The 114,235-nt window shown below is 46.6% G+C and carries 119 protein-coding genes, 3 tRNA genes and 1 other annotated feature (2 of these 123 only partly in view); of the genes, 75 read left to right on the top strand and 47 right to left on the bottom strand.

The window, feature by feature from the left end; genetic code table 11:
- A protein-coding gene (locus KNO87_RS12705) for a Na+/H+ antiporter NhaC family protein (protein ID WP_214796286.1) crosses the window boundary here: on the top strand, positions 1-81 show its end. Its footprint begins 1,512 nt before the window's first position; 81 of the gene's 1,593 nt are visible here — the last part of the coding sequence; the start codon falls outside the window, past its left edge; the stop codon is at positions 79-81.
- A 367-nt stretch (positions 82-448) separates the two neighbouring features.
- On the opposite strand, the gene KNO87_RS12710 is transcribed toward KNO87_RS12705, so the two are convergent.
- Complete coding sequence (locus tag KNO87_RS12710) at positions 449-2,074, bottom strand: peptide ABC transporter substrate-binding protein (RefSeq protein ID WP_214796288.1); 1,626 nt, start codon at positions 2,072-2,074, stop codon at positions 449-451.
- 223 nt (positions 2,075-2,297) lie between these two features.
- On the opposite strand from KNO87_RS12710, the gene KNO87_RS12715 reads away from it, so the two are divergent.
- Positions 2,298-3,701, top strand: a complete 1,404-nt coding sequence (locus KNO87_RS12715) for a basic amino acid/polyamine antiporter (protein WP_214796290.1) — start codon at positions 2,298-2,300, stop codon at positions 3,699-3,701.
- A gap of 18 nt (positions 3,702-3,719) precedes the next feature.
- Here the strand turns inward: KNO87_RS12715 and KNO87_RS12720 are convergent, their stop codons facing one another.
- Complete coding sequence (locus KNO87_RS12720) at positions 3,720-5,774, bottom strand: sensor domain-containing protein (RefSeq protein WP_214796292.1); 2,055 nt, start codon at positions 5,772-5,774, stop codon at positions 3,720-3,722.
- A 155-nt stretch (positions 5,775-5,929) separates the two neighbouring features.
- Here KNO87_RS12720 and KNO87_RS12725 point away from each other — a divergent pair, with 155 nt between their 5' ends.
- From KNO87_RS12725 to KNO87_RS12735, 3 genes are all read left to right on the top strand, one after another.
- Positions 5,930-7,132, top strand: coding sequence for an ornithine--oxo-acid transaminase (locus KNO87_RS12725; protein WP_214796294.1), 1,203 nt, complete (start codon positions 5,930-5,932; stop codon positions 7,130-7,132).
- An 82-nt stretch (positions 7,133-7,214) separates the two neighbouring features.
- Complete coding sequence (gene crcB / locus KNO87_RS12730) at positions 7,215-7,604, top strand: fluoride efflux transporter CrcB (RefSeq protein ID WP_214790713.1); 390 nt, start codon at positions 7,215-7,217, stop codon at positions 7,602-7,604.
- On the top strand, positions 7,601-7,942 hold the full coding sequence (locus tag KNO87_RS12735; RefSeq protein WP_214796296.1) for a fluoride efflux transporter FluC: 342 nt from the start codon (positions 7,601-7,603) through the stop codon (positions 7,940-7,942). The genes crcB and KNO87_RS12735 overlap by 4 nt, the downstream gene beginning before the upstream one ends.
- A gap of 33 nt (positions 7,943-7,975) precedes the next feature.
- Here KNO87_RS12735 and yhfH read toward each other — a convergent pair whose 3' ends face one another.
- A complete protein-coding gene (gene yhfH / locus KNO87_RS12740; protein ID WP_015880761.1) occupies positions 7,976-8,134 on the bottom strand; it encodes a protein YhfH in 159 nt (52 codons plus the stop codon).
- 151 nt (positions 8,135-8,285) lie between these two features.
- On the opposite strand from yhfH, the gene KNO87_RS12745 reads away from it, so the two are divergent.
- Both KNO87_RS12745 and KNO87_RS12750 read left to right on the top strand, forming a co-directional pair.
- Positions 8,286-8,648, top strand: coding sequence for an ArsR/SmtB family transcription factor (locus KNO87_RS12745; protein WP_214790709.1), 363 nt, complete (start codon positions 8,286-8,288; stop codon positions 8,646-8,648).
- A gap of 108 nt (positions 8,649-8,756) precedes the next feature.
- A complete protein-coding gene (locus KNO87_RS12750; protein WP_214796298.1) occupies positions 8,757-10,799 on the top strand; it encodes a heavy metal translocating P-type ATPase in 2,043 nt (680 codons plus the stop codon).
- A 43-nt stretch (positions 10,800-10,842) separates the two neighbouring features.
- Here the strand turns inward: KNO87_RS12750 and KNO87_RS12755 are convergent, their stop codons facing one another.
- Positions 10,843-11,466: a hypothetical protein gene (locus KNO87_RS12755; RefSeq protein ID WP_214796300.1), complete on the bottom strand. Its 624-nt coding sequence runs from the start codon at positions 11,464-11,466 to the stop codon at positions 10,843-10,845.
- A 151-nt stretch (positions 11,467-11,617) separates the two neighbouring features.
- Between KNO87_RS12755 and KNO87_RS12760 the strand changes: the two genes are divergently transcribed.
- Positions 11,618-13,687 (top strand): alpha-amylase family protein, encoded by a 2,070-nt coding sequence (locus tag KNO87_RS12760; protein ID WP_214796303.1) that lies wholly within the window; start codon positions 11,618-11,620, stop codon positions 13,685-13,687.
- A 22-nt stretch (positions 13,688-13,709) separates the two neighbouring features.
- Here KNO87_RS12760 and KNO87_RS12765 read toward each other — a convergent pair whose 3' ends face one another.
- The 3 genes from KNO87_RS12765 to KNO87_RS12775 form a co-directional block, all read right to left on the bottom strand.
- Positions 13,710-16,325, bottom strand: a complete 2,616-nt coding sequence (locus KNO87_RS12765; RefSeq protein ID WP_214796305.1) for a putative bifunctional diguanylate cyclase/phosphodiesterase — start codon at positions 16,323-16,325, stop codon at positions 13,710-13,712.
- 114 nt (positions 16,326-16,439) lie between these two features.
- Positions 16,440-17,306, bottom strand: a complete 867-nt coding sequence (locus KNO87_RS12770) for a YitT family protein (protein ID WP_214796307.1) — start codon at positions 17,304-17,306, stop codon at positions 16,440-16,442.
- A gap of 75 nt (positions 17,307-17,381) precedes the next feature.
- On the bottom strand, positions 17,382-17,789 hold the full coding sequence (locus KNO87_RS12775) for a YkvA family protein (RefSeq protein ID WP_074033005.1): 408 nt from the start codon (positions 17,787-17,789) through the stop codon (positions 17,382-17,384).
- Positions 17,790-17,902: 113 nt separating this feature from the next.
- On the opposite strand from KNO87_RS12775, the gene KNO87_RS12780 reads away from it, so the two are divergent.
- Complete coding sequence (locus KNO87_RS12780) at positions 17,903-19,141, top strand: aminopeptidase (protein WP_214796309.1); 1,239 nt, start codon at positions 17,903-17,905, stop codon at positions 19,139-19,141.
- Positions 19,142-19,187: 46 nt separating this feature from the next.
- Here KNO87_RS12780 and KNO87_RS12785 read toward each other — a convergent pair whose 3' ends face one another.
- Positions 19,188-19,970: an alpha/beta hydrolase gene (locus KNO87_RS12785; RefSeq protein WP_214796316.1), complete on the bottom strand. Its 783-nt coding sequence runs from the start codon at positions 19,968-19,970 to the stop codon at positions 19,188-19,190.
- A 113-nt stretch (positions 19,971-20,083) separates the two neighbouring features.
- Here KNO87_RS12785 and KNO87_RS12790 point away from each other — a divergent pair, with 113 nt between their 5' ends.
- The 6 genes from KNO87_RS12790 (at position 20,084) to KNO87_RS12815 (ending at position 22,950) form a co-directional block, all read left to right on the top strand.
- Positions 20,084-20,665 carry a TetR/AcrR family transcriptional regulator gene (locus KNO87_RS12790; protein WP_214796318.1) on the top strand — a complete coding sequence of 194 codons (582 nt, stop codon included), beginning with the start codon at positions 20,084-20,086 and terminating at the stop codon, positions 20,663-20,665.
- Positions 20,658-21,002 carry a DMT family transporter gene (locus tag KNO87_RS12795; RefSeq protein ID WP_214796320.1) on the top strand — a complete coding sequence of 115 codons (345 nt, stop codon included), beginning with the start codon at positions 20,658-20,660 and terminating at the stop codon, positions 21,000-21,002. The genes KNO87_RS12790 and KNO87_RS12795 overlap by 8 nt, the downstream gene beginning before the upstream one ends.
- A complete protein-coding gene (locus tag KNO87_RS12800; RefSeq protein WP_214796322.1) occupies positions 20,999-21,313 on the top strand; it encodes a DMT family transporter in 315 nt (104 codons plus the stop codon). Before KNO87_RS12795 ends, KNO87_RS12800 begins: the two co-directional genes overlap by 4 nt.
- Positions 21,314-21,384: 71 nt before the next feature.
- A complete protein-coding gene (locus KNO87_RS12805) occupies positions 21,385-21,942 on the top strand; it encodes a GNAT family N-acetyltransferase (RefSeq protein ID WP_214790688.1) in 558 nt (185 codons plus the stop codon).
- A gap of 87 nt (positions 21,943-22,029) precedes the next feature.
- Positions 22,030-22,102: transfer RNA gene (locus tag KNO87_RS12810), tRNA-Val, on the top strand.
- Between the two features lie 149 nt (positions 22,103-22,251).
- Positions 22,252-22,950: a DUF554 domain-containing protein gene (locus tag KNO87_RS12815; RefSeq protein WP_214696845.1), complete on the top strand. Its 699-nt coding sequence runs from the start codon at positions 22,252-22,254 to the stop codon at positions 22,948-22,950.
- A 33-nt stretch (positions 22,951-22,983) separates the two neighbouring features.
- Here the strand turns inward: KNO87_RS12815 and KNO87_RS12820 are convergent, their stop codons facing one another.
- Positions 22,984-23,772 carry a pyrroline-5-carboxylate reductase family protein gene (locus KNO87_RS12820; protein WP_251126827.1) on the bottom strand — a complete coding sequence of 263 codons (789 nt, stop codon included), beginning with the start codon at positions 23,770-23,772 and terminating at the stop codon, positions 22,984-22,986.
- Positions 23,773-23,964: 192 nt separating this feature from the next.
- Between KNO87_RS12820 and yidD the strand changes: the two genes are divergently transcribed.
- Positions 23,965-24,234, top strand: coding sequence for a membrane protein insertion efficiency factor YidD (gene yidD, locus KNO87_RS12825; protein WP_015880777.1), 270 nt, complete (start codon positions 23,965-23,967; stop codon positions 24,232-24,234).
- A 127-nt stretch (positions 24,235-24,361) separates the two neighbouring features.
- Complete coding sequence (locus KNO87_RS12830) at positions 24,362-25,714, top strand: alanine/glycine:cation symporter family protein (RefSeq protein ID WP_214796325.1); 1,353 nt, start codon at positions 24,362-24,364, stop codon at positions 25,712-25,714.
- Positions 25,715-25,731: 17 nt separating this feature from the next.
- On the opposite strand, the gene KNO87_RS12835 is transcribed toward KNO87_RS12830, so the two are convergent.
- Positions 25,732-26,097, bottom strand: coding sequence for a potassium channel family protein (locus tag KNO87_RS12835; RefSeq protein WP_214790676.1), 366 nt, complete (start codon positions 26,095-26,097; stop codon positions 25,732-25,734).
- Positions 26,098-26,184: 87 nt separating this feature from the next.
- On the opposite strand from KNO87_RS12835, the gene KNO87_RS12840 reads away from it, so the two are divergent.
- Positions 26,185-27,414 (top strand): cytochrome P450, encoded by a 1,230-nt coding sequence (locus tag KNO87_RS12840; RefSeq protein ID WP_214796327.1) that lies wholly within the window; start codon positions 26,185-26,187, stop codon positions 27,412-27,414.
- Positions 27,415-27,470: 56 nt separating this feature from the next.
- On the opposite strand, the gene KNO87_RS12845 is transcribed toward KNO87_RS12840, so the two are convergent.
- Positions 27,471-28,220 (bottom strand): sugar nucleotide-binding protein, encoded by a 750-nt coding sequence (locus KNO87_RS12845; RefSeq protein WP_214796329.1) that lies wholly within the window; start codon positions 28,218-28,220, stop codon positions 27,471-27,473.
- Between the two features lie 100 nt (positions 28,221-28,320).
- Between KNO87_RS12845 and KNO87_RS12850 the strand changes: the two genes are divergently transcribed.
- On the top strand, positions 28,321-28,896 hold the full coding sequence (locus tag KNO87_RS12850; RefSeq protein ID WP_214796331.1) for a GNAT family N-acetyltransferase: 576 nt from the start codon (positions 28,321-28,323) through the stop codon (positions 28,894-28,896).
- Between the two features lie 73 nt (positions 28,897-28,969).
- Positions 28,970-29,779 carry a DUF368 domain-containing protein gene (locus KNO87_RS12855; protein ID WP_214796333.1) on the top strand — a complete coding sequence of 270 codons (810 nt, stop codon included), beginning with the start codon at positions 28,970-28,972 and terminating at the stop codon, positions 29,777-29,779.
- 35 nt (positions 29,780-29,814) lie between these two features.
- Here KNO87_RS12855 and KNO87_RS12860 read toward each other — a convergent pair whose 3' ends face one another.
- Entirely contained in the window at positions 29,815-30,369 is a 555-nt protein-coding gene (locus tag KNO87_RS12860) for a methyltransferase family protein (RefSeq protein WP_214796335.1), read from the bottom strand.
- Positions 30,370-30,548: 179 nt separating this feature from the next.
- Here KNO87_RS12860 and KNO87_RS12865 point away from each other — a divergent pair, with 179 nt between their 5' ends.
- Positions 30,549-31,595 carry an NAD(P)/FAD-dependent oxidoreductase gene (locus KNO87_RS12865; protein ID WP_214796337.1) on the top strand — a complete coding sequence of 349 codons (1,047 nt, stop codon included), beginning with the start codon at positions 30,549-30,551 and terminating at the stop codon, positions 31,593-31,595.
- Between the two features lie 11 nt (positions 31,596-31,606).
- Here KNO87_RS12865 and KNO87_RS12870 read toward each other — a convergent pair whose 3' ends face one another.
- The gene (locus KNO87_RS12870; protein WP_214796339.1) at positions 31,607-32,020 is read right to left on the bottom strand and encodes a VOC family protein; all 414 of its coding nucleotides are present in this window, start codon (positions 32,018-32,020) and stop codon (positions 31,607-31,609) included.
- A gap of 102 nt (positions 32,021-32,122) precedes the next feature.
- Between KNO87_RS12870 and KNO87_RS12875 the strand changes: the two genes are divergently transcribed.
- Complete coding sequence (locus KNO87_RS12875) at positions 32,123-32,494, top strand: hypothetical protein (protein ID WP_214790660.1); 372 nt, start codon at positions 32,123-32,125, stop codon at positions 32,492-32,494.
- A gap of 63 nt (positions 32,495-32,557) precedes the next feature.
- On the opposite strand, the gene KNO87_RS12880 is transcribed toward KNO87_RS12875, so the two are convergent.
- A complete protein-coding gene (locus KNO87_RS12880; RefSeq protein WP_214796341.1) occupies positions 32,558-33,430 on the bottom strand; it encodes a hypothetical protein in 873 nt (290 codons plus the stop codon).
- A 274-nt stretch (positions 33,431-33,704) separates the two neighbouring features.
- Between KNO87_RS12880 and KNO87_RS12885 the strand changes: the two genes are divergently transcribed.
- Entirely contained in the window at positions 33,705-33,932 is a 228-nt protein-coding gene (locus KNO87_RS12885) for a hypothetical protein (RefSeq protein ID WP_214785729.1), read from the top strand.
- Between the two features lie 182 nt (positions 33,933-34,114).
- Here KNO87_RS12885 and KNO87_RS12890 read toward each other — a convergent pair whose 3' ends face one another.
- The gene (locus KNO87_RS12890) at positions 34,115-35,029 is read right to left on the bottom strand and encodes a hypothetical protein (protein ID WP_214796343.1); all 915 of its coding nucleotides are present in this window, start codon (positions 35,027-35,029) and stop codon (positions 34,115-34,117) included.
- 195 nt (positions 35,030-35,224) lie between these two features.
- Between KNO87_RS12890 and KNO87_RS12895 the strand changes: the two genes are divergently transcribed.
- The 3 genes from KNO87_RS12895 (at position 35,225) to KNO87_RS12905 (ending at position 37,453) form a co-directional block, all read left to right on the top strand.
- Positions 35,225-36,427, top strand: coding sequence for an LCP family protein (locus KNO87_RS12895; protein ID WP_214796345.1), 1,203 nt, complete (start codon positions 35,225-35,227; stop codon positions 36,425-36,427).
- A 79-nt stretch (positions 36,428-36,506) separates the two neighbouring features.
- Complete coding sequence (locus tag KNO87_RS12900; RefSeq protein WP_214696467.1) at positions 36,507-37,214, top strand: SDR family oxidoreductase; 708 nt, start codon at positions 36,507-36,509, stop codon at positions 37,212-37,214.
- A 20-nt stretch (positions 37,215-37,234) separates the two neighbouring features.
- A complete protein-coding gene (locus KNO87_RS12905; protein WP_214790648.1) occupies positions 37,235-37,453 on the top strand; it encodes a PspC domain-containing protein in 219 nt (72 codons plus the stop codon).
- 40 nt (positions 37,454-37,493) lie between these two features.
- Here the strand turns inward: KNO87_RS12905 and KNO87_RS12910 are convergent, their stop codons facing one another.
- The gene (locus KNO87_RS12910) at positions 37,494-38,348 is read right to left on the bottom strand and encodes an aldose 1-epimerase family protein (RefSeq protein WP_214796347.1); all 855 of its coding nucleotides are present in this window, start codon (positions 38,346-38,348) and stop codon (positions 37,494-37,496) included.
- A gap of 74 nt (positions 38,349-38,422) precedes the next feature.
- Between KNO87_RS12910 and KNO87_RS12915 the strand changes: the two genes are divergently transcribed.
- On the top strand, positions 38,423-38,989 hold the full coding sequence (locus KNO87_RS12915) for a TlpA family protein disulfide reductase (RefSeq protein ID WP_251126194.1): 567 nt from the start codon (positions 38,423-38,425) through the stop codon (positions 38,987-38,989).
- Positions 38,990-39,037: 48 nt separating this feature from the next.
- On the opposite strand, the gene KNO87_RS12920 is transcribed toward KNO87_RS12915, so the two are convergent.
- The 4 genes from KNO87_RS12920 to KNO87_RS12935 all read right to left on the bottom strand — a co-directional run bounded on the left by KNO87_RS12920 (position 39,038) and on the right by KNO87_RS12935 (position 40,773).
- Positions 39,038-39,244 (bottom strand): DUF3006 domain-containing protein, encoded by a 207-nt coding sequence (locus KNO87_RS12920; RefSeq protein ID WP_015880796.1) that lies wholly within the window; start codon positions 39,242-39,244, stop codon positions 39,038-39,040.
- Positions 39,245-39,653: 409 nt separating this feature from the next.
- On the bottom strand, positions 39,654-40,454 hold the full coding sequence (locus KNO87_RS12925) for an MBL fold metallo-hydrolase (RefSeq protein ID WP_214796351.1): 801 nt from the start codon (positions 40,452-40,454) through the stop codon (positions 39,654-39,656).
- A 156-nt stretch (positions 40,455-40,610) separates the two neighbouring features.
- Positions 40,611-40,684 (bottom strand) — tRNA-Gly (locus KNO87_RS12930).
- A gap of 15 nt (positions 40,685-40,699) precedes the next feature.
- Positions 40,700-40,773 (bottom strand) — tRNA-Gly (locus KNO87_RS12935).
- 130 nt (positions 40,774-40,903) lie between these two features.
- Here KNO87_RS12935 and KNO87_RS12940 point away from each other — a divergent pair.
- The 3 genes from KNO87_RS12940 to KNO87_RS12950 are packed head-to-tail and all read left to right on the top strand — an operon-like array spanning position 40,904 to position 42,230.
- Positions 40,904-41,263 (top strand): hypothetical protein, encoded by a 360-nt coding sequence (locus tag KNO87_RS12940; protein ID WP_214796353.1) that lies wholly within the window; start codon positions 40,904-40,906, stop codon positions 41,261-41,263.
- Positions 41,264-41,265: 2 nt separating this feature from the next.
- Complete coding sequence (locus KNO87_RS12945; RefSeq protein WP_353047465.1) at positions 41,266-41,820, top strand: hypothetical protein; 555 nt, start codon at positions 41,266-41,268, stop codon at positions 41,818-41,820.
- Positions 41,817-42,230, top strand: coding sequence for a DUF3805 domain-containing protein (locus KNO87_RS12950; RefSeq protein WP_214796354.1), 414 nt, complete (start codon positions 41,817-41,819; stop codon positions 42,228-42,230). The genes KNO87_RS12945 and KNO87_RS12950 overlap by 4 nt, the downstream gene beginning before the upstream one ends.
- 42 nt (positions 42,231-42,272) lie before the next feature.
- Here KNO87_RS12950 and KNO87_RS12955 read toward each other — a convergent pair whose 3' ends face one another.
- From KNO87_RS12955 to KNO87_RS12965, 3 genes are all read right to left on the bottom strand, one after another.
- Positions 42,273-45,032 (bottom strand): SH3 domain-containing protein, encoded by a 2,760-nt coding sequence (locus KNO87_RS12955; RefSeq protein ID WP_214796356.1) that lies wholly within the window; start codon positions 45,030-45,032, stop codon positions 42,273-42,275.
- Between the two features lie 189 nt (positions 45,033-45,221).
- Positions 45,222-46,130, bottom strand: coding sequence for an alpha/beta fold hydrolase (locus KNO87_RS12960; protein WP_214796358.1), 909 nt, complete (start codon positions 46,128-46,130; stop codon positions 45,222-45,224).
- 14 nt (positions 46,131-46,144) lie between these two features.
- Positions 46,145-47,830: a formate--tetrahydrofolate ligase gene (locus KNO87_RS12965; protein WP_214790634.1), complete on the bottom strand. Its 1,686-nt coding sequence runs from the start codon at positions 47,828-47,830 to the stop codon at positions 46,145-46,147.
- Between the two features lie 241 nt (positions 47,831-48,071).
- Here KNO87_RS12965 and KNO87_RS12970 point away from each other — a divergent pair, with 241 nt between their 5' ends.
- From KNO87_RS12970 to KNO87_RS13090, 25 genes are all read left to right on the top strand, one after another.
- A complete protein-coding gene (locus tag KNO87_RS12970) occupies positions 48,072-48,977 on the top strand; it encodes a carbohydrate ABC transporter permease (RefSeq protein ID WP_371816667.1) in 906 nt (301 codons plus the stop codon).
- Between the two features lie 80 nt (positions 48,978-49,057).
- On the top strand, positions 49,058-49,876 hold the full coding sequence (locus KNO87_RS12975) for a carbohydrate ABC transporter permease (RefSeq protein ID WP_214796468.1): 819 nt from the start codon (positions 49,058-49,060) through the stop codon (positions 49,874-49,876).
- Positions 49,877-49,981: 105 nt separating this feature from the next.
- Positions 49,982-50,222, top strand: a binding site (T-box leader).
- Between the two features lie 69 nt (positions 50,223-50,291).
- The gene (gene asnA, locus KNO87_RS12980) at positions 50,292-51,272 is read left to right on the top strand and encodes an aspartate--ammonia ligase (RefSeq protein ID WP_214796359.1); all 981 of its coding nucleotides are present in this window, start codon (positions 50,292-50,294) and stop codon (positions 51,270-51,272) included.
- A gap of 162 nt (positions 51,273-51,434) precedes the next feature.
- Positions 51,435-52,727 carry an ABC transporter substrate-binding protein gene (locus KNO87_RS12985; protein ID WP_214796361.1) on the top strand — a complete coding sequence of 431 codons (1,293 nt, stop codon included), beginning with the start codon at positions 51,435-51,437 and terminating at the stop codon, positions 52,725-52,727.
- 146 nt (positions 52,728-52,873) lie between these two features.
- Positions 52,874-54,058 (top strand): NosD domain-containing protein, encoded by a 1,185-nt coding sequence (locus tag KNO87_RS12990; RefSeq protein ID WP_214796365.1) that lies wholly within the window; start codon positions 52,874-52,876, stop codon positions 54,056-54,058.
- The gene (locus tag KNO87_RS12995) at positions 54,045-54,605 is read left to right on the top strand and encodes a nitrous oxide reductase accessory protein NosL (protein WP_214796367.1); all 561 of its coding nucleotides are present in this window, start codon (positions 54,045-54,047) and stop codon (positions 54,603-54,605) included. Before KNO87_RS12990 ends, KNO87_RS12995 begins: the two co-directional genes overlap by 14 nt.
- A gap of 3 nt (positions 54,606-54,608) precedes the next feature.
- The gene (locus KNO87_RS13000) at positions 54,609-55,400 is read left to right on the top strand and encodes a hypothetical protein (RefSeq protein WP_214796369.1); all 792 of its coding nucleotides are present in this window, start codon (positions 54,609-54,611) and stop codon (positions 55,398-55,400) included.
- Complete coding sequence (locus tag KNO87_RS13005) at positions 55,397-56,116, top strand: ABC transporter ATP-binding protein (protein ID WP_214796371.1); 720 nt, start codon at positions 55,397-55,399, stop codon at positions 56,114-56,116. Before KNO87_RS13000 ends, KNO87_RS13005 begins: the two co-directional genes overlap by 4 nt.
- Positions 56,117-56,179: 63 nt before the next feature.
- Entirely contained in the window at positions 56,180-57,640 is a 1,461-nt protein-coding gene (locus KNO87_RS13010; protein WP_214796373.1) for an MDR family MFS transporter, read from the top strand.
- 37 nt (positions 57,641-57,677) lie between these two features.
- Positions 57,678-58,778, top strand: a complete 1,101-nt coding sequence (locus tag KNO87_RS13015; protein WP_214796375.1) for a PQQ-dependent sugar dehydrogenase — start codon at positions 57,678-57,680, stop codon at positions 58,776-58,778.
- Between the two features lie 98 nt (positions 58,779-58,876).
- Entirely contained in the window at positions 58,877-60,094 is a 1,218-nt protein-coding gene (locus tag KNO87_RS13020) for a M48 family metallopeptidase (RefSeq protein ID WP_214796377.1), read from the top strand.
- Between the two features lie 101 nt (positions 60,095-60,195).
- The gene (locus tag KNO87_RS13025) at positions 60,196-61,947 is read left to right on the top strand and encodes a sensor histidine kinase (protein WP_214796379.1); all 1,752 of its coding nucleotides are present in this window, start codon (positions 60,196-60,198) and stop codon (positions 61,945-61,947) included.
- Positions 61,944-62,654, top strand: coding sequence for a response regulator (locus KNO87_RS13030; RefSeq protein ID WP_214790612.1), 711 nt, complete (start codon positions 61,944-61,946; stop codon positions 62,652-62,654). The genes KNO87_RS13025 and KNO87_RS13030 overlap by 4 nt, the downstream gene beginning before the upstream one ends.
- 15 nt (positions 62,655-62,669) lie before the next feature.
- A complete protein-coding gene (deoD, locus tag KNO87_RS13035; protein ID WP_074033044.1) occupies positions 62,670-63,383 on the top strand; it encodes a purine-nucleoside phosphorylase in 714 nt (237 codons plus the stop codon).
- A 122-nt stretch (positions 63,384-63,505) separates the two neighbouring features.
- Positions 63,506-64,651 (top strand): MFS transporter, encoded by a 1,146-nt coding sequence (locus tag KNO87_RS13040; protein ID WP_214790609.1) that lies wholly within the window; start codon positions 63,506-63,508, stop codon positions 64,649-64,651.
- A gap of 149 nt (positions 64,652-64,800) precedes the next feature.
- Positions 64,801-66,186: an aldehyde dehydrogenase gene (locus KNO87_RS13045; RefSeq protein WP_214796382.1), complete on the top strand. Its 1,386-nt coding sequence runs from the start codon at positions 64,801-64,803 to the stop codon at positions 66,184-66,186.
- A gap of 154 nt (positions 66,187-66,340) precedes the next feature.
- On the top strand, positions 66,341-67,051 hold the full coding sequence (locus tag KNO87_RS13050; protein WP_214790605.1) for a Crp/Fnr family transcriptional regulator: 711 nt from the start codon (positions 66,341-66,343) through the stop codon (positions 67,049-67,051).
- Positions 67,052-67,229: 178 nt separating this feature from the next.
- On the top strand, positions 67,230-67,349 hold the full coding sequence (locus KNO87_RS13055; protein ID WP_224863290.1) for a cytochrome c oxidase subunit 2A: 120 nt from the start codon (positions 67,230-67,232) through the stop codon (positions 67,347-67,349).
- A 24-nt stretch (positions 67,350-67,373) separates the two neighbouring features.
- Complete coding sequence (locus tag KNO87_RS13060) at positions 67,374-67,844, top strand: cytochrome c oxidase subunit II (protein WP_214790603.1); 471 nt, start codon at positions 67,374-67,376, stop codon at positions 67,842-67,844.
- Positions 67,845-69,530, top strand: a complete 1,686-nt coding sequence (locus KNO87_RS13065) for a b(o/a)3-type cytochrome-c oxidase subunit 1 (RefSeq protein ID WP_214696425.1) — start codon at positions 67,845-67,847, stop codon at positions 69,528-69,530. It abuts the gene before it with no gap.
- A gap of 50 nt (positions 69,531-69,580) precedes the next feature.
- On the top strand, positions 69,581-70,171 hold the full coding sequence (locus KNO87_RS13070) for a kinase (RefSeq protein WP_214796384.1): 591 nt from the start codon (positions 69,581-69,583) through the stop codon (positions 70,169-70,171).
- A 139-nt stretch (positions 70,172-70,310) separates the two neighbouring features.
- A complete protein-coding gene (locus KNO87_RS13075; RefSeq protein WP_214790820.1) occupies positions 70,311-70,703 on the top strand; it encodes a GntR family transcriptional regulator in 393 nt (130 codons plus the stop codon).
- A complete protein-coding gene (locus tag KNO87_RS13080; protein ID WP_214796386.1) occupies positions 70,681-71,361 on the top strand; it encodes an ABC transporter ATP-binding protein in 681 nt (226 codons plus the stop codon). The genes KNO87_RS13075 and KNO87_RS13080 overlap by 23 nt, the downstream gene beginning before the upstream one ends.
- Positions 71,358-72,164 (top strand): hypothetical protein, encoded by an 807-nt coding sequence (locus KNO87_RS13085; RefSeq protein WP_214796390.1) that lies wholly within the window; start codon positions 71,358-71,360, stop codon positions 72,162-72,164. The genes KNO87_RS13080 and KNO87_RS13085 overlap by 4 nt, the downstream gene beginning before the upstream one ends.
- Positions 72,165-72,173: 9 nt before the next feature.
- The gene (locus KNO87_RS13090; protein WP_214796392.1) at positions 72,174-73,280 is read left to right on the top strand and encodes a hypothetical protein; all 1,107 of its coding nucleotides are present in this window, start codon (positions 72,174-72,176) and stop codon (positions 73,278-73,280) included.
- A 22-nt stretch (positions 73,281-73,302) separates the two neighbouring features.
- Here the strand turns inward: KNO87_RS13090 and KNO87_RS13095 are convergent, their stop codons facing one another.
- Genes KNO87_RS13095 through KNO87_RS13105 form a run of 3 tightly spaced genes read right to left on the bottom strand, consistent with a single transcriptional unit; the run spans position 73,303 to position 75,586 of the window.
- Positions 73,303-73,947, bottom strand: a complete 645-nt coding sequence (locus KNO87_RS13095) for a hypothetical protein (protein ID WP_214790593.1) — start codon at positions 73,945-73,947, stop codon at positions 73,303-73,305.
- The gene (locus KNO87_RS13100) at positions 73,944-75,110 is read right to left on the bottom strand and encodes a DEAD/DEAH box helicase (protein WP_214790591.1); all 1,167 of its coding nucleotides are present in this window, start codon (positions 75,108-75,110) and stop codon (positions 73,944-73,946) included. Before KNO87_RS13100 ends, KNO87_RS13095 begins: the two co-directional genes overlap by 4 nt.
- A 53-nt stretch (positions 75,111-75,163) precedes the next feature.
- Entirely contained in the window at positions 75,164-75,586 is a 423-nt protein-coding gene (locus KNO87_RS13105; RefSeq protein ID WP_214790589.1) for a hypothetical protein, read from the bottom strand.
- Between the two features lie 361 nt (positions 75,587-75,947).
- Between KNO87_RS13105 and pflB the strand changes: the two genes are divergently transcribed.
- The gene (gene pflB, locus KNO87_RS13110) at positions 75,948-78,194 is read left to right on the top strand and encodes a formate C-acetyltransferase (protein WP_214796393.1); all 2,247 of its coding nucleotides are present in this window, start codon (positions 75,948-75,950) and stop codon (positions 78,192-78,194) included.
- 56 nt (positions 78,195-78,250) lie between these two features.
- Positions 78,251-78,967, top strand: a complete 717-nt coding sequence (gene pflA, locus KNO87_RS13115; RefSeq protein ID WP_026826768.1) for a pyruvate formate-lyase-activating protein — start codon at positions 78,251-78,253, stop codon at positions 78,965-78,967.
- A 50-nt stretch (positions 78,968-79,017) separates the two neighbouring features.
- Here the strand turns inward: pflA and KNO87_RS13120 are convergent, their stop codons facing one another.
- Together KNO87_RS13120 and rsgA are read right to left on the bottom strand one after the other, a co-directional pair.
- The gene (locus KNO87_RS13120) at positions 79,018-80,268 is read right to left on the bottom strand and encodes an Nramp family divalent metal transporter (RefSeq protein ID WP_214796396.1); all 1,251 of its coding nucleotides are present in this window, start codon (positions 80,266-80,268) and stop codon (positions 79,018-79,020) included.
- A 143-nt stretch (positions 80,269-80,411) separates the two neighbouring features.
- A complete protein-coding gene (gene rsgA / locus KNO87_RS13125) occupies positions 80,412-81,377 on the bottom strand; it encodes a ribosome small subunit-dependent GTPase A (protein WP_214796398.1) in 966 nt (321 codons plus the stop codon).
- 245 nt (positions 81,378-81,622) lie between these two features.
- Between rsgA and KNO87_RS13130 the strand changes: the two genes are divergently transcribed.
- The 7 genes from KNO87_RS13130 to KNO87_RS13160 all read left to right on the top strand — a co-directional run bounded on the left by KNO87_RS13130 (position 81,623) and on the right by KNO87_RS13160 (position 86,680).
- Positions 81,623-82,012 (top strand): lmo0954 family membrane protein, encoded by a 390-nt coding sequence (locus tag KNO87_RS13130; RefSeq protein WP_214696396.1) that lies wholly within the window; start codon positions 81,623-81,625, stop codon positions 82,010-82,012.
- Positions 82,013-82,034: 22 nt separating this feature from the next.
- Positions 82,035-82,679: a PspA/IM30 family protein gene (locus KNO87_RS13135; protein ID WP_214796400.1), complete on the top strand. Its 645-nt coding sequence runs from the start codon at positions 82,035-82,037 to the stop codon at positions 82,677-82,679.
- A 78-nt stretch (positions 82,680-82,757) separates the two neighbouring features.
- Positions 82,758-83,447 carry a cell wall-active antibiotics response protein LiaF gene (liaF, locus tag KNO87_RS13140; protein WP_214796402.1) on the top strand — a complete coding sequence of 230 codons (690 nt, stop codon included), beginning with the start codon at positions 82,758-82,760 and terminating at the stop codon, positions 83,445-83,447.
- Positions 83,444-84,466, top strand: a complete 1,023-nt coding sequence (locus KNO87_RS13145) for a sensor histidine kinase (protein WP_214796404.1) — start codon at positions 83,444-83,446, stop codon at positions 84,464-84,466. Before liaF ends, KNO87_RS13145 begins: the two co-directional genes overlap by 4 nt.
- Positions 84,467-84,468: 2 nt before the next feature.
- Complete coding sequence (locus KNO87_RS13150) at positions 84,469-85,104, top strand: response regulator (RefSeq protein WP_015880838.1); 636 nt, start codon at positions 84,469-84,471, stop codon at positions 85,102-85,104.
- Entirely contained in the window at positions 85,101-85,652 is a 552-nt protein-coding gene (locus tag KNO87_RS13155; RefSeq protein WP_214796406.1) for a GNAT family N-acetyltransferase, read from the top strand. The genes KNO87_RS13150 and KNO87_RS13155 overlap by 4 nt, the downstream gene beginning before the upstream one ends.
- A gap of 98 nt (positions 85,653-85,750) precedes the next feature.
- On the top strand, positions 85,751-86,680 hold the full coding sequence (locus KNO87_RS13160) for an NADP-dependent oxidoreductase (RefSeq protein WP_214796408.1): 930 nt from the start codon (positions 85,751-85,753) through the stop codon (positions 86,678-86,680).
- A 72-nt stretch (positions 86,681-86,752) separates the two neighbouring features.
- Here the strand turns inward: KNO87_RS13160 and KNO87_RS13165 are convergent, their stop codons facing one another.
- The 5 genes from KNO87_RS13165 to KNO87_RS13185 all read right to left on the bottom strand — a co-directional run bounded on the left by KNO87_RS13165 (position 86,753) and on the right by KNO87_RS13185 (position 90,302).
- Complete coding sequence (locus KNO87_RS13165; protein WP_214796410.1) at positions 86,753-88,651, bottom strand: ABC-F family ATP-binding cassette domain-containing protein; 1,899 nt, start codon at positions 88,649-88,651, stop codon at positions 86,753-86,755.
- Entirely contained in the window at positions 88,648-89,349 is a 702-nt protein-coding gene (locus KNO87_RS13170; RefSeq protein WP_214796412.1) for a lysophospholipid acyltransferase family protein, read from the bottom strand. Before KNO87_RS13170 ends, KNO87_RS13165 begins: the two co-directional genes overlap by 4 nt.
- Positions 89,350-89,427: 78 nt before the next feature.
- A complete protein-coding gene (locus KNO87_RS13175) occupies positions 89,428-89,688 on the bottom strand; it encodes a hypothetical protein (RefSeq protein WP_026826759.1) in 261 nt (86 codons plus the stop codon).
- An 87-nt stretch (positions 89,689-89,775) separates the two neighbouring features.
- Entirely contained in the window at positions 89,776-90,018 is a 243-nt protein-coding gene (locus KNO87_RS13180) for a hypothetical protein (protein WP_074033069.1), read from the bottom strand.
- Positions 90,019-90,149: 131 nt separating this feature from the next.
- Entirely contained in the window at positions 90,150-90,302 is a 153-nt protein-coding gene (locus KNO87_RS13185) for a hypothetical protein (RefSeq protein WP_015880844.1), read from the bottom strand.
- A gap of 288 nt (positions 90,303-90,590) precedes the next feature.
- On the opposite strand from KNO87_RS13185, the gene KNO87_RS13190 reads away from it, so the two are divergent.
- The 5 genes from KNO87_RS13190 (at position 90,591) to map (ending at position 95,483) form a co-directional block, all read left to right on the top strand.
- Positions 90,591-91,442: a CvfB family protein gene (locus tag KNO87_RS13190; RefSeq protein WP_214696385.1), complete on the top strand. Its 852-nt coding sequence runs from the start codon at positions 90,591-90,593 to the stop codon at positions 91,440-91,442.
- A 170-nt stretch (positions 91,443-91,612) separates the two neighbouring features.
- On the top strand, positions 91,613-93,142 hold the full coding sequence (gene cshA / locus KNO87_RS13195) for a degradosome RNA helicase CshA (RefSeq protein WP_251126649.1): 1,530 nt from the start codon (positions 91,613-91,615) through the stop codon (positions 93,140-93,142).
- 100 nt (positions 93,143-93,242) lie between these two features.
- Positions 93,243-93,494 carry a hypothetical protein gene (locus KNO87_RS13200; protein ID WP_214747211.1) on the top strand — a complete coding sequence of 84 codons (252 nt, stop codon included), beginning with the start codon at positions 93,243-93,245 and terminating at the stop codon, positions 93,492-93,494.
- Between the two features lie 40 nt (positions 93,495-93,534).
- On the top strand, positions 93,535-94,719 hold the full coding sequence (locus KNO87_RS13205; RefSeq protein WP_214790567.1) for an EAL-associated domain-containing protein: 1,185 nt from the start codon (positions 93,535-93,537) through the stop codon (positions 94,717-94,719).
- A gap of 14 nt (positions 94,720-94,733) precedes the next feature.
- On the top strand, positions 94,734-95,483 hold the full coding sequence (gene map, locus KNO87_RS13210) for a type I methionyl aminopeptidase (RefSeq protein WP_214796414.1): 750 nt from the start codon (positions 94,734-94,736) through the stop codon (positions 95,481-95,483).
- A gap of 40 nt (positions 95,484-95,523) precedes the next feature.
- Here the strand turns inward: map and KNO87_RS13215 are convergent, their stop codons facing one another.
- The 7 genes from KNO87_RS13215 to KNO87_RS13245 are packed head-to-tail and all read right to left on the bottom strand — an operon-like array spanning position 95,524 to position 103,350.
- Complete coding sequence (locus KNO87_RS13215; protein WP_214796416.1) at positions 95,524-96,222, bottom strand: aspartate/glutamate racemase family protein; 699 nt, start codon at positions 96,220-96,222, stop codon at positions 95,524-95,526.
- A gap of 21 nt (positions 96,223-96,243) precedes the next feature.
- The gene (gene menC, locus KNO87_RS13220) at positions 96,244-97,311 is read right to left on the bottom strand and encodes an o-succinylbenzoate synthase (protein ID WP_214796418.1); all 1,068 of its coding nucleotides are present in this window, start codon (positions 97,309-97,311) and stop codon (positions 96,244-96,246) included.
- Positions 97,308-98,666 carry an o-succinylbenzoate--CoA ligase gene (menE, locus tag KNO87_RS13225; RefSeq protein WP_214796419.1) on the bottom strand — a complete coding sequence of 453 codons (1,359 nt, stop codon included), beginning with the start codon at positions 98,664-98,666 and terminating at the stop codon, positions 97,308-97,310. Before menE ends, menC begins: the two co-directional genes overlap by 4 nt.
- Before the next feature lie 51 nt (positions 98,667-98,717).
- Complete coding sequence (menB, locus tag KNO87_RS13230) at positions 98,718-99,542, bottom strand: 1,4-dihydroxy-2-naphthoyl-CoA synthase (protein ID WP_026826750.1); 825 nt, start codon at positions 99,540-99,542, stop codon at positions 98,718-98,720.
- Position 99,543: 1 nt separating this feature from the next.
- Positions 99,544-100,323, bottom strand: a complete 780-nt coding sequence (locus tag KNO87_RS13235; RefSeq protein ID WP_214796420.1) for an alpha/beta fold hydrolase — start codon at positions 100,321-100,323, stop codon at positions 99,544-99,546.
- The gene (gene menD / locus KNO87_RS13240) at positions 100,320-101,969 is read right to left on the bottom strand and encodes a 2-succinyl-5-enolpyruvyl-6-hydroxy-3-cyclohexene-1-carboxylic-acid synthase (RefSeq protein WP_214796421.1); all 1,650 of its coding nucleotides are present in this window, start codon (positions 101,967-101,969) and stop codon (positions 100,320-100,322) included. Before menD ends, KNO87_RS13235 begins: the two co-directional genes overlap by 4 nt.
- Before the next feature lie 13 nt (positions 101,970-101,982).
- A complete protein-coding gene (locus tag KNO87_RS13245) occupies positions 101,983-103,350 on the bottom strand; it encodes an isochorismate synthase (protein WP_214796422.1) in 1,368 nt (455 codons plus the stop codon).
- Between the two features lie 168 nt (positions 103,351-103,518).
- On the opposite strand from KNO87_RS13245, the gene KNO87_RS13250 reads away from it, so the two are divergent.
- Together KNO87_RS13250 and KNO87_RS13255 are read left to right on the top strand one after the other, a co-directional pair.
- Positions 103,519-104,418: a 1,4-dihydroxy-2-naphthoate polyprenyltransferase gene (locus tag KNO87_RS13250; protein ID WP_214796423.1), complete on the top strand. Its 900-nt coding sequence runs from the start codon at positions 103,519-103,521 to the stop codon at positions 104,416-104,418.
- Between the two features lie 37 nt (positions 104,419-104,455).
- Positions 104,456-104,989, top strand: a complete 534-nt coding sequence (locus KNO87_RS13255; protein WP_074033130.1) for a beta-class carbonic anhydrase — start codon at positions 104,456-104,458, stop codon at positions 104,987-104,989.
- Between the two features lie 39 nt (positions 104,990-105,028).
- Here the strand turns inward: KNO87_RS13255 and KNO87_RS13260 are convergent, their stop codons facing one another.
- From KNO87_RS13260 to KNO87_RS13275, 4 genes are all read right to left on the bottom strand, one after another.
- Positions 105,029-105,982, bottom strand: a complete 954-nt coding sequence (locus KNO87_RS13260) for a YihY/virulence factor BrkB family protein (RefSeq protein ID WP_214796424.1) — start codon at positions 105,980-105,982, stop codon at positions 105,029-105,031.
- 65 nt (positions 105,983-106,047) lie between these two features.
- Positions 106,048-106,485, bottom strand: coding sequence for an NUDIX domain-containing protein (locus KNO87_RS13265; RefSeq protein WP_214796425.1), 438 nt, complete (start codon positions 106,483-106,485; stop codon positions 106,048-106,050).
- 67 nt (positions 106,486-106,552) lie between these two features.
- Positions 106,553-107,479: a carbohydrate kinase family protein gene (locus KNO87_RS13270; protein ID WP_214796426.1), complete on the bottom strand. Its 927-nt coding sequence runs from the start codon at positions 107,477-107,479 to the stop codon at positions 106,553-106,555.
- 116 nt (positions 107,480-107,595) lie between these two features.
- On the bottom strand, positions 107,596-109,503 hold the full coding sequence (locus KNO87_RS13275) for a heavy metal translocating P-type ATPase (protein ID WP_214796427.1): 1,908 nt from the start codon (positions 109,501-109,503) through the stop codon (positions 107,596-107,598).
- 199 nt (positions 109,504-109,702) lie between these two features.
- Between KNO87_RS13275 and KNO87_RS13280 the strand changes: the two genes are divergently transcribed.
- Both KNO87_RS13280 and KNO87_RS13285 read left to right on the top strand, forming a co-directional pair.
- Positions 109,703-110,647, top strand: coding sequence for a DMT family transporter (locus KNO87_RS13280; protein WP_214790542.1), 945 nt, complete (start codon positions 109,703-109,705; stop codon positions 110,645-110,647).
- Between the two features lie 134 nt (positions 110,648-110,781).
- Positions 110,782-111,084 (top strand): hypothetical protein, encoded by a 303-nt coding sequence (locus KNO87_RS13285; protein ID WP_214790540.1) that lies wholly within the window; start codon positions 110,782-110,784, stop codon positions 111,082-111,084.
- Between the two features lie 35 nt (positions 111,085-111,119).
- On the opposite strand, the gene KNO87_RS13290 is transcribed toward KNO87_RS13285, so the two are convergent.
- Genes KNO87_RS13290 through yfkAB form a run of 3 tightly spaced genes read right to left on the bottom strand, consistent with a single transcriptional unit; the run spans position 111,120 to position 113,659 of the window.
- Positions 111,120-112,262, bottom strand: coding sequence for an MFS transporter (locus tag KNO87_RS13290; RefSeq protein ID WP_214796428.1), 1,143 nt, complete (start codon positions 112,260-112,262; stop codon positions 111,120-111,122).
- 42 nt (positions 112,263-112,304) lie between these two features.
- Complete coding sequence (locus KNO87_RS13295; RefSeq protein ID WP_214785678.1) at positions 112,305-112,499, bottom strand: hypothetical protein; 195 nt, start codon at positions 112,497-112,499, stop codon at positions 112,305-112,307.
- A 53-nt stretch (positions 112,500-112,552) separates the two neighbouring features.
- Positions 112,553-113,659 carry a radical SAM/CxCxxxxC motif protein YfkAB gene (yfkAB, locus tag KNO87_RS13300; RefSeq protein WP_214796429.1) on the bottom strand — a complete coding sequence of 369 codons (1,107 nt, stop codon included), beginning with the start codon at positions 113,657-113,659 and terminating at the stop codon, positions 112,553-112,555.
- Between the two features lie 85 nt (positions 113,660-113,744).
- Here yfkAB and KNO87_RS13305 point away from each other — a divergent pair, with 85 nt between their 5' ends.
- Together KNO87_RS13305 and rlmD are read left to right on the top strand one after the other, a co-directional pair.
- The gene (locus tag KNO87_RS13305) at positions 113,745-113,954 is read left to right on the top strand and encodes a hypothetical protein (RefSeq protein ID WP_015880867.1); all 210 of its coding nucleotides are present in this window, start codon (positions 113,745-113,747) and stop codon (positions 113,952-113,954) included.
- Positions 113,951-114,235 carry the 5' end (the start) of a 23S rRNA (uracil(1939)-C(5))-methyltransferase RlmD gene (gene rlmD, locus KNO87_RS13310; RefSeq protein WP_214790532.1) on the top strand. The gene runs 1,092 nt beyond the window's last position, so 285 of the gene's 1,377 nt are visible here — the first part of the coding sequence; the start codon lies at positions 113,951-113,953; its stop codon lies beyond the right edge, outside the window. Before KNO87_RS13305 ends, rlmD begins: the two co-directional genes overlap by 4 nt.

Genomic DNA, 114,235 nt, shown 5'->3' on the forward strand with positions numbered 1-114,235 from the left:
GTCGTATTGGTTGCAATCGCACAAGTGATTTCAAAACGTGGCAAAGTACCTGCTGAACTTCGCGCAGAGCGTGAGGCTTAATAGATGAAAATGACTTCCATCGGTTGATGGAAGTCATTTTTTATGTGCGGTCGTCACTGTATAAGTGAGACGGTCGAGCAGTCTACCGAGAATAAACCAGAAGGAAACTGTCATGATATACAGTGAGAACTGTGGCAAAGAAGTTGGGTGGATGATGTGTGAGGAAAACCAGGGTGTCTCGAGCAGCCAGAACGGAGGCGAGCTCAAGAATAATAGGATGTTCTTGTCATCAAATCCAACAATATTAAGGGTGCAGATTACAATAGCAAATAGGGTGAGCCAAAGTGTCCAACTCTTCATAAGTTGAAGCCCCTTTCATGACAGAAAAACATCCTTGAACCGTATCGGTATCAAGGATGTTTTATTATTATTTGACGTCAAGCCATTTGAAGCTTGCATCGGCACCGAACGGGTGACGGTACATGTTCTCGATGTTTGAACGCTCTAAGTATGCTTCACCTTTTTGGTAAATTGGAGCGATTGCGAAGTCTTCTTCAAGAAGGATACGTTCAGCTTCTTGCATTGTTTCCCAACGCTTCATCTGATCGGCTTCTTTCTTCGCAGATTGAATCAACTGATCATACTCGTCGTTTGAATACTCCATACGGTTGAATGGTCCGTCTGTAACCCACATATCAAGGTATGTCATTGGATCTTGATAGTCAGGGCCCCAACCAGCGGCAGAAACGTCATATTCACCTTTTCCTTCGAGATCAAGGAAGTTTTTGAACGGTTGCTGTTTGATGTTGAGCGTCAAACCAGGCAAGTTCTTCTCGAGTTCACCTTTGATGAACTCATTGACTTTCTTGAAGGCTTCTTCGTCACGCGAGAGGAACTCGAGCTCGATTGTTTCGACGCCTAGCTCTTCAAGTCCTTTTTCCCAAGCAGCTTTCGCTTCATCGACATTGTAGCTGAGAAGGTCTGGGTGTTTCTCACGGAAATCAGCGCCGTCTTCCGTGAACGTGAAGTCTTTCGCCACGATATAGTTTGCTGGTTGTGAACCGTCTGTCAAGATGACATCAGTCACACTTTGCTTATCAAAACCTTTTGCGAGTGCTTCACGGATGTTGACGTTTTGAAGCGCTTCGTTTTTTTGGTTGAAGCGGAGGAAGTTGATTCGTGCATCGGCACGTGTCTTGAACTCATCGCTATCTTCAAATTGTGGAACGAACTCAGAAGAGAGGAGTGTATAGTCTGCTTCACCAGACTCGAACAAGTTGACACCTGTCGACACGTCTTTTACGACTTTTACGTTGATCGTATCCATCTTCACGTTTTCGGCATCCCAATACTCTGGGTTTTTCTTATAAACCCAACCTGCATTGTCTTGCCATTCGCTTAACACATAAGGACCGTTATAGAGCGTCTTGTCGACCGAAGTTGCGAATTCTTCGCCCTGTTCTTCAACGTACTCTTGCTTTTGTGGCATGTATGTTGGGAAACCAGTCAATCCTAAGAAATATGGTGCTGGTGCTTCCAACTGAACTTCAAGTGTCTTCTCGTCGATTGCTTTCGCACCGAGATCGTCAAGAGACGCTTCGCCTGCAAGGATTTTGTTTGCATTTTTTAAGTCTTGAAGGATATACGCATACTCTGCACCTGTTTCTGGATTGAGTGCGCGTTTCCAAGAGTAGACAAAGTCTTCAGCTGTGATAGGTGAGCCGTCTGACCAGTTCGCGTCACGTAGCTTGAACGTGTATGTAAGTCCATCCTCGGATACTTCGACATCTTCAGCGATTCCTGGTGTCGGTTGGTTGTTCTCGTCTAGACGATATAACCCTTCGAACACGTTGTTCGTCACGATGATCGATGTCGAGTCTGTCGTAAGAGTCGGATCGAGCTGTGGCAAATCTGTCGCCGATACCATTGTAATTTCTTTTTTAGCATCGCCAGAAGATGAATCCTCCGAACTCGATGAGTCGTCCCCTGTACTACAAGCTGCCGTCGCCAATAATGCGACCCCCGATAAAGCTAGCCATTTCTTGTTACGCATGTTTCAACCTCCCGAAAATTCTGATAATTTAGAATATGTTGTAATTAAACTACATCTCGGATGAATATGCAATGGAATTTTTCAAATTATTCGAAAATATAAACTTATTTAGAATACCTATCCATCAATCCTTTTAGGAAGTAGAATAGAAAAATCAACGAATGATTATACAGTATCTTTGTATAGTTATTCGGCAAGGTTATAGAGTAGTGGAGGCGTTAATTTGAAACAACATTCAGCCGGAATCGGCTTTTTCGGTCTCGCGGCCATGGTCGTCGGGACAATGATTGGCGGAGGTGCCTTTAATCTTCCAGGTGCCATGGCGCAAGGCGCAGGAGTAGGACCTGTTTTAATTGGGTGGGGGATTACGGGCATCGGCATGATCATGCTTGCCTTCGTCTTTCAGTTTTTAGCAGACACACGTCCGGAGTTAGAAGGCGGTATTTACGCCTACGCGCGCGAAGGGTTCGGCAAATTTGTCGGGTTCAACAGTGGATGGGGTTACTGGATGTCGGCTTGGATTGGTACAGTGGCAAACATCACGTTGATTTTTAGCACGTTGGCATATTTTTTTCCAATATTCTCGGCAGAACACCGATTGTTCCGATTGTTCGTAAGTGCCATCTTGGTATGGGGATTATTTTGGCTTATTTCCCGCGGAATGAGAGAAGCGGCCTTGTTGAATATCGTCACGACGATTGCGAAGCTCGTTCCGATTTTTTTGTTCATCGTCCTCATCCTTTTTGCGTTTCAGATTGACACGTTCCGAGTCGACTTTTGGGGCGAGTCGGGATTTGTCTGGGCAGATGTTTTTCCACAAGTGAAATCCACGATGCTCGTAACACTTTGGGCATTCGTGGGAATCGAAGGCGCAGTCGTCTTATCCTCGCGCGCACGAGAGAAAAAAGATGTGGGTCGAGCGACAGTGATTGGTTTAATCGGTACGTTGTTGATTTATATGATGATTTCGATTTTCTCGTTCGGTGTCCTAACGCAAGAACAGCTTGCGGCGTTACCAGAACCGTCGATGGCATACGTGTTAGAAGCAGTCGTCGGACCGTTTGGAGCCACGTTGATCAATATCGGTTTACTCGTCTCATTGACAGGTGCATTGCTCGGATGGACAATCTTGGCGACAGAAATCTCCTATGTCGCTAGCCGTGATGGTGTCTTTCCAAAAATGTTCAATCGGCTGAATGCCAACGACACCCCAGTGAACGCGCTATTCATCACACAAGTGTTTACGCAAGTCGTCACAGCTGTTGCCTTGTTCTCGGAGCAGACGTATCTCGTCTTGTCGAGTATCGCAGGGATCGCGGCACTCGTTCCTTATCTATTCTCGGCGCTATATGGATGGATGGAGGCAAAACGGACGGCATCGTTGAGAATGATGGTTGTCTCCGCGATTGCTTCGCTATATGCGACATGGCTGTTGTATGCATCGGGAATCGAATATGTTCTGATTGCGATGATTCTTTACGCACCAGGTGTGTTCGTCTTCCTTTTAGCCGAAAGAGAACAGGGACGTCCATTCTTGACGCGCACACAGTCGATGATTGCTGTCATTATTTTGTTATGTGCCACGTATGGCATATATGGTCTTTGGACATCATCGATTGCATTATGAGAAAAACTCACCGACGCGTTATACGTTCGGTGAGTTTTTTGATGACCGTAGTAATTGTTCAATCGTCTCTGGAGAAGCCGGTCTTGCGTATAGGTAACCTTGGAATGAATCACATTCGGTGGACTTTAAATGATGAAGCATTTCTTCGTCCTCGACGCCTTCGGCCACGACGTGAAGGTTCAAACTCTTCCCAAGATGAACGATAACGTCGAGTAAGTGAGATTTGGATGCCATCCAATCATCGAGAAATACTTTATCAATCTTGAGTTCATCGACTGGGAACGATTTTAAATACTGTAAGGACGAGAATCCTGTTCCAAAATCGTCAATCGACAGTCGATAGTTCAGGCGTTTAATTTGCTCCATCCGTTCAATGATTTCATCGGTCTGTTGCATGACCAAGCTTTCCGTAATTTCTAGAATGACATCTGATGTGTCGAGTTGGAGTTGTTGCTTAATATTTCGGAGTGTATTCAAAAAGCTGTCGCTCCGGAACTGATTTGGTGAAATATTGATTGCCATCGATAGGGGCTGGTCAAATTCAGCTTTCCACGCCTTCAATTGTTTCGTCGCCTCTAAAATGACCCAGTTGTTGATCGGGACGATGAGCGCCATCTCTTCTGCGAGCGGAATGAATTCAGAAGGTGGGATTTGTCCCAATTCTTCGTGATGCCAGCGAAGGAGTGCTTCGAAGCCGATGAGGCGATCTGTCGCAAGTTCGTACTTTGGCTGATACTCGAGATAAAAATGCTTTTCTTCGAGTGCGCGGTATAAAGCTTTCTCAATATGAATTTGTCTTGAGAAGGCAGCATCCATATCTTTTGTCACGAATTGTATTGTGCCGACCCCAATCTGTTTCCCTTTGAAGAGTGCACTTTCAGCACGTGTATACAGTTCCTCGAGTGAACTTGCCGAAGACGGGTAAAACACACAGCCGACTGAAATCGAGACCATGATCGAGTGATGGTAGATTCGGAATGGTCGTTGCAACTCATGTTGAAGATGGCGAAGTGATTGAAACACTTCTTCTTTTGACTCTTCAAAGAACATGACGCCGAACAGTCCGCCCGTCGGATGGAACAATAAAGCGGATTCCGGGATGAGGTGAAGTGCGCGCTCTTTGATTTGAATGAGGAGCTCATTCCCGACGCGAGACCCGAATGATTCGTTAATGATTTTGAAGCGGTCGATATCGAATAAGGCGATGTGAAGGAGTCCTTCCCGCTCATCAATTTGTTGAAGAATCGAACCGTATTGACGTAAAAACCCTTTCTTATTGAAGAGGCCTGTCAACTCATTTTGATAAGCAAGGAATCGGACTTCTCTTTCAAGACGCTTCTTCTCTGAGACATCAAACCCGAATGCCGTATACTGAATCACATCGCAATTGTCACTGATAATCGGAACAACGGTCAAATTGAGCCAGCACGGTTCCTGGTCATGCTCTTTACAAGAGATTGCCATTTCCCCGTTCCAGATCCGATTCGTCGCCAAGGACTTTAAGACATCACGTGAAATGCAGCCCTGGTCGTTTGAGTCATGAATGAGCTCGAACCAGTTTCGTCCGATTAGTTGCTGCTCCGTTGCATCGAGTAAACGACACAATGATGGATTAATATCGACAATCTTGCCTTTTGCGTTCGTCGCCAAGTAATGGGTCGATTGCTTGATCATTTCTTGAAAATGATGAAGCAAGTTGAACTGCTCTGTGCTGATGAGCGGTCCAAACCCTTTTGGAAGGAAGGCGAGGAAATAACCATTAATCCCTTCGAGTGAAAAAGATTGCAAGTATGCGGTCGCATAAATGACGGATCCATCTTTATGTTGAAACGGTGTCATCGCCGTCGTTGAAAATGGATATTGAAGGAGTAGCGGTGTCCATGTCTCTAGAGCATGTTCCAACTGCCGAACGACAGGAAGCGGTTGATGGAGGACTTCTTCGCGTTCCCAGCCAAATAATACTTCGGCATGTGTATTCCATAACAGCACCGTACCATCTTGGGAAATATAACAACACGGTACAGACAATGCATCGATGAATTGGTCTACCTTTAAATCACGCAATGAAGCCACATCATTTCCTCCAATCTGTCATGCTAAATGAATATTCTAATGTCAGTGTACCTGATTTTGCCAATTCAAGGAATGCTTAAGTTCGCCATTGTCAAAAGAAAGAGGGACATCATATACTGAAAGGGTAAGATAGTTTTGAATAAGGGGGAAGCAATATGTCAAAAACACATGATGTGATTGAGCTGACAGAAAAATTCGGGGCGCACAACTATCATCCACTACCGATTGTTATTTCGGAGGCGAAGGGGATTTGGGTAACCGATCCTGAGGGGAATCGCTATATGGATATGTTAAGTGCATACTCTGCAGTCAACCAGGGACACTGCCATCCGAAAATCATTCAAGCTCTCAAGGATCAGGCGGATAAGATTACGTTGACGTCACGTGCCTTTTACAACGATCAACTCGGACATTTTTACGACAAAGTGGTAACGCTTACAAAAAAACAAATGGTGTTACCGATGAATACGGGAGCAGAAGCCGTCGAGACAGCTGTTAAAACGGCTCGTCGTTGGGCATATGAAGTGAAAGGGATCCCAGGTCAGGCCGAAATCATCGTCTGCACAGGAAACTTCCATGGACGGACAATGGCTGCTGTGTCGATGTCGACCGAAGCAGAATATCAGCGAGGATTCGGACCGCTCTTGCCAGGATTCAAAGTCGTCCCATATGGCGATATCGATGCATTCGAAGCGGCAATCACAGAGAATACTGCAGCGTTTATCGTAGAACCGATTCAAGGGGAGGCAGGAATCATCATTCCGCCAGAAGGTTACTTGAAACATGCATCGGAACTTTGTAAACAACATAACGTCCTGTTCGTAGCGGATGAGATTCAGTCAGGGCTTGGACGCTCCGGAAAATGGTTTGCGATCGAGTGGGAAGATGTCACACCGGATATGTACATTCTCGGAAAAGCGCTTGGAGGCGGTGTCTTCCCGATTTCATGCGTTGCAGCGGATCAAGAGATTCTTTCCGTATTCAACCCAGGATCGCACGGCTCAACGTTTGGTGGAAACCCGCTCGCTTCCGCGGTCTCGGTCGCGGCGCTCGAAGTGTTAGAAGAAGAGAAACTTGTTGAGCGTTCGTTAGAGTTAGGGACGTATTTCATGGAACGTTTGAAATCAATCGACAATCCGATGATTCGTGATGTCCGTGGTCGTGGATTATTCATCGGCATCGAATTGACAGAAGCGGCTCGTCCTTATTGTGAGGCATTGAAAGAGCGTGGACTTCTATGCAAAGAAACGCATGAGACGGTGATTCGATTGGCACCACCACTCGTGATCACGAAAGAAGAACTCGACCAAGCGTTTGAAGCAATCGAAGCGGTTCTTGCTCCGGCAGCTATTTCGTAAACAGCGTCAGCTTGGTATAATAGCCTCAGTTGAATCGACACCTGCATGTTGCAGGTGTCTTTTTCGTGGAGGAGGAATTTGGATGCTGTACGTATACGTTGGATTAGCAGGTGCAGTTGGAGCATTGGCACGTTACGGACTTGGATTACTCGTCGATTCATTCGGGACGAGCCCGTTTCCCGTCGCGACACTGCTCATCAATTTAATTGGAAGCTTTCTATTAGGATGGATGACGCATCGATTTCTTCAAACGGGAAAATTTTCTCCCCAACTCGTTACGATTGTCGGAACCGGAATGATCGGGTCATTTACCACGTTTTCCACGTTTAGTGTAGAGACGATCCAATTAGTTGAAAATGGTTATGTACTGCTCGCTATTTCATACGTGTTCCTCAGCATCACATTTGGTTTATCAAGTTCATGGCTTGGCTATCGGATCGGAACAAAAGCAACAAGAGGTGAAGTGGAATGACGTTCGTTTGGATTGCGACCGGCGCCTTCATTGGTGCAATTCTCCGCTTCACAATTGGTCAGGTCATGAAAACGTGGTCTGATTCCACTTTTCCATGGGCAACGTTGTTTGTGAATGTGATAGGATCTTTTGGTTTAGGCTATTTATATGCGCACACCGATCAGCAATCACTCATCCTTTTCTTAGGAGTCGGATTTTTCGGATCGTTTACGACCTTCTCAACCTTAAAACTTGAATTGATGCGGTTTGCAACAAAAGATTGGATCCGATTCGGTCTCTATTTACTAACGACTTATCTGTTCGGCCTAATTGCAGCCTACATCGGTTTGACGATGTAAACAAAACACCCCTTCAGCCGAAGGGGTGTTGTCTTATTCTGCGAGTTGAAGCTTTTCTGTACATGAAGCACAAGTCGTTTCGTATGACTCGCACTGTTCGTCCATATGTTTCCCGCACTCCTGACATGTCTTATCCGGTAATTTTTGATAAAACTCGACAGATGATTCGAGTCGACTTGCCCATTCATTCATATGAAAATGCCTCCTTCGGTAAATTGTCTGACAGTTTTGGTTGTTGTATTGATTGTATTATAACAGAGGTGATTTAGTCAACTATAATATATAACAGATATCTTTATGAATTTTTGCTACACTATACACATAAAAAGACGAGGTGAAGAATATGAAAGTACCCCAATGTGAGACGATTGGGATTCAATCAGAAGATGTACCGACACTGCAAACCGCATTGGCGCAATTAGACGCTCCACGTGTCAGTCGTCTGTTTAAAGCGTTCGCTGACCCGACTCGTTTGAAAGTACTGTATGTCTTGACGCTTGAACATGAACTTTGTGTTTGTGATGTTGCCGCCGTCATCGGTCATTCGAATGCGACCGCATCCCACCATCTTCGGACGTTACTCGAACAAGGGCTAGTGAAGTATCGTAAAGATGGGAAGGTCGTCTATTATTCTTTAGATGATGAACACGTCAGACAGCTTGTTGAAATTGCGTTGGCACATAGTGAAGAACAGAAAGACGTTTAAATCTCATGACCGATCCTATAAGGGGTCGGTCATTTTTACCTATTGTCATGTATTTCATTTCGCGTTACGATATATTCAAATGAATGTTTGAATGTTAGGGGTGACAAGATGAAAAACCGAGATGTATTACCTGTATCTGGAATCACCTGCACGAACTGTGCAGCTAAAATCGAAAGGGATGTCACGAAGCGTGAAGAAGTGGCCTCTTGTCAAATTGATTTTGCGACGAGTCGAATGGTGATTGAATGGATCGATGTTTCTGAGCGTGAAACGATGCTCGAGTCAATCGAACAGACGATGAAACGAATCGAGCCGGGTGCGAAGTTTATCAAAGCAGAAGATGACCCAGCTGAAAAACGGGACTTTATCCTTTGGCGATTCCTTGCGGCGGCCTTTATCTTTTCGATTGCTCTTTGGGTGGATTCCATCCCGGGTTATATTGTGGCGTACGGGTTGGCCGGATACGATGTCGTTTATGGGGCCATACGAAATGTATGGAACCGAGAGTGGTTTGATGAAAAATTCTTAATGACGATTGCGACCATCGGGGCATTTGCGATTGCCGAATATCCGGAAGCCGTAGCGGTCATGTTGTTTTATCAACTTGGAGAATACGTGCAAGGACGGGCGGTACGTGCCTCTCGAAAATCGATTCAATCTTTGTTGAATATGAGACCGACGCTCGCTCGGGTACTAGATGGTGAGGAAGAAGTAGAGCGATTGCCGGAAGAAGTGTCGGTCGGGTCACATTTAATCGTCCGTGCCGGAGAATTGGTTCCGATGGATGGTGTCGTGTTAAGTGGTGCGAGTTCGCTCGATACCGCTTCGTTGACGGGAGAGGCAGTTCCTCGTCAAGTGAGAGCGGGTGAAGAAGTATTGGCGGGGATGGTCAACTTAGAGGGACGACTCGTCATCCAAACGACGAAGCTCGCCGCCGAGTCGAGCCTACAAAAGATGATTACCCTCGTAGAAGAAGCGAATGGGAAAAAGGCAAAGACAGAACAGATGATCACTCGATTGGCGAAAGTCTATACGCCTTTCGTTGTCGTCATGGCGGCACTCGTAGCATTTGTTCCTCCGTTGTTTGTCGGTGACTTGTCAGAATGGGTATATCGTGCCCTCATTTTCCTCGTCATTAGTTGCCCGTGTGCGCTCGTGATCTCGATTCCATTGGGCTATTTCGGTGGGATTGGAGCGGGTTCCAAACAAGGGATTCTTGTAAAAGGTGGAGAATACTTAGACACGTTAACTGAAGTGGACACTGTTGTCTTCGATAAGACAGGAACATTGACGACAGGACGCTTTGAAGTGACGAACGTCGTGACGACAGAAGGGGTACATGCCGAAGAACTGTTGCACCTTGCGGCCCGTGTGGAACGGGCATCCAATCATCCGCTCGCACAAGCTATTGTCAATCGAGTCGGAGACGTTCAGGCGTTCGAATCGATTCAAGAAGAGCCGGGGTATGGTCTCCATGCTTGTGACGGGAATGATCATATTTATGTCGGAAGCGCCCGTTATATGAAGCAGTTAGGTCAAACGATTGATGATTCGTCGATTGGTACGAGTGTTCATGTGATGAAGAACAATCGTTGGTTAGGGCGAATCGAATTGATGGATACGGTGAAGTCAGATGCGTATGATGCGATTCAAGCATTGAAAGAAGCTGGATATCGGACGGTAATGTTATCGGGAGACAGACGAGCGGTCGCTACAACAATCGGTGAACGACTTGGACTAGATGAAGTGCGAGGCGAATTGCTTCCGCACGAAAAAGTAGAAGCGATTGAACAGATGACCGTTTCCCGTAAAGTTGCATTTGTCGGAGATGGGATGAACGATGCGGCAGCGTTAGCGAGGGCTGATGTCGGTCTTGTCATGGGCGGAGTCGGAAGCGATACGGCGGTCACGGCAGCGGATGTGGTGTTGATGCATGATGACCCGAACGATGTTGTCCGAGCAATCAAGCTCGGACAACAGACGAAACGTGTCGTCTGGCAAAATATCTTTTTTGCGTTTGGGACGAAGGCGCTTGTCTTGGTTTTAGGGTTATTCGGGATCGCCACGATGTGGGAAGCTGTCTTCGCTGACGTCGGTGTGGCATTACTTGCCATTGCGAATGCGACAAGGTTACTACGAATGAATTCATGATGAAAAAGGAGTGTTTCAGCATAATCTGAGACACTCCTTTTTCCTATTCGATCGTTTCCTGTTGGGGTTTGATACGTGCCAACAAAAAAGTCAGGATGACGATGATCGCAATCAATAAAAACGTGATGGTAAACAGTACTTGAGTTAAGAAAGAAACTTGATTTTCTGCTGCAATCAGCTCTTTCTGGATATCTTTATATTGCATCTGCTTGAGCGATCGTAAATCTTCTAAAATGGTTTGACGTTGCTGTGTCATCGTCTCAGCCACCGCAGTTGCTTGGATGAGATCTCCTTCTTCATAGATGACGAGTACGCGATCGGCTTCTTTTTCCCATATGGCATCTCTCTCGAGTAAATCGATAACGGAACTCGGTGTGTCGGGGTCATCGATGACCGATTGTTTGAGCGCCTTGGCCTGCCGAGACATGCTATAGTACATCTCTAAAAAGTGTCGATCTTCATAGGCTAGTAAACCACGGATAGCGTTTGCTCGTTCGACATTATAATACATGATATCCTCAATTGCCTCGTAAGAGCCGAATTGTTCATCTTGTATGGTTGCTAGACGTTCATTCGTCTCTTTCAATTGAAAAATAAAAATACCAATAATCGAGATGGACAGAATGGATAGACTGATCCATAGTAGAATCCACTTTCGTTGTGACATCGTGACCCTCCTTTCTATTCCATCGTACATGATTTCAGAAAAATCGACAGAAAATATTTTTTTGAAAAAGGAAAAAACGGGTAAATGTATAATCAATTAGTGTAAGAACTTTATCCACCAGAAGACCATTAGATGCATAAGGAGAGTCAATATGTCAGAGAATTCATCGTTACACAAGTTATACCAGGTGTTACAAGATCAACGCACACACCTTACCTACGAGATTCCAAGTTTATGGAATCGCATGCGTTTTTCTTCCGAACCGATTCGTGACGGGGTCGAGCGTGTGAATCCGTACGATTTTTTAATCGAAACGATTGAAAAAGCCATTCTTCCATATGCAGTGGAAAATCGAGAATATCGTACTTCCATCGCCAGTGCCGATGGTCATTTACAGACAGGTGGCGATTGGATTAAGCGTGCCTCTGTCTATTCGATGCAGGTTCGTACATCTACTTCCTGGGATCATGACGGATCAGGTTATGTGGAGATGGAGAACTCATTTGGAATGAAAGACACGGGCACATTTGTGAAAGCGCTTGCACTCATTCCACATCTTCTTTATATGGGAATTGATACATTATTCCTATTACCAATTTCGCAACATAGTCATAAAAATAAGAAAGGTGAATTCGGATCTCCTTATGCCGTTCAAGATTTCTTCGCCATTGATGAAGAATTAAAGGAAACGTTAACCAGTGATGCGATGACTGTCGAAGAAGAATTTTCAGCATTTGTGGAAGCTTGTCACATGGTAGGGATTCGTGTCGTCATCGATGTCATCCCTCGGACGTGTGCGCGAGACAATCGACTCATCCTTGAAAATCCAGAGTGGTTCTATTGGATTCCGTTAGCCGAAGTCGATTATTACCATCCACCATCTGTGCCGGGTATTGGAGAGAATGTGAAGCCTGAATTTGCTTTCTTGCCAATGGTGTACAACTCGGAAGATGTATGGCAACACTTACGGAGATTCTCGATGGCTCCGAACTTGCTGGATGCTGAAAAATGGGAGCGAGTACGTGCTTACTTGATTGAACATCCAGAAAAGAACGTATTGGCAACGATTGAACGAGAGTTTGGATTGACGACAGCTCCTGCCTTTTCGGACTGTATCAACGATCCACAACCGCCTTGGTCGGACGTGACTTATTTCCGTCTCTTTTTAGACCATCCACTTGCGGCGGCACCTTACGTGAACGATGCGAACATCGCGCCTTATATTTTGTTTGATTCAATCAAGTCCAATCAATTCCGAGGAAATATCATCAATGAGCCGCTCTGGGAAATGCTCGCCGATATCATTCCACATTATCAACGTGAATATGGCATCGATGGGGCCCGTATCGATATGGGGCATGCTCTTCCTGTCGATTTGGCACAGCGAATTTTAGCGAAACCACGCTCCCTTGATTCGAACTTCAGCTTCATCGCGGAAGAATTGATTGAAGCAGGAGCTTGGGCGGCGAAAGATGCCGGTTATAACATGATCATCGGATACGGGTTTTATAAAGAACCTCGATTCCAAACACATGAGACGCATCAATTTTTATACGACTCTCGCTTTTTACCACTTCCGGTATTTGCGGCAGGCGAAACAGCAGATACGCGTCGCCTAGCTACGCGAGAAGGCGGGCGACAAGCAAGTCGGTTATTGACAGTCTTAAACGGCTTTATGCCAAATGGTGTCCCGATGACAAACTCTGGACTCGAACTATACGAGACGCAGCCGATGAATACCGGGCTCGATTGCCGTCCGGAAGAAGCGTACCAACTCTTCCCGACAGACCCATATTTCGGCAAACTCGCATTTTTTGATGCGTATCAGTTCCATTGGGACCACCCGGAGCGAGATGAAATGATTGAAGTGATGCATCAAGTGGCGGAAATTCGTCATCGTTGGCTCGATGTACTCGTCGACCCGAACCATTTTGAACCACTCATCTTAAATGAACCGTTCGCACCGTTTATCGGATTCGCCTGGTTACGTCCGGAGACGAACGATACGTTGCTCGTTGTAGCGAATACGAATGTGTGGGAACCGTTGCGAGGAGTCATCTCTCTCGATGGGGTACGTCGTCGAAATTGGAACGCGAGTCGTTTCGCAGAGATGGTGTATTCACCGAATTCGTGGCCGTATGCGGAGCATTCGTTCGATGAACAATGGAATCTTCACATCGACCTGAAACCAGGAGAAGTCAAAGTATATGAGATGAAATAAAAAAACGCCTTAGACCGAAACATCATTCGGTCCAGGGCGTTGTGTGTTTCATGTAATAAATGATGAACTCATCAAGTGGCATCGGTTTTGCATAACGATATCCTTGCATGGAGTCACATCCAATTTTACGGAGGAACGTCTCTTGGTATTCGGTTTCCACACCTTCAGCGACGAGCGCCATACCAAGTTGTCTTGCCATCGCAACGATGGTCGTCGTGACCATTTGATATTCACGGTTCTCTTCGAGTTGCATCGTGAATTCACGAGGGATTTTCAGTTCATCGATTGGATAGCGGACGAGATAAGCGAGTGAACTATATCCTGTCCCAAAATCGTCAATCGAGAGTTTGATGCCGAGTGATTTTAATTCTAAGATTCGATTCAAAACACGGTCTGAATGATGGGCAGCGACCGTTTCGGTCAATTCAAAATTGAGTCGTGACGGATCGATCGGGAATCGTTCGAACAACGTATTCAAGTAATCGATTAAATGTTCATCGAATAACTGACGAACGGACAAGTTGACCGAGAGCTTCGGTAAATGAATGTCTCCTTGCTCAAACACATGAAGCAACTGGAATGTCTCATGAATCATCCAACGACCTAAATCATGAATATGACCAGTTTCTTCAGCAATCGGAATGAATTGACTTGGCGGGATGAACGTCCCGTTATGTTGCCAACGCATGAGGGCCTCTGCTCCGATGACTGCCTTCGTAGACGCATCGACTTGAGGTTGAAGGAAAAGTGAGATTTCTCCTTTTTCAAGTGCGGTATCGAGCCCTTCCATCAACACTTTTCGTTCTTCCTTGTCTTCCCGTAACTCCGGTTCGAACATGACGGTCTCGTCCCGACCATTATCTTTCGCGCGATACATCGCCAAGTCGGCATTCGAGAGCAAGTGTTTTAATTTTTTTCCATGCTCCGGGAAACGGACGATTCCAATCGAGGCATGCACTTCAACGAGCGTTCCGGCCATGTAATAAGGCGGGCGATAGACGAGACGTCGCAAGCGTTCTGTCAGCATTTCATCGTCACCATGTTCAGCGACGACGATGAATTCATCACCACCTAGACGTCCGGCATACTCGTTTGGAAGGAGTGCGGTCCGTAGGCGCTTTCCGATATGTTGCAAAAGCTCGTCTCCCATGTGGTGACCGAACTGGTCGTTGATTTCTTTAAACCCGTCCAAGTCAGAGAACATGAGCGTGAACGTGCGACCTTCCTCAATCAATCGTTCGATTTGTTCTTGTAGCGCATATCGGTTGTGAAGTCCTGTCAAACTATCGAATTTTGCCTGATACAAGATTTGTTCTTGTTGTTCAATCATCTGCGTGATGTCTTTCGCGATGGCGTAGATCCCTTCGACTTCTCCATCGATAATCATTGGGACGTTGACGAGTTGCCAGACACGTGTCTCGCCTTCTTCGGTCATGATGCGCACATCGATTGTTCTCGGTCGACCGTTCGTTAATTCTTGAAGAATGATTGTATACGGTGCACGGTCTTTTGATTCGATGATATCGAGGATATTTGATCCGAGTAACTTGTCGGTTGTCAATCCGAGAATCGAACTGCCGGCCTCGTTGACCGATAATACTTCGCCATGTAAGTCGAATAAAAAGATTGGTTCTGAGTGGTAGGCGAAGAGTGAACGATATTGCTGCTCACGAATTTCAAGTTCGTGTGCTTTCGTCGATACGGCGACTTCTAAATCTGTGTTGACCGTATGGAGGCGATGACTGATGAGCGCGTTCTGTTTTGAAACGACAAACTGGCGAATGAGCAATAGAAGTACGGCATTCGCAATCATCGAGTCGAATACAGACGTACCAAGAAGACGATCTGAAGCGAGCAAGAATAGCATCACGACCACGCTATACAAAACGTAATCCAAAATGGAATCATAGGCGAGGGCGTCTTCGGAAACATCGTCGACCCAATAACTGATTGAAATCATGAGAATACTACTCACTTGAATGAGATGGATCAGTTCATGTGTGATGCCCGAAAACACGAAGAGCGTGTTCGCGATCGAGGCAATCGTGAAGGCTAAAATTCCGACGAGTACAAGAATTCGGAATTGTTGACCGGCCGAGACGACCCGATTCAAGTATAAGAATGAAAGCATCATGTAGAGACTAATCAGTAGCATTTGTTCTTCAAAACCACTCAACTGAGACACGAGTGATACATCTTGTGTGGCGTAGAACCAAATATGTAGTGCACCGATTGCAAGGAAACTAAATAAAGCAAACAGGTCGAACGTGCGTAGTTTCAACGTTCGAATCTCAATCGATTGGGTGATGACAATTAAAGCCATGATTAAGTAAAAGAAATTTTGCAGGAACAACAGCGATTGTGTATTGGCACCTGTCGAATCGTAATGCATCAGTAAATACAGGGCGAAGCATACATTTCCCGCACTGATCAAAACGTGGATAAACCGTCGCATCCCTTTATGTTTAAAAATCGCCACTCCGCTCAGTAGAATTGCAGCTCCTGAAATGACGAGGTGATAGATGAGTAACGTGATGTTTCGCAGATCATGAGGGGTCAAAAATAAAAATAAAAGTCCGGTAGAAAAAGTTCCGATGAGAATCGCCGGAACGTATTGGCGCAACGAGTAAACAGACAACTCATGCACCTCCTTCTTTATATATATGGGTCTCTTATTTATTATCGGAACAGGTGACCGAAGATTACACAAAAAATCGACAACAATACGAGATTGTTGTCGAATATGTTGAAATTATAGTGTATACGAGTGCTCTTTGAAGTTCCCGACGATGGAATCAATTTCTGACACGGTGACAAATGCCTCAGAATCAATTTCAGAAACGATTTGACGAAGGCGTGGAATTTCATTATTTTGGACGACGACGTATAGCATTTTTTTCGAGTCGTTCGAGTACCCGCCTGTCGCATCCATAATCGTGACCCCACGTTTTAAATTCTGTTTAATGACCAAGTTAATTTCATCCGCTTTTTGACAAATGATAAAACATTGTTTTTGAGCGGAGAAGAACTTGTGAATCGTGAGTAACGTTCGTGAACGGACAAAACTTAATACAAGTGCATACATAACAGCTTTAATGTCGAAGACGATGAAGACTAATACATAAACAATGATATCTTGTGTTAAAAAGATTTTCGGTAGTGATAAATTTCGATTATTCATATAGATGACTTTTCCTAAAATATCGAGTCCCCCGGTAGAAGCGCCTGCGAACAGGAGAAGTGCGAGTCCGAGCCCCGAGACGATTCCGCTGAATACCGAAGCGACGAGCGGATCATCAAGTGGAGTCGGTGGAATGAGAACCGGTAAACTATCAATCAAAATGGAAGAGAGCACGACGACGATTCCTGTCATCAAAATAAAACGTCTCCCTAAATATTTCAACCCCAATATAAAGAGTGGGATATTGAGCACGAGTTGCGTCATCCCAATTGGCGTTCCGAATAGCTCGTTCGTAATCAACGTGATTCCGACGATTCCCCCGGAACCAATCTCATTCGGTTTGAGCAGTAAACTGACAAAGACAGACTGAAGGATTGTCCCGGCAATGATGAACAGTACCGTTTCAAGGGCAACCCGTTTTCGAGATTTAGCATACATAGATAATGGCTAGGCCTTACGCCTCCTTTTGGTAAGTCTTCTGCTAGCGTACTGCTACTCGTGTATCATTTCAAGTCACAATTCGTTATGGAATCGGTCGATGTCACTCGCTAATTGTTCATGCACGTAGTCGATGACTTGAGCGTCATCAAAAAGTCCGAGCGGCACGTCATCTGGAATCGCATCGAACGGTGAAACGAAGTACAGAATGGCTGCAACGAGCTCTTCTTGTTTGTCAGGTTGCATTTCAAATTGATCGTTATACAGGGCACGCAACATATTCAACATTTGTTTCATCTGGAAGTAGAGTGTCAGTTCTTCTTCGCGTTCGATGTTGCTGATTTCATTTGATGCCACGTCCACGGTTACTTTTGCGAGCGCGCGCTCACCTTGGACGAGTAAGTCACCGAGTTGTTCTCGATCATGAATGTCTTCTTTCGCTTGTTTTAAAAAGTGTGTGTACGTTGATTTCCAATCTGCCATAGTAAATTCCTCCTTCATTCTTCATCTACTAATATGCCCGTTTTTGCGCATCGGTTGCAACTTTTCCTGAAATTTAAGAAAATAAAGATAACTGAAAAGGAGGAACGATACATATGTCTATGATTTCTATGCCGACAGAGGCAGATTTCGCACGCTATGCAGAGCTAGCTGTGAAAAAGGGTGTCAATATTCAACCGGGGCAACAGCTAGAAGTACGTGCCGATATTAGCCAGGCACCACTTGTCCGTCATGTGGTGAAAGCTGCGTATGCGGCTGGTGCGAAGCAGGTGTTTGTCAATTGGAGCGATGAGGAGACATCGAAAATTCGATATTTTGATGCACCAGCAGACTCATTCAAAGAATTTCCGGATTGGTTGAAAGCTCGTTTTGAGCAATTGGCTGAAGAAAAAACAGCTTTCTTGTCAATCGTCAGTGATGATCCGGATGCCTTGAACGGTGTTGAATCGTCGCGCATCTCGGATGCGAACCGTGCAGCCGGACAAGCGCTAGCGAAGTGGCGTCAATATGTGATGAGTGACAACGTGAGTTGGTCAATCGTCGCAGGTGCGTCAGAGGCGTGGGCTGAAAAAGTATTCCCGGGGCGTGAAGATGCGGTCGCCGCGTTGTGGCAAGCGATTTTCGCAGCTACACGTATGGACCAAGAAGATGTGGTCGCGGCGTGGGATACACATGATCAATCACTTCGTAGCCGTGCGAAGCTGTTGACTGAGAAAAAGTATGCGAAGTTGCACTACAGCGCACCAGGCACTGAACTGACAATCGGACTTCCGAAGAAGCACGTCTTCCTTGGCGGTGGCGGTCCAAACGTCGATGGCATCGACTTTATCGCCAACATGCCGACAGAAGAAGTATTCACGCTCGCAGATAAAGATTCTGTGGAAGGTCACGTGTCGAGCACGAAGCCGCTCAGCTACAGCGGAAACTTGATTGACGAGTTCACGCTTTGGTTTGAAGGTGGGAAAGTCGTCAAAGCGGAAGCGAAAAAAGGACAAGCGGCTCTGGATGAATTGTTGAACATGGATGAGGGGGCTCGCCGTATCGGTGAAGTCGCACTTGTTCCAGATGATTCTCCAATCTCGAACTCAGGTCTTCTCTTCTATAACACGTTATTTGATGAGAATGCATCGTGTCACTTGGCATTAGGTCGTGCATACTCGACATGTCTCGAAGGTGGCCCTTCGATGTCACAAGAGGAACTCGCGGCGAACGGTGCGAATGACTCGATGACACACGTTGACTTCATGATCGGGTCAGCAGAAATGAATATCGATGGCGAACGAGAAGACGGCACGCGTGAAGCAATCATGCGTGACGGGAACTGGGTCATCTAAGTAAAAGAACAAAAGAGCGAATTCCGAAACCGGAATTCGCTCTTTTTCATGTGACGTCGTATAAATAACGAAGGACGTGGGGCAAACGGCGGCGCCAAGCTAACTCGTTATGAACTGCATCCGGCTCGACTTCGTAACGGAAGGCAATGCCTTTTTGCGCAATCACTTCGACGAGTTTGGCATTCGTAAACAAATAATCTTTCGATGTGATTGGTCCGCTCTCTTCATTCGTCCCGATATCCATATACAGTTTCCCTGTGAAGTCCACTTGTTGTAACGCCTGGATTAAAGGATCGAGGTTCGCCCAAGCGGCGGTGGAGAGAGAGCCGACTCTTTTGATGGAAGGGTAGGTCGCCATCATATATAAAGAGATGACCCCTCCCATCGAACTCCCCATGACACCGACATCGTCTGGGTCTGTCGCATACTCCTTGTCGATTCGTGGTTTTAACTCCTTCATGAGCCAATCTGTATACATACGACCTTGGCCACCAAGTGTCGGTCGTGTTTTCGCAAGTTCGGGTCCGATACGGCGATATAACATCTCATCTTCCTCGTACGAATACTCGTCATAGCGGTCCAACCAGTTCGGAGCGCTCGCAATGGCAACGACCATAAGGGGGAGTCGGAGTGTATCGATGCAACGGTCAATCTCCCAGCCTTCTCCATATGTAGCAGTGCTTCCGGAGAATACGTTTTGCCCGTCATGCATATAAAGGACGGGCAGTGGGGTGTCGGTATCGACCCAGTCTGGCCGAAACACGCGGACAATCCGTTTTTGACCACGCATCTTCTCTGTTGGGATGGACACGTTCAATTGTTCAATCATCTTTTTTCACCTCTTTCATCTTGTATTGTGGAGAATCAAGAAAGAAATGACAATCACCAACATTGACTACCTACCGTTCGTTAGGTAAAGTGGTCGGGAGGAGAGTGAGACTGGTGAATACAAAAGATAAGATTATGCAATCTGCGCGAACGCGGTTTGCCCGTGAAGGATATGAAGGATTGTCACTCGCGGCAGTAGCTGAAGATGTAGGGATTCGTAAAGCTTCTTTATACGCCCATATCGATGGGAAAGAGCAACTGTTTAAGCAAGTCGTGACCGATATGGCGAATCGTTACGAAAAGGCTTGGCGACAAACGTGCGAGGATACCGTAAATCGATCCCCTTTAGAACGGATTGATTCGATTGTGCGTACACTCACGTCATTCTTTAGCGATCATGAGACGTGGATGTTGACGAAACGAATGCTACTCGTACCACCTCCAGAATTTCGGGATTATATCGAAGAAGTCATTGGAAAAGTGGAGACGGAGCTAAAAGGATTTGAAAAAGAACAGTTCCGTCTTGCGATGGAGCGTGGAGATTTACCGTCGCAGCCACTCGATGAACTTTATGCTGCATACTATTGTTTTTTAGACGGCGCTTTGCTGTCTTTGTTTACGTTTGAAGATGACAGGGAGATGCGACAACGAGCCGCCTTCCGAATCTTTAAGAAAGGGGTGGGATGGAATGAATAAGGAAAGAGTCGCTTGGATTTCTCTCTTGTTCGCAGGATTGCTAGAAATCATATGGGCTACGACGATGAAGCTATCGGAAGGATTTACGGTGCTTGTTCCGACGCTATGGACGATTGTTCTGTTGATTGTCAGTTTCGGTTTGTTAGCCAAAGCATTCCGGGTTCTCCCAGCAGGTACCGGCTATGCCGTCTTTACGGGAATCGGAGCGGTCGGTACGGTGATTGTCGGTGCTCTTCTTTTTGATGAGGCGCTCAGTGGTTGGAAGCTCTTGCTTGTGACGACGTTGATCATCGGCATCATCGGATTGAAGCAAGTGACAGGAGGGGAAGAAGCATGAGTTGGGTATTTTTGATTGGTGCAGGCATTGCTGAGATGACGGCCGTCTTCTTTATGGGAAAATCAAAAGGGTATCAAATTCTAAAATGGTCGGTATTGTCGATTTTGTCGTTCGCGCTTAGTTTCTATTGGTTATCGAAATCACTTGAAGATATTCCGTTAAGTCTGGCTTATTCCATTTGGGTCGGGATTGGTGCGGCAGGTGGCGTCATTCTAGGTATGCTCTATTTAAATGAATCAAGAAGTCGTTGGCGCATTTTTTATTTGATGATGATTATTGGCAGTGTGATCGGATTAAAAGTTGTATCGTAAAGGATTGAAACAAGCTGAAAACGGGAATTGAATAATTCAGATTATGAGATGGAAGAAAGGGGCGGAAAACGATGCATCTTGTTGAGTTGCAATCCGAACGTTTGCGGTTTGAACCGTACACAATCTCTGATTTCTATTTTGTTAAGTCGCTTCTCCAAGATCCTCGGGTGATGCGCTTCATCAGTCCGGACGGGAGACCGTATACAGACGAACAAACAATCGAATGGTTCGAACGTCAATTGGCCCGGTATGAAACAGGACGCCAGACGGGGCTATTGAAGTTGATGACGTTCGAAAGTGATGAACCGATTGGTCATGCCGGTACACTGCTCCATGATTTAGATGGCAAACTTGAGTTAGAAGTCGGCTATTGGTTGTCACCAAAGCATTGGCACATGGGTTACGGGCGTGAAGCAGCTGCGCGGTTGATGCAGTATGCCTTTACCGAAGGGGAAAAGGAAATCATTTCGCTCATTCATCCAGATAACGTTCCGTCTCAGCGCGTGGCGAAAGCGAACGGTCTTCATTGGGACCGCGACACGTTATACCAGAACATGCTCGTATCTGTTTATGCAGGTGATTTGGAACGCCTCTGCCGGCATATCGACCGCCAACAAATGACGCGTTAAAAAAAGTACAAAAAACTTTTAAAAAGTTGTTGCCAACTTAATAGTTTCTTGATATATTAATAGTGTCCTTAAGAGAGGACACGACCTGATTCTGTAGCTCAGCTGGGAGAGCGCTACCTTGACAGGGTAGAGGTCGCTGGTTCGAGCCCAGTCAGAATCACTTGGGTGCCAAACCCTCGAGAAACCCACCGGAACATGGGTTTCCGCGAAGCCACTTCTTGCGAGAAGTGGCTCTTTTTTTGTATATTGACATGGCGCGAAAGCAATTGGTATATTCCTCTCAATACATAATGAAACGGGGAATGCAAAATGGTGTTAACAGGAACCCTCGTCAATGCCGGACTAATCGTCATCGGGTCATTGTTAGGTCTCTTATTCCACCGCATTCCAGAGCGTATGAAAGAGACGGTGACGGCAGCGATCGGACTTGCGGTCATCTTGCTTGGCATTCAAATGGGGATGAAGAGTGAAAACTTCTTGATTGTCATCGGAAGTCTTGTCGTCGGGTCTGCGCTCGGGGAATGGTGGAAGCTAGATGAAGTATTGAATGAAATCGGCTACCGACTTGAGCGGCGTCTCGGGAGTCAATCGAGTGTAGCGGAAGGATTCGTCACAGCAACGCTCATCTTCGTGATTGGTGCAATGGCCATCATTGGTGCGCTCGATAGTGGGTTACGTGGCGATCATGACGTGTTGTATACGAAAGGGTTGATTGATGGATTTACAGCCCTCGTGTTAAGTTCGACGCTCGGAATCGGGGTCATGTTCTCGGCCGTTCCGGTGTTATTGTATCAAGGTGGAATCGCATTACTCGCCATTCAAATCATGAAATTCATTCCAGAGTCGCTCATGGATAGCTTTATTTTAGAGATGACCGCTACCGGTGGTGTCATGATTGTGGCGATTGGCTTGAATTTGGTCGGAATCACAAAAATTCGTGTGGCGAACTTATTGCCAGGGATTTTAGTAGTGGCACTCATTGTGTCGGTTATACATATGATGACATAAAAAATGGACGGAAGCGTGGCTTCCGTCCATTTTTTATGGTTTCTCCATGATTTCATGGTCTTCTTTGGCACTTTCACGTAAGGCTGAAGCCATCACGTCGGCAAGGTTGCGGTCTCGTAACACGCCGACACCACGGTCGGTCGGTCCACCTGGAGCGGCGACGTCAGCAATGAGTTCATTCGTCTCACGTGTTTCATGTGACAGTAACTCTGCAGAGCCTTTCATCGCCTGAGCCACAATTTGACGAGCCGTCGCTTCGTCGTATCCGACATCGGTCAAGACCGGAGTCATCGCCCCAACGATCTCATAAAAGAAGGCCGGGCTACAACCCGCGGCTGCCATGAAGGCAGACATCGTCTTCGCATCCGTGATGGCCGTTCGACCGACACGCTCAAAGAGGGCAGTTGCTTTCGCGCGATCGGCTTCATCTGTTTCAGGACCGAACCATAAGCCTGTCATCCCGCTCCGATATGCGACCGGCGTGTTTGGCATCGCGCATACGGCAGGAAGTCCTGAAGCTTCTTCTAATTGGCTCGGTTCGATATGTGCCGCAACCGATACAAGTAGTGGGGTCTTCCACTCTTTTGATTCCACGTATGGAATGACGCCGTCCGGTTGCATCGCTAGTACGACGATGTCATAGTCGTTCACGTTTTCTTCTTCGACGGTGTGTACGCCGAGTTCATCTTGTAGGAAGTTCAAGCGTTCCCGATCACTTCGATTTGTCATGGTAATTTGTGTCGGTTCGATTCCCGAGTCAATCCACCCTCGAACGAGCGCTTCACTCATTGATCCTGCACCGACCATTAGTAAATGTTTCATCATTCGTCACCTCTTCTATTCGATTCGGTCAATAGTTATGTTGACTATCATAACAAACCTGCTGTCGAATATCGCCCATCTTGCTCATTTGTTAAGAGATGGAAAACGATTTGACATATGGAGCGGTGAACATGACAAACGTTTCAAATCGCGCTATGATGGCACTAATTCAACAGAGTGAGGCGAAATCGCGTGAAACGTGTACTAGTAAAAGGGATTCAAGGTTATCAACGTTTTATTTCACCATTAAAGCCGCCGACATGCCGGTTTTATCCGAGTTGTTCCCACTACGGAATCGAAGCGATTGAGAAACATGGAGCCGTCAAAGGAAGTTATTTAACCGCTCGCCGGCTCATCCGTTGTCAACCGTTTCATCCGGGCGGGCTCGATTACGTCCCGGATACATTTGATTGGAAAGCGCCCTTACAACGAGAGAAGCCTGAATCACAGCGAGACGATTAAGTTCATCTCGCTGTTTGTATACAGATGAAAAGATCCGGAGTTGTTTTAGCACAATACTTTTGCATTGTTCTAAGTATTCTGAAAAAATAGAGGTGTACACTATTTTCGGGGAAAGGGGATACTTTGTATGGGGCAATCATTTAGTGAATGGGTGAGTACGGCATCCAATTTCGTATGGGGACCACCGCTTTTAATTTTGCTTGTGGGGACAGGCATTTACTTGACGGTGCGTCTAGGTGGTATTCAAATTACCAAATTACCGTATGCATTGAAATTGGCATTTTCGAAAAATCAGGATCAATCCTCAAAAGGGGATATCAGTCACTTCCAGGCGCTCATGACAGCTCTGGCGGCGACCGTCGGTACGGGGAATATCGTCGGGGTGTCGACAGCGGTTGTATTAGGAGGACCGGGGGCCATCGTCTGGATGTGGGTATCGGGATTCTTTGGGATGGCAACGAAATATGCGGAAGCTGTTCTGGCTGTTAAATATCGGGTGACCGATGAGCGCGGTCAAATGGCTGGTGGACCGATGTACTATCTAGAACGAGGATTGAATCAACGTTGGTTAGCGGTGGCGTTTGCTGCATTCGCCTCGATTGCGGCGTTTGGGATTGGGAACGGGGTTCAGACGAACTCTGTCGCGCTCGCGCTCAAAACGACATTCGATGTACCACTCTACATATCAGGAATTCTCATCATGATTTTTACAGGCGCGGTCATCCTTGGGGGCGTACGTTCTATCGGGAAAGTGGTCAGCTACTTCGTCCCGGTCATGATTGCCTTCTACTTAGGTAGCGGTCTCTTGATCATGATCATGAATTACACGCTTATTCCAGATGCGTTCGCACTCATCTTTAGCAGTACGTTCAGTGCGGAAGCCATCGGTGGGGGAGCCATCGGAGCGGCCATTCGATATGGTGTCGCGCGTGGTGTCTTCTCGAACGAGGCAGGTCTCGGTTCTGCTCCGATTGCAGCGGCTGCTGCGAAGACGGATATGCCGGGTCGTCAAGCACTCGTCTCGATGACGCAAGTCTTCTTAGACACGCTTGTCGTCTGTTCGGTGACCGGTTTGACACTCGTCATGGGTGGTCAAATCGGGACCGGGTTAGAAGGGGTTGAATTGACTTCGGCCACATTTGAATTATTCCTCGGTCCGGCGGGTGGTTACATTGTGACAATCGGACTTGTTTTATTCGCCTATTCGACCGTTCTCGGTTGGTCGTATTATGGAGAACGTTCCATCCATTACTTGTTTGGGCAAAAGTCGATTCTGCCATATCGAATTGCCTTCGTGCTTGTCGCTGGACTAGGTGCCATGACGACCAACTTGAACTTAGTATGGGCGTTATCCGACGTCTTCAACGGTTTAATGGCCATCCCGAACTTGATTGGTCTCTTGTTCTTGTCGGGCGTTGTCATTGCAGAGACGAAGCGATTCAATCAACAACTTGAGATTGAAAATCGAAAAGTGTCCTAAACGGATTGACGCCATCCTCATGAATCAGAGGGTGGCGTCTTTTGTTTTGCTTCTAGTTCATCTAGCCGTGCCTTTTGAAGGTGGTCGAACACTTTAGTAACGAATCCGACCACAATGCCGACACCCGTGATCACATAGCCAATCGTAAAAATTTTCCCGATATCGGTCTGGGGGGCAAAATCGCCATAGCCGATAGTCGTTAATGTGATGACACTGAAGTAGAGCGCGTCGAGCCATCGCATCGCCTCAAATTGAGCATAAAAAAGTGTTCCGGATAGGATGGTGAGAAAGGCAAGGCTGAATAAGACTTGGAACTCAGGGTCCCGTAGACCGCGCCAGATCCCACGAACAATCCGGCGTAATGTCAGTAAGAACGGTAACATGTCACTCGCTCCTTTCGATATTAGGTTTGTTCGCCAATAACACGGGAACATCCTTTGTAGTTCGAAAAAAGAGAAAGGGTGAGTTGGATGGGGAAAGTCATTCCGAAGCAAGAAGGGCTCGACCACAGTGTCGATTTTTTACGGGAAGGTTATTTATTCGTCGCCAATCGACGTAAAAGTTTTCAGTCAGATCTTTTTGAGACTCGTTTGCTCGGGGAACGCGTGATTTGTCTTGGAGGAGAGGACGCCGCTTCGTTGTTTTATGAGGCGGACAAATTTACACGTCAGGATGCTGCACCGAAGCGTCTTCTCAAAACACTATTCGGAGAAGATGGAGTGCAAACATTAGATGGGACGGCGCATACGCACCGGAAACGTATGTTCATGTCATTGATGACGAAAGAAAACATCGATCGTCTGCTCCGGCTGACGGGTCGCGAGTGGAGACGAATCAAACAGACGGAAGAACTTGTTTTATATGATGTGGCCCAACAGGTGTTGATGAAGGCCGTATGTGAATGGGCGGGAGTCCCGCTTGCACGAGAAGAAGTAGAGAAACGGACCGATGAAATGAGATTGCTATTTGAGTCGGGTACGTCTCTTGGTCCGACGTATTTGCAAGGTCGGAAAGCAAGAAGTTCGGCTGAAGCTTGGATTCGACAGATGGTGAAAGAAGTACGGTCGAATCGATTATTGCCGAATGAACAGACGGCGCTTTATGAATTCTCATGGCATCGAGATGAATCAGGTGAGTTGTTACCTGAAGAAGTGGTGGCTGTCGAAGTGTTAAATATTCTACGCCCGACTGTCGCAATCTCGGTTTATGTTCTGTTCACGGTCCTAGCATTGCACCAATTCCCCGAAGAAGCAGAGCAAGTGAAGCAAGGACAGGTCACGAAAACAGCATTCGTTCAAGAAGTGAGACGTTTCTATCCATTCTTCCCCGTGGCGGCAGCTCGAGTCAAAACCGATTTTGAATGGGACGGGTATACGTTTACGGAAGGGACACTGACGCTCCTTGACCTCTATGGAACGAATCACGACTCCTCAATTTGGGCAGAACCTGATCAGTTTGATCCTTCCCGATTTATGGACTGGAAGGAGAGTCCGTTCAATTTCATCCCACAAGGAGGTGGGGATGTGGACTTTGGACATCGTTGCGCAGGGGAACATGTGACGATTGCGATTCTCGAGCAAGTGATTGAGTTGTTTACCAAAGAGTTCTCGTATACCGTCCCTCCTCAAGACTTGAGCTATAGCTTTGTCGATATGCCGAGTCTGCCAAAAAGTAAACTGCGATTGACTGATGTGAAATGAGTCTCATAAGAAAACGCCTACTCTTGATTGAGTAGGCGTTTTGTATGGAATGCGGTTCATTTCGCTTGTAGATTAAGACGTTTTGAAATCGGACGGATTGGGACGGACGGATCAATCATCCGATTATCCCGTTTTGGTTCATCCGTGCATTCAATCTGCCAATCGGCGTCATGAAGCTCTTTTAGTCCGACCGCAATGTCGTATAAGGAATAGTTCGCATTTCCGTTTAGCTGATAAATACCAGGTCCGCGTTTTGTCAAAATCTCGAATAAAGCTTCCGCCGTATCTGGTAAAAACGAGCAAGATGGATACCAATGCTCACTCGCTTGAATGACACCTCGTTGTTTCATCTCGTTCGTAAAATAGTCCATCATATTGTTCGATCCGGCTTCATCCCCAATCTGCCATCCAAGACGAACAATCTGAGCTCCCGGGTTGACGCGAACGATGGCTCTTTCGCAGTCACGTTTATACTTTCCGTAGTCATCTTCAGCATCCGGTGCCGTGTCCGGTGAGATGGGTCCAGTCACGTCATCTGAAAAAATCGACACTGTACTCGTAAACAAGAACGGAATTTTCATTTCCCCACATAAACGAGCGAGTGTCTCGGCCCATTCAACCGGCCCCATGCCGATATGTAAAAAATAGTCCGGTCGGATGCTTTCGATAAATTGTCGCATCTCCTGTTCATCCGTCGTGGACACTTGCTCACGATTCCACGCAATCCCCTCAATGCCATGACGTTGTAACGTTTCGGCAACAACCGGTGCTACCGTACCATTCATTCCAGTAATGATTGCTTTCATTTCGTTTCGCCCCTTTCTCTCTATATGATGCCACAAAACGGGCGTAAACAAACAATCGATGTGCTGTCCTATGCTAGAGTAGATGATGGAGGGATCAATGATGAATATTCGACAAGCAACGAAGCAGGATTGTACAAAAATCGCGCCACTCATGTATCAGGCCATACATGAAATCGCATATACGTTGACGGGGTCAACAAATACGGATGAAGTGTTGGAACGATTGGCGATGTGGGTGGAAATGCCGAAAAATCGATTAAGCCACGAAAACATATGGGTGGCCGAGATTGAAGGGGAAGTAGCAGGAATGATCATTTCGTATCGAGGAGACGAGGCGGAAGAATTGGATCGACCGATTCGGGAATGGTTGACGGCACATGGGAGTAAAGAAGAATTAGATGTTGAGACAGAAGGATTCGTCCAATACATCGACTCGCTCGCTGTATTAGAGGCATATGGTGGCCGTGGCATTGGGACGAAGTTAATCGAACATATCTGTACCGTCGCGACAGAGCGTGGTATCCCAGCGGTCACCTTGAACGTAGACCAAGCGAATCCAGCAGCCCATCGCTTGTATACGCGACTCGGATTTCAAAAAGAAAAAGAAATCAATATTTCAGGAGCTCGGTTTGACTATATGAAAAAAGAGACATCTTCGACTCCTTTCTCGGTCTAAAAGCGGATGCACAAACGTCCTTTCTCGACTATACTAAGTGCTTGAGGAAAGATATATGCAAAGGAGATACGTTATGGAGTGGAAGAATATTTGGCGAGGGATGGCCATGGGGACGAGTGACTTGATTCCTGGTGTAAGTGGCGGTACCATCGCAGTTATTTTAGGCATCTATGATCAATTGATTGAAGCGATTAGCGGTGTATTCAGCCGATATTGGAAAAAGTATATTGGTTTCTTAATTCCACTAGCAATCGGGATGGGCACAGCCATCATAGCCTTAAGTCGAATAATCGAGTACTTGTTACTTGAGTATTATGCGCCGACACAGTTTTTCTTTATCGGATTGATTTTAGGAATCATTCCTTTACTCTTTGTAGAGTTTAAATCGCGCGCATCGATTCGACCAATCCATGTCATCGCGATGATTGTAGCAACGATTCTCGTGGCGAGTATGGCGTTTCTTAATCCGGTCGATTCATCCATCATCACGGATGTGACCTTTGGGACTGCGCTTCTCTTGTTCTTTTCTGGATGGTTAGGAAGTATGGCGATGCTACTCCCGGGAATCAGCGGATCATTCGTGTTATTGCTGATTGGGGTTTATCCGACGGTTATCAGCGCCATCTCAAATTTCAATTTGCTCATTATTGGAATCGTCGGGGCAGGAGTGGCGGTCGGCTTTATTGTCAGCAGTAAGGTAATTCGCTATTTGCTATCAAATTTCCCAGGAATGACGTTTTCGATCATTATCGGATTGGTAGTTGGTTCACTCGCCGTCGTATTTCCGGGAGTGCCGGCCACTGGTCTCATGTGGGCACTTAGTATCATCGCATTTATCGCGGGGATTGTTGTCGTCCGATTACTTAGTCGTTACTCTGTATAAAACAGCAAGGAGTCCGGGATCCCCGGACTCCTTTTTTAATAGATAAACGGAAATAATCGTTTGCGAGACTTTGCCCATGATACATACGATTGACCGAAGTGGCGGGTCAGCATCCCTTCCTCGATCCGAATCCGATATAGTAACGCAAGAGACGTAAGAACGGTGCCAATCAAAGCGACTGCCCAATGAAGAAAATACAAGGAGAAGCCTAACGTAATCAATAATAATCCTGTGTATAAAGGATGGCGTAAGAAACGATAAGGCCCGGAGCTGACGAGCTCATCTTGCGGACGAACGACGACGTGTCGAGTAAATTGATGACGGAGATGAAAAATCCCCCAGTACCGTAACGACACACCCGCTATGTAAAACGAAAGGGCAAGCAATCGTTGAGTGATTGATGGGCGCGTCTCGACAAAGATTGAATAAATGATCGACAAAGTGAAAATGACGATCATCGTCGTCGCTACGAAATAAAAGCTTTTCCGCTCGACAGAACCATCCGTTGCCTCTTTACGATTACGAAATTTCCAAGTCTCCACAAGCCAAAAACCGGACACGATGATCAGTAAAAGATCCATCCACTCCATAGCACACATCCTTCCTTTTGATTCATCTTTCCTTACCCGACCTTCGATGAAGAAAAACCAAGGGAGGATGGTGTTGGGAAAAAGTTTGTCAAAGGCGAAGAAACAGGTTATCATCTAATGAGAATGATTATCATTTTTAAAATGTAGACATCACGTACATAGAAGGGAAGGATACGACGATGGGTGAGGAACAATTCGACGTGACGATTATCGGTGGAGGTCCGGCAGGGTTATATGCTGCTTTTTATAGCGGGTTGCGAGGCATGAAAACGAAAATAATCGAATTTCAGCCTCACCTGGGTGGAAAACTTCACGTTTATCCAGAAAAAATGGTGTGGGATGTGGGCGGACTCCTTCCGACGACAGGAGCAAACCTGATTGATCAACTCGTACAACAAGGTCTCACTTTTTCGCCGACGGTCATCCTAGGGGAGAAAGTGGAGTCGATTTTAAAACGTCAGGATGGATTATTTGGTATCGACACGTCGAATGGTCATCACGTATCCAAAACCGTCATCGTCGCGACCGGGAGCGGTATTTTGAAACCTCACAAAATCGAAGTGAGTGGGGCCGAACGCTTTGAATTGTCAAACCTTCACTATACGGTCAAATCACTTGAACGGTTCAAAGGGAAGCGGATCTTGATTTCGGGTGGCGGAAATAGCGCTGTCGATTGGGCCAATGCACTCGAACCGATTGCAGAGAACGTTCTATTGGTTTACCGAAAAGAAGAGCTCGGAGGCCATGAGGCACAAGTCGAAAAAATTAAACAAAGCCGAGTCGATTGTTGTCCGCAGTCGAAAGTCACGGACTTGATTTCTCACGATGGACAATCGATTCAGCAAGTGCTGTTAACGCAGATCGACACGGGAGAAACAAGTGTGGTCGATATCGATGAGGTCGTGATCAATCATGGGTACGAACAAGATGCAGAACTTCTTCGAAACAGTGAATTAAACGTAGAGATGGTTAATGGATTTTACGTGAAAGGAAATGCAGGTAGCGAGTCATCCGTTCCTGGCTTATATGCTGCTGGTGATATTCTGACGCATGAAGGGAAGGTCCATTTGATTGCGGGGGCATTCCAAGATGCGGCGAACGCGGTGAATCGGGCCAAAACGTATATTGACCCGAACGCGACCGCTACAGCGATGGTGTCTTCTCATAACGAGCGATTAAAAGAGAAGAACCGTCAAATCATAGAAGAAACTTTGTTGAAGCAGTAAGGGGACCTCTCTCACTGCTTTTGCATAGGATAATCACAGAGCTCAGTGATGACACCACCTGAATGACGTGGATCCATATAAATCAATCGTCGACCTTTTGCGGTAGTACGCAAGGTATCTTCTAAAAATGTAATGCCATTCTGTTTGTGAGCGGCAATGGCTTGGTCTAAATCGTCGACACGGTATGCAATGTGATGGACGCCTTTCCCTCGAGCTTTCATGAAACGAGCGATTGGACTCGTGTTACTCGTCGGTCGTAATAATTCAATGACATCCTCCCCGATATGAATGACGGCCAGCTCGGTTTCAACCCCGATGGCCGTATTTGTGTAACGGTCAATCAGGTTTCCGCCAAGCACCGTTGTATAAAATGTGATCGCTTCGTCTAAATCGCGGACGGCGATTCCAGTATGATCGATTTGCATGAACATTCCTCCTCAACCTTCAGTTTGCCTAAAGTTGAACAAAATGTCACTTCACAACGTTTCAACCACATCCGATATAATAAGAGAGGGAGGGACAGCGAAATGAACGGAAAAATCACGATGGGATTGGTGGGCACGTTCGCCCTAGTATCATTTGTGTTTGGACTCTCGCTTGCGACGTTTGTCGATTATCGCATCAATGAAGAGCAAGTTGTGCTCGAACGGTTAACCACCCATAAACAGATTGGTCCGACGGAGTTGCTGTCTACTGAGGTCGATTTTCATTTGAATGGATCGAATTATGCGATTCGTTTCAAGGATGAGCCGAACATCACGTATTGGTTCAATGTCGTCGATCGTCAAATCAAATTTGATCGGATTGAATCGCTCGATTTGAGAGACACGGGACTGCGGACAGAACTGTTTAAGGAAATGCCGCCTTTGGCGATGGAATCGACAACTGCTGCAGAATAAAAGACGTCGAATGAACAACTTTTTCCTGCGAGAATGAGTTGATGCAATCGACGTCTTTTTCATTTATGAGTAGAGTGGGGTTGGTAGTACTTGTTGCGTAAGTGTACACGTACCACCGGACGATACTTGAGCCCCTTGCTTTCGAAGTGCAAAATTCAAGTCAGATTGCAGATTAGTCGTAGAAATATGAGCCTCGTCGATATATCTGAACGTATCGAAAAACTTTTGTTGCAGGAAGGAAAGAGCTTCTCGTATCAGCGACTCGTCACAATCCAACTGAATTTCTTGGACGCAAACGTGATACATATGTAATCGAACTTTCATGATTCCAATTGGTCGGTGACACCAGCTTATCGTGTAAAACAATGTTTGATGACGGATTTCTTGCGCAAATTGTTCATCTGTCATCGGAATGGCTCCAGGTAAGACATGGCAGTGTGCATTACGAAATGTAAGCCAATCCGTTCTTCTTGAATAATCCATCAATTCGAGTGTCCAATACGTATGCGATGCTTTCTCGCACGGAATGAATGGCAGGTGATACGTATTTGTTTGATGGAACACTTGAAACCCAGATGCCTCATATATTCGAAGCTTATCTTGATTATGGAAGTCCTCTTCGTGAAGATAGTACGTAATCGGATATGTGGTTTCTCGACTTCGTTCGTACATGATCCGATCGAGTAATCCTCTAAACACATGACGATCGTGATATGTCGCCTTTGAGAGTTGAATGATTTGAAACGCTTCTAAATGCTCGTCATTCGCCACGAAAGCAGCTAACGGATTATTTTTGTTTAAAGCGATGTACACGTGCTGATGAGGAGGTAAGGAAAGGAGCGGGGGTGTCTTTGATAAGGGGTATAACGACTGAATGGAGATGCGTTCCTGCTTAGCTAATTGCCTACATTCTACAAAGCGTAGCGCTCGTTTCAAGGAGAATCCTTCTTTCTGAATGAGATAATAAGTACATTTAAATTGTAAGCGCTATCTTACTTAAAGTTGTATGGCATTCTCATGAAACCTGATTGATGAAAATAATCAACAACTTTTATAAAAACATGAAATAAAATAGATTGTAAGCATGCGATTCAGAAAAACTGATTAGTTACGCTGATGGATCTGTGAGTTTCGTCAAATGTCAGACGTGACGTGCGTCGAAGACATGATATACTTAATCACAATGAAACCAATCAATTAGGAGTTTATGATGAAATATATTTATCAACTGATTCTCGTATCTATGTTGTTCATGATCGGTGCGCCCACGACGGTTATGGCCGAAACAGAACCAGTAGTTATTCATGAGAACATCATTGTCGAAGAAGAGGTAGAAATTCACGAAGGATTTCAATCACCCAATGAGATGGTGTATGTCTTTGTATTAATCGTATTATTATCAGTCGTCGGTTTAGGAATTATGAATACGATCGAATAACGTGAAAACGTTCACAAAAATGCAATAAGTCGTTTGGTAACGGTTACAATCGTTACTTTATACTTATATGTGTAGGAAGAAAGTTCTGCACCAACTTTCTGTCCTCCTTTTCAAATGAACACCCCTCGTTCATATCATGTATTGGAGTCAACCGATGTCATCGATTGACTCCCTTTTTTTGTCTAAAATCGAATTCGTTTTTCTTTTGCTAATCGTTTTAATCGCTTTGTCTCATCCGTATGTCCATGACTTTCCAAGAAATCAACATAGACACGAAATGGTTCGGAACGATGTGAAAAGAACGGGATATACTCCGAAAACAGTTTCTGTTCAGCTTCTTGTAAATTCCCTTCTGCGACAAGGAGGCGAAGTTCTAACATTTTAAGGGCTTGATAGTTTTCGAGTGCGGTATCTTCTGTCTGGGATTTCTCTAACATGCGCTCGCAAAGTTTGAAGATGCGTGCGTGAAGAATTTTTCTCGTGTTGGTTTGACTGTGTTCAATCGGCAAGGTAGACAGCAAGTCGATTCGCGTAGAATCAACATCTTTTGGCACGTGAAGGGCAGTGTATAGGGCGCGGTCAATCCAGACGGTATCAATCGGTGCGTCTAGTTGATAGTAGTGGATGAGTTTTTGAAGCATGGTGACTTGTGAGATTTTTAAAAGACGAAACGGGTCGCTCGTTGAAAAAAGTGGTTCTTCTCCAGCAGACGTCGACAGAAGATAAAACATTTCTTCATACATCGTACGCGCTTCTGTGTATTCTTCGGCATAGTGGGCTAAATCACGAATGATTTTTTTGGCGTGGATATACCAATTTTTCTGATCACGATCTGACATAACTTGATTAGGCCGGATATATAGATGTTCATATGCCGAATCGACAAAGCGTTCAGCTAACGTAATCGTTTGCGAGAGCGAATGACGCTCTTCTGAATGCTTTTTTTCTTTATAACGCGTGAACTGGCTGATCATAAAATCAAAGTCTTGATCGTCAATCACATCTTTAGGAGTATGACGGTACATTTCGACCAATAAATCACGTAGCGTCGCCTCACCATACTGCTCCAACAACATACGTAATTTTCCGATGCGCATCAGCTCTCCTCCTTTCATTCATACTTATTGCATGCTTCCTTGATTTGGGCAGACACCAATTATTATTCCTTTCCCGGATTTCATCTGAAACAATCATACGGTCTCATGCTTAAGACGGATTTTCAGTAGAAACGTTGTCAGATCAATGTGGGTTCGGGATAATAGAGAAAAATTGAAAAGTTGAGGATTGAAAATATGAAAGATGATCAACGTTTATCGCGTGTAGAACGTAGAAAGCGCGAACTCGAACAACAAGAGCTTGAAGCGTCTCGCTTGAATGATGAACAATCATCCAACGAGCGAACAGATATAAATGAAGCATCACGACTGGAAGAGCCGGATGAAGGGGCAGAGCATCCTTTCTTAAACGAGAGATCGCCAGAGACCTCGAAACCAAATCAAGGAACGTCAAAAAAACGGAGAAAACGGATGCTTCGAATGCCGTCATTCTCAAAACCGAAACGCAAGACTTCTCGACCGAAGTCAAGTCATGCGACGCAACAACCGAAACCGTCAAAGCCGGCAAGACGAGAAGTCGACCAATCGCCAAAACCAACAAGTAAACGAAAGCGTAAGTGGAAAGGGAAAGTTGCCCTTCTTCTCATTTTTATGTTGCTTGTCGCGGGGTATGTGGCGACCTCGCCGTTCACGTTCCTCATCATGGGAAGTGACGCAAGGGTTGGAGAATCATTATCAGGTTCTCGGACAGACTCTCTACAATTGATGGAGTTTGTCCCTCGCTCGCGCACGGTGCAAAACGTGTCGATTCCGCGCGATACGTACACGGCGATTCCGTGTGAGCCAGACCGCGAGGGTGATAAAATCACCCATGCCTTCGCTTATGGAGGGGCAGACTGTACAGTCGGTGCCGTGGAAGGGTTGACCGATGCGTCGGTCGATGGACAAGTCGTGATTACGTTCGAGTCGTTTATGGAGTTGATTGATTTGATTGGTGGTGTCAATGTGACGGCAACGCATTCGTTTAGTGAGAAAGGGTTCAACCAAACGTATGAGTATACGGAAGGTGTTTCTTACGCGATGGATGGAGACATGGCGCTTGCCTATGCGCGACACCGTAAGACGGATACGGACGGTGCCCGTTCGAATCGTCAAACCGAAGTCATGACGGCTGTTGCGGAGAAGTTGGCTAGTCCAACGGGATGGACGAAAATTCCGGCAACGTATCGTTTCATGAAAGAAGAAATGGGTCTTGAGATGAACATCTTACAAATGGCCTCTGTCGGGCTCACGATGATTTCTAACCCGGACGTGAATAAGATGCAAGTCGAGGGACAAGATGCCTATATTAACAATGTGTACTACTACGAACCGTTAGAAGAAAGTGTGCAATCCATTCGGGAGGCTCTCGATTTGTCGATGTGGGGCACGGTGAGATAATTTTAAGAAAAGGGTTTGATTCTGACTTGAAAGAGGAATTTTAAACAAATGAACTACTCTTTTGAGGAGGGAAATTTGAATGAAAGTATTAGTCATTGGAGCAACAGGAAAGATTGGGAAACGTGTATTGAAAAGTTTAGCGAAGACCCATCAAGTGACCGCTTTAATTCGTTATCCTGAACTACAAGCAGAGTACGAAAAAATGGGTGCGCATGTATTGACGGTTGATGTCGAGAAAGAACTCGAGAAAAAAGTTCATGAGGCGACAAGTGGACAAGATGCAGTCATCATTGCGGCGACTGCCGGTGCAGACGGATCAAGTACTGAAATCGAACTGCTCGACCGAAACGTCGCGATGAACGCGATCGACGCTGCTAAAAAAGAACGTGTCCGTCATGTCGTCTTGCTCAGTGCATATGGAGCGGATCAACCGAATGCCGCACCGAAGGAACTCTTTAATTTTCTGTCAGCCAACAATGCCGCCGACGAATATATCGAACATAGCGGTTTGAACTATACGATCATTTGCCCAGTGACCATTGTCGATGAACCGAGTAAAGGCTCCATCGAAGCATCTGAAGATTTGAACGATGCGGATGGTGCGACGATTTCCGAGACGGATGTCGCGACTGTCATCTCTGCATCTCTTGATAACCGTGGGTTATACGGTCGCCGAATCGAAATTAAGTCAGGTAGTACACCGATTAATGAAGCGCTTGATTTTGAAGGACGTGGAGAAGTGGCAAACGGAGGTAGAACCACGTTACGCCGACCACAACGATCATAACGAGTTGAGGAGAAGATGATATGGAACGCAAGTTGTATAAAGATGAAAATAATAAAATGATTGCCGGAGTCTGTTCAGGGCTCGGGAACTATCTAGGGGTGGACGTCACGATCATGCGTGTTCTATTTGTGGCGATGGCACTCTTAGGTGGTCCAGGACTTCTTATTTATATCGTCTTGGCAATCATTATGAAAAAACCGCCATCAGAATATGAGGCAGAACAAGAAGATCGTTTCTAACGAACAAAAACAATCCGACGATGATCGTCGGATTGTTTTTTTAGTGTTCGATATATAGAGTATAGCTCGCTTCGAACGTCTCGTTTGGGGAAAGGAGTTGAATTCCTTCTTTGTGCATAAAATCTTTCCGATGCCCTTTATAATCTGCGTGTCCGAACCACGGCTCAAGGCAAACGAATGGAGCGTCTTTATGGGGTGGAGACCAAATTCCAAAATGAGTAAACGAGGGGCTCTCCATCACAATCGCCGTGCCTGAAGGCTGATGACGTAGTGCAGCGTACTCGACATTTTCGAAAATCAATGCATCGTCGTCAAATAGCGATCGGGTGAGCGGAATATATTGGCGTTCACCTAATGGTTGATAGGCTCCTGTCAGGTAAGGACCCTCTAATAAATAGCGGTCCAGTGTACGCACCTCTCCGAAGTCGAGTGTATAGTCCTCGAACGCGCCACCCATGAAAGGGATGTTAAAAGCGGGGTGCCCACCGATACTGAATGGTAAAACGGTTTCACCTGGATTATGGACACGATATGTGACAATCACTTCTTCGCCTACGAGTTGATACGATACGTTCAGCACGAACGGGAAGGGATAATGTTGACGTGATTCTGGCGTATCTTTTAAGGTGAAACGGACGGAAGAAGTGGTCGATGATTCAATGTCGAAAATTGCGTCACGAGCAAAGCCGTGTTGACTCATCGTATACGTATTGCCTTCATATATATACTGGTCATCTAATAAGCGTCCGACAATTGGGAAAAGGATTGGGGCTTGTCGTCCCCAATATGTCGGGTCACCTTGCCATAAATATTCCTTGTCGGATACTTTCCAACTGGTCATTTCCGCACCCTGTGCTTTTAATGTAATCTGAATTTTTTCGTTTTGAAGTTGCACGATACATACGCTCCTTTACGGTTTGTGATAAGTTAAGTGTAGAAATCTTAAGTAAAACAAACAAGGGGTAAATGATGCGCTTACAAAGAATCGTAATCGGAACGCTCATCCTTCTATTGATTGCTGGGCTCGCCTATAAAGGATACGAAGAATATATGATGTCGCAAAAGCAAGAAGAAGCGGTTCCTATCGTCCAAAATGAATCAGCCTTAGGAGGACTCGAAGTGGGGCAGCAAGCTCCGGACTTCGCCTTGAATACGTTGGGTGGTGAGGGTCTCACCCTTTCACAGTTCCAAGGAACGCCGGTAGTCATTAATTTTTGGGCTTCATGGTGCCCGCCTTGTCGAGACGAGTTTCCTGAACTTGTGTCATTTGAAAAAGCGACAGGGATCCCTGTCCTTGGGGTGAACGTCACGAAAAATGAACGACGTGGAAAAGCTGATGTCGAGGCTTTTTTAAAGGAGTACCCGGTTGATTTTCCAATTTTGTTAGATGAAGAGGCAGTCGTGGAGCAACAATATCGCGTCGTCGCGTTACCGACGACGTATGTGTTAGATGAACAGGGGATCATTGTGGCGAAGCAGACCGGTCCCGTCGATGAAACGTGGATTCAGCAACAAATCGAAAAGGCATTAGATTAATGTGTCAAAAAAGCTGAACGATTTGCCCTGTTTGGTAGGGCAAATCGTTCAGCTTTTATAGTGTTGTTTGATCAACGCATCAAAGTTCGGGGTCATATCTTCTTCAAGATAATAATGATGATTGTCTCGAATGATTGTATCACCAACACGTGCTTCGGAAGGTAGGAATCGTCTAGGGATGAAACTTGAGCCGTTATTCCATCTCAATACGGCATATTTTCCCTCGATTCGCACCAATGTACCGTACTTAATCATACCTCTTCCTCCTCGACGAGCAGCTTCTGTCTCTTTTTTATCCTTACATCATGTATTCCCACATTCCACAAAAGCTACACATCTTTACACATGTCTGTCCAAATGGAAGAGACAAGTTGTTTCAAAAAACACAAGATGCTGAATTTAACATATGTGAAGAAAGTTTGAAGAAAACGCTTTCTTTTTTTGGAATGCTCTTCTATAATGAAAGCACGGGGTGATTATGACGAAACTGTGAACAATGGGGGGATGGTCATGTTTTCTTCTGCAATGATTGGGTTACTCGCTCTGACGGGAGTAACGATCTATGGGGTTGACCGTATGTTCACGGTCCGCTCAGAACGCGTCACAAAGAAATAGGTCTACATAGGGGGAAATCGCAACGTCTTGGGGAGACGTTGCGATTTTTTTAGTAATCTTGTTGACGGGACCGGCGATCGGTCTCTTTTTGTTCCACCATTTTTCGATTGCGTTCATGAACACGGTCGAAAAAGGAATGCTCTGGCCACATAGGAGACCAATGACGGTTTTCGGGAAGTGCCAAAATGTATTCTTCACCTGCGCTCAATCGTTCAATCATCTTACTACGATTGTCGCACAGGTCACCATGTCCCGGCACGAACCATTGAATTTCATGTTCATAAATGAGAGATTGTAACGTTTGGAGTGTCTCGAGATAAGCGCTCGGGTCATGCTCGATAAAGGGTGGCTCGATATTCGAACCGTAATCTCCACAAACAAGTAGATTCATCGATTCAATCAGAATGGACAAGTGTGTCGCATCATGACCGGGTGTCGAAATAAATGTAACAGGAACAGCACCGAGTAGAAGTGTCTGGTTCGGTTGAACCACGATATCAATTTCGGGTTTTTGAATCGGGCGATCGATATAGTGCTGCTCATAGAACTCTCGAATCTCATCTAACTGATCAGATGAATCGGCATCAACAAACGCCTGTGAGGCAATCGTCGTCGCATCTTTAAAGCCGTAAGCCCCGATAATGTGATCAAAATGATGGTGAGTGAAGATGACGTAAAGTGGACGATCATTACGGTTTAGCTCGATATCCCGACGAATCGTGGCGATCTCTTCAGGAAGCCACGTCGGATCAATCAAGAGAATGGCGTCTGGTGTATCAATCAAGGTCGATGTGGTTCGCATTAATGCACTTTCGTAAATCGTGAATGATTGCAGTTTCGCTTGAATCAAAAGAGTTCCTCCTCATCTGATTAGGTTCATTCACTCTTTTCCCCAAAATAATCGAAGGAACAACAAAAAAGCAGAAAGTCAGATGACTTTCTGCTTTTGCAAGGTCTCAACCGTGCATTGTATGTGTGCGAGAGGCTCTCGCGTATATGTCGATATTGGAGCGGGTGAAGAGAATCGAACTCTCGTCATCAGCTTGGAAGGCTGAGGTTTTACCATTAAACTACACCCGCATGAAGAAAAGAATATGGAGCGGGTGAAGGGAATCGAACCCTCGTCATCAGCTTGGAAGGCTGAGGTTTTACCATTAAACTACACCCGCGAAACGTCTTAACGTTACTTTGATATAATAGCATATCAGATTCTATTTGCAAACCCTTTTTTAAAAAACTTTTTAGGTTGCAGAATCCTATCCACAACGAAGATAATAGAAAAAAGGGGAGAAATCAAATATGAGTGAACGAAAATCATATTTACGACTGATGGGCGAAGGATTTCGAATGTTGAAGCAGTCCAAACAAACAGACACGACAGTGTCTCTCCGAAACTGGACGTTTTCCATTCACCGCGATGAAGAATGGTATGTCGTATTACGCTCGAATCGGGTTAAGTGGATCGGATTGCCGAGTCGTACATTTTCCATTTCACCAGATACGATTCAAATTGGAGATCTTCGAATGATACGTCACCCTGAATCGAACGAAGTACGTTTGACAATCGATGAAGAATGGGGATTGGAAAATAAGGTTGTTTGTGACAACCTAGAATGGGAGACATTCGTCGATGCGCTCAAACAAGTGAAGGGGGAGTAAGCGTGAGTGGAGAGAGGTTGTATCGAATGGAAGCGGAAGCACGAGGGAGTGCTTGGCGTGCACGAGTTCTGACAGGGATTCAGCGATTTCGATTTTACAAAGGGGAATTGCTTGCACCATCGAACCGACCGTACGTCGTATTGAGTATCTCGCAAGATGAGGGAGCCTTACCCGATCTAATTGAAACAGATATGGGCATCCTCTTGATCCATGAGCGGGTAAGTCCAATCTTTATGAATGTCTGTCCGTATGACGTTCAGCTCGTCCGTGTCGAGCTTCATACAAGTACAGGGAAGACCGATCGGTATTGCGCGCTTAATGTACTTCGACGCTTTGAAATCGAATACCTCGAACACTCGAACGAGTATCGCCCGTTAAGTACGGATCGATTCTATTTCCTATCCAATCAAACGGTTCGAATGAATTTATTCGGACATATGATTGCCCAAGATGTAAATAGCCAACGTCTTTACGTGACCGAACGACTAAAATACGCACTACAAGCAAAAATGGTCACGGGACTGGCATTTAAGCAAGTAAAGGAGAAAACAGCATGAAAGAGTATGAAATTGATGGGTGGTTCCGCCTGACGTATCCGGAACATTATGAATACAATGAAGAAGAAGACTACGTGAGCTTCTATTCAACAGAAGAGGATGCGCAAGGAACGCTTCAAATTTCCATCTACGAATCTGAAGATTCACAAGAACCTAAAGAAGCCGTCTTACGCGAACTCAATACGTTCTTAGGAGAGTTTCCGATCGATGTAAAAGTGGCGCCGAGCGTGACGGATGAGACGGGTAACATGACGACAGCTTACGCAAGCGGGATCGAAGACGGGATGCATCTAGATGTATGGTCGTTGACGGACGGAAAACGTCTTTTGTTCATGACGTATGTCGCCGATCAAGTGACGAATGAAAAGATGGAGATCGAATCTATCATCGACTCAGTCGAATGGACATAAAATGAGACACGACGCCAAGTCATAGGCGCGTGTCTCATTTTTTTATTGATATTTTGGAACATCGAAATTGAGTGTATAGGCATCAAGCGATTGATAGACGTCATAGATCTGTCTCGTTTGAATATCTGCCCAAGCAATATTCGTTGCGTATTGATGCGTACCTGGAGAATCAGGGTTATAACGCATCTTATAAAGTGTGTTTTGTTTGTAAGTTGGGTGATTAATGTAGCTAGAACCAATCCAGTAGGCTCCGCCAATCACGGCTGCTTCAGGCGTGAACCATTTCTGTTCAAACGCATATTTGGCTCCACTTCCGAGTGGATTGCTGTCGAAGGCCTGAATGCCATACATATTGTATACAGTAGCAGCTACAGGCCGCTCCGGATAAATGCGGTCACCATTTGAGTTAATCAAGGCGTTTCCATCTTTATCAACGGGTACACCAGACGCTAGTTTTGAGGTACCGTTACCCGTTTCGTGAAGTGCATGCGAAAGCAAATAAACTTCGTTGATATTATACTGACTACCGGCAGTTACGAACGCTTGACCTAAGCCACTAAGTGTACCTTTCGACAGGAGTAGCTTATTGAGTGTTGTCGCTGTCGTTCCGGCACTCTTCGATAAATCTAAGAATTGGTAGAACGAGCGTGAATTCGGATCGATGCCAGTCGGGTCAACATATGTCAACACTTCGTCGACTGATGCACGACGCCAAATGTTGTCAAACACTCGAAGGTTGTGCCCCGATGGCCGTTTGTAAGAAACAGTGTAGTAAGTGCCTGTCTGTCCAGTGATGGTTACTTTTTCGCCTGGGTTGATTTGACCGTATGGATGAGATGTAAGGCTTGGTTGGCTTAAAATGTTGGCCTTACCGACGACGGAACTCAATGTGATATAACCCGTGGCTGTACCGTATTTGACTTTATACCAAGAAGAAGAAGCGCGTTCTACATATTGAACTGTTGCACCTTTCGGAACTGTTGCCACTGTCATAGAAGTTGATGAAGCAGACGATTTTAAAGCAGCACCTACGTTTGAGATGACGGTCATATCCTGATTGACGATTGTACCCACGTTATCAGTGACACTGACCCAAGCTCTTGGCAAATAAGCTTTTTCGTAGCGATGGAAATCTGTCAAGGCGATTTGATTATATTGACGCTCTGCCATGTCGCGAACAGACATCGGATAGTTCGTATAGAAAACGTTCTTGATGACACCGCTTCCTGGTGGCGTTGTCGTGACAGGGATTGCGTAATCCATGTGAATATAGTTTCCGCTATACGTACCGTTCGTCAATAATCCCCAATCTGAACCGATGATCGGTTTCACACTGACAATCGTCCCGGTGTTCAACGTTCCAGCAAGGTTGTCTGACTGGACGGCAGGGGTAGAGCGTACGTTTAACGTACTGCCACCTTCTACATAGATCCGGTACTCGGCTTCTGGACCGTATTGTTCTGTTGGCGTCGTTGTTGGCGGCGTTAATGCAAAGTCACGCGCTGCAACATAACCAGTCGTGTTGTTGTAACGGACTTGATACCATGAACCGGTCGCTCCAAATTTCGCAAATTGATCAACTTTAGCTCCTTTTGGAATAGCCTGTAACACCGTTTTTGAACTAGACATCGAAGAATATAACTTCGTATCTTGTTGAGCGTAATAAGGTGTCACCACTTGTGTGAATTTCTCAGAGAGATCACGCGTCGGGACATATCCTGTCGTAGACTGATAGGTCACTTTAGACCATGATCCAGTCGCGCCATGAGTAGAAAGTTGAGACACCGCTGTACCAGGTGTTAACGTACGAATGGCTTTCTTACTTGACGACATAGAGTTGTAAAGTGTCGTTTGATTGCTAATGTACATCGGTTTAGGTGCAGTCAGCGATTGTAAGTCGCGCATGGCTACATAGCCAGTGATTCCGTTATAAGAAATCTTACCCCACGAATTTGTCGCGCCATATGTGGATTGAAGACTGACTTTCGCTCCTTTAGGGAGAGTCGTCAATACACGAGAAGTCGTTGTGATCGATGCATATACTTTTGTTGAATCAGTTGTCATATGTGTCGGGTTCACTTGAGGCGTCACACTACCACCCTCGTATGCAGAAAAGTATTTTTGAGCGACGTAACCAATTTTCCCGTTATAAGAAACTTTGTACCAAGATCCTGTCGCGCCATGTGTCGAAATATAGTCCACGACTGCATCTTTAGGAACTACCGTTAAAATAGCAGAAGAAGTCGTCATTTCTGCTCTCAAGTTGACGTTCATTTCTGCGACATATTGTTTTGCAGATGCCTGCTCAACAAAATACTTTTGAGCAACATAACCTGTTTTTCCGTTATAAGAAACTTTGTACCACGAACCCGTCGCCCCATGCGTCGATATGTAAGTGATGGTCGCACCTTTCGGAATGGCGCTCACGACCGAGGAAGAAGTCGTCATCGAGGAATACATATTTGTCGCTTCCTTAGCAGTGTAAAGGGCAGTAGTAGTGGAAGTTGAAGATTTAGAAATGGACGTATTGACGGTCAAATATTCAGAAGAGACATATCGTTTTTGACCTTCAAATTCGATTTGTGCCCAATCATTATTCGATGAATAAACGTTTACTGTTGTTCCTTCAGTTAGCTTTCCAACAATCGAAGAAGTCGTAGACGAGTCAGAACGGACATTTAAAATCTCTGTGTTGACGGTTCCTTCATATGTTGCTGCGTATGATGGAGCGGGAGCCAATCCACTAAATAATGAAGTGGAAATAAGAACAGCTGCGCTCAATCGTGTAAAGTTTGATTTCAAAGTCTATTTACTCCTTTCACCAATCGATTGGTCATCGATTGATGTAGATAATTTTCACTATGCGGTCTAAGTATAACGTACTTAAATTTTGATAAGAAGGTTATCTTTTAAAAAAGAGGTGAATCATTGAAGTTATTTGTATGGAATTTGGAAAAAATAAAAACTCCTTCAAAAAGGAGTTTGAACCATTTACTGGATTTTGTTTTGCTTCATCCACATCAGTATGTCCGACCATACTTGTTCCCGGTCCGCTTCACGCAAAATTTCATGTCTGGCATCGTCATATGTCGCAACGGAAAGTTCGACGTCCGCCTTACGATATTTTTCGATGATCCCGTTCAATCCTTCCCCATCATGTATGACAGGGTCGTCCATCCCAGCGACAAACAACACCGGGAGAGACTTCGGATGTTCATGAATGCGCGCAGAGGTTGTGACATCAAGGGAGGCCCGGGTTACTTCGTGTAAAAAGCCGAGTGAGGGGAGGCCTCCGCAATTCGAATCATCTAAATACGAGTCGACTTCTTCGGGAACACTTGAAAGCCAGTCACTATCCGTTCGAGCAGGTAAAAACTTAAGGTTGTAGCGCCCGAACAAAAGACGTTCAAAGAAACGGGATTGATGTGTAGCGCCTTTTCGTTTCATAGCAGTAGCGATCAAACGATGTCCGACTTCACCCGCAACCCCGGGATGTGGGGGAGGGGCGACGACAATCACACCAGCCAAGGCGTGTCCCATAGTTTGACCGAGTCGACGAACAAGAAGAGAACCGAAACTATGACCTAACACATACGTAGGGCGATCATCCTCATAACGGTTGATCAAGTACTGAGCATCATCGACGAGTTGCTGAAACCCATCGCCAGGAGCGAGGTGCCCGTATGTCTGTTGGTCGTGGGCGCTTGATCCCGCTCCTCGTAAGTCACATATGAATACATCATATCCATTTTCTGTTAGAAAGTGAGCGAATTCAATATATCTTTCATGGTGTTCAAGCATCCCGTGAAAGATGAATATTTTTCCAATGGACTGCTCTGATCGAATTTCCATCACTTCTGTTTGATATCCGTCTGGATACGTCAACTCCGAAAGAACCATGTGTCATCCTCCTATTAGAAAAGTCCGATTGCTTTTCCAGATTCATCAATGCCCATATTGAGAGCGGCTGGATGTTTCGGTAAGCCTGGCATCGTTAAAACGTTTCCTGTGAGAGCAACGAGGAAACCTGCTCCTACTGATGGTTTTAATTCGCGGACCGTGATGGTGAATCCTTGTTGATAACCGAACTTGGAAGGATCGTCTGATAGAGAAAACGGTGTCTTCGCCATACAGATTGGTAAGTCTGCCCAGCCTTTCTGTTGAATCTCAAGCATTTGTTTTTTGGCTTTTGCGGTGAACGTGACATCAGCCGCTCCATATACTTCCCGGGCAATCGTTTTAATTTTTTGTTCGATCGAATCGGTTAACTCGTAAAGTGGCGATAACTTACTTTCGTTTGATTCAACCGCATCAATGACGGCTTCAGCGAGCTGTTGGCCGCCCATTCCACCATTTGCCCACACTTCACTTAACGAAGCGCGAATATCGTGCGCTTTGCACCAGTCAAGTACTGTCGCAATCTCTTCTTCAGTATCTGAATTGAATCGATTTAAGGCCACGACGGTTGGGAGACCTAGCTTTTTCATCGTATCGATATGTTTCGCGAGCAATTTCATTCCCTTACCAACTGCACCGACATTCTCGATGTGAAGTTGATCTTTTGATACGCCGCCATGCATCTTCAGAGCACGAACGGTCGCAACAAGCACAACCGCATCTGGATTTAACTCTCCCACTCGAGACTTGATGTGACAGAACTTTTCAGCTCCGAGGTCGGCGCCGAAGCCTGCTTCCGTCACGACATATTCACCAAGTTTCAAAGCTGTTTTTGTCGCAATGAGCGAGTTACAGCCGTGGGCGATATTCGCAAACGGTCCACCATGGACGAGGGCAGGAGTTTGTTCGATTGTCTGGACTAAGTTCGGCTTGAACGCTTCTTTCAAAAGCAATGTTGCCGCTCCGGCCGCACCGATTTGCTCAGCAGTAATTGGTTCCTGTTGGTGGTCGTAGGCAACGACAATTCTTTTAATCCGATCTTCAAGATCCTTTAAGGAGTCAGCGAGGCAAAGAATTGCCATAATTTCAGATGCAACGGTAATGTCGAAACCTTCTTCGCGCGGTACGCCGTGAGCAGCACCTCCGAGACCGACGGTGACGTGGCGGAGAGCACGGTCGTTCAAATCAAGGACGCGCTTCCAGACGATACGGCGGACATCGATGCCAAGGTCATTTCCTTGGTGAAGATGATTGTCGATCATAGCACTGATTGTATTATGGGCTGACGTAATAGCATGCATGTCTCCCGTGAAATGGAGGTTGATGTCTTCCATCGGGAGGACTTGGCTGAAACCACCGCCAGCAGCTCCACCTTTCAAGCCCATCGTCGGTCCGAGTGACGGTTCGCGAAGACAGACGATTGCCTGCTTATTCAACTGGTTCAAGGCTTGGCCGAGTCCGACCGTAACCGTTGATTTGCCTTCTCCAGCTGGCGTCGGATTGATGGCTGTGACGAGTACAAGTTTTCCATCTTGTTTTGTCTTCACACGATCAAGGACATCGTAAGAAAGTTTGGCTTTGTATTTTCCGTAAAGGTCAAGATCGTCTTCTTGTAGTCCGATTTTTGCTGCGATCTCTTTTATGGGCAATGTTTTAGCTTGTTGCGCGATCGTTAGATCAGATAATGGTTTCGTTGTTGTCATGAGAAAGTACCTCCATTTTCGAACGATGTGTTTTATATATCAATTAATATTCGGATTTGACGTTTTAAAGGACGGAACGAATCGATTGACATACAATCCGTTCGTATTGTCATTGATTTTATCATAACTCATCAGAGCGTGAAATTCATTCATTCCGTTCAATATTTTCCACCCTTTCCGTCAAATGTATCCGTTTTCATAAAAGGTTCTTCACGATACATTGATAGTGGAGGCGATACACATGACAGAAACTTCGAAACGGATGAAACGAAGACGAAATTGGAAGAAGCCAGCGAGTTTCATAGCATTTGTCGGACCAGCTTTTCTAGCGTTCGTCGCTATCGTTCTCATCCCGTTTTTTAACGGAATCTACTATAGCTTCACAGATTGGAACGGTGTGACAGGAGAATTGAATTTTGTCGGATTTGACAACTATCAACGTTTATTTCTTGAAGATGAGCAGTTCCGAGCTTCATTTTGGATTACGACCAAATACACGATTGTATCGGTCTTACTGACAAACATCGTCGGATTCTCATTGGCCTTGTTATTAACGATGAATATTAAGACACGAAATTTCTTACGGACGATATTCTTCATGCCAAACTTGATTGGTGGATTAATCCTCGGGTTTATTTGGCAGTTCATTTATGTGAAAGGTTTCGCCTCAATCGGGGCGTTGACGGGTTGGAGTCTGTTTGAATTACCATGGCTCGGAGATGCGCAAACAGCATTCTGGGGAATCGTCATTGTCGCGATCTGGCAAGGTGGCGGGTATGTCATGGTCATCTATATCGCAGCGTTACAAAATGTGCCGACCGACTTGATGGAGGCGGCGCGGATTGATGGGGCAAATCGCTTCAAAATGCTACGACACATCACGTTGCCAATGATCATGCCATCGATCACAATCTGCTTGTTCTTGACGATTTCCTGGTCATTCAAAGTGTTCGATACGAACTTGTCACTCACGAACGGCGGACCGTTCAAATCAACGGAAATGTTGGCGTTAAATATTTACACGGAATCCTTCGTCAATAACAACTATGGTCTCGGGTCAGCGAAAGCGGTCATCTTCTTCTTGGTCGTAGCTGCGATTACGGTGACGCAAGTGTATGTGACGAAGAAACGGGAGGTGGAAGCATGACCACTGAGAAATTGGAACATGTCGAGAGAGGCATAGAGAAGACACCGAAGCGCGCCCCGCAGCGTCCACTGCGCTCAGGAATGTATTCTTGGAATCTTGGAGTCATTGAACTTGTCGCCATCTTACTCGGACTTCTCTATTTGGTCCCGTTCTATTACGTCGTCGCCAACTCGTTCAAATCGATGGCTGAAATCTTTACGAATACATCGGCGTTACCGAATGAATGGTTGACGTCGAACTATACAGAAGCGTGGGAAGCGATGAATTATGGGCGTGTGTTTCTGAACTCACTTCTCATTACGGTCGGTGCGAATGCCATCATCGTCATCTTCACATCGATGGCAGCATGGAAACTTGTTCGAACGAAGCACTGGATTTCCACCTTGATCTTCTTCTTATTCGTGGCAGCGATGGTCATTCCATTTCAATCCATCATGATTCCACTCGTGAAAGTCTCGAGCATTCTCGGGTTACTCAATAGTCACTGGGGACTGATGGTCATGTATCTCGGATTTGGTTCTGGAATCTCTGTGTTCCTGTATCACGGGTTCATGAAATCGATCCCTGAAGAGATTGAAGAGGCGGCAATCATTGATGGCTGTTCGACATGGGGTGTATTTTGGCGCATCGTCTTCCCATTACTTAAGCCAATCACGGTGACGATTGTCATCTTGAATAGTCTATGGATTTGGAACGACTTCTTATTGCCATCGCTTGTTCTCCGTGACGTCGAATTACGGACGATTCCGCTCGCGACGTTCTATTTCTTTGGACAGTACACGAAGCAATGGGATCTTGCGTTAGCTGGTTTAGTGCTAGGAATCGTTCCGCTTCTGGTCTTTTTCTTTGGTATGCAAAAACATATCATCAAGGGGATCACAAGTGGCTCGATTAAATAACCCTCCCAAGGGAATCCTCCGTTCGCTACACGGAGGATTAATTTTTTTTGAAAAAAGTCGTTGACATTAATCTGAATATTTATAATAATGAACTCAATTCAATTGTGAACGACGTCGAAAGGACGAGTACACGAAGGTAGTGAGTCAAGCGATCCGGGGGTGGTGTGAGCCCGGTCTTAACCCTTCGTCGAAAAACTTCCTGGAGTCGCTACCCGAACGCTTTGCCAGTAGACGTAGCCGGACCGCTCCCCGTTATCGGAGTTACGAGATGATTGTCTCGAAAAAGTGAGTAGATTCGTCTACTAATTTGGGTGGCACCGCGGAACCGAAGTCTTCCGTCCCATGTTCGATGGGAATGGAGGGCTTTTTTTCATGGCTTCATTTTCAAATATTCCACAATTGGAGGAAACGGAAAATGACAACAGCAACAAGCACGATGAAGGAAAGACAGCAGACAATTGCAGCAGTAAAGGCACTCTTCGAGGAGAAAGTCTCACGTGAACTCGGACTCACTCAAGTACAGGCACCGCTATTCGTTGAATCGGCAAGTGGGGTCAACGACCATCTAAACGGAGTGGAGCGAATCATTCAGTTCGATACGATGTATCCGGGACATGAGCTCGAGATTGTACAATCGCTTGCGAAATGGAAACGTGAGGCACTCGGACGTTATGGATTCGGTGTCGGGGAAGGTTTGTATACTCAAATGCGGGCCATTCGCCGTGATGAAGAACTTGATGCGACACATTCGCTCTTCGTCGACCAGTGGGACTGGGAACGAGTCATCGCTCGGGAAGAGCGAACGATGGAGTATTTAAAAGCAACGGTCGAGTCGATTTATGCGGCACTCCGTGAAACAGAGTTGGCAGTGGAAAAAACGTATGGCATTGAAGCAATTCTTCCCGAAGCAATCCATTTCATCACGAGTCAAGAGTTGGAGGACACGTATCCGGCGATGACACCGAAAGAGCGTGAGAGTGCAATCTGTAAAGAATATGGCGCTGTCTTTATCTCGCAAATCGGAGATCTTCTCGCTTCTGGCATGAAACACGATGGCCGTGCAGCAGACTATGATGACTGGTCGCTCAACGGTGATATCCTCGTCTGGCATCCGGAACTCGAATCGGCATTTGAATTATCGTCGATGGGAATCCGGGTAGATGAAACGGCTCTTGATGCGCAGTTGAAAAAAGCAGACGCTGATGAGAAGCGGGCATACCCGTTCCACCAAGGTGTTCTCGAAGGGACACTCCCGTTAACAATCGGTGGGGGCATCGGTCAATCCCGCGTGGCGATGTATCTCTTGCGTGCGCGTCATATCGGAGAGGTGCAAACGTCGGTCTGGCCGCAAGAAGTGATTCAGTCGTGCGAAGAAGCTGGCATCAGCTTGTTGTAATATAATAAGAAGAAACACGGAACAGGACTCAACAAGATGAGTCCTGTTTTTTCTGTGCAACATTTTCCACCCTATCCGTCAAATTTGACACCTACATAGTGGAAGCGGTTTCATTTAAAGTTGATTTTGTAAAGAATGGATGAGTTTAAGGGAGGAAATGAGATGAAACGGAAGTGGAAATTGTCAACAGCGGTCATGACGGCTGGAATGGTCCTAACACTTACGGCTTGTGGCGGAGGATCACTCACGGATGAAGGTTCTTCTGAAGGAAATGCGGACAGTGGCGACAAGAAAGACGTCACGTTGAACGTCTTCCAATTCAAAGCGGAGATTGCGAAAGATCTTGAAGCGATGGCAAAAGAGTATGAAGAAGAAACAGGTGTGAAAGTCACCGTTCAAACAGTCGGTGGCGGTGCGGACTATGGTGCGGCCCTCAAATCGCAATTCGCTTCAGGCAACGAACCAGACATTTTCAACAACGGTGGCTTCACAGAAGCGCAGACGTGGAAAGACAAACTCGAAGACTTATCGAGCGAGAAGTGGGTCGGTGATTTGACGGAAGTTGCTAAAGAACCGATGACGATGGATGGTAAATTATACGGAATGCCGATGAACCTCGAAGGGTACGGATTCATCTATAATAAAGAACTATTTGAAAAAGCGGGTATCAAAGAGTTGCCGAAAACGCTCTCTGAACTGACAGATGCTGCTGAAAAACTTGAGAAGGCAGGCATCACACCATTCTCTGTCGGTTATGCAGAGTTCTGGATTTTAGGAATCCACTTGTTGAACATTCCGATGGCGCAACAAGACGATCCGGACGCGTTCATTCAAGCACTTAATGAAAGCAAAGCGAAATTTGAAGACAACGAACAGTTCCAAGAATTTTTGAAGCTATTTGATTTAACAATTAAATACGGGAATAAGAACCCGTTGACGACAGACTACAATACACAAGTCACACAGTTCGCCCAAGGAGAGACAGCGATGCTCCAACAAGGAAACTGGGCGCAACAGATGATTCTCGATGTGAATCCGGATATGGAGATGGGCTTCGTTCCAATCCCGATCAACGACGATGTGGAGAAGATGGACCGCCTTCCGGTCGGTGTTCCGAACAACTGGGTCGTCAACAAAAACTCGAAGTATAAGGAAGAAGCAAAAGATTTCTTAGAGTGGATGGCGACGTCTGATACTGGAAAAGACTATATGGTCAACAAGTTTAAATTTATCCCTGCATTCAAGTCGATTGAAGCGAACGACCTCGGACCGCTCGCAGATGATATCTTGGCGTATTCGAATGAAGGGAAGACCATCTCATGGAACTGGTTCAAGTATCCAGATGGTGCGGTGAATGAATACGGTGCGCTTATGCAGGCATACGTGGGTGGACAAAAAACAGGTGAAGAGATGCTTCAAGACTTCACGAAAGTATGGCAAGACAAAGTGAAATAAGCGAGACACAGACGGTGAAACGACCCCTTCGCCGTCTGTGTTTTTTTTATGAAGAAACTGTCACAAGAATCCCATATAAACCACACACATACCTATGGGGGTTTCAGTAAAATGGGGGATGTAAGCGGTTGAGAGAAGGAGGGGGCATGAAACGATTATTAGTCAGTATTCTGTTTATGTGTTGGATGCCTTATGTGAATGCGGAAGAAACACGGACTCCATTGACTGAACCAATCGTCATCGAATCAAACGAATTGTTCGATGGGGACGGAGAAATGTATACGAGTTGTGGACATCCTGCGTTCATTCTTCGGGGGACGGGTGCTGTTCTTGAACATGTATCGGTTCAACAGTGTGAGGGCGACGATGTCCCAGCCGTTCAAGTATCAGGTCTCGGACATCAACTAATCGATGTATCCATTGAGTCCTCGGGAACTGGACTATTGATTGAGAATAGTTACGGCGTGCGGGTCATTCGAACATCGATTCAAGGGGACGGACAGGCGGATGGAATCGTACTTCTTAACAGCGAAGCATCAGAACTCAAAGGAGTCGTCGCGAAAGAAGTGCGAGATGGGATATACATAGAAAACGGGTCTAGGCACAAGATTGTTCGACCAATCGTTTCGCATTCCCGTTACGGCATTCACTTGATGTTTCCGACCGATGTTGTGATTTCGGTACCTGAACTACATCATAACCTGACAGGTGCGATGATTATGGGGACCGATCGAGTCACTTTTCAAAATGGGAATGTGCATGACCAATCCGGCGGAACGGCGACGGGGCTGATGTTATATGAAGCTGTCGACACAATCATCGAGATGACGCATATTTACGGAAATCATATCGGTTTATATGCAGAACAGTCAGAAGGGACAATCCTTGAACGGAATGCAATCAACGGCAACGATATTGGCTTTCAATTGAAGCAAGCAAGCGGGATGATGATTCTTCGAAACAATCTATTGGGGAATCGAGAACCCGTGACGATGTTCAAGTCATCGGAAAACGTGGTGCAAGGAAATGTTTGGGGTGGTACGACACTTGATCTGAATCGTGACGGCTATAGTGAGATTCCATTCCGGACCGATCCATATTTGTTCTTATTGACGGATTCATATGAAGCATTCGAGTTGTTGTACGGGTCACCGGGGCTTCTTCTATTAGAAAACATATTACGAAGCCCGGAAGACGTATCGTTGACGGACGGATCACCACAAACTGATTCGGCGATCTGGCATTGGAACGGGTCAATCTGGAGCGTAGGGAGTATCTTTTTACTCATCATCATTTGGATATTTGGGAGGAAACGACATGAAATCGTATAAACAAGTAGCAGGACTATTATCAGTAGCAGGATTATCTTTAGCGCTTGGTGCATGCTCAAGTGCATCGGCAGAACCGTTTGACATCAAATGGGGAGAAACAGAGTGCGAAGTGTGTAAGATGAAAATCATGGATGAACAGTTTGCGGCGGAAGCGATTATGGAGAATGAAAAAGGATATGCGTTCGATGATATCGGATGTTTGATGCGTGATTGGTATCCTGAACAAAAAGAAGAAGATATTGCTGCCATGTATGTAAAAGACTTCAATACGAAAGATTGGGTCGAATTAGACGAGGCGATGTTCGTTTATGACAAAGAGTCGAAAACACCGATGGCTTACAATATTCTCTCATTCGCAAAAGAAGCAGACGCAGAAGCGTATATGGAAGAAAACGGCGGCGAGATGATGGACTTTGATCAATTGAAAGATCACACATGGGAACGCGGCGAGATGAACATGATGATGGACGGCGAAGGTTCGATGGACGGAATGAATCAAGATAGTGAGATGGACATGGAGATGGATACGGAAGAAGAAGGGCAGTAACCGATGTCTTTATGGAGAATGGAATGGGCACGTAGCCTTCGAAAGCGAGAGAACTATGCCTTTCTCCTGACATGGGTCATCACGCTCGTTCTACTCGGGGGAATCGGACAAGCTCTGCCTGTTGCTGCGGACTATACAAATATCAGTGCGACGCTCATCACAGTGCTCGGTCTATTACTTCCGCTCTTTATCTTATTGACGACTGCGCTTCATTGGGGACAAGAGCGGGAGTCGAAGCGATTGAATTTGCTTTCGACATTCACGTATCCGAAGTGGAAGTTCATTTTCATTCGCTTCAGTTCGTTTTTGGTCACACAAGTGCTCGTTCTATTACTAGCATTCCTCATCGCGTCACTCGTAGTCGGTCAATCGTTTACAACATGGATCATTCTGTTCGTATACGCGACCGGATTAACAATTTATGCGACGGCACTCGGTACGTTGCTTGGATTGCTTGGGCGTAAGAGAATCCGAGCGATGTTGCTCGCCTTTTTGACGTGGGTCGTCCTCGTGTTATTGTGGCCGACGATTCTCGTGACAATCATTTCCTGGCTTCCTTACGGCATACAAGTGAATGGGATGATTGCCGCGCTGTTCGTGAATGGATTTGATTTGATGCGAATTTGGGCAAGTACATCAGTGTCGTCTCCCGATATTTTCGGAAGTGTCTACCTTCAGTTATTAACTTGGATGAATCAACCGGTTGGATCTGTCGTAGTCTGGGCTACCTTATTAGCGACGAGTGGTCTCTTGTTATGGCTTGCTTCGAAAATGGCTTGGAGGAAAACATCATGATTCATTGTATAGACGTAGGTAAAAAATATGGCGATACGTGGTCGCTCTATCCGATTCGTGAAGAGATTGCATCGGGGCGAATCGTTGCTTTATGCGGGAGCAACGGAGCTGGGAAGTCGACGCTTTTGAATCTGATGAACGGTACAATCGAACCAAGCACCGGGGTCATTCAGTTGAACGGCTACACGACAACAGAACGAAGGAAATACAATCAAAGCTTTGGGTATATGCCTGACGACTTTTCGTTTGATGACACATGGACGGTTGAAGAGACGTTCGCCTATTATGCGATCCTACAAGAGGCACGACCGACTCCCGAGACTCTAAAGCGGGTCGGGTTGTACGAGCATAAGCAGAAGCGCGTCACCGAACTATCTAAAGGAATGCGACAACGCCTCCTTTTGGCACAAGCACTCGTCAATGCGGCAGATATCCTACTATTAGATGAACCGACGAACGGATTGGACCCCATCTGGATGCGAATGCTTCAAGACTTACTACGCGAAGAGGCGAAACGAGGGGCGACGATTGTGTTTTCAACTCACCAATTAGATGTGGCGGCTATGTTGTCAGATGAAGTCTGGATGATGAGAGCGGGTACCATTTGTGGGAAGGTAAACGTTCATGAAGAACAAGCCGCTTACGAACGGCTAAGAGAATTCTTTTTCGAATCGCAAGATGACACTTGTCAAATGCACGTGGCTCGCACAAAATAATAGACAGTTGAAGTGGTGTTCGGAACCTTCCGACGCCACTATTTTTTTGGGGAGATGGAATGTATGAGAAAAAATGTGACGGTTGCCCTCTTGTTGGCGACCTTCTTAGCCGCGATTGAAGGGACCGTCGTATCGGTTGCGACTCCTGTAATCGCCAGTGAGTTGAACGGGGCAACGCTCGTCAGCTGGGTATTTGCGGCCTTCTTACTATTTACGGCCGTATCGACTCCGATTTATGGGAAAGTTGCGGATTTATTCGGACGAAAACGTGTCCTCTTGTTTGGAATCGGGTTGTTCACGTTATCCTCACTCTTATGTGGGTTAGCCACGTCGATGGAACAGTTGATTGTCTTTCGGGCGTTGCAAGGTCTAGGGGCTGGTGCGGTGCTTCCGATTTCGATGACGATTATCGGTGATCTATACAAATATGAGGAACGCGGGAAGATTCAAGGGATTTTAAGTGCCGTATGGGGCGTATCGGGTGTACTCGGTCCGGTCATCGGCGGCTTTTTGGTCGAAACGTTGTCATGGCGCTACGTCTTCTTGTTGAACGTGCCATTCGCGTTACTCTCGTTCATCATGATTGTCATCTTCTATAAAGAGAAAGTCGCTGAGACGACTGAACGGATTGACTTGAAAGGCGCTCTTTTGTTCGCGGGTGGGACGACCGCATTTCTATATGCGCTCATTACATTCAGTGAGACGAATGAATGGACGACGACCATTGTTGCCAGTGGGCTATTCAGTATCGTTTTATTAGTTGGTTTCTTCGTATCCGAACGAAAAGCGACATCTCCGTTGTTACCGTTTGAATTATTGAAGCAACCGACGATTGCTGCCATCAACGGGTCAGTCTTTTTTGCAGCATGGGTGCTCGTCTCGATGTCCGCATACATCCCGATTTGGGCACAGGCTGTGTTAGGGAAATCAGCGACAGAGGCTGGATTTATGTTGATGCCATTATCGGTCGCGTGGACGTTCACATCGATTATCGGTGGACGTACACTTGGTGTGGCTTCTCCGAGACGGCGCGCCTTGATTGGAATGGGTTTACTGATCATCGGGACACTCACGTTGACACTGTTATCGCAATCGAGTGCGGATGTGTGGGTATACGGTGCAGTGGCGCTGATTGGCATCGGATTCGGATTGTCTCAACCGATGTTTATCGTTGTCCTGCAAACTGTCGTCTCGTATCAACAGCGTGGAACAGCGACGGCGACCAACTCATTTTTGAGTACGGTTGGTCAAACGCTTGGCGTTGCCGTGTTTGGGGCCGTCTTTAACTTTGTCGTACTCAATGACTTTAAGAACAGCGAGGCGCTATCTCAAGTTTCATTAGAAGATTTCTTCAATCAGAGCGTCACGGAGACGTTGAACGCATCTGTTCGACTGCAAGGAGAACAAATCATCGCGACCGGATTGAACAGCATCTTTATCGGGGCGATGGTCGCGGCCATCATCGCGTTCGTCATCTCGTCTCGCTTGCCAGCCCGCCCACCGGAACCTTCACAACGCTCGTGAAACAAGGGTATGATGAGGAAAAGGGAGGCGAACCGACATGAAACGTCAAATCGGGATTGTGACATTGTTGTTTCTGATGGGATGTACGCCAGAACAAACGAACGAAGGAACAGAACCACCAGTTTCAGAAGAGTCGACACGTAATGAGTCAGAGACTGATCGTGAGACGGGCACGACGAAAGAATCGGGACTCGAAATTGGTGAGGTGACGACAGTTGCCGAGAACTTGGCCATCCCGTGGTCACTCGTTCGGACAGAGGACGGATGGCTCGTATCAGAACGTGGTGGTACCATCACCGTCATTGACGGTTCGGATGGCGTAACCCGACAAGACGTGAACTTCGAGGAAAGCGTGTTCGAGATTGGTGAAGGAGGACTCCTTGGTCTTGCGTTAAGCGAAGATTTTGAATCGAGCGGTAAACTTTACGCGTATCACACGTACGGATCGTCAGGAAGAAACGTTCAAAATCGTGTCGTCGAGTTGACGTGGGATGGAGAACGCTTTGAAGAGACGAATGTCTTACTTGATGAGATTCCTGGTGCGCGTTTCCACAACGGGGGTCGCCTATTGCTGGACGGTGAGAACCTTTGGGTGACGACGGGAGATGCGCTCGTGCCTGAACTCGCACAAGACGAATCATCGTTAGCCGGAAAGATTATACGAATCCCATTATCGGGTGAAGGTGAACCGACCGACTGGATTTATTCCCTAGGTCATCGGAATCCCCAAGGTCTGAGTCGGATTGACGACATGCTTTATGCGAGTGAGCATGGGGCGAGCGGGCATGACGAGGTCAATATGATTGAAGAAGGAAATAATTACGGATGGCCAATCATTGAGGCAAATCAAGAACAAGAGGGCCTTGTCACACCATGGTTTGAAGTAGGTGACACGTCGTGGGCACCTTCTGGTATTGCGACAGATGAGCAATACGTCTATATGGCAACGCTTCGGAACGAGCGTCTCGTCGCCATCGACCGAGAAACGAAACAAGTGACGACGATTGTCGAAGATGTGGGGCGGATTCGTGATGTGTGGTTAGAAGACGACACATTGTACTTTATTTCGAATAATACGGACGGACGAGGCACCCCGCAGCCGCAAGATGATCAACTCTATCAAGTAACGATTCGCTAGAAACTGACGACTTTGTCAGTTTCTATTTTTTTTCGTTGTTTCTTCTGGAAGTAACGGTATAATTAAACATGTATTTTGGAAAAAGAAGGAGAATTTAGATGAATCATTCAAACTTGGTACATAAACGAGAAAAATTATACTTCTCACTTTTAGTTGCAGCAAGCGTACTCGTGTTGATCCTCGGGGTCGTGTTGACGGTAGCCTCATTTGGTCTATTTTTATGGATCATCGGTACAATCGTATCGCTCTCGCTCTTTACGCACTGGATTCAAATCGGGTACATTCGGACGAACGGTGTCAAAGTGACGGCTCGTCAGTTCACAGAACTCCATGACATGGTCCAACGTGTCGGGGCAGATATGGGCATCCGCTTGTTACCGGATGTGTATATTTTACAAGCGGGCGGTGTGCTAAACGCTTTTGCCACTCGTTTCTTCCAAAAGAATATGGTCATTTTGTATTCGGATGTTGTGGAATTGACACGGACGGGTCAGACGAAAGAAGTGGAGTTCGTCATCGCGCACGAGCTGGCGCACATTCGCCGAAACCATGTCCAAAAACAGTGGGTCGTCTTGCTAGGAAGTATCATTCCTTTCTTAGGTTCTGCCTATTCACGCGCTTGTGAATATACGTGTGACCGGATGGCTGCCCATTACATTCAAGATTTCGGGGCGGCGAAACGTGCATTAACGGTTCTCGCGATCGGGGGGCCGCTCGCGAAAGAAGTGAATGAGTTTGACTATTTATATGAAGCAAGTCGGGAAAACGGATTTATTGCGAAGTATAGTGAATTGTTGTCGACACATCCAACGTTGCCGAAGCGAATCGCATCGATTGCAACATCTGCCGGTGAAGAAAACGTTCCGGTATTCAAGACGGCTGGATATGTGAAAGCTTCAATCATTTCGATGGTGTTGTTGACGGTGATCGGGAACGGAGCCATCATCGCCTTACTCGTGATGAGTGATGATTTGACCGAAATCGTATCAGCAGGCATGACCGAAGACTTTGGAGATGACTGGGCACTTGAATGGGAAGAACCGATTCAAGAATTGACGTATAACAATGCGAGCTATGAAGAGATTGAAGCGGAACTATTAAACGGTGCTGACGTGAACGTCCAAGACGAGTACGGCGAAACACCCCTTCACAACTTGTTCTACAATGATGAGGTTGATGAAGAAACGGTTCAACTCTTGCTAGATAACGGAGCTGACGTCACACTCGAAAACGACAGCGGGATGACACCGATTGACACGGCACGTGATTGGGGTCATGGTCCTGAACTCATTGAGTTGATGGAATCCTATGAATAACGGAAATCTCCTTGTCTCAAAAGAGACGAGGAGGTTTTTTAGGATTTTTTTGCAAACGTTTGCATAACGCGTGATATACTGTTGGAGTAGGAGGGAGATCGGTGAATAGCATTCGGACAAAGTTAACGGGAATGATTGCGTTGACGATTATCGTGCCAGTCATTTTAGCGACGATTGTTTCATTTTGGTATGTAAAAGATCGGGAGCGTGAACGTGGTCTCGAGATGACCGAATGGTCGCTCGAACGAGGCACACGTCAGATGGAGCGCTACATCTCTGATTTGAGTCGGCTTCCCACGAGTCTATATGCCGACCGCGATGTATTGGATATTTTAGAGTACGGACCGGGTCTTTCATTAAGAGAAACGGAGATTGAAGTGCGACGTGCTCTACTTGCGATGTATTTGTCCCGTGAAGACGTGGCGCAAATTCAGCTGTTGATGCTCGAAGATATGGATTCGTTCGCAGCGTACAAGATGAAAGTATCCCCGCGCTCGAAAAAAGAACCAAGTGTCGTCCAGCAACAGCTTTTAGAGAATCCAAAAAGTCGTGTTCTATTGGAAGCTTCCCATCCACTCATTCCTTATCATGATTTTGGACCGATTATGACGCAAGAGGACGTCGTGACGCTTCATTTTAGACTCGATAAAATTGAAACGGATGAACCGCTTGCTATTCTATCGCTTGATATCCCTGAAAATTTATTTATCGGACAGTTGGCCTCTCTGCAGAATAATCCGGAAGAAAGTTTATGGTTTGTCGGTGAGGATAACCGCGTGTTCGCCCACCTCGGTGAAGGGGAGATCCCGACTTCGTTTCAACCGCGGTCGATTTCGACAGACGGAAAACACCATCAGATCACGAAAACCTTCGAGTTCGACCATCAACAGTTTTATGTCGGTAAATCGATCCCGGATGAACTCTTGACCGAACCGGCCTCACGAACGTCGTTCATCATCTTGCTTGTCGGGATTGTCTCGCTCATCTTGGCATTGATCGGAGCGACGTATGCCTCGATGAAGTTGACGACTCCAATCAAGACATTGACCTCGAACATTTGGCGAATCGAGCAAGGAGACATGACCGTCTCATTTGATTCCCTCGGAAATGATGAGTTTGGCGTACTTGGGAGACAGTTCAAGCGAATGATTGAACGGATCGATGATTTGATTCAACGAGAGTATAAGCTCGCCTTAGAGAATCGAACGAACGAGCTGCGCACACTTCAGGCGCAAACCAACCCGCATTTCTTATTCAATGCGTTGCAGTCGATTGGAACGTTGGCGTTAAAAGGAGAGGGCAAAACGGTTTATCGATTGATTACGCAACTCTCTTCGATGATGCGCTATACGATGCATCCAGAAGAGTCGATGGTTACGCTAAAGCGAGAAATCGAGCATTTGAACTCATACATTCGTCTTCAAGACGTACGGTTTCCAAATCAGTTTCAAGTGATTGTCTCAATCCCTGAGGAACTACATGAACTGATTGTCCCAAAGATGATTTTACAGCCGTTGGCAGAGAACTTCTTTAAACACGGTTTCGAACGGGACGGGTCTGCATTAGCAAATCGATTTGAGGTGACGGCCTGTATGGATCATACGTCACTTGTGATTCGCTGTGAGAACAGTGGTCGTTCGCTGACGGCCGAGGAATGGGAACGGGTCATGTCACGAATCGAGCAAAGCGATTCGACATTTTATGACACAGAAGGCACAGGATTACGAAACATTCGTGATCGACTCATGTTAAACTATAATCGGGAGGCAGAATTTATGTTGGCTACACCTGAAACAGGCGGTTTTCGAATTGTGATGCGTTTCCCCGCTTCTTCTGAGGGGGTGGCGTCATGACGAAAGTGTTGATTGTAGATGATGAATCTCCGGTAAGGGAAGCGGTGAAATTACTCGGTGAATGGGAACGATTCGGTGTGACGATCGTACTTGAAGCAAGGGATGGGCGTGAAGCACAGACGCTCATCGAGCAGGAACGTCCAGCGCTCATTTTATCCGATATTCAAATGCCCCATTGTGATGGCATCGAACTGATGGAGTGGGTACACGACCATGCTTCATTTGCTAAGCTTGTCGTACTGACAGGATACGATGAATATTCGTATATGCGACGGGCCATCCAATATGGAAGCTTTGATTATTTGTTGAAACCGATTGACCCCGATGTATTGAATGATACGTTGGCACGCGCATTAGGGGACGTGGTCAATGAATCGAGTGGTGACCCGATTTCTCAGATTGGAATGTTCATTGAACAACATTTTTCGGAAGAGCTGAGTTTGCAAGGTATGAGTGAACGATTTTACTTAAGTCGAGAGTACATCTCGCGACGTTTTAAACAACAATATGGCGTGAACTTGTCTGAATACGTGTTGACGATTCGGATGAACGAAGCGAAGCGCCTGTTAGAGACGAGTAGACAGCGTATCTATGAAGTCGCCCAAGCAGTGGGCTTTTCGGACGATAAGTATTTCCGGAAGGTCTTTAAAAAACAAGTCGGTGTTACTCCGAACGAATTTCGGGAAAAGGTTCAACGACAAGCTTAAAGGAGGAATTCAAACATGAGTGTACACATTGGAGCTCAAGAAGGACAAATTGCAGAAACGGTATTACTTCCAGGGGACCCGCTTCGCGCCAAATACATTGCGGAGACGTTTTTAGAAGACGTCGAATTATATAATGAAGTTCGTGGGATGTACGGCTTCACGGGTACGTATAAAGGTAAGCGCATCTCAGTTCAAGGAACAGGGATGGGTGTGCCTTCGATGTCGATCTATGTGAATGAACTCATTATGTCGTACGGCGCAAAAAACTTGATTCGTGTCGGAACAGCTGGCGGGATTCAAGAAGATGTCAAAGTGCGTGATGTTGTCATCGCCATGAGCGCGTCAAGTGAGATGGGTCAAAACCGTGTCCGCTTCAACGGAATGGACTATGCGCCAACAGCGACGTTCGACCTCCTACATCGTGCATATATGAATGCAGAGAAAGCGGGCATCCCGGTGAAAGTCGGACAAATCTTCACAGCGGACCAATTCTATCAAGATGATTTCCACCATTTCAAAAAATGGGCTGACTTCGGTTGCCTCGCTATTGAGATGGAAGCAGCGGGTCTATACACGCTTGCAGCGAAGCACAAAGTGAATGCGTTGACGATCCTCACAATCTCTGACCACTTGTTGACAGGTGAAGAGACGACATCAGAAGAGCGCCAAACGACATTTGATGAAATGATTCGTGTCGCACTCGATACAGCCGTTGAAGTAACGAACTAAACGATTTTCCCTACAGTCCATGGCTGTAGGGATTTTTTGTGTCCAAACCGATTCATCCCTATGAAACGTATGGAGCTCCAGCTAGACTAAGGATAAGATCACGAGAAAGAGGATTTGTCCAAATGAAAACTCCATCACGTTTTATATTATATGGCATCGTATTTTTTGCTTTTTTTGATTTGTTCGCTCAACTCCCGATCATGAGTACGTTTGCGGTATCTGTTGGCGCATCTTCGTTCATCGCTGGTTTTTCCATCGCTGTCTATTCGTTGACGAACACGTTTGGAAATGTGCTTTCTGGTATATGGACCGATCGAAATGGTCCCTATCGCGTTTTGGTGCTCGGCTTATTCTTGACGAGCTTAAGTTTACTCGCTTATCAATTTGTTGACTCGCCCTCCATGTTGCTGTTTGTCCGATGTGTCCACGGATTTGTGGCTGGGCTTATCGTACCGGCTGCATTTACGTTATCAGCGAATGTCACCGCAACGAACCGTCAAGGGAAGAAAGTCGCGATTACCGGAAGTTTCGTCGGATTGGCGGCCATCATTGGTCCTGCCTTTAGTGGAATCATCGCCAGTGTCACGTCCCCATCGACGGTCTTTTTATTCGTTTCTTTGTTCGGATGGGTGATGTTGTCCGTGACAGTCGTGACGATGCGACGAACTCAAAAGATCGAGGAAAAGAAAGAGTCCGATCTGGAACTGACAAAACCGGATCCGAAAGTGATTCGGGCCTATTGGGGGGCATTCTTCCTCATGTTTTCCCAAGGAGCACTCGCCTTTTTATTACCGCTTCACGTGCAGGAACTTGGATTTGATTCACGATTGAGCGGTACGTTACTCAGCATGTTCGGCGTGGTCGCCGTCTTGTTCTTTGTATTACCGACGAACCGAGTGTTCGATCGGTTTTCACCGACTAAATTGACCGCACTTGGAGTCGCAATCATTGGGACGTGTCAGATATTGATTGGACAAGCAAGTGTACAAACCAGTCTTTATGGGGTACTTGCCTTATATGGAGTGGGATTTGCGATTTTATTCCCGGCCATCAATACGCAATTGATTCAATCGACATCTCCGCAAAACCGAGGGAAAGCATACGGGGCGTTCTATGCATTTTTCTCTCTCGGAACGGTAGCGGGGTCATCGTTTTTAAGCGCTCTTCCGCTTTCCATCGTTCAGCAGTTCATGCTGACCGGCCTGATTTTATGGGGGGCAAGCCTCCTCTTTCTTATCAGTGGAATGAAGAGCGGGCGTATGTTTTGACACGATGAAAATAATCGATTAATCTATGATTAAATGTTTAAACATTTAAACGTATGATATAACCCACATCGATGAAAGCGTTTTTTTGATTCGCTTTTCTCACGATGATAAAATGAAATCAATGTGATGAATCACAAGGAGGAAAGTTCATGCTGGCACCGATTGAACAGTTGACGATTGACGAGCTTGTCCAGAAACAACGTCGCTTCTTTAAAACGCAGGCGACAAAATCGATGGCATTCCGTTTGAGTATGCTGACATTTTTGAAGGAATCGATTAAGCATCATGAAGCGGACTTGCTAGAAGCCCTTCGCGAAGACTTGAATAAGTCGGAGATGGATGCGTATACGACAGAAATCGGATTCATTTACGATGAGATTTCACGTACGACACGTGAACTGAAGCGATGGATGCGTCCGAAACGTGTTCGTGGAACCGCCATCCATTTAGGAATGAAGAGTGAGGTTCAATATGAGCCGTACGGTACGGTATTGATCATCGCTCCGTGGAATTATCCGTTCCAACTTGCGGTCGCGCCACTCATCGGTGCCATCGCAGCGGGGAATACAGCGGTCGTCAAACCTTCAGAACTGACCCCGAATGTCGCACGTGTCCTGACGCAGGTGTTAGAGCGTGCCTTTACCGATCGATATGTGGCCAGTGTCGAAGGAGATAAAGACACGGCGCAAGAACTATTGAATCAAAAATGGGATTATATTTTCTTCACAGGCTCGACGCAAGTCGGACGGATCGTCAATAAGGCGGCAGCAGAACATTTGACACCGGTCACACTCGAACTCGGTGGTAAATCACCTGTGATCGTTCACGAAGATGCGAACGTCTCGATTGCGGCAAAACGTATCGCCTGGGGGAAATGGATGAACGCCGGTCAAACATGCGTCGCGCCAGACTATGTGCTCGTACATGAATCTCAACAAGAAGCACTTTTAGAAGCGATCAAACAGGAGGCGTTTGCGATGTTTGGGAACGGTGTCGGTACGAAACGATACACGCGCATCGTCAACGAATCGCATTTCGACCGTTTATCTCACTATTTGACAGAAGGTGAGCTTGCTTTCGGCGGTGAGACGAACCGGGATGAACTAAAAATTGCACCGACCGTTATGACGAATCTCCACGAAGATGCCGATGTGATGAAAGATGAAATTTTTGGCCCGATTTTACCGGTCATTCCATATCGTCAGCTAGATGAAGTGATCGAGTTCATCTCTGACCGACCGCATCCACTTGCTCTGTATCTATTTACGGAATCGAAAGACGTGGAACAAACGGTCATGAAACATCTCTCCTTTGGGGGAGGGTGTGTGAACGATGTCATCATGCATTTGACGAACCCGAATCTCCCGTTTGGTGGAGTGGGTGAAAGCGGCATGGGGGCCTATCATGGGCGGACGAGCTTTGAGACGTTTAGTCACGCCAAATCAATTTTAAAGAACACGACGAAATTCGATTTACCGGTCCGGTATCCGAACTTTAAGCCGGCCGAACAATTGATTCGATTGATTCAACGATAAATACTGTAGAGAGATTCGGTATGAACGCCGAATCTCTTTTTTTGAAAAAGATTGTTTGAAATGTCACATACTTTTTCGATACTCCCTGTCACACTCCTGTATAATAAAGTCATAATTGGAACGTACGAATGAAACGTGGAGGGAGCACCGACCTATGTCAATGCAATGTGGAACGACCCAACCGAACAGTTTTGTATTCTCAGATGAAACGAAACAATTGCTACTAGAAATGATGACGATTCAACATCATCCGAAAGCGAGTATCGTGTGTTGGGAAGGTGAGAAGTGTGATAAGTTCTTTTACTTGAAGAGTGGTTCTGTCAAATTCACGAAAATCACGAAAAAGGGAAATCCACTCGTCATGTTCATGTATGGTTCGGATGATTTCTTTGGTGAGTTTGATATCGTGGAAACTTTCCCTAGTTCATACAGCATCGAAACGACTGAAGAAAGTACGATTGGTACCATTTCAAAACGAGAATTGGAATCGCTCATGCAACGCGATATTCGATTTGCCGGAGAAATTTTACGATGGACGTCGATGATGCGCAAGCATTCAGAAATGAAGGTACGTGACTTATTATTGTACGGAAAGCCAGGGGCGTTGGCTTCAACGTTGCTCCGTATGGCAGCTATGCACGGTGTCGAGGAAGAGGGGACAATCGTCATTCCACGTCATCCTTCAGACGGTGAACTCGGGCAATTGATCGGAGCGCCACGCGAGACGGTGAACCGATTGATTAGTCAGTGGCGAAAAGAAGGGGTCATTAGCACGACGGCCAAATCGATTGTCATTCATGATGTTGATTTTTTGAAAGAGCTTTGTCACTGCGAAGGTTGCCCTGCAGGTATATGTCGTTTATAAACCGTCTCATCAGGAGACGGTTTTTTTGTGGGCTTCTTTTATCGAAATGTGAATTTTGTGTGTTGAAACTACGCAAAATCGATGTGATTGTCACTTTTGGAGTGATAAATATCACATATTATCACCTAGACGATTGCATACAATGAAGATGGAAAAACAAGCGAAAGGGGTCTTACACGTGGAACATAAAGATGGGCAAGAACCGAACCTAAAAGGAACGTTTACATCGGTCATGATCGTTGCGGGTGTCATCATTGCCATGTGGTCATCAGTCTTTTACTTATTCGTCACTCGATAAACATGTAGGGAGGAGAGTCTCATCGTGCATATTCATAAACTAGAAAAATATTGGCTTACATTTGGTATTATCCTACTCGCGGTCTTCTTGACGGTCCTCGGGGTATCGGCATTCGCAGCAGGGAATCAGCCAGCATCAGATGCGGACTTGATTGATCCAGCAAAAGTGAATCAGACGGCTCCGTTCGACAAACCTGGGCTACATCAAATTGGCGACAATGAATACGAACTCGTCATGATCGCGCAAGCATTTACGTTCACGCCAGGGAATGTTGAGATTCCAAAAGGTGCAAAAGTGACGTTCCTTGTGACGTCACCAGACGTCGTCCACGGATTCCAGTTAACGGGTACACCGGTCAACATGATGGTTGTCCCAGGACATATCAACTCATTGACGTACACGTTCGAGGAAGCTGGCGAATTTTTGATTCTTTGTAACGAGTATTGTGGAACAGGGCATCACATGATGTCGACTAAAATCAAGGTGGTGGAATAAATGAACGACGTATCATCTAAACTGAAACAATGGGAGATGGAACGCGGGGTTCCTGTTCCGAGTATCGGAGCGAAAGAGGCGCGTCTTGCTTACGGTCACGTTCTCGTATCGATTCTCGCCGTCTTGATCGGAGCGTTGGCTGGTTTGACACAGACGTTGATTCGGACCGGGGTCATCCCTGAAATCTTTGGATATTATCAATTGCTAACGGCTCACGGTATCATGCTCGGGATCGTCTTCACGACGATGTTCATCATTGGTCTCTTATATGCGTTACTGGCGAAGTCGTTCGGTCGCTTTGAATCATTCCCGACACGTGTCGCGTGGCTCGGCTTTTGGACGATGATTATCGGTGCCGTCATGGTAACGGTCATGATTTTGGCCAACAAAGGGACGGTCTTGTATACGTTTTATGCACCGCTCATGGCAGATCCGCTCTTCTATGTCGGACTCGTCTTGTTCGTAGTCGGAACGTGGTTGTCGTCGTTCGCGATGTTCCGTATGTATGCGGATTATAAACGTGACAATCCAGGCGTTCATCCACCGCTCCCGGCTTATATGAGTATTATGACAATGCTTCTATGGGACATTGCAACACTCGGTGTCGCAGCAACGATTTTATTCCAACTCCTTCCGCTCTCATTAGGATGGACGGATACAGTCGGAATCGAGTTGTCACGTACATTGTTCTGGTACTTCGGTCACCCGCTCGTTTATTTCTGGCTCATGCCAGCATACATTGTATGGTATACGGTCGTACCGAAAGTCATCGGTGGGAAGATCTTCTCAGATGCGTTGGCACGGATGGCATTCTTGTTATTCCTACTCTTCTCATTCCCGGTCGGCTTCCACCATCAATTGACAGAACCGGGCATTGAACCGTTCTGGAAGTTCGTACAGGTCATCTTGACGTTCTTGGTCGTTATCCCGTCATTCATGACAGCATTCTCGCTCTTTGCGACGTTCGAACTTCGTGGACGTGCGCTCGGCGCGAAAGGGTTGTTCGGATGGGTGAAGAAAATGCCGTATGGCGATGTTCGTTTCCTTGCACCATTCGTCGGGATGTTATTCTTCATTCCAGCCGGTGCAGGTGGAATCATCAACGCTTCGCACCAATTGAACGCGATGGTCCACAATACGCTTTGGGTCACGGGGCACTTCCACATTACAGTCGGGACGGCTGTCGCCTTGACGTTCTTCGGAACGGCCTACTGGCTTGTGCCGGTACTTCGTGGTCGTACGTTGACGAAGGCAATGAACAAACTTGGATTGATTCAAGCAGGGACTTGGGCGTTCGGTATGGCCATCATGTCGTATGCGATGCATATTTCAGGATTGAACGGGAACCCGCGTCGTACAGGTCCAGCGACTTACTTCTCGGATGCGTTGACACGGGAATGGATCCCATACCACGTCATGATGGCGATTGGGGGAACAATCTTGTTCATCTCGGTTCTCATCTTCGTGTATTCGATGTTCAACCTGTCGTTCCTCGCACCGAAAGGCGAAGAGGAATTCCCGCTCGCCGAGACGGAAGAAGCAGCGATGGACACACCGCGCTATTTCGAGAATTGGAAACTGTGGATCACCGTGACGTTTGTTTTGATCGCATTTGCATATACGGTTCCAATCTGGCACTTGATTGAAAGCGCGCCTCCAGGAGCGCGTGGTTGGGTACTCTGGTAAACTAAAGTCAGCTCATTCGTGAGCTGACTTTTTGTGTGGGGAGGAACGACATGAACGTATTGGATGTGATATGTTCTGCACGAGCGACGCACGCGGGGAATCGTCCGTTTGTCGTAGCAATTGATGGGTTGAGCGGAGCGGGCAAGACGACGCTCGTCTCACATTTGAATGGGGAGTCCGATTTACTTGTGCTTCATATCGATGATTATATCGTCGAACGTGCAAAACGCTATGAGACCGGACAATCTGAACCGACCGAGTATTATGCACTCCAATGGGACGTGTCGCGTCTTGAGCGTGAACTGTTTCGTCCCTTAACTGAAGGGGTTACGAAGTTAGTATTACCGCGATATGATCAGGAACGAGACGTCATTACAGAACAGGTCGTGGACGTATCATCTGCTCATACGGTTGTCGTGGAAGGAATCTTTCTACAACGCCCGGAATGGCAGCCTTATTTTGACTATGTGATTTATCTCGATTGTCCACGCGAGGTTCGGTACGAACGGGTATTGAATCGTGATACATATCTCGGCAATCCGGCGGAACGGCTTGCGAAATACAAGCGTCGCTATTGGCCGGGCGAAGACCTTTATCTTGAACGAATAGACCCGAAAAACACTGCACACATCGTGCTATAACTGAATGTCTCAGCATCTGACACGTTCGTCAGATGTTTTTTATTTGGAGAAAAATTGAAAAAATGATTGACGTAGAAGTGTATTACACTAATAATACAGTTAGAAAGTGTATTAACCATGTCATACACTTAGAAAGGTGATGAACATGCAATTCAATACGAGGGCACCGGTGTATCTACAGGTCGTCGACTACTTTAAAAAGAAGATGGCGCTCGGTGAATTAAAAGCTGGAGATGAGATGCCATCTCGGCGAGAGCTTGCGAATGATTTGAAGATTAATCCGAACACGGTTCAAAAAGCGTTTAAGGAAATGGAGGATCAACAATTGATTACGACCGAACGAAATCGACCGAGTCGCGTGACGACAGATGTAACGATATTGGCACAAATCCGCTCCGAGATTGTAGATGACGCGGTCGCGGTATTTGTGGAATCAATTCAAGAGCTTGACGTCTCGGTAGACGAACTTGTCGAGAAAATCAAACGACAGTACAAGGAGGGAATGTACGATGATCGAAGTGTTGGGAGTTAAGAAGCGCTATCGCCGAAAACAAGTCATTGAAGACGTTTCGTTCACAGCGAATAAAGGGGAAATCACATGTCTCATCGGACTGAACGGTACAGGGAAATCGACGTTATTGAAAGGCATCATGGGGTTGACGCCTTTTGATAAAGGGTCGGTATTGATTGATGGAAAACCAATCGATTTGAATCGTGTCGCTTTCGTCGCCGACCATGCGATGTTCCCGATTCACTTTACAATCGAGCAATGTGAGGCGTTCATGAAAGACTTTTATCCTTCATTTGATTCGACATTATTCGCCCGTCTTGTTGAAGACTTTAAATTGTTCCCGGAAGACAAGTTGAGCGAGTTATCGAAAGGGACGCTCGCAAAAGCGAACCTCGCACTCGGTATTGCGCAAGACCCGGACTATTTATTACTCGATGAACCGTTCTCGGGTATCGATGTCTTCTCGAAAGAACAGATTGTCGAACTGTTTTCGAGTGAGGTCATGGAGAATCGTGGCGTGCTCATTACGACACACGAGATTGAAGATATCGAGTACTTGATCGACAAGGCGGTCATGTTGAATAACGGAAGAATCGTCCGTGAGTTTGATGTCGAAGATGTCCGTTTTATTCATGGAAAGTCCATCGTCGATGTGATGAGAGAGGAGTACGGGGCATGAATCTATTGAAACTATTGAGTTGGGAAGTCGAGCGTGTCACAAAACCGTTCTTGATGTTAGTCACCGGTCTCATCGTCGTTCAGTTTGGATGGCTTGGATACTTTTTATGGGATGAGACGAACTTTTATGAACAGTTGAGACGTACAGGAGATGCAGACTATCAAATGTCATTTTCAGACTATCTTGGAGGTACACCATATCTCTTGTCACTCGGGATTGCGGTCGCAGCGATGTTGTTATACAGCGCCTGGATCTGGTATCGCGATTTTCAAGGACGAGGGACGTTCATGTTGCGACTACTCACGATGCCGCAAAAGCGGATGACTTTGTTTTTCGCCAAACTCGCTACAATTTTGATGATGACGTTGGGGTTATTGGCCATCGAATGGATTGCCCTCAAATTACAATACATAGCGTTCACAAGTTGGTTTGATGGGAAGATGATACCGATAAACGGATCATTTGATCAAGCTCTATCTATTAACGGAATATTGGCCATGATGTATCCTACTTCAGTCGTCAACTTTGTCATCCATCAATTGTTTATTGTCATCGTCGTATTATTTATTTTCACATTTGTGTTGATTGAACGAAGTTTCTGGCAACGGACGATGTGGTCACCCGTACTTAGCTTATCTACCTTGATGGTCATACTGACTATTCCGATATTGGGCTATGCCCTTTTGTCGAATCGATTGATTTATGATGAGACAATCGTATATGTGGGTGTTGTGTTAATCGTATGGGCAAGTGTGACAATTTGGCTCAGTCGAAGATTTTTACAAAGCAAATTGAATGTGTGAGGTGAGAAGATGAAGCGAATGTGGAATGTGGTCGCACTTGGTGCGGTCATTGTGATAGGGCTTGGAACATTTGCCGTTGACGCAATGGAACCAAAAGCGAAGTGGTCGTTAAACATCAGTTCGAATCCATCTGTTTGGAAAGACGCGGTCGTTGAATTTGGTTATAACGCAGAGAATGATGTTGCTCAAAGGTTTGAAGTCACTTCTGAGGAGAGTCGAGTCACCTCGAATTTGAATTATATCGCTGAAGGAATTCGTTATCGAGAACGTTTAAACAAAGAAGAGCGCTCGATGCACCGACAAATGAACGGATTGACGTTTGCACAATCAATTCAAACGGAAAATGGATTCATAGGAATTGGCCAAAATAGAAATGAAGAGCTCATAATCTTTAACCAGTTAGACGGAAAAGAGATAACCACATATGAGTTCGATGCAAAAGATCGTCAAATTTACGAGATCTTGACAGGTGTGTGGGCAGGTTTGTTCATAAATGATGGTCAACTAAATTTGATTTATCGAGAAGGCTATGATGGTGATGAAACGACGATGCTTGCGACATTCAATCAAACGATGGATGACGTCACTGTCAAAGAAATAAAGTTGGATAATGGATTTATCACGCACGTAAGTGGAACAAGTCGTTTTTATGGAACAAGTGGATCACCATCAATGTCCGAAACACGCTATGTCCCAGTCGGTGTCAATGCCTATGAGACAATTAGAGAAGGGGAAGAAACGTATTATAGTGGAATTACGATGCCGGGCCAATTCGCTTATGATACGGAAACAGGACAAGTTGTTCAGTTGGCAGGAAATCAAGACTTTTGGGACTATACAGTGTTCGAAAATAAACTGTTCACACTAAATACGGATGGCGAAGAAACTGTCATTGATTTAAAAACAGGTGAGCAGATGACCCGGAACGTTCTCGACTCGGTGGATCACGCCTTCTATGCAAACGGTCGTCTGTACCAAACGCGCCAAGCGAAAGATGGTGTCGTCATCGATGTATACGAGGATGGGGAACAAATCTCAAGTGCGGCAATCACGCCTGAAAATGAAGAAGCGCGTGACATACTTAAACAGATTGACGTGTACGTTAGACAAAAATAAGCAAAGGGCCGCGGCCCTTTGCTTATTTTGATGGTTTCGGTATGATGACGCCTTCTTCTAAATCCAGCAACAAGTCGATCAGTTCCGCACAGAACTCCGGGAACTGCTCCAAAAAGGCACCGGGGCCGACTTCATCCGTAAAGTCGATATAAAGATCGGACACGTTTCCAGACATTTTCGCAGGTAAGGCGAGAAACGCCGAGCCGAAGCGCCAACTGCCTCGGATATCGAGTAACTTCCCGAGGACGAGGTCACCAGTCTCACGTTCTTCCGGTAACTGGACAGCGTACGTCTCTTTCGACTCCCAGTCTTTCAACTGACCGTCTTCCGTCACTTCAAAGATGCTGCAACGCGGGACGGCAAGTCCACGAAGTGCGTGATAGAGGGCAGGTGACATATCGCTTTTATGGTCGGCCAAGTAGCGACCATGTGGCGTCATCCCCTCCTCGTCCGTCTCAAAGAAGACGGCCCAATCGATGAAGAGGTCGCGGAAGAGCTCGGCATCTTTTAAATGCCATGTCCCTTCCGATGCAATCTCTTGAATATAATTTGTCCATTGCGTGCTTCGCGCGAGAGCCGCTTGCTCATACAACTTTTTCAGTTCGGCAAGCAATTCGGACTCTTCGACGAGCAAAGGGAAGGGAATTACTTTCCGGTCTTTTTTCATCGGCGCGGTCCTCGCTTGTTCGCAGGACGTTTGACGACAGGAGGCTTCTCCTCGATTCGTTTCTCAATCACATCGCCACGATAAATCTCGAGTTCTTTCAACTCGACACCGAGTTGACGTGCGAATGATTTCAAGTGTGGCAAATCGTCTGTCGTCACGAGGGAGAGGACCGTTCCGCCTGCATTACCGCGAGCCGTACGGCCTGAACGGTGGATGAAGTCATCGATGGATTCTGGTAAGTCGAAATGGACGACATGTGTCACATCTTCGATATCGAGACCGCGCGCCGCGAGACCTGTCGTGATGAGGAGCGGGTATTCGCCTTTACGGAATTCACGGAGTGTCTCGACGCGTTCGCGTTTTCCTTTCAAGCTGTCAAGCATGCGATAGTTCACTTTCAACTTCTGAAGCTCTCCACGAAGTGGTGGTAAGAACGAGCGGTTATTGATGAACGCGAGTGCTTTCACGCCATCGACGTGCGAAAGACGGCGTAAGAGTTCTGGTTTGTACCGACGCGTCGTCAACATATAGCCGTATGTCACTTGATCGCTGACAGCACGCTCGATTTTGATGTGTGCTGGTTCGTCCATGAATGGTGCCGACCATTCTTTAAGTGAATCGGTGAGTGTTGCCGAGACGAGCGCAAGCTGACGTTCGTGCGAAGTATGCTTGATGATACGTTCCGCTGCCTCTGTCAAACCGCTGTCGATGATTTGATCGGCTTCGTCTAAAATGACGGTATGCGTCTCATGGAGTTTCAGTTTTTTCTTGTCGATCAATTCAACGAGACGTCCCGGTGTCCCGACAATCAAATGAGGCTTTTTCTTGATTCGGTCGATTTGGCGTTTCAATTCGACGCCACCGATGAATGAACCGATACGGACATCACCTTTTTCAGTGAAGCGCTGTGCGACTTGTTGAATCTGCATGACAAGTTCACGAGTCGGGGCGACGATGACGACTTGGATCCGTTCGTTCGATGGGTCAATCTTTTCAATCGCTGGAAGCAGGTAGGCGAGCGTTTTACCCGTCCCGGTCGGTGCTTCGATTGTCACATCTTTTCCATCTAATAGTAGGGGGAACGCTTCTTTTTGGACCGGCATCGGCTCGTTAAAGCCCATCCGTTCCCACGTTTCGTTAATAAAAGGTTTTGTAAAATTCATAATAGGTCTCCTTATCTTTAGGCAAAAACAAAGGAAGCGAAAGCGCTCCCTCATCAAATATAGCGAACATGCTCCTGACCATCTTCCATTGAAGAACGTAACGTCTGTGTGAACGTCTGACCGTCTTCGATGAGTTTGATGTGGGCGTCTGCACCTTCTGCTGTCAATTCAACTTTCTCAATCGTGAATCCTTGGTAGACGCGATACTGTAACTCGGACGTCATTTGCTCGAACGGTTTCAGTTCCGGATGTACCGTGATGACATGGATTGGACGCGACAAAAGTACGGCAAGTAACTGGTCGCGGTAATCGATAAAATCTTCATTCTCGATGTCATCGTCAAAGCGAATCCAAAACCCTCCGTCTTCAAATTCTGTGATAAATCCGTCACGCTTTTCACCAGCTTCGTCAACTTTCAGTGAGATGCGATCGCCGACTTGAAAGGCGTGGCTTGTTGTTAATGGTTCATACGTCATGAGTAGAACCCCTTCCTCTTATGCAATGTTCTGCCTTCATTGTGTCTGATACGACACAAAAATTCAAGTTCTAACCGAATGATGTGAGATTTATCACCCTAAAAACTGTATAGTTCGTCACAGAACAATCAAATTAGTACAGATGATCGTTTAACCCTATTCAAATGGGAATCAGCTGTTTCAAAATAGATAAACTAGTAGATGTAACAGTTTGTAAAACGCTTTCAAAAACGGCTGTTTCATCACGTTCATAAGATTGTTACAAGTTTCACAAGAATGTAAAACATATTGTTCACGTTTTCACGTACACTCACAGTATAGATAACACGCAGTTACTTTCGAGAATGAGGAGTGAATCAACATGGCAACTGAAATCAAATCCGCATGGTCAGGTTTTGTGCCTGGTCAGTGGACGAATGAAGTAAATGTCAGTGAGTTTATCCGTTTGAACCGTCATGAATACACAGGGAACGATACGTTCTTGGCAGGTCCGACAGAAGCGACAAACGTTCTTTGGAACCGTGTGATGGAACTGACAAAAGAAGAGCGTGAGCGCGGCGGCGTTTGGGACGTCGATCAACACACACCGTCGACAATCGTGTCGCATGGACCAGGTTACTTAAACAAAGAGTTAGAAAAAGTCGTTGGCGTTCAGACGGATGAGCCGTTCAAACGTTCGATTCACCCGAATGGCGGTATTCGCATGGTCGATGCAGCACTCGAATCATATGGTTTCGAACCAGATGAAGAAATTACAAAAATTTACTCAGAGATTCGTAAAACACATAACCAAGGTGTCTTTGATGCCTATACGCCGGAAATGCGGGCAGCTCGTAAATCAGGAATCATCACAGGTCTTCCCGATGCTTACGGTCGTGGACGCATCATCGGTGACTATCGTCGCGTCGCCCTCTACGGAATTGACTTCTTGATGGCAGAACGCAAAAAAGATTTGGCGAAACGCGGTGGGTTCTTATCCGAGTCGGATATTCGCGATCGCGAAGAACTGAATGAACAACTTCGTGCCCTCCAAGAACTTAAACAACTCGGGGACGCTTATGGATTTGACCTCGGTCGCCCTGCGGAAAACACGCAAGAAGCGTATCAATGGGTGTACTTGGCATACCTTGCTGCGATTAAAGAACAAAACGGTGCTGCGATGTCACTTGGACGCGTCTCAACATTCCTTGATGTGTACGCTGAACGTGACCTTGAAGCTGGTCGTTTAACAGAGTCAGACGTTCAGGAAATCGTCGATCACTTCATTATGAAGCTTCGAATCGTCAAATTCTTACGGACACCGGACTATAACGAATTGTTCTCAGGTGACCCGACTTGGGTAACGGAGTCAATCGGTGGGATGAGTGAAGATGGTCGCTCGAACGTCACGAAGAGCTCGTTCCGATTCTTGCATTCACTCACGAACCTCGGTCCTGCTCCAGAGCCGAACTTGACGGTTCTCTGGTCGACGAAGCTTCCAGAAGGCTTCAAACAATACTGTGCGAAAATGTCGATTGAAACTTCAGCGATTCAATATGAGAACGATGACTTAATGATGCCGCAATTCGGTGACGACTACGGGATCGCATGTTGTGTGTCACCGATGAAGATCGGGAAACAGATGCAGTTCTTCGGTGCGCGCGCCAACATGGCAAAAGCCCTTCTTTATAGCATGAACGGTGGACGAGATGAGAAGAGTGGCGCTCAAATCGCTCCGTCTTGGGAAATGAACACAGAGGATGTGCTCACGTACGAAAAAGTATATGCCGACTTTGACCGTACACTCGACTGGTTGGCAGAGCTATACGTCAACACACTCAACGTCATTCACTTCATGCATGACAAATATGCGTACGAACGAATCGAAATGGCGCTTCACGATCCAGAAATCTTGCGGACGATGGCTTGTGGGATTGCGGGTCTCTCGGTAACGGCTGATAGTCTCTCAGCAATCAAATACGCAAACGTCAAACCGATCCGAAACGAAGAAGGCATCATTGTCGACTTCGAAACGGAAGGCGACTTCCCGAAATTCGGAAACAATGATGATCGTGTCGACGCAATCGCCGTCGAACTCGTCGAATCGTTTATGGAAAAAGTACGGAAGCATAAAACATACCGTGACGCGCTTCATACGCAATCGGTCCTCACGATCACATCAAACGTCGTTTACGGGAAGAAAACAGGGAACACGCCAGACGGTCGCCGTGCCGGTGAACCATTCGCTCCAGGTGCAAACCCGATGCATGGACGGGATACGAAAGGTGCGGCTGCATCGCTCTCATCTGTTGCGAAACTTCCATTTGAACACGCGCAAGATGGAATCTCATACACGTTCTCAATCGTACCGAAAGCACTCGGAAAAGAAGAAATCGCACGCGAACTTAACTTGGCGGCACTTCTCGATGGGTATATGAGCGGAGAACACAAAGGACATCACTTGAACGTCAACGTCTTTAACCGCGAGACGCTTCTAGATGCAATGGAACATCCAGAAGAGTATCCACAACTCACAATCCGCGTATCAGGATATGCGGTCAACTTCATCAAGTTGACACGTGAGCAACAGATCGACGTCATCAACCGTACGTTCCACGGTTCGTTGTAAGTAAAGGCTTAGCGGCCTTCCACGGAGGGCCGCTCATTCGTTAGGAGGTCATTTCGATGACAATGGGATATGTACATTCGGTCGAATCATTCGGAACAGTTGACGGCCCTGGTATTCGCTTCATCGTCTTTTTACAAGGTTGTGCATTACGTTGCCTCTATTGCCATAACGCGGACACGTGGGATTTCAAAAAGAATAATCACCGTTCGGCTGAAGACGTTATTCAAGAGGCCCTCAGCTACCGTCCGTTCATGGAAGCATCCAATGGCGGCATCACCATTTCAGGTGGTGACCCACTTGCCCAGCCAGAATTTCTAGAGGCGCTATTACGCGAAGCGAAAAAGCACGGGCTTCACACGACGCTTGATACGTCCGGTGCACTCCGTCCTCCTAATTTAGATGCCATTTTAGATCACACTGATCTCGTCTTACTCGATATCAAACATATCGACGATGACATGTGTAAAAAATTGACGGGACGTAGCAATGCCAACACGCTCGCGCTTGCCGAACACCTTTCCGAGCGCGGAACGAAAATGTGGATTCGCCACGTCCTTGTACCTGGATGGACGCTTGAAGAAGGTGCGCTTCGTCGTACCGCGGCGTTCATTCAAAAGCTAGACCATGTCGAGAAAGTCGAGATTTTACCGTACCATGAGATGGGCGTCTACAAATGGGAGGCGCTCGGACTGGATTATCCGCTCAAAGGTACGAAACCTCCAACATCCGATGAAGTCGAATGGGCGGAAGGGATTTTGCAGGGAACCGTATAAAAACAAGCGCAGGCCGATGTGGCCTGCGCTTGTTTTTATAGATTCAGAGATTAGATAAAGGTTTGGACAATCAAAAATAGATTTAATGCGATGACAATCGCTGTGATGCCCCATCCAATCCATGTCGTAAAGCGATGATTCACGAGCCCACCCATTAACTCTTTATTGCTCGTAAAGAGAAGCAGAGGAATGAGGGCGAATGAAATACCGAAAGAAAGAACAACTTGACTCCAAACGAGAGCGTTTGACAAGTTGACACCGGACAGGATGAGTAAGAGTGGCGGGGCCATCGTAATTACACGACGTACATAAATCGGAATATGCTTTTGAATATACCCTTGCATGACGACATCTCCGGCCAATGTCCCGACGGATGCACTTGATAATCCGGCAACCATTAAGCCGATGCCAAATAGAATGGCAATTGGTGAGCCTAAAAAAGAGTCAAACTGCTGGTGAGCGATTTCTAAATCGTTTACGATCATCCCATTCTTATAAAAGACGGCGGCTGCGATAATCAACATACTGGCATTGATTGCGCCAGCGAGGACCATTGCGATTGTCACATCAATTCGTTCAAATTTCATGATACGCTTTCGTGCTACCACATCTTTTCCCTTGATTCGTCGTTGTGTCAAAGCGGAGTGCAAATAAATAGCGTGCGGCATGACCGTTGCACCTAAGATCCCGGCAGCTAGTAAAATACTTTCTGTCCCGTCAAAACGAGGAATGAGGAGACCTGATAAAAGGGGCATCACTTCGGGTTGGGCACTAAACGTTTGAATGGCAAACGCGAGAGCAACGACGAGTAGCATCCCGGTCACAAGCGTTTCAAGTGGGCGATAGCCACGTCTTTGTACTTCTAAAATGGCAAAAGAACCGGCCGCGGCAAGAAGTGCTGCTTGAATGAGCGTCACATCAAACACGAGGTAGATCCCGAGTGCTGCACCAACAAATTCTGCCAAATCAGTAGCCATAATCATCAATTCGGCTTGAATCCATAAAAAGATAGCGGTCTTCTTAGAGAAACGGTCACGACAAATTTCAGGTAAATTTTTTCCTGTCGCAATTCCGATTTTAGCAGACAGCGTTTGAATTAATCCGGCCATCAAGTTTGCGATTAAAATGACCCATAAGAGTAAATAACCAAATTGAGAACCTGCTGCAATATTAGTTGCATAGTTTCCGGGATCGATGTATGCGACCGAAGCGACAAAAGCTGGACCTAGAAAAGGGAGAAGTGTTTTAAGTTTTTGAGTCATCGAGCGATGTGTCCGAATTGATTCGACTTCATTCAACATGACAGATCCTTCTTTCTTGCCTAATGGTTAATTTGTTTACCTAGGTAAACATTTTAAGTATATGGCAAGTTTACGCCTGCCTAGAGAAACTGTCAAATTACAATAAAAAGGACTGCGAGCAACTTCGCTCACAGTCCAACGAACTATATTCGTCGTTTTTTCTTTTCTAAGACGCGGGCATGTTCTGCCTGTTTCTTCTCCATATAAAGAAGTTCCCGCTCAAGTTTGACGTAACTCGCATAGCGTTTCGCATCTAGCGTACCGTTCGTGAGCGCCTCTTGGACGGCACATCCCGGTTCTTTCTTATGAGAACAGTCGCGGAAACGGCATGTCTCGGCAAGCGCTTCGATATCGCGGAACGTCTCATCGAGGTGCTCGCTTCCTTCCCATAGGCCAAACTCGCGCATACCCGGTGTGTCGATGACATATAAGTCATCGATTCGGAACAATTCGCGGTGTGTCGTCGTATGCTTTCCGCGTTCGTCCTGTGCCCGGACGGTTTGTGTGACGGCAAGTGTCTCGTGGGCAAGGGCGTTCGTCAGTGTAGATTTTCCGACTCCGGACGAACCGACGAAAGCGATTGTGCTCTCACTCGGTAACGCATGACGAAGTTCAACCATACCTTCTCCAGTCACGGCACTGACCGGGAAAACGTCAATACCTGGTGCATTCAGCTGAATGTCTTCAAGCAATGTGTCGACGGAGTCGACTTGATCGGTCTTCGTCAAAACGATGATAGGGATTGCCCCGGTGTCCCAGGCGGCTAGCGTGTAGCGCTCTAGACGACGGATGTTGAAATCGTGTCCACACGCCATTGTGATCAAGACGTAGTCGACGTTCGCGCAGATCAGTTGTTCACGTGTCTCGTTGCCGGCGGCCGCTCGTGAAAGAACGGTCCGACGCTCAAGGAGATGGTGAATCGTACCTTGACCATGCTCGCGAACTTGAATCGTGACATAGTCGCCGATGACCGGATAGTCCCGTTCGCTCGTCGCTTCATGTCGAAATTTTCCGGAAACCCCGCACATATACGCATTTTCTCCGACAGATACCGTATAAAGATGTTGGAACTGTGCTGTGACACGTCCCGTTTCAGTTTGTTGAAACAAAATAGAATCCTCCTTTTAATGATGGAGGACGTTAGCCCTCCGATTCGCTGATACTAGTTGGCGTGCATTCATCATGTTGCTCATAAAACATCATCCTTTCATTGTTCGATAGCATAAGTGTACCACAGGAACTGAAAACGATAACATCTCAGTCTATAGACCGAGGCAAAACAAGCCTTCCGCTCGTCGACCTATACAAAATAACGTATTATGATAAGAGTGTACTTAACAAGGAGGGATGACAGATGAATCACCAAGTGAAAAAGGTGTTGTTCATCGTAGCCGCGATCGCTCTAGTGCTCGTGTTGATCGGTTCTTTACCGAATATGATTTTATTCGGATTAGGAGCGCTCTTGACGCTTTGGGCTGGAGTCCGTTTTCAGGCTGTGACACACATCGGTGCTAAAGTTGGTTTCGGGATCCTTGCCGTTATCGGGATTGGGACGATGCTCTCAAACATTTGGGCACTCGTCGGAATCATTGTCGCGTGGTTGTTGTTTAAAGGGTATATGATGTATACAGGTGAAAAACGCGACCCAGAAGTCGAAATTTTGAATGCAGACGGAACGCGTGCTAGCCGTAGCAGCTTCCAACAGTTCGATCAAGTGTGGCAAAAATTTGTTAATCGTCGTTAAGATTTCATAAGGAGGATTCACCATGAAGACACCGTTTGATCAGTTTCGTGAATTAGCGAATGAATTGACGAAAGAGATTTCGAAAGAAGTGAAGAAGTATCAAGATAAAGAAATGCCACGTTCAAGTGGAGAAGCGGAATTGAACCGTCATATCCGCGGAGCAGAGAAGGAAGCGTTATCGGTTGAGCGTCTCGTTGAACGTCAACGTACACTGCTTGCAGAATTGGCTGGGAAACGTGATGAGGCCAAGAAGATGGCAGATAAACGATACGAACAGACAGAACTGGCGAAACAAGCCGGTGAAGAGAAGCTAGCAGAACGTGCAGCGCTTGAATCGAAACACTACGGAGAACAATATCGTTACTTCGAAGGGCTGATCGATGAGGGAGAGCGTGAATTAGATGAGTTGGAGCGTCGTGCGCTCGAGATGAAACTTAAACTCGATGAGATGCAAAATAAACGATATGAATTTGCGATGCGTGAAAACCTTGATCTCTTAAAAGGAGCACTTGACCAAATCTTTGGTCAAAACACGTCGCAGTCTCATCCGTTTACAGAGGAAGAAAAGAAAGAACAACCTGCTGAAGAGAAGCAAGATACGCAAGAAGACGAAGATGATTTTGAAGCAAAACTAAAAGAACTGGAGCGTCGCTTTAAACAAGAGTGAGGTGACGGTTCGGCGATGACCTGCATAAGGTCATCGCTTTCTTTGCTTCATACATATGATTAGAAAGGGGGAATGGACATGGAACGTTGGAACACACGTCAAATTATTGGATTCATGATTATCTTATTTTCGGTGGGACTCTTTATCGATATCGTGACGGGTGGGAATAGCGTCTTATTCAGCATGATCCTCCCATTGCTTCTTCTTTATATTGGACGTCGTTTCAGTCGTCGAGGCAAGCAGTCGGCTAGCTACATTTTTTACGCAATCGGGGGCATTCTCTTGATTGGTTTGATTTTCTCATCGGCCGCGTTCGGATTTGTGCTCTCTGGACTGTTATTGTTGTTCGGATACCGACTCTATAAAAATCGACCGGTCGAAGCAAAAATTCGAACACCCCTTCGCCAGGAGCAAGCCTTCTCGTTCGGGATGAAAGAAGCGGGTCACTATGTGTTACGGGATACGAATGAATTCTTTTTACTGCGTGATGTCGAGATGGATTTATCGCAAGCCATCATTCCTGAAGGAGAGACATTCTTACTCCTGAACGGACTTGCGGGAGACATTCGTATCCTCATTCCGGCAGGTTATGATTATTCGATTGATGCATCAATCGGGTTTGGGAAAGTTCAAGTCGATGATTCGAACTATTCACCGGTGTTCAACCGTCGCTTCTATACGGCGTCCGATGATTATGTCCAGGCTACGCGGAAAGTGCGGATTCATATCGTGCTCATGAGCGGAAGTGTCGAGGTGATGACGGTATGAAAAAAGATTCATATCCACGAACGGTCGTCTGGCATCAATTGTTCAGTAGCCTCTTGACGGCTTTCTTGATTACAGTAGCGTTTCTCATAGGTGACTCGACTTCACTGGGCGACTTATTTTCGCGTGAAGAAGGGTTGCCTTTCGGTGTGTCCATTTTAGTGATTGCCGTCTTAATCGGTAGTATCTTCGGAGTCGCTTCCTATTTTTATTTGCGTCGAGACTTTCGAGAGGTCGCGAACGCCCTTTGGAAACTAGAGAACCAAAAAGAGATCACGTTCCGACCGTTGTCTCCTTACCGAGATACGCTCGAACGAATCGTTCGAGTGTCGAAACAGCGCCAAGAGATGATTGAGATGGCGAAGCGGGTCGGTGAGCGTCCGGTCAGTGTCGAAGAGGCGCGTAGTGAAGCCGTTGTCGAAGAAAGACGCCGTGTCGCGCGGGAACTTCATGACTCGGTAAGTCAACAGCTTTACGCCATTTCGATGATGACGACTGCGGTCAAGCAGACGATGCAGACGAAACCGGAATTAGCGAGTAAACAAATGGAGCAAGTCGAGCTGATGGCTCAAACGGCACAGGCAGAGATGCGTTCGTTGCTCTTGCAACTCAGACCAGTGGAATTAGAAGGTATGACGTTAAAGACCGGAATCGAGCGTCTATTAGAAGAGCTATCGCGTAAACAGTCGACCGAGCTCGTCTGGCGTTTAGAAGAAGTGAAGTTATCGCGCCATACCGAAAATGAGCTGTTCCGTATTGTCCAGGAGGCCATCAGTAATACGTTGCGACATGCCAAGGCGACTCGTCTAGAAATTGAAATGCGAACGGTACAACAGACGGTCATTTTAAAGATAAATGATGATGGAATCGGATTTAACGTGGACGATACACAAGTCGCCTCATATGGATTACAATCGATAAGAGAGCGCACGGCGGAAGTCGGTGGAACGTTACGATTGGTCAGTGTGCCGAATGTCGGAACACAAATTGAAGTACGTGTGAAACAACAAGTGGAGGGGTAATGATGATTCGAGTTGTATTAATTGATGATCATGAAATGGTCCGAGCGGGCGTGTCTGCCTTTTTATCGACACAACCGGACATCGAAGTCGTCGGTGAGGCATCGGATGGCGCAACGGGAGCGGAGCTTGCAATCGCAGAAAAACCAGACGTTGTCCTCATGGACTTAGTGATGGAGCCTGTTGACGGGGTTGAATCGACGAAACGCATCAAAGCGAGCTGGAAAGAGGCTAAGATTTTAGTCGTGACGAGTTTCTTGGATGATGAGAAAGTATATCCCGTCATTGAAGCCGGTGCGATGAGCTATGTCCTCAAGACGGCAAACGCTAATGAAATTGCGGACGCGATTCGTCAGACGGCTGCCGGCAACCCTGTCATGGCTGCCCAAGTGACTGGGAAGATGCTCGAGCGGTTGCGTCATCCGGAGATGACCCTCCACGAAAGCTTGACTGCGCGGGAACGAGAAATTTTGCAACTAATGGCAGAAGGGAAGTCAAATCAGGTCATCGCGGATGAACTGTTCATCTCACTGAAAACGGTGAAGACACACGTTTCAAACATCTTGACGAAACTTGACGTCTACGACCGGACACAGGCGGTCGTCTATGCATTCCAACACAACTTGGTCAGTAAAGGATGAACGGGCTCCCGGTAATTGAGACAGACCGCCTTCGACTGCGTCCTCTCCAAATGGAGGACAGTCCACACGTATTCGCCATTTTCTCAAATGAACAGGTGCTCCATCACTATGGAATGGAGCCGCATCAAATATTAGAAGAAACGGAACAGATGCTTACGCATATGCTCGATCAAATCGAAACCGGAGCAATCATCCGATTTGCAATTGAGCATCGTGAATCAAAAGCGTTGATTGGAACGATTGGGTTTCACAATCGGGGGCCGTCACACCGGCGTGCCGAAGTCGGCTATGAACTCAGACCGGAATATTGGCGTTCGGGTTATGCGACCGAGGCCCTTTATGCAGCCCTCCAATTTGCCAAGACGCGTGAGATTGAACGTGTCGGTGCGATTGTCTATGTCGAGAATGTCGCATCACAACGCATGTTGGAGAAGAATGGATTTATTCAAGAAGGTCGACTACATAATTACATGCGGCAGCGGGGACAAGCCCATGACGTCTATGTATATAGCTATATGACAACCGAACTGACTCATCCGTCGATTTGAGCACACCCGCATTACGCGTGGTGTGCTTTTTCGTTTGTGAGATAAACAAAATGGGAACCGAGTAAAGGTGAGTCATTCACTCAAAGGAGGACGATGAAATGAAAGCTGCATATATCGAACAGTATGGTGGATCGGATCAATTCAAAGTAGGTGAACTGCAGCAACCGACAATCGGTGCAGATGACGTATTGATTGAGGTTCATGCCGCAAGCGTCAATCCGGTCGACTGGAAACTTCGAGAAGGATACTTAAAAGAGATGCTCCATTACGAGATGCCGCTCGTCATCGGGTGGGATGTATCGGGTGTCATTCAGGAAGTCGGGGCGAACGTAACCGAGCTTGAGGTCGGAGATGAAGTGTTCAGCCGTCCCGATATTGCGCGACAAGGCACGTATGCTGAATATGTTGCGGTCGATGCCCATCTTGTCGTCAAGAAACCAGCTTCATTGAGTTTCGAGGAGGCAGCGTCACTTCCACTCGTCGCACATACGGCATGGCAAGTCATGTTCGAAGTGATGGATGCCAAACCAGGTGACCGAATCTTCATCGGTGCCGGTTCAGGTGGTGTCGGAACAGTAGCCATTCAACTCGCAAAAGCACACGGATTGTATGTCGTCACGTCGACAAGTACGCCAAACGTGGATTGGGTCAGTAAACTTGGAGCCGACGAAGTCATCGACTATAAACAGCAAAATCCGGCAGAAATCGTCCGCGATCTTGACTTCGTGTTTGACACGATGGGAGGCGACGGACAGAGCAAACTATATCAAATGCTCAAAGAAAACGGGATGCTCGTCTCCATCTCAACACCACCGAATGAAGAGGAAGCCGAACAGGCGAAGGCTCGCGCCGAGTACGTCTTCATGCAACCGACAGGGGAGCGTTTGAAAAAAATTGCGGAAGCTGTTGAAAAAGGTGAACTGAAACCAGTCATCGACCGCGTCTTTGATTTGGAAGACACGAAACTGGCCCATGATTATGGAGAAGAAGGGCACGCAAAAGGGAAAATCGTCATTAAAGTGAAGTGATGTAAAAGAGGTGGATTTCCGAAACATACATCGGGAATCCACCTCTGTTTTATTTTATTTGAAAGGCTTAGGTTAACCTTTTTTCTGCGCTTGAATTTGTTCGTCGATTTCAGATAGGTACGTCCAGCGTTCCATCTTCGCATCGAGTGTCTCTTTCAGTGATGCAATCGTTGCATACAATTCATTGACTTTACCGAGGTCGCTGCCGGCTGTCGCAAGCGTTGCTTCTTGCGTTTCAATCTGTTCTTCAAGCGCGGCGATGTCTTCCTCGATTGTGTCCCACTCCTTTTGTTCTTTGAAGGTGAATTTGACGACTTCTGACTTCGCGCGTTCTTTCTTTTCTTTCGGTTCTTTCTCTTTCTTCACTTGACGAGCCTCTTCTTGACGCATCGTCAAGTAGTCGCTGTATTCTGCGTGATACACCTGGATCGTCCCGTCTTCAAATGCAATCAACTGCCCGGCGATACGGTCTAAGAAATAACGATCGTGGCTGACAGCGATGACCGTACCTGGGAACGATTCAAGATAATCTTCTAACACGGACAACGTTTCCGTATCCAAATCGTTTGTCGGTTCATCTAGGAACAAGACGTTCGGCTCGTCCATAAGAATGCGCAGAAGGACGAGACGTCGTTTTTCTCCACCAGATAGCTTCGCAATCGGTTTGTATTGCGCATCCGGCGAGAAAAGGAAACGTTCGAGCATTTGACCGGCCGTGATCGTCTCGCCGTCCGGCGTATAAATCACTTTCGCAATCCGCTCGATTTCGTCAATGACGCGTCGGGATTCGTCTTCAAACTCAACCTGCTGGCCGTAATAGCCTAGATGGACTGTTTCTCCGTGAACAATCGTGCCGCTCGTCGGTTCCAAACGTTTGGCAAGCAAGTTCATGAGCGTTGATTTCCCACTCCCGTTCGGTCCAACAATGCCGTAGCGTTCACGGCGACCGAAAATCCAATTGAACTGCTGAATCAGAAGCGAGTCGTCGTATCCGAAAGATAAATCCTCGACCTCAATGACTTTTTTACCAAGACGGCGAGACCCAACAGAGACGTCGAGTGATTCCTCTTCGGCTAAACTCTCTTGGTGCTTTAAGTCTTCAACGCGTTGAATGCGTGCTTTTTGTTTCGTTGTTCGTGCTTTTGCACCTCGACGCAACCAGGCGAGTTCGCGTCGTAAAATATTTTGCCGCTTTTGTTCCATCGATTGTGCCCGTGCTTTTCGTTCGGCACGCTTCTCAAGGAATAACTCATAGTTTCCGTTATAGAAATAACTCGTCCCGTCCGCAATCTCTAAGATGTGGTTTGTGACACGATTTAAGAAATAACGGTCGTGGGTGATGAGAAGGATAGCTCCCCGATAATCGGCAAGCATCGTCTCGAGCCATGCGATCGTGTCGGCATCCAGTTCGTTCGTCGGCTCATCTAAGAGCAATAAGTCTGCTTCGTCGAGTAACGCTGCAGCGAGAGCGACCCGCTTTTGTTGCCCTCCAGATAAGGCGTTCACATCGACGGACACATCAGGTAGGCCCAGACGGTTCAAAATCGACTTCAGTTTGGCTTCCGTTTCCCAAGCATCTGCGGCATCGACAGCCTGTTGAGCTTTCATGAAACGTTCGAGTAATTGCTCACTCGTTGGATCCGCTTCGAGCGCTTGGCGGGCACGTTCGAATTGTTTCAGAGCTTGAACGGATGGTGTATCACTCGTGAACAAGGCATCAAGAATTGTTTGCCCTTCGTCGAACTGGACCGTTTGGGTCAAATAACGAATGCGGTAATCGTTTGGATGTTGCATCGTTCCTCGGTCTGCCGTCTCGGTGCCGGCGATGATTTTCATGAATGTCGATTTTCCAGAACCGTTCACACCGATGATCCCGATGCGGTCTCCTGGATGGATCGTCATCGTCACGTCATCAAATAATACTTTGTCGGCAAACTCTTTATGAATGCCTTCAATCATTAATAAACTCATGCGTTATCTCCTTCAATCTGTTGACGAATGGCCGCTTCGACTGTTGCAGCGATTTCCTTATTCGGTAAGTCAGCCGGGTCGATTGCTGGTAAGAAAGTGACGTCAACCGTTGCCGGGGTAATTCGGTTTTTAGCCTCTAACAGTTTGTAGCTTCCTTGAATGGCAACGGGGACAATCTTCGCACCGCTTGACGTCGCAAGTGTCAGACTTCCAGCTTTAAATTCTTTCATAGGACCACCTTTTGAACGTGTTCCTTCCGGGAATACAATCATCGACTGACCAGACTGAATCGTCTCGACACCAGAGCGAATCGCTTTGATTGATTGACGACGATCGCTACGATCGATGAAGATACAGCCCATCAATTCCATCCAACGCGGGATGATTGGGAATTTTTGTACCTCAATTTTTGAGATGAAGGCTTTCGGTCGTTTCGTAGCCGTCAACATGATAGGAACATCGAAGTTTCCTTGGTGGTTCGATACGTAGACGACCGGTTCATCCGGAATCTGCTCTTGTCCATGGACACGAATGTCAGCACCGGCAACCTTCAATAAAAATTGCGCCCATTTATAGGCGATGTCTTGTACATAGCGATAGCGCTGTGGCGTCTCAATTTTTTTCGCCTTCTGTAAAAATGGGACGGTAATCGGTAGCACCGCAAAAAACGAGAAAAACCATACTGCTGTTCGAATCATTTTATTTTCTCCTCTCATAATGACAACAAGAAAGAGTCTTCTTCTCTTGACGAGAATCCGACCCTTCGGCATGAATCCTTATTCCCAAAAGCGAGAATCGCTCTCTTCTTCCTCTTCCTCAAGTTCGAACGTAATGCGTTTATTCACAGGATCGACGACGAAATAAGCGCCGTCTTGTTCAATACTCTTAATTTGCATGGCTTGATCGTTCCCGATTTCAAGGGTGAGACGGATGCGATTGTCATCATCGACGAGCAAGATCCCATCTTCCTTCAACCAAAGCTCCATGACGGGTGAATAACGAAGTAGCCATTCATTCGATAACGGAATTTCATTCATACGATTGTGTGCCTCCTGCGATTATAAATCCAATGTACGTTGTCTGTTCCTTCATAGGATACCAAATGTGGAGTGGGAAGACGAGCGTTATGTAGAGCGCTTCCGAGTCGTGGAGTGCATTCTGGCCACGACACGTTTGATTCGTTTCTGGTTCCGTCTTTCCACAAAGAACTCGCTCGCTTGCATGAAGAGTTGCTTAAAGGAAGACAGGCCCATCGCAATCAAGACAGCAAATAGAAATGTTCCGATTGGATCTTTGTACAGTTCAGACTGGAACAAAAAGGCGAGGCCTGCAGTTGATAAGATGGTCGTAAGAAAATAGAAAATCATAGCGGAGTCTCCTTTTCTTAAGTGGTTAGGAAAGAAAAAGGCAAGGTCTTTTAATCGTATTCGACCTTTTGTAGGAAATTCCTGTTTGTGTTTGGCAAAGAAAAAAACGCCTCCAGTTGGACGGAAGACGTTTACTCTTGAGTCATATAAGTCGATGATGACGATACGTTCGTATCCACACCGTTTGAGAAAATGAAACTGAGTGAGGCAAGTAATGCGAAAAAGGCGACGAGTAGCCCTTTTGTAAATCGTTTTGCAAACGAACGAGACTGTATATCAAACATTTATTATCCCCCGATCAATCCTAAATGAAACCTTATTTCTACTGGACACTTCCTATATAATAACGTTTTCAAAAATAGGATACTAGAAGAAAAAAAGACGTTCACAAAATTGTCACAAAATTTTAATAAATCAACTCGTTTCCATTTGTTGTGACGTTTTTCCCTTTCTGCGCCGCGTTCACATTTTCGTCACATTTATGCAAAATGTTGAAAGAGAACATGATATGATTAGGAACGTGTGTAGATAGGTATACTGACAGTAATAGCTTAGAAAAGGATGTGGGTGTAATGGCATTGCGCGCAGGAGAAGTAGTAGACTTGGTCGCGGAACGTTCTGCTGATTTTGGAGTATTCATTAGTAACGGTCGCGAAGAGGTGCTCCTTCATCGAAAGGAACAAACGGAAGAAGTGACAGTCGGTCAAACGGTTCGTGTCTTTTTATATCATGACTCAGAAGGGCGTCTCGCATCAACGATGACGATTCCAACGGTCTCTTTCGATGAGTATGAATGGTGTGAAGTAACAGGCGTTCGATACAACACAGGTGTTTTCGTCAATATCGGGATTCAAAAAGATGTGCTCGTCTCAATGGACGATTTACCAGAGAATCGGTCGTATTGGCCACAAACGGGAGACCAATTGTGCATTCGTTTGAAGTATGACCAAAAAGGGCGCTTACTCGGAGACCCGGCGCCTTACGCGTATTTGAACTTGTTGGCACGTCCGTCAAAGGAAGAGTGGAACAATCAAGATGTTCAAGCGACTGTCGTCAATAAACGTGAAGTCGGCGTCAACGTATGGGTCGAAGGAGAATCACTCGGCTTCTTACATGAAGCAGAAATGACACGTTGGCCGCGACTTGGTGAACAATTGACGGTCCGTGTGACACAAGTGAAACAAGACGGAACGGTTCTTGTTTCGATGAAACCTCGTGCCTATGAGGCGATTGACGGCGATGCGGCGAGCGTCCTCTCTTATATCGAGGAACGTGGAGGGCAAATGCCGTACGGTGACAAAACAGCCCCTGACGTGATCGACCGTGAGTTCGGGATGAGCAAAGCCGCGTTTAAACGGGCGCTCGGAAAACTACTAAAAGAAAAGCAAGTTGAAAAGCTCGACAACGGCTACAAATTGAAATAAGATAACTCATGTTCGGGTGACATGAAAAAGTTTGAAAATGTATTTCTTTCATTTTAGGAATAAATACGTTATAGTTAATAAAGTTGACTATGAGGAAACATTGAGAAAACGTCTGTAGATCTGTCAAACTGAACTCAGACGTTTTTTGTATGAACAAAGGAGAATATAATTTGACAAAATTTCAAGACTTACAATTAAGTGAAGCGTTAGTAAAAGGTGTACACAAAATGGGCTTCGAGGAAGCTACACCGATCCAAGCTGAGACAATTCCTGTCGCACTCACAGGAGTGGACGTATTAGGACAAGCACAAACAGGTACAGGGAAAACAGCAGCTTTCGGTATTCCGACAATTGAGCGAATCGATTCAAAGGCGCGTCAAGTCCAAGCACTCGTTCTTGCACCGACACGTGAACTTGCGATTCAAGTTGCAGAAGAATTAAACAAAATCGGAGAAACAAAGCGCGTTTACGCACTTCCTGTTTATGGTGGTCAGCAAATCGACCGTCAAATCCGTGGTTTGAAAAAAAACCCACAAATCGTTGTTGCAACACCAGGACGTCTCATGGACCACATGAAGCGTAAAACAATCAAACTTGATGACATTCAAACAGTCATCTTGGATGAAGCAGACGAAATGCTCAACATGGGCTTCGTTGAAGATATCGAAACGATCTTGGCAGGTCTTCCTGAAGCACGCCAAACGCTTCTTTTCTCGGCAACGATGCCACCACAAATCAAAAAGATTGCAGAGCGTTTCATGAAATCGCCGACAATCATCAAAGTAAAAGCGAAAGAGATGACTGTTGAAAACATCAACCAGCAATTCCTCGAATTGCGTGAAGGTCAAAAATTCGATACGCTTTGCCGTTTGATTGACATCGATTCACCTGAACTCAGCATCATCTTCGCTCGTACGAAGAAACGTGTTGATGAAGTGACAGAAGCACTCATCAAACGTGGATACACTGCAGACGGTCTTCACGGAGACTTGACGCAATCAAAACGTGACCAAGTCATTCGTCGTTTCAAAAACGGAACGATCGATATCTTGGTAGCGACTGACGTTGCTGCACGTGGACTTGATATTTCAGGTGTTACGCACGTTTACAACTTCGATGTACCACAAGACCCAGAGAGCTACGTACACCGTATCGGTCGTACAGGTCGTGCTGGTAAGACAGGTACAGCCCTCACGTTCATCACGCCACGTGAATTCGGACAAGTGAAGGCGATCGAACGCGTAACGAACAAAAAGATGAACCGTCGTCACGTACCGACAATCGCAGAAGTACTTGAAGGAAACCAAAAGCAAGCAGCTGAAGAGTTGATCGAACGCGTTCAAGCGGGCGACTTCAAAGCTTACACGCAACTTGCGACAGAACTTCTTGAAGAGTACGAAGCAGTTGAAATTCTCGCTGCTGCCCTTCGCGGATTGACGAAAGAGCCAGATTCAACACCAGTTGAAATCTCATACGCTGAACCAGTTCGTGTGAAACGCCAAGGTGGTCGTGGTGGTGATCGCGGTGGATACCGTGGTCGTAACGACCGTCGCGGTGGTGGCGGTGGCCGTGGAGGCGATCGTCGTGGTGGACGCGGTGGCGAACGTCGTGATGGACGTAGCGGAGACCGTAAAGGATCATTCCGTGGTGACGATCGTCGTCGCTCGGATGACCGTGGTCCACGCCGTCCACGTGACTAATCATCGTGAAATGCCGCATTTCCTTAAGTGGATTTGCGGCTTTTTTTATTGTGTCGTGCTACACTAGTTGAGTAGAGATAGAAGGATGAGGTGTCAACGGATGGTGGAATTAAGTTTCGGTCTCCTTGTGCTGCTTGGTTGTGTGCTTGCACTTAAACCAATCGTGTCGAAGACAGACCGTCCTAACTTTCGTTATATCCCCGTGGCGACATTGTTATTTGGAGCGATGATTTTTTTAGTGTTAGCCATTGGAGTAGGCGGAAAGATGGGCATTGCATATGGCGTAATGAGTATCGCCTATTTTATTGCTTGTTTCGGTGCCTATATGTATGTACACACGCGAACGAGCTGATTGTAGCTCGTTTTCGCATTTAACGAAGAGGTGATGAGTTATGGATGCGGTAGAAGTGATGGTCCATCCCGAGGAAGTGATGGTGACGTATGAACCAATCCTTGGAGCGGCGACGTTTCAAGTAGAAGGATATATGGTACATGGGCGATTCCGAGGCGAATCGTTGACACCGTTTTTTTATGATGAAGACGTTCCACTCGAGTATCAGTTAGACATCGCCCAACGAATGGAGCAATTGGCAGCAGAACAACTTCGGGATGTTAAATCATTCGTCACGTTCAGATGTCGATCCGAATGGATTCTCGAAGAAGGGGGAGAGGCTTTTTTGACCCCGCTTCGCGAATTGAACTTCCCGTTACATCGCATTTATGTGACGCTTCAAGGGACGGACCTAGTGGATGTTCCTCGCCTATCGCGTGTCATTCAGTACTATCGATCGTATGGGCTGAAAATCGCGCTAGACTTTGCGGAATCGACAAGTATCGAGGACATTATGACGCTCGCGCCAGAATTGTTGCTCGTCGATCTTGGAACGATGGTCGAGAAGAAGACGTTGTCGGTCACATATCCGAACATGCTTCAGACGATGGAATATATTGCGTCGAAGCTTGGCGCGCCGCTTCTTTATAAATCAATTAACCACATCGGACAGCTTCGGTACGCTTGGCAACACGGCGGTCGTTATTATATGGGTGGTCTACTTGGGTTGGAAGACGAGCTTCCACAACGAGAAATCAAAGGGATGGGTGTGTTAGCGCAAGAGGTGCCTTCATTCTTTTTGCATGACCAGAAGCGATTGAACCGTCTGTATGAACTTGAATTTGAGTTACATCGTCGAATCGGAGAACTCGTTCAATCTGGGAAATGGTCGAAAGATAAGAAAGATGAATGGATTCAATACATCGCGCCAAAGCTCGAGGAAGTGTTTGTCCGTTATTATTTGACGGATAAGACAGGTTTTCAGACGAGTGCGAACGTCTACTGTGTGAACGGAGAATGGCGTGTCGATAACACGTATCGAGGCTATAACTGGAGTTTCCGACCTTATTTCATTCAGACGATGGCGGCGATGGACGTTCGGGGACGTGGCTATTTATCGGGTGACTACCGTGATTTCAGTTCAAACGAAGTGACGCGGACGTTCAGTTATCCACTACCCGACGGCATGTTCTTATTCGCCGACATATCCGAAGAATATTTATACCAGAATCGATTACTAGACTGAAAGGAAGAATGATGATGTTAGATTATGATTACGATGCGCTACGCGAAATCGGTCGAATCGTCGCACTTGCACGAGACGAGATGGCGAAAGCCGTCAAACCGGGCATGACGACAAAGGAATTAGATGCGATTGGGCAACGTATTTTAGAAGAGGAAGGTGCGGCTTCTGCACCCATCACGATGTACGAATTTCCAGGATACACATGTATTTCGCTCAATGACGTCGCTGCCCACGGGATTCCTGGGGACGAGGTCATTCAAGAGGGAGATATCGTAAACGTCGACGTCTCTGCTGTGAAGGATGGCTACTATGCGGACACGGGTCGTACGGTCATTGCTGGGACAGCGAAATCACCTCAGCACGAACGTTTGGTGGAGGTATCGTTGACATCACTAGAAGCCGGACTCGGCAAAGTGAAAGCGGGCGTGAAAGTCAACCAGATCGGGAAAGCCATTTATTCGGACGCGAGAAAGAATGGATTCACGGTCATCCGTAACTTGGCCGGACACGGACTCGGTCGGACGTTACACGGAGAGCCAGAGACGATTTCAAACTACTACAGCCGCGAAGAGAATCAACTCTTAAAAGCTGGACAAGTGATTGCGGTCGAAACATTCATCTCGACGAAAGACGAAATCGTCTATCAGTCTGAAGAGGATGGCTGGACACTCTTCACACCGAACAAGAGCCTCGTCTCACAGTTCGAGCATACGGTCATCGTCACAGAAGATGGGTATGAAGTGTTAACGGGGTCATTCCGTTGAGAAAAAGGTGTGGTTCTTGTGAACCGCACCTTTTCTGTATTCATTGTTGTTCGAGAGCTTTGCGCACGGCTGCTGTCGCGTGAATATACGTTGTATCAAAGAGTGGGATGGAAACATGTTGTTGCTGGATCAACAGCGGGATTTCTGTACATCCGAGAATGACACCTTCTGCGCCAGCAACTTGCAACGATTCAATGATACGTGTGTAGATTAGGCGGCTTTCATCTGTTGTGATTCCAAAAATCAGCTCATCATAAATGATGTCGTGTATGCGTTGTCGATCTTCTTCATTTGGAATCATTAATTCAATCTCATACCGTTCTTTCAACAAATCGCGATAGAATGAACTTTCCATCGTGAATCGTGTACCGAGTAGTGCGACCCTCTTAAGACTTTCCTGTTTGATAGCATGTCCCGTGACGTCTGCGATATGCAGGACGGGCAGAGAAGTAGCGGCTTCAATGGAATCCGCCACAAGATGCATCGTGTTCGTACAAATCACAATGAGTTCAGCGCCTGCCCTTTTCAGGTTGAGGGCTTCATGAATCATGACACGCGTCAATTCATCCCAATTTCCTTCATGCTGTAATCGTTCAATCCTGTGAAAATCAAACGAGTGCAGTAGACAATTTGCAGAGTGAGTCCCACCTAATATGGATTTTACTTCTTCGTTCATGTTGCGGTAATACTCGAGTGAAGACTCCCAACTCATACCGCCCAACATCCCGATTTTTTTCATAACGACTCCTTTACATAACACCTAAGTTAGCGAGATGTTTGTTTCTCTCAGTTGTTCAATCACACGCCAATCCGGCTGTACCGTATCTGGGAGGGTCAATTTCCCGTTCTCGACTTCAAGCGGCGTATCGAGCAAATCTTGCTCGAAATAAGCGCTCGTGCCCGACATATCCGCCGGGAAGCTCGCACCGCTTAGCGAGGCGAATAAGAGCGTATGATACCTTCCAATCCCTGACTCATACATCCCACCGACCCAGTATGGGGTCCCGTGTTCTCGAATCGTTAACGCTTCACTTAAGCCACCGACACGTGCAGGTTTAATGTTGACGATTTTACCCGCACCGAGTTGCGTCATCGTCTCCACATCGTTGTGAGACGTAATCGACTCGTCGAGACAAATCGGTGTCGTTAGATTTCGTTGGAGAGCTGCTGATTTGACGAACTGACCGCTCGGGTATGGCTGTTCAATCATCAATAACCGATGGGCATCGATTTGTTCGAACCATTCTGTGGATTGATTGGTTGCACTTCCGTTCAAATCAATCATGAGCGGTGCGTCCGGGAAGACGGCCCGAATCTCGCGCAGTGCCGGTAACAGTTCGTGTGGGGAAGATTTCAATTTAATTCGTTCGAAACCGTCGGCTAGCGCTGCTTCAATCGAGTTCATCGTCTGATGGAGTAATCCAATCCCAATCGTTCTACCGCAGGAAACGGTGTCTCCCGCTTTTATATAGTCTTTAAGTGACATGTTCGCGCGGGCTGCTTCAATCTCCCATAAGGCACTTTCCCACATCGCTTTCGCCATCCGTTGACCGATAATCGAGGAGACGAGTGTTGGGAATACGTCCGTCGTGACCGTCATCCCTTTTAATAAATTGAGAATTAGTTTTGACGTATCGATCATAGATTGGGTCGTTTCTTCCGTGTACCAAGGTGTCTCGAAGGCGACACCTTCGCCGTAACCGATGACCCCGTCTATGGTCTCTAGGCGAAGGATGAGCGTTCTTCTTACGGATAACACGGCATGTGCCGTTACGATTGGGTGTTTAAATGTCAAAGGGACGATGGAAAGGTCAGCACGTTTGATCATGGCAGTAGCTCCTTTAAGCGATGGCGCATTAGTTTTCCGTTCGCATTTCGGGGGAGGTCGGGAACATGATAAATTGCAATCGGATGTTTGTATTTGGCTAGCTGAGAATCGAGAATCCCCTGCATCTCAGTTGGATCATATGAACCGACGACAAAGGCGAGCGGGACTTCTCCCCAAGTCTGGTGTGCTTGTTTCGTGACACCGACATCTTGAACACCTGCACATCGCAACATGGCCGCCTCAATTTCAGCAGGGTATACGTTTTCGCCACCGGAAATAATGAGATCGCTTCTGCGGTCGTGTACATACAAATACCCGTCCCGCATCGTTCCGAGATCACCTGTTTTCCAGTAACCATCGGGTGTCCAGTTGTCTGATTCAGGTTGTTCGAAATATCCACTCGTCACAGTCGGCCCTTTTACCTCAATTTCCCCGTCCTGACTGATTCGGATCACGGTCGGAGCGATGGCTCGACCACTCGAACCGATATGCGAGAGCGCCTCGCTCGGAAGCAATGTGGCAACTTGAGAGCACGTCTCGGTCATCCCGTATGTTTGAGCAATCGGTAACTGTCGTCGCTCTGCTTCTTCTAATAACGGGCGGGGGACCGGTCCGCCTCCGACGAGTAACGTACGAAGATGGTGTTTTTCTAGTCCGGCATCAAGCAGTCGCTGAAGCATGATGGAGACGAGTGACAGCTGTGTAATGCCTTCTGTTTCAATTAAGTGAAGAGTTCGTTCGACATCGAAACGGGGCTCGACGTAAAGCGTCGAACCGATGATTGCACTCCGATACACTTGAGATAGCCCGCTCATGTGGAAGAGGGGCGTCACCGTGAGTATGCGGTCGGATGAGCGATAGTCCAAATGTGCTTCAGCGGCACGTGCGCTTGCGAGATGATTTCCATATGTTTGTTGTACGGCTTTGGCCCGCCCCGTCGTACCGGATGTGAACATGAGGGACATGGTTTCATTTTCTTTCCACTCATGTGTCCCGGTAAAACATGAATGAGCCCGACATGTCATCAGAAGTTGTGTGACGGGCAAATCGATTTTGTGATCGATGAGAAGCAAGTCGACTTTTGCTGTCTTCAACTGAATGCGTACTTCTTCTTCGGTCAAGCGTGTGTTGAACGGAACGAGCACTTTGCCGAGTAGATGCACTGCATGGACGGCGATGACATAGTCTTTACTGTTTTTAGCGAATATGCCAATCCGTTCGGCAGTAGAATCCTGTTCGTGAATATATTGGGCAAGTTTCAGACTCTCTGTACGCAATACTCCCCATGTTAGTTTTGCCTCGTTTGTCACGAGTGCGATTTGTGATGCCGGGTGTTTAGTAATCCATTCAAGCATGTCATCAACCTCCAAAAAAAGAGTAGCGGATTCGCTACTCTCTCAAAAAAATTAAGGGAAACGTGGGAATTGACCGAAGTCAGGGTCACGTTTTTCTTTGAACGCGTCGCGTCCTTCTTTCGCTTCATCTGTCGTGTAGTAGAGAAGCGTTGCGTCTCCAGCGAGTTGCTGAAGTCCAGCAAGACCGTCTGTATCCGCGTTCATCGCTGCTTTCAAGAAACGAAGCGCAGTCGGTGAATGTTGTAAGATTTCTTGGCACCACTTGACTGTTTCTGCTTCGAGTTGTTCGAGTGGTACGACCGTGTTGACGAGTCCCATCTCGAGTGCTTCTTGTGCATCGTACTGACGGCAAAGGTACCAGATTTCACGAGCTTTCTTATGACCGATGATGCGAGCTAAGTAACCAGAACCGTATCCTGCATCGAACGAACCGACTTTAGGACCTGTTTGTCCAAAGCGAGCGTTGTCCGCTGCGATCGTCAAGTCACATACGACGTGAAGGACATGTCCACCGCCGATTGCAAATCCTGCCACCATGGCGATGACCGGTTTTGGAATGACGCGAATGAGGCGTTGAAGGTCGAGGACGTTCAAGCGTGGGATTTCATCTTCTCCAACGTATCCGCCATGACCACGAACTTTTTGGTCTCCGCCTGAACAGAATGCCTTTTCGCCTTCACCCGTCAAGATGATGACGCCGACTTCTTTATCATCGCGTGCACGAGCGAATGCATCGATCAATTCATTAACCGTCAACGGACGGAACGCGTTGCGTACCTCTGGACGGTTGATGGTGATTTTAGCAATCCCATTCCATGTTTCATATTTAATGTCTTCATACGTACGGACCGATGTCCAGTTCGCTACTGATTCCATTTTAAATACCCCCTAAAATCAATTTCTTTATTATTGTACCAAACTCTGATGCATTCTCGATATGAGGAGCATGCCCAGCATCTGAAATTTCATAGATTTTAATATCGGACCGTTCTTGCTGCATGTCTTTTGCAATCGCTTTGAACTTAGAATCTTCTGCTCCGACAATCAAGTCGATGCGAGGGAGGTGGTGCAGTGCGCCCCATAGCGAAGGCATGTGACCTGTTCCAATCGCCCGCAAACTGTTCGCAAGCGCAGTGGGGTGTTGTGCAAGTCGATCCTCCCTGAGTGAACGTTTCATGTCCTCCGTCTGTCGCCAAAGCGGAAGGTTCTCCCATCGCTTGACGAATGCGGCGAGTCCTTCGGTTTCGATGAATCGGGCAAGTTCTTCGTCTTGACGTCGACGAGTTGCCCGCTCTCTTGAAAAGCGAAGACCAGGTGTCGTGCTGATTCCGATGACATGTTCGACGCGCTTGTCACATGCGGCGAGTGTCAACCCGATTCGCCCACCGAGTGAATAACCGACGACCGTCCAAGGGCGTTCATCCAAATCGAGTAAGCATGACAAATCTTTGATTTGTTGACTCATCGTCGACCGATTGACGGGAGGATGTTCAGTTGCGGCGTGTTGAAGTAGGGAAGGTGACACGTGTCGGACTGGCATCGCGGGTAGCGAATCAATCCAATGGGCATTTCCTGTGAACCCGTGTAAGAACAACACAGGTCTTCCTTCCCCTCGAACGCTCACCTCATACTGAATCCCTCGCAAGCCGATGTTCATGCTTCATTCTCCGTGATGAGGCGAGCGCAGACAGACTGCGTCCACTCTCGGTGGATCGCCACGTTTTGCTCACGATTCGATGGAAACTCAATCAAGTGAATGCCATCTTCAATCGCTTTTTGAATCTCATCCGGTCGTTCAATCAAACGATAGGACAACCCGTATGTCTCAGCAAATCCACGAATGTTTAAATCGAGCGGTGTTCCGAACAAGTCTTCGAATAGTTGGGCATCGATGGAAGCTTGAGGTAAGAATGAGAAAATCCCTCCGCCGTTATTATTCGAAATCACGACTGAAAACTTTCCAGGGTGTCCCTTCAACAGTTGTAAGGCGTTGCTATCGTGGTAGAATGCCAAATCGCCAATCAATAGAGCGGCGTGAGACTTATCGTAACAGCTGCCGAGTGCGCTCGATAGGACGCCGTCAATCCCGTTTGCGCCTCGATTGGCGAGAACTTGTACGGCTGTTCCGGCTGATAATGACGTATCGACATCACGAATCGGCATACTGTTGCTGACGAAAAGACGTTCGATTGACGTATCGAGTAGTCGTTTCGTCAATTCGGCTTCGCCTTGAAGTGAAGGTTTTGCCGACTCTGCGACATCTTCGAAGAAGCGTAGTCGTTCGACGTAGCGCGGTTCATTGATCGATTCAATGAGTGGTAAAAAGTCGAGTGCGTCTCCGTAACAGATGGTCGCGCGGCTACTCGGATCGCGATAAGAGCCTGGCTCTTCAATCACGAGTTGTTCCGTCGTCGATATCCATTGATTGAACCGTTTTGAGACGGGTGCGGCACCGAAGCGGATGAACACCTCAGGTAACCAGTCAGTGCGGTACTCGCTTGCGAGCCACGTGTCATAGTTCGTTAACACGCCATCGAAGCGACGCATCCCACTGAGTGGATCGGCAAATATCGGAATATTGCGTTCGATCGCAAATTCGTAAATGGTGTCCTGCCATGTAACCGGAGTGTAAGGTCCGACAACGAAAGCGAGTTGTTTGTGATTCGTTCGTTCCGAAAAGAGTTCTCGGTCGGCACTTGTTGGGCGAATGCTCTGTCTTTCCGGTTTAGTCGGTTCACCTTTCAGAAGTCGCTTTAACTGTTCGAGGTCTGGAAGTAACGGTTCTCGGAATGGAACATTCAAGTGAACCGGTCCAATCGGGGCCTGCATGGCAAGGTTCGTGAACCGAGTAACCGTCTGTTGCATGAATGAAAGCGTTGCTTCTTCGGGTACGGGCAAGTCGAGACTCATCTTTACTTGTTCACCGTATAACCGGACTTGATTAATCGCTTGAGGTGCCCCGACATTCCGGAGTTCATGTGGGCGATCGGTCGTTAAGACGATGAGTGGCAACTGCGAAATGAATGCTTCTGTCACGGCAGAATAATAGTTTGTCGCAGCCGTCCCGCTCGTGCAGATGAGTGCGACAGGACGAATGGTGTCCGTCGAACGCGTCAAACCGAGGGCATAAAATGCGGCGGAGCGCTCGTCGACAATGATGTGGTGACGAATTTGCGGATGCAAATAAGCCGCCATCGCGAGTGGGGTCGAACGAGAACCTGGACTGATGACCACGTCTGTCACGCCAGATTCAACAAGTCGATTCACCATGGATGCTACCCAGTCGGTCAACATCTTATTCATGTGGGGTGCCTCCTTAATCGTGCGAATCAAACTGCAAAGCTTGTTTGATTGGACTCATTTTCATTTCGGTCTCTTCGAGTTCTTGCTCGAGTGCAGAGTCTTTGACGATGCCACATCCTGCATAGAGTGCGACGAATTGATGTTGAACGAGTGCCGAGCGAATGGCGACGACAAACTCGCCATCACCTTCGTTGTCGACCCAACCAAATGGGGAACCGTACCATCCGCGGTCGAAACGCTCGATTTCACGAAGCAATCGGACCGATGTCCGCTTCGGTGAGCCGCCGAGTGCTGGTGTTGGGTGTAAGGACTCCGCTAACGACATCAAGGAAGCGTTTGTTTCGAGTGTCGCTTGGATAGGCGTATGCAGATGGAATACCGACCGATTCGCTAAAATTTGCGGTGTCTCGCTCGTATGAATCGGTGCAGTATATGGTGTCAAAGCTTGCTTAATGTCTTTTACAACAATCTGATGCTCTTCACGATTTTTCGTATCATTCAGTAGCTGTTCTTTCGCGAGTTCTGCTTCAATCTCAGTTTTAGGACGTTTGGTCGTCCCGGCGATGGCAGCCGTGTTCAGTTGCATGCCTTCTTTTTGAATCAGTCGCTCAGGCGTCGCTCCAAAGAACCCGACGTCACGCTTTGGTTGATATAAGTAGATATAACTCGACTCTTGATGGTCCGCCAAATGCTTTAAGCTTTTCGCGAAAGGGAATGAGTCGTCGGAGCGTTGATAAATTTCTTCTCGTGCGATGACGATTTTTTCGACGCGCTCTTCCTCAATTAACTGCTTCGCCTGTTGGAAACTCGATTTAAAGTGGTCCACGCCATCTTTTACTTTCGAATAGGTCGGTGTCGATTCTTCTGTAGGATGAAGTGAGCTGAATTGAGCCAATTGGTCAGCCAATTGAATCAAATACTGTTCCACCGATTGTTTTGAAGAGACGAGCGTCGCGACTGTCAGTGTATGTCGGTCTTTATAACGACGGTATAAAAATTTTGGGACGACGAGTGATGCCTCCCCAAAGGCATCCCACATACTCTTTTGTGGTCGCATGAAAGTATCGAACGAAAAGCCGGCAAACGCATGAATAGTTGCATCGACATCTCGCCGGTGGAGACTCCAGTCATACTGGAGTCGCTGAAATCGTTCTGTTCCAGAAGCACTCAAAACGAGCGCATCTCCGCAACCGAGCATTTCAAGCGTACGGTCTGGTGTCATGAAATAATAGTGGGACGTATCCGTGTTTTGAATGATTTGAAACGCATCGAACGCAGAAATTTCCCATGTATATGATGCGAGGACAGGTCGTTGCCAAGCTCGCGCCCGTTTATGGGCTTGCTCGATTCGTTGTTTTATATGTGTTTGAGTATCTGGCATAAAAGAAAAGCCTCCTCAATCCGATAGAATTCTCACTCTTTAGTGTATCACGAGTTCGCAATCCACCTGCCTATGAAATGCTCGAGAAATTGTAAGGGATGTGAGATGGACGGCTGGCGTTGACAGATTTTTTCATCGAGACGTAAACTAACGAAGGGAGGGAACGAAATGAAACAGAAATCAAAAGGGGCATATTGGCGAATGATTCGACCACATACCCTGACAGCAAGCTTTATTCCGGTCTTGCTCGGGACGTTCATCGTCCTCGATCAAACCGAACTGAAATGGGGGCTCTTTCTTGCGATGCTGGTCGCGTCAGTCCTCATTCAAATCGCAACGAACTTATTTAACGAGTATTATGATTATAAGCGTGGGCTAGACCATGAAGGGTCGATTGGGATTGGTGGGTCAATCGTGCGTGACGGATTTACGCCGAAACAAATCCTGTCAATCGCCCTAGGCATGTATGCTGTCTCAGCAATGCTTGGACTTTACATCGCAGCGTCTACGAGTTGGCATTTGCTTTGGGTCGGTGCACTATCTATGCTCGTTGGATACTTATATACCGGAGGACCGTTACCGATTGCGTATACGCCGTTTGGTGAAATTGTCGCCGGTCTATTCATGGGGTATGTCATCATTGGAATCGCTGGCTACATCCAAATCAATACGGTGACGACGGAGCTATTGCTCGTATCGTTCCCAATGGCGTTGCTAATTGGAGCGATTTTACTTGCGAACAATATTCGTGACCTTGATAACGATAAAGAGAACGGCCGAAAAACAATTGCTTGCCTAGTCGGACATCGACGTGCGGTGTATGTGCTCGCAGCATTCTTTATCGCCGCAATAGTCGGCATCATCGTCGCCGTGATGTATTATGGAGTCACACCATGGGTCTTGTTATCGCTCCTCACCGTGCCAGTGATGGTTCGGGCGATTCAACGGTTTTGGCAAAAAGCAGAACCGGCCGCATTGATGCCTGCGATGGCGATGACGGCAAAAGTGAATACGTTGTTCGGGGCATGGATGGTCGTCGGACTAATTGTTTCAAGATTTGTGATGTGAGAAAAGGGGAGGCGTTAACGTGTCAGTCGTAAAAGAAATGCTTGAATTCAATAAACGTTTCGTAGAGGAAAAACAGTACGAACCGTTCGTATCTGATAAATTTCCAGATAAGAAAATTGTGATTTTAACGTGTATGGACACACGTTTGACGGAACTGTTACCTCAAGCGCTAGGACTTAAAAACGGAGACGCTAAAATCATCAAAAATGCGGGTGCCGTCTTGTCGCATCCATTCGGTTCAGCCATGCGTTCGATTTTAGTGGCGCTTTATGCATTAGGCGCGGAAGAAGTCGTTGTGGTCGGTCATTACGATTGTGGGATGGCGGCGATTGAACCGTCCGTCGTGATTGAAGAGATGGAGCGACGGGGGATTGACCCTCAGACATTGAAGACATTGAAGTCGTCAGGGATGGATTTGGAGCAATGGCTTCATGGTTTTGATTCGGTCGAAGAGAACGTCGTTCATTCGATTAACCTGATTAACAATCATCCATTGTTACCACCAGGCACGAACGTGCATGGATTCGTGATTGACCCGGCGACGGGGCGTCTTGACCCGGTAGAAGCATAAGAAAGGAGCGCGTTCAACTTGAACGCGCTCCTTTTAACATTACCCATACGTATTCGTCGGGATGTCTTTATAGTCATCCTCTTCTTGTTTTTGTTTCGCTTTCTTTTTGTTCTTCTTAAAATCACGTTCATATTCTTGTTCGCTTGGCGTTTTAAAGAAACGCATCCACGTCGCGTTAATTTCAGATCCGATTAAAATGATCATTCCGGTCAGTTGTAACCAGAGCAACGTGACGATGATCCCACCAAGCGATCCATAAGTCGAATCGTAACTTCCGAAGTTCGAGACGTATAGACTGAATCCGAAGGAAACAAGCTGCCACCCAATCACACCGAAGATGGCTCCGGGAATCGTACTTTTCCAGAATACATGTTGTTGTGGTGATACTTTATAAAAAATCGAAAGCGTCAAAATCAGCACGACTGTTGTCAGAACATAACGGAAGACGTTGATCATCATCTCCTCGGCCCCGGTAATATTGACGGGTAAATATTCGGTGACGAATGAGATGATTTGTGCCCCGAACACGTTTGAGAGAATGAGGAGTAACATCCCGATTCCGAGTAAAATCGTCATTCCAAGCGCCAATCCTTTTTTGACAAAGAAATTACGTTCATTGTCCTCGCCATACGCGTGTAGGGAAGTCGTGATGAGGCGGTCGACCCCTTTTGCGGCGGACCAAATGGCTAAAATCGCACCGAGTGATAAGAGACCGCCTCGTGGCTCCCCGATTGCGTCAAAAATACTCGTCAAAAATTCGGAAGCGGCGGATCCTGGTGCCAAATCATTTAATTGATTTTGGAATGAATCTTGTGAGATATCAAAAAACGATAAGAGTGCCAAAATGAAGATGATACCGGGGAAAATCGATAAAAACCAAAAAAATGCGAGTGTGGCCCCGTAGTCTTGTACGTCATGCTCTTTAAAACGACGGAATAACTCTTTTCCAAACCCGAACCAATTCTTTTTTTCCTTTACTTCTGTCATTGCCATCATGAAACCCTCCTGACTCAATCGTTAGAAAAACATTTCCCGAATTCGGTAGAGGATACACATGATTAATCCTCGGCTAACGTCAAATCGTAAAAGCGAGTCTCATTTGAGGCAAGTTTTTCAGCGAGTGATGGTGGGCGGACCGGAAGATGAGGTAACGCCGATCGCTTAATCCACATCGGGGTATACGATCCGTTTGTCTGTTCTTCTTGAAACTCTTCGCCCGTTCCGGTACCGAATTCGCCGCCTGTCATCTTCGCCCAATAGTAAGGGTTCAACTCATTATTAAAGGCGACGTAGGCAGCAACTCCTTCTAACTCGACGTGAACGCCGAGTTCTTCATACGCTTCACGGACGGCCGTTTCTTCAGTCGTATGCCCGTATTCGACTCCGCCCCCGGGGAATACATAATACAAGACGTCTTCTTTTTCGCGACGAATCAAAGCGACTTCGTCTTTATCATTCATTAGAATGATCGCACTTCTTAATTTCGTTCGAACCACTGAAATCGTTCCTTTCATTCCTATAATTTTGCACAAAACGCATCGACGATTCGCCGATGCGTTCAACTCATTTTTGCGTAGGTTGTTCTAATGAATCATACATGTCTTGCGTCAACCCATTTTCGTGTGACGCGATAACTTTTCCTGCGACACGCATCCCGAGACGGAGTGCATCCTCGATTGGATGTTGCTTCATCAGTTCTGAGATGACAGCAGAGAAGAATGAGTCACCGGCTCCAGTAGAGTCGGCTACTTTCACTTTCGTTGTCGGGACATGACCTTGTTCATTCGTACGAAGGTCGACATAAACCGCACCGAGCTCGCTCATCGTGACGATGGTGAGCGGAGCACCTTTCATGGCGAGTACTTCCGCGACACGTAGCGCGTCGTCTACCGTGACGATTGACATATCGGACAAGATCTCCGCTTCTTCCCGGCTACAGATGAATCCGGTGAAGCCTTGGAGGAGATGACGGTTCCGTTCAATGACTGAAAGGTGGCCGCACACGCCGTATAGTGGTAAGTCCATCTCACGGCACAGTTCAATCGTTTCATTCAAGACGTTCACCGATAAGTCTAAGTCGATTGCGACAGCGTCGCTCTCTTTAAAGACCGTGTCGATTTGACGTAAAATGGCTTCTTCCATTCGTGCTTCGTCAGGTTGTTTTGAAATCGAAGTCTGTAGATCGCCATTGTTATCCATGACGGCAAGCCACATGCCCATCCCGTTGTCTTCTAGCATATCGACACCATCGACGTTGACATGTAAACCACGTAACTCTTCGAGAACACCGACACCGATCTGGTCGTTCGTAACAGTTGAGACGAAGCGAACGTCATTACCGAGTACACCTAAGTTTTGAGCAACGTTTCGACCTGTTCCGCCATTGGAGAAAGTGATGTCGCCAACATTTTTCGCATCTTTATGAAGCGGTGCGAAAGACGTTCCTTTAATATCGACAAACACTTTGCCGATGACTGCAATCGTATTCATATCTTGTACCACCTTTAGCCAATCTTTCGATTTGTTTCAGTCAATTAGACACATTGTTTCAATTATAACGAAATCGACATATCGTTTCAATCATCGATTCCATTTTGTCGAATGAGTCACTCCCATGAAGAGGTGAGAAGGCGAAGTCCATTCAAAATGACCAGGATAGTAGAACCTTCGTGCCCGACAACTGCGAACGGCATGATCAGCAACTCGAAAATGTTTGTGGCGATGAGGACGAGAATGACACCGAGCGCAAAGACGACGTTTTGTAGAACGATTCGGTTCAGCTTGCGTGATTGACGAATGGCGTCGCTCAAGCGCACGAGGTCGTTTTTCATCAAGACGACATCGGCTGTTTCAAGAGCCGCATCGGTTCCTTCGCCCATGGCGATTCCAACGTCAGCGGTCGCGAGTGCTGGGGCGTCGTTAATACCGTCACCAATCATCCCAATCGAACCGTACTCTTCACGTAATGCCTTGATTTGTGAGACTTTCTCTTCTGGTAAACATTCGGCAATATAGCGCGTCAATCCAGCTTCATTTGCGATGGCACGGGCAGTCGCCTCATTGTCTCCCGTAATCATGATTGTCGCGATCCCAAGGTCATTCAGACGTTGGATTGCACCTTTTGCCTCGGAGCGCAACGTGTCACGGAGGGCATATGCCCCGATTGTACGAGAGTCATCACTAATAAAGACGAGCGTGTGGCCGGCTTCTTTCAATCGTTCCACATCTTCTTTAAAGAAGTCACCACTTCGGTCAGCGAACTTCTGCTTACCGACGCGATACGTCGTTCCGTCAATCGTTGCCTCGATACCGGAACCAGTGATGTCTTTAAAGTGCGTCATCTCTCCGGTATGTTTTCCTGTATAAGAGACGAGGGCCTCTGCGAGAGGGTGCATTGAATGTTCTTCAATCAAACTGACGATTCGATTGACGTCGACTTCTTGTAAATCAGGGGTGATGAGCGCTTCTTGAACGATCGGCTTCCCGATGGTGAGCGTTCCTGTTTTATCAAAGGCGATTGCTTTCAGGCGCCCCATGTTCTCGATGTGCGCACCACCTTTAAAAAGGATTCCGTGTTTTGCGGATGAGGCAATTGCTGCTAGTGCGGCAGGGGTGATCGCGGCAACGAGGGCACAAGGAGATGCGACGACAAGAAGGATCATTCCTCGATAGATGCTCGTTTCAAGAGACCATGACGTGAAAAACGGTCCCAGTAAGATGATGGCCGTGACGGATAGGAGTACAATTTGAACGTATCGTCCTTCATAACGATCGATAAATTGTGCAGAAGGTGATTTTTCTTCTTGTGCTTGCTGAACCATTTGAATAATTTTTTGGAACAACGTCTCGGTTGCGAGCTTTGTCACTTCAAGCGTCAACACACCGTTTAAGTTGACGCTTGAGCCGAACACGTCATCTCCAATTTGTCGGTCGACCGGCACAGATTCTCCTGTGATTGCAGCCTCTTCCACAGATGCGCTACCTTTCAAAATGCGTCCGTCAACCGGGATGCGTTCGCCAGGGCGGACGTAGATACGATCCCCGACTTTCAAGTCGTCAATGTGGACAACTTCAAGTTCGTCAGAAGCAGTGAGGCGAGTTGCCTGTTCAGGTTGTAGTTCCATCAAAGATTCGAGTGCACGCTCATTTTTATTCATCGTATACGTCTCGAGTGCACCGGATAAGGCGAAGATGAAAATTAAAATGGCGCCTTCCATCCAATAGCCAATCGATGCGGCACCGATGGCGGCAATAATCATGAGTAGTTCCACGTTCAGAGATTTTGTTTCAATCGTGTCCGTGATTCCTTCTTTCGCTTTTGCGTATCCGCCGATGAGAAAGGCGGTTAAGTAAAGCGTGACGTGAATCCAAGGAGTTCCGCCTTGTGTTTCGGCGATATAAGCGAGTACAATCAATACACCGCTAATGAGCGCCATAATCAATTCGATATGTTCGTACCAGCTAGCCCGTTTGAATACGTGGCTTTTTTCGTGTGTAACCGATTGGACGTTCATAGAATCCCTTCTTTCTAATTGAGAATAAGTCTCGATTAAATGATAATGATTGATGATGATTATCATCTTCAATCGGCTTAAAATATGGATTTAACCTTTAGATGATGCGTTTTGTTTGTTTATAATAATTATTATCTAGGTTTATTTTAACACGCTCATCTTCGACTCACAAATAAAAAGATTAAGGAGTTTTTGTGTCATGCAAAATATATTCCAGCGCCCATGGACAGTGGCGTTTTTGGCGATTTTTAATACGTTGTTATGGGGGAGTGCGTTCCCGTTCATCAAACTGAGCTATGAAAAGTTGGACATCCAGTCGAACGAATATGGTCAACAGCTACTGTTCGCAGGCGAACGTTTCTTACTCGCCGGAGTTCTTCTACTGATTATCAGTCAGACAGTGTTGAAGCGATCGATTCGATTGACGCCTAAGAAGTTTAAGGCGTATGCGCATCTCGGTTCTTTTTTAACGTTCCTTCAATACTTGTTCTTTTATATCGGGCTCTCGATTTCGACTGGCGTACAAGGATCGATTATCGCCGGATCGACATCGTTCTTCCAAATGGCACTCGCCCACATCCGTTATGAAGATGATAAGTTGAATCGTTTGAAGGGGCTTGCCTTAACGTTTGGGTTTTCTGGAATTGTCATCGCAAACTGGCCAGCAACCGGTTCGGAGTTTGGTTTTGGATTAGGTGAGATTTTACTAATCTTAGCGATGGTGTCGGGTGCGTTCGGGAACTTGATTGCGAAGGATTATTCGAAAGAATATGACGTTGCTCCAATGACAGCTTGGGCGATGGTTACAGGTTCGATTGGATTACTCGTCATCGGTTACTTGTTAGACCCAAGTGGAGTCTCGATGCCGTACACCGGCCAAACGATTGCGTTCCTCTTCTATTTGGCAATGCTGTCGGCGATTGGGTTTACACTGTGGAACACGTTGATGAAATACAATCCCGTCAGTCGGATTTCACTCTATATTTTCTTAGTTCCCTTATTTGGTGTCATGTTGTCAGGTATTTTACTCGGCGAAACGATTCCGTGGAACGCGATTGTCGGACTCATGTTCGTTATCGTAGGGATTTATTTATCGACTTACTTTCAAGGAAAGCGTGCTAAAAAACAACGCATAAGTCATTGAAAAAGAGACGCGGTTGACGGAATTGAAATCCCATGACAAAATATATTAAAAATTCTGAATTTTAAAGTTCGAAAAATCGGTCTTCGTTTGCAAAGACTTGCGTACGCAATCATTCAAAGGAAGGAGGAAAAGCAATGACTAGAAATCGAATCGTCCGTAATATCCTCATCTCGCGTCAACCGAAAGATGAGTACGTCAAGTACGTGATGAAGTGCGTGAGTCAAAGTTTAAAAGAACGTCACGGTCCGGTGGCGACCCGCGCAACGAGACAAGGGGATGACATTCAGACGAGATGGCAGTTCGAAGATCGTGTCGTAGAGGTGACGTTGAAATCAGAAGTGCTCGCCTCCCTGGACACGGAGCCGTTCGCACTAGATGAGGTGTTCATCCAAGCTTTACAGTTGAACGATGATGAAATGGATCGAGTTGTAGAGTAAAAAGGGCAGATGGTTCATGGGAACCATCTGCCTCTTTATATATCGATTGGCTTCGACGTTGATGTGAAGAGCCGTAATGCGAGAATGCCTAAGATTAACGTGTACATGAGGAAGTAAATCTCTTTCGGAAGCGATAACCAGTATGCGCCGATCATCGGTCCAGAAATCGAACCGATACTGAAAGAGATGCTATACAGCATATTTCCGGTCGGGAGCAAGGCTCGAGGGAGTACCTCTGTCATGTGCGCTAATCCGAGTGAATATGTCGACCCTAGCCCCGCGCCGGCTAGCGCGAATAGAAGGAGCAGTCCGACATAGTGATCGACGACAACATTTGCCAAAGCGAACACGAGTGTTCCGAATGTCAGGACGATTTGCAAAATTCGTTTCTTCCCATACAAGTCAGCGAGTCGACCAAGAGGGAGTTGAACGACGATTGACATGACGATAAATGTCGTAATCAGTGTACTCGTCTCTGTTAGACTCATTCCGTTCCGTGACGTGAAGATCGGAAAGTTGGCATTTAAGCTCGCTTCAAGAAAGCCGTATGTAAATGCGGGGAGAAGCGTGTATCCTGCGCCGACTAGGATCAACCGAATGCGTCCCTTCGAGTCCGTCTTCACTTTCTCGACTTCGGGGAACTCATTCTCGACTTTAAAGACGAGCATCAGTGAAGCGAGGCAGAAGAAGACGATGATTAGAAACGGTAACCAGAACCATACATCAACAAGTGGTGCGAGTAACGGACCGACGGCGAAACCGAGACTGAACGACATCCCGTAATACGCCATCGCTCGACCGAGACTACGTTTGTCGGTAGAGGAGGTTACCCACACTTGTGAACCGTAGTGGAGGGCGGAGTCTCCAAATCCGATAAAGAAACGCATCATCGCCCAAACGAGTAGTGATGGCCAAATCGGCAAAGCGAAGGTCGCAAAGGCGGTTAATAAAATTCCGAGGACAATCGTCGGTCGGAATCCGTATTTTCGGACGAACCGCTCAAGGAGTGGAGCAGAGACGATGACTCCAACATAGAGCATCGTCGCATTCAAGCCGTTCACCCAGGCCGGAGCCCCGTCACGCTCAATGAGCGTGGATAAAAGTGGAATGAGCGCGCCTTGAATCAAGCCAGAAATAAAGACGATCAATAATAAAATCATAAAACGAAAGCGGAGCATGGATTCACCTCATGAAGTCAAAGTAAAAAGCCGAGAAGGTTCTCAGCTTTTCGTGTCGTCAATCGGTTGTGGAGAGTGATTTAAGTGTAGCAACTCATCGTCCCAACTGCCTTGACTAAACATTTCATCATGCTCTACTTTGTCTGAAACGAATGCGGCTGTCAATAAGATGCTAAGCACGCCACCGAAAATAATAATGGCCATTACAGTGATCATGAATACATAAATCGCTGTCATCTATACACACCTCGATTCAGTTAATATACAGAACATTTCCCGAATCGAAATAATTAAAACGAGGTCGCTTTGCGAGATTGGAAATCAACCGTCGGATAATACGCTTGTTTGACGAGTGCGTTCGGTCCGAGACATTTGACGGCTGGGCAATGGCAAGAAAGAGTGGCGTTCAATTGACTGTTCGACCACGTATCGTACGCTTCTTGGAATGACGTATCGTAGACGGTACCAAGCGTACCGAGCTCGTCACCGAAATCAGTCACGATAATCTGACCGTCGAAGATGTTTGTGTTGAGGCGCGAACGGCCATCCGGATCGTTGCGGACCGTCACGTTTTTCGATTCATGAAGTCGTTTCAATAAAGCGCGATCTTCTGGTAGGTCAGAACATGCATAGAACGGTAATGTGCCGAACAACATCCAGACGTTTTCGTCTCGGACATCGAGCAAATCGTGGATCGCTTGTCGCGTATCAGCGAGTGACGCCGATTCGAGGGCGCTAGCGAAGTCTGCTGGGTACATTGGGTGCACTTCATGACGTTGGCAACCGAGTGAGACGATTTCTTCGTGAATTTCTTTTAGGTGAGGAATCGTCCGTTTGTTGATCATCGTCTCTGCTGACACGATGATTCCTTCAGCCGTTAAGGCACGGGCGTTATCTTTCATCGTTTGAAGCATTTTTAACCGCGCCTCTTCACTCGGTTTCCGGTCCATCATCGCGAACCCACCTTCGAGGAAATCGGCATCGGTGCCCCAGTTATGCGAAATGTGCAAAACGTCCAAGTAAGGGGTAATAAGATGATAGCGAGATAACGGTAGCGTCAAGTTCGAGTTGATTTGCGTACGTGCCCCACGTTCTTTCGCATAGCGTAATAACGGAACGACATAGTTGCGGACCGATTTCATCGATAACATCGGTTCACCACCTGTGATGGAGAAGGCGCGTAAATGTTCGATTTCATCTAATCGTTGAATCAACAGTTCGAGCGGGACTTCCGGTTCTTCTGTTTGATCGAGCATATAACCGACCGCACAATGCTCACAGCGCATATTACACAGTTTTGTTGTTGTCACTTCGACGTTGGATAAGACGAGTCGACCATGTTCGAGTTGGTCGAGATAGGCTTCCCAAGGGTCGAAGGTTGGGGAGATGTTTTGCATGTGGATTCCACCTTTTCATCAAGTTACACGAAATAGTATGCTATAATAGCAACTCTTTGTCACGAACCAAAGGAGCGATTACAAGATGGGTAAATCACGTACAGATACCGCCGGAAAGATGAACGTCCTAAAATCGAGAACGGAATTGCTATGTCTATCAGTCAATACGCTAGACGAGCATACGACACCTGAAGATTTACATCGCCTGTTAGCCGACATTGATTCGTTGCGCGCCAAAGTTGTGCGTTACGCCAAAGACCTAGAACAATCGTCTCGAAAGGATGAATCAGATTGAAATTAATTACAGGAGATTTTAAAGATGTCACAGTCGAACGACTTGGCATAAATGGAGAGGGCATCGCGACGATCAATCGCATGGTCATCTTCATTCCAAACTTATTGCCGGGAGAACGAGCAAAAGTCGAAATCACACGTGTCGAGAAAAACTATGCGGAGGCACGCGTAGTCAAGCGTGATAACGACTCAAAGGACCGCGTCAAAGCACCTTGTCCGATTTACGACGAGTGTGGTGGGTGTCAAATCCAACATATGAGTTCACGTCTACAGATGGAGTAT

The sequence above is a fragment of the Exiguobacterium sp. s34 genome, assembly GCF_018617435.1.
GTDB lineage: Bacteria > Bacillota > Bacilli > Exiguobacteriales > Exiguobacteriaceae > Exiguobacterium > Exiguobacterium aestuarii.

What these genes read in the sequence shown, in the direction of transcription:
- KNO87_RS12710 (WP_214796288.1), bottom strand. Translation starts at nt 2,074, where the DNA reads ATGCGTAACAAGAAATGGCTAGCTTTATCGGGGGTCGCATTATTGGCG.
- KNO87_RS12725 (WP_214796294.1), top strand. Translation starts at nt 5,930, where the DNA reads ATGTCAAAAACACATGATGTGATTGAGCTGACAGAAAAATTCGGGGCG.
- crcB (WP_214790713.1), top strand. Translation starts at nt 7,215, where the DNA reads ATGCTGTACGTATACGTTGGATTAGCAGGTGCAGTTGGAGCATTGGCA.
- KNO87_RS12735 (WP_214796296.1), top strand. Translation starts at nt 7,601, where the DNA reads ATGACGTTCGTTTGGATTGCGACCGGCGCCTTCATTGGTGCAATTCTC.
- yhfH (WP_015880761.1), bottom strand. Translation starts at nt 8,134, where the DNA reads ATGAATGAATGGGCAAGTCGACTCGAATCATCTGTCGAGTTTTATCAA.
- KNO87_RS12745 (WP_214790709.1), top strand. Translation starts at nt 8,286, where the DNA reads ATGAAAGTACCCCAATGTGAGACGATTGGGATTCAATCAGAAGATGTA.
- KNO87_RS12750 (WP_214796298.1), top strand. Translation starts at nt 8,757, where the DNA reads ATGAAAAACCGAGATGTATTACCTGTATCTGGAATCACCTGCACGAAC.
- KNO87_RS12755 (WP_214796300.1), bottom strand. Translation starts at nt 11,466, where the DNA reads ATGTCACAACGAAAGTGGATTCTACTATGGATCAGTCTATCCATTCTG.
- KNO87_RS12760 (WP_214796303.1), top strand. Translation starts at nt 11,618, where the DNA reads ATGTCAGAGAATTCATCGTTACACAAGTTATACCAGGTGTTACAAGAT.
- KNO87_RS12770 (WP_214796307.1), bottom strand. Translation starts at nt 17,306, where the DNA reads ATGTATGCTAAATCTCGAAAACGGGTTGCCCTTGAAACGGTACTGTTC.
- KNO87_RS12775 (WP_074033005.1), bottom strand. Translation starts at nt 17,789, where the DNA reads ATGGCAGATTGGAAATCAACGTACACACACTTTTTAAAACAAGCGAAA.
- KNO87_RS12780 (WP_214796309.1), top strand. Translation starts at nt 17,903, where the DNA reads ATGTCTATGATTTCTATGCCGACAGAGGCAGATTTCGCACGCTATGCA.
- KNO87_RS12785 (WP_214796316.1), bottom strand. Translation starts at nt 19,970, where the DNA reads ATGATTGAACAATTGAACGTGTCCATCCCAACAGAGAAGATGCGTGGT.
- KNO87_RS12795 (WP_214796320.1), top strand. Translation starts at nt 20,658, where the DNA reads ATGAATAAGGAAAGAGTCGCTTGGATTTCTCTCTTGTTCGCAGGATTG.
- KNO87_RS12800 (WP_214796322.1), top strand. Translation starts at nt 20,999, where the DNA reads ATGAGTTGGGTATTTTTGATTGGTGCAGGCATTGCTGAGATGACGGCC.
- KNO87_RS12805 (WP_214790688.1), top strand. Translation starts at nt 21,385, where the DNA reads ATGCATCTTGTTGAGTTGCAATCCGAACGTTTGCGGTTTGAACCGTAC.
- KNO87_RS12815 (WP_214696845.1), top strand. Translation starts at nt 22,252, where the DNA reads ATGGTGTTAACAGGAACCCTCGTCAATGCCGGACTAATCGTCATCGGG.
- KNO87_RS12820 (WP_251126827.1), bottom strand. Translation starts at nt 23,772, where the DNA reads ATGAAACATTTACTAATGGTCGGTGCAGGATCAATGAGTGAAGCGCTC.
- KNO87_RS12830 (WP_214796325.1), top strand. Translation starts at nt 24,362, where the DNA reads ATGGGGCAATCATTTAGTGAATGGGTGAGTACGGCATCCAATTTCGTA.
- KNO87_RS12835 (WP_214790676.1), bottom strand. Translation starts at nt 26,097, where the DNA reads ATGTTACCGTTCTTACTGACATTACGCCGGATTGTTCGTGGGATCTGG.
- KNO87_RS12840 (WP_214796327.1), top strand. Translation starts at nt 26,185, where the DNA reads ATGGGGAAAGTCATTCCGAAGCAAGAAGGGCTCGACCACAGTGTCGAT.
- KNO87_RS12845 (WP_214796329.1), bottom strand. Translation starts at nt 28,220, where the DNA reads ATGAAAGCAATCATTACTGGAATGAATGGTACGGTAGCACCGGTTGTT.
- KNO87_RS12850 (WP_214796331.1), top strand. Translation starts at nt 28,321, where the DNA reads ATGAATATTCGACAAGCAACGAAGCAGGATTGTACAAAAATCGCGCCA.
- KNO87_RS12855 (WP_214796333.1), top strand. Translation starts at nt 28,970, where the DNA reads ATGGAGTGGAAGAATATTTGGCGAGGGATGGCCATGGGGACGAGTGAC.
- KNO87_RS12860 (WP_214796335.1), bottom strand. Translation starts at nt 30,369, where the DNA reads ATGGAGTGGATGGATCTTTTACTGATCATCGTGTCCGGTTTTTGGCTT.
- KNO87_RS12865 (WP_214796337.1), top strand. Translation starts at nt 30,549, where the DNA reads ATGGGTGAGGAACAATTCGACGTGACGATTATCGGTGGAGGTCCGGCA.
- KNO87_RS12870 (WP_214796339.1), bottom strand. Translation starts at nt 32,020, where the DNA reads ATGCAAATCGATCATACTGGAATCGCCGTCCGCGATTTAGACGAAGCG.
- KNO87_RS12875 (WP_214790660.1), top strand. Translation starts at nt 32,123, where the DNA reads ATGAACGGAAAAATCACGATGGGATTGGTGGGCACGTTCGCCCTAGTA.
- KNO87_RS12885 (WP_214785729.1), top strand. Translation starts at nt 33,705, where the DNA reads ATGAAATATATTTATCAACTGATTCTCGTATCTATGTTGTTCATGATC.
- KNO87_RS12890 (WP_214796343.1), bottom strand. Translation starts at nt 35,029, where the DNA reads ATGCGCATCGGAAAATTACGTATGTTGTTGGAGCAGTATGGTGAGGCG.
- KNO87_RS12895 (WP_214796345.1), top strand. Translation starts at nt 35,225, where the DNA reads ATGAAAGATGATCAACGTTTATCGCGTGTAGAACGTAGAAAGCGCGAA.
- KNO87_RS12900 (WP_214696467.1), top strand. Translation starts at nt 36,507, where the DNA reads ATGAAAGTATTAGTCATTGGAGCAACAGGAAAGATTGGGAAACGTGTA.
- KNO87_RS12905 (WP_214790648.1), top strand. Translation starts at nt 37,235, where the DNA reads ATGGAACGCAAGTTGTATAAAGATGAAAATAATAAAATGATTGCCGGA.
- KNO87_RS12915 (WP_251126194.1), top strand. Translation starts at nt 38,423, where the DNA reads ATGCGCTTACAAAGAATCGTAATCGGAACGCTCATCCTTCTATTGATT.
- KNO87_RS12920 (WP_015880796.1), bottom strand. Translation starts at nt 39,244, where the DNA reads ATGATTAAGTACGGTACATTGGTGCGAATCGAGGGAAAATATGCCGTA.
- KNO87_RS12940 (WP_214796353.1), top strand. Translation starts at nt 40,904, where the DNA reads ATGAGTGAACGAAAATCATATTTACGACTGATGGGCGAAGGATTTCGA.
- KNO87_RS12950 (WP_214796354.1), top strand. Translation starts at nt 41,817, where the DNA reads ATGAAAGAGTATGAAATTGATGGGTGGTTCCGCCTGACGTATCCGGAA.
- KNO87_RS12960 (WP_214796358.1), bottom strand. Translation starts at nt 46,130, where the DNA reads ATGGTTCTTTCGGAGTTGACGTATCCAGACGGATATCAAACAGAAGTG.
- KNO87_RS12965 (WP_214790634.1), bottom strand. Translation starts at nt 47,830, where the DNA reads ATGACAACAACGAAACCATTATCTGATCTAACGATCGCGCAACAAGCT.
- KNO87_RS12970 (WP_371816667.1), top strand. Translation starts at nt 48,072, where the DNA reads ATGACAGAAACTTCGAAACGGATGAAACGAAGACGAAATTGGAAGAAG.
- KNO87_RS12975 (WP_214796468.1), top strand. Translation starts at nt 49,058, where the DNA reads ATGTATTCTTGGAATCTTGGAGTCATTGAACTTGTCGCCATCTTACTC.
- asnA (WP_214796359.1), top strand. Translation starts at nt 50,292, where the DNA reads ATGACAACAGCAACAAGCACGATGAAGGAAAGACAGCAGACAATTGCA.
- KNO87_RS12985 (WP_214796361.1), top strand. Translation starts at nt 51,435, where the DNA reads ATGAAACGGAAGTGGAAATTGTCAACAGCGGTCATGACGGCTGGAATG.
- KNO87_RS12990 (WP_214796365.1), top strand. Translation starts at nt 52,874, where the DNA reads ATGAAACGATTATTAGTCAGTATTCTGTTTATGTGTTGGATGCCTTAT.
- KNO87_RS12995 (WP_214796367.1), top strand. Translation starts at nt 54,045, where the DNA reads ATGAAATCGTATAAACAAGTAGCAGGACTATTATCAGTAGCAGGATTA.
- KNO87_RS13000 (WP_214796369.1), top strand. Translation starts at nt 54,609, where the DNA reads ATGTCTTTATGGAGAATGGAATGGGCACGTAGCCTTCGAAAGCGAGAG.
- KNO87_RS13005 (WP_214796371.1), top strand. Translation starts at nt 55,397, where the DNA reads ATGATTCATTGTATAGACGTAGGTAAAAAATATGGCGATACGTGGTCG.
- KNO87_RS13010 (WP_214796373.1), top strand. Translation starts at nt 56,180, where the DNA reads ATGAGAAAAAATGTGACGGTTGCCCTCTTGTTGGCGACCTTCTTAGCC.
- KNO87_RS13015 (WP_214796375.1), top strand. Translation starts at nt 57,678, where the DNA reads ATGAAACGTCAAATCGGGATTGTGACATTGTTGTTTCTGATGGGATGT.
- KNO87_RS13020 (WP_214796377.1), top strand. Translation starts at nt 58,877, where the DNA reads ATGAATCATTCAAACTTGGTACATAAACGAGAAAAATTATACTTCTCA.
- KNO87_RS13030 (WP_214790612.1), top strand. Translation starts at nt 61,944, where the DNA reads ATGACGAAAGTGTTGATTGTAGATGATGAATCTCCGGTAAGGGAAGCG.
- deoD (WP_074033044.1), top strand. Translation starts at nt 62,670, where the DNA reads ATGAGTGTACACATTGGAGCTCAAGAAGGACAAATTGCAGAAACGGTA.
- KNO87_RS13040 (WP_214790609.1), top strand. Translation starts at nt 63,506, where the DNA reads ATGAAAACTCCATCACGTTTTATATTATATGGCATCGTATTTTTTGCT.
- KNO87_RS13045 (WP_214796382.1), top strand. Translation starts at nt 64,801, where the DNA reads ATGCTGGCACCGATTGAACAGTTGACGATTGACGAGCTTGTCCAGAAA.
- KNO87_RS13050 (WP_214790605.1), top strand. Translation starts at nt 66,341, where the DNA reads ATGTCAATGCAATGTGGAACGACCCAACCGAACAGTTTTGTATTCTCA.
- KNO87_RS13065 (WP_214696425.1), top strand. Translation starts at nt 67,845, where the DNA reads ATGAACGACGTATCATCTAAACTGAAACAATGGGAGATGGAACGCGGG.
- KNO87_RS13070 (WP_214796384.1), top strand. Translation starts at nt 69,581, where the DNA reads ATGAACGTATTGGATGTGATATGTTCTGCACGAGCGACGCACGCGGGG.
- KNO87_RS13075 (WP_214790820.1), top strand. Translation starts at nt 70,311, where the DNA reads ATGAACATGCAATTCAATACGAGGGCACCGGTGTATCTACAGGTCGTC.
- KNO87_RS13080 (WP_214796386.1), top strand. Translation starts at nt 70,681, where the DNA reads ATGATCGAAGTGTTGGGAGTTAAGAAGCGCTATCGCCGAAAACAAGTC.
- KNO87_RS13085 (WP_214796390.1), top strand. Translation starts at nt 71,358, where the DNA reads ATGAATCTATTGAAACTATTGAGTTGGGAAGTCGAGCGTGTCACAAAA.
- KNO87_RS13090 (WP_214796392.1), top strand. Translation starts at nt 72,174, where the DNA reads ATGAAGCGAATGTGGAATGTGGTCGCACTTGGTGCGGTCATTGTGATA.
- KNO87_RS13095 (WP_214790593.1), bottom strand. Translation starts at nt 73,947, where the DNA reads ATGAAAAAAGACCGGAAAGTAATTCCCTTCCCTTTGCTCGTCGAAGAG.
- KNO87_RS13100 (WP_214790591.1), bottom strand. Translation starts at nt 75,110, where the DNA reads ATGAATTTTACAAAACCTTTTATTAACGAAACGTGGGAACGGATGGGC.
- KNO87_RS13105 (WP_214790589.1), bottom strand. Translation starts at nt 75,586, where the DNA reads ATGACGTATGAACCATTAACAACAAGCCACGCCTTTCAAGTCGGCGAT.
- pflB (WP_214796393.1), top strand. Translation starts at nt 75,948, where the DNA reads ATGGCAACTGAAATCAAATCCGCATGGTCAGGTTTTGTGCCTGGTCAG.
- pflA (WP_026826768.1), top strand. Translation starts at nt 78,251, where the DNA reads ATGACAATGGGATATGTACATTCGGTCGAATCATTCGGAACAGTTGAC.
- KNO87_RS13120 (WP_214796396.1), bottom strand. Translation starts at nt 80,268, where the DNA reads ATGTTGAATGAAGTCGAATCAATTCGGACACATCGCTCGATGACTCAA.
- KNO87_RS13130 (WP_214696396.1), top strand. Translation starts at nt 81,623, where the DNA reads ATGAATCACCAAGTGAAAAAGGTGTTGTTCATCGTAGCCGCGATCGCT.
- KNO87_RS13135 (WP_214796400.1), top strand. Translation starts at nt 82,035, where the DNA reads ATGAAGACACCGTTTGATCAGTTTCGTGAATTAGCGAATGAATTGACG.
- liaF (WP_214796402.1), top strand. Translation starts at nt 82,758, where the DNA reads ATGGAACGTTGGAACACACGTCAAATTATTGGATTCATGATTATCTTA.
- KNO87_RS13145 (WP_214796404.1), top strand. Translation starts at nt 83,444, where the DNA reads ATGAAAAAAGATTCATATCCACGAACGGTCGTCTGGCATCAATTGTTC.
- KNO87_RS13150 (WP_015880838.1), top strand. Translation starts at nt 84,469, where the DNA reads ATGATTCGAGTTGTATTAATTGATGATCATGAAATGGTCCGAGCGGGC.
- KNO87_RS13155 (WP_214796406.1), top strand. Translation starts at nt 85,101, where the DNA reads ATGAACGGGCTCCCGGTAATTGAGACAGACCGCCTTCGACTGCGTCCT.
- KNO87_RS13160 (WP_214796408.1), top strand. Translation starts at nt 85,751, where the DNA reads ATGAAAGCTGCATATATCGAACAGTATGGTGGATCGGATCAATTCAAA.
- KNO87_RS13165 (WP_214796410.1), bottom strand. Translation starts at nt 88,651, where the DNA reads ATGAGTTTATTAATGATTGAAGGCATTCATAAAGAGTTTGCCGACAAA.
- KNO87_RS13170 (WP_214796412.1), bottom strand. Translation starts at nt 89,349, where the DNA reads ATGATTCGAACAGCAGTATGGTTTTTCTCGTTTTTTGCGGTGCTACCG.
- KNO87_RS13175 (WP_026826759.1), bottom strand. Translation starts at nt 89,688, where the DNA reads ATGAATGAAATTCCGTTATCGAATGAATGGCTACTTCGTTATTCACCC.
- KNO87_RS13180 (WP_074033069.1), bottom strand. Translation starts at nt 90,018, where the DNA reads ATGATTTTCTATTTTCTTACGACCATCTTATCAACTGCAGGCCTCGCC.
- KNO87_RS13185 (WP_015880844.1), bottom strand. Translation starts at nt 90,302, where the DNA reads ATGTTTGATATACAGTCTCGTTCGTTTGCAAAACGATTTACAAAAGGG.
- KNO87_RS13190 (WP_214696385.1), top strand. Translation starts at nt 90,591, where the DNA reads ATGGCATTGCGCGCAGGAGAAGTAGTAGACTTGGTCGCGGAACGTTCT.
- KNO87_RS13200 (WP_214747211.1), top strand. Translation starts at nt 93,243, where the DNA reads ATGGTGGAATTAAGTTTCGGTCTCCTTGTGCTGCTTGGTTGTGTGCTT.
- KNO87_RS13205 (WP_214790567.1), top strand. Translation starts at nt 93,535, where the DNA reads ATGGATGCGGTAGAAGTGATGGTCCATCCCGAGGAAGTGATGGTGACG.
- map (WP_214796414.1), top strand. Translation starts at nt 94,734, where the DNA reads ATGTTAGATTATGATTACGATGCGCTACGCGAAATCGGTCGAATCGTC.
- KNO87_RS13215 (WP_214796416.1), bottom strand. Translation starts at nt 96,222, where the DNA reads ATGAAAAAAATCGGGATGTTGGGCGGTATGAGTTGGGAGTCTTCACTC.
- menC (WP_214796418.1), bottom strand. Translation starts at nt 97,311, where the DNA reads ATGATCAAACGTGCTGACCTTTCCATCGTCCCTTTGACATTTAAACAC.
- menE (WP_214796419.1), bottom strand. Translation starts at nt 98,666, where the DNA reads ATGCTTGAATGGATTACTAAACACCCGGCATCACAAATCGCACTCGTG.
- menB (WP_026826750.1), bottom strand. Translation starts at nt 99,542, where the DNA reads ATGGAATCAGTAGCGAACTGGACATCGGTCCGTACGTATGAAGACATT.
- KNO87_RS13235 (WP_214796420.1), bottom strand. Translation starts at nt 100,323, where the DNA reads ATGAACATCGGCTTGCGAGGGATTCAGTATGAGGTGAGCGTTCGAGGG.
- menD (WP_214796421.1), bottom strand. Translation starts at nt 101,969, where the DNA reads ATGAATAAGATGTTGACCGACTGGGTAGCATCCATGGTGAATCGACTT.
- KNO87_RS13245 (WP_214796422.1), bottom strand. Translation starts at nt 103,350, where the DNA reads ATGCCAGATACTCAAACACATATAAAACAACGAATCGAGCAAGCCCAT.
- KNO87_RS13250 (WP_214796423.1), top strand. Translation starts at nt 103,519, where the DNA reads ATGAAACAGAAATCAAAAGGGGCATATTGGCGAATGATTCGACCACAT.
- KNO87_RS13255 (WP_074033130.1), top strand. Translation starts at nt 104,456, where the DNA reads ATGCTTGAATTCAATAAACGTTTCGTAGAGGAAAAACAGTACGAACCG.
- KNO87_RS13260 (WP_214796424.1), bottom strand. Translation starts at nt 105,982, where the DNA reads ATGGCAATGACAGAAGTAAAGGAAAAAAAGAATTGGTTCGGGTTTGGA.
- KNO87_RS13270 (WP_214796426.1), bottom strand. Translation starts at nt 107,479, where the DNA reads ATGAATACGATTGCAGTCATCGGCAAAGTGTTTGTCGATATTAAAGGA.
- KNO87_RS13275 (WP_214796427.1), bottom strand. Translation starts at nt 109,503, where the DNA reads ATGAACGTCCAATCGGTTACACACGAAAAAAGCCACGTATTCAAACGG.
- KNO87_RS13280 (WP_214790542.1), top strand. Translation starts at nt 109,703, where the DNA reads ATGCAAAATATATTCCAGCGCCCATGGACAGTGGCGTTTTTGGCGATT.
- KNO87_RS13285 (WP_214790540.1), top strand. Translation starts at nt 110,782, where the DNA reads ATGACTAGAAATCGAATCGTCCGTAATATCCTCATCTCGCGTCAACCG.
- KNO87_RS13290 (WP_214796428.1), bottom strand. Translation starts at nt 112,262, where the DNA reads ATGCTCCGCTTTCGTTTTATGATTTTATTATTGATCGTCTTTATTTCT.
- KNO87_RS13295 (WP_214785678.1), bottom strand. Translation starts at nt 112,499, where the DNA reads ATGACAGCGATTTATGTATTCATGATCACTGTAATGGCCATTATTATT.
- yfkAB (WP_214796429.1), bottom strand. Translation starts at nt 113,659, where the DNA reads ATGCAAAACATCTCCCCAACCTTCGACCCTTGGGAAGCCTATCTCGAC.
- KNO87_RS13305 (WP_015880867.1), top strand. Translation starts at nt 113,745, where the DNA reads ATGGGTAAATCACGTACAGATACCGCCGGAAAGATGAACGTCCTAAAA.